Source organism: [Clostridium] hylemonae DSM 15053, assembly GCF_008281175.1.
GTDB classification, from domain to species: domain Bacteria; phylum Bacillota; class Clostridia; order Lachnospirales; family Lachnospiraceae; genus Extibacter; species Extibacter hylemonae.
In genome coordinates, this window is the sequence record NZ_CP036524.1 from 2985944 (window position 1) to 3100599 (window position 114656).

The 114656-nt window shown below is 48.8% G+C and carries 110 protein-coding genes, 3 tRNA genes, 21 pseudogenes and 1 other annotated feature (1 of these 135 cut by a window edge); of the genes and pseudogenes, 21 read left to right on the top strand and 113 right to left on the bottom strand.

From position 1 onward, the window contains the following. From LAJLEIBI_RS13910 to LAJLEIBI_RS13965, 13 genes are all read right to left on the bottom strand, one after another. Positions 1-626, bottom strand: partial view of a LytR/AlgR family response regulator transcription factor gene (locus LAJLEIBI_RS13910; protein ID WP_040435476.1) — the 5' portion only. It extends 88 nt beyond the left edge of the window; the window shows 626 of its 714 coding nt (coding positions 1-626); it begins with the start codon at positions 624-626; its stop codon lies beyond the left edge, outside the window. Between the two features lie 8 nt (positions 627-634). Next, positions 635-2320: a LytS/YhcK type 5TM receptor domain-containing protein gene (locus LAJLEIBI_RS13915; protein WP_040435478.1), complete on the bottom strand. Its 1686-nt coding sequence runs from the start codon at positions 2318-2320 to the stop codon at positions 635-637. Between the two features lie 173 nt (positions 2321-2493). Then, on the bottom strand, positions 2494-3741 hold the full coding sequence (locus tag LAJLEIBI_RS13920) for a dicarboxylate/amino acid:cation symporter (RefSeq protein WP_040435479.1): 1248 nt from the start codon (positions 3739-3741) through the stop codon (positions 2494-2496). A 244-nt stretch (positions 3742-3985) separates the two neighbouring features. Beyond that, entirely contained in the window at positions 3986-4615 is a 630-nt protein-coding gene (locus tag LAJLEIBI_RS13925) for a dihydroxyacetone kinase family protein (protein ID WP_006442758.1), read from the bottom strand. A 12-nt stretch (positions 4616-4627) separates the two neighbouring features. Next, a complete protein-coding gene (locus tag LAJLEIBI_RS13930) occupies positions 4628-5638 on the bottom strand; it encodes a dihydroxyacetone kinase subunit DhaK (protein ID WP_006442759.1) in 1011 nt (336 codons plus the stop codon). 12 nt (positions 5639-5650) lie between these two features. Next, positions 5651-6610 carry a phosphoglycerate dehydrogenase gene (locus LAJLEIBI_RS13935; RefSeq protein WP_006442760.1) on the bottom strand — a complete coding sequence of 320 codons (960 nt, stop codon included), beginning with the start codon at positions 6608-6610 and terminating at the stop codon, positions 5651-5653. Positions 6611-6628: 18 nt separating this feature from the next. Next, the gene (locus LAJLEIBI_RS13940) at positions 6629-7546 is read right to left on the bottom strand and encodes a dihydrodipicolinate synthase family protein (protein WP_006442761.1); all 918 of its coding nucleotides are present in this window, start codon (positions 7544-7546) and stop codon (positions 6629-6631) included. 18 nt (positions 7547-7564) lie between these two features. Then, a complete protein-coding gene (locus LAJLEIBI_RS13945) occupies positions 7565-8506 on the bottom strand; it encodes an ABC transporter permease (protein WP_006442762.1) in 942 nt (313 codons plus the stop codon). Next, positions 8506-9474, bottom strand: a complete 969-nt coding sequence (locus tag LAJLEIBI_RS13950; protein WP_006442763.1) for an ABC transporter permease — start codon at positions 9472-9474, stop codon at positions 8506-8508. Before LAJLEIBI_RS13950 ends, LAJLEIBI_RS13945 begins: the two co-directional genes overlap by 1 nt. Positions 9475-9492: 18 nt before the next feature. Further along, complete coding sequence (locus LAJLEIBI_RS13955; RefSeq protein ID WP_170254067.1) at positions 9493-10986, bottom strand: sugar ABC transporter ATP-binding protein; 1494 nt, start codon at positions 10984-10986, stop codon at positions 9493-9495. Then, on the bottom strand, positions 10973-11101 hold the full coding sequence (locus LAJLEIBI_RS18715; RefSeq protein WP_264466337.1) for a hypothetical protein: 129 nt from the start codon (positions 11099-11101) through the stop codon (positions 10973-10975). Before LAJLEIBI_RS18715 ends, LAJLEIBI_RS13955 begins: the two co-directional genes overlap by 14 nt. 10 nt (positions 11102-11111) lie before the next feature. Beyond that, positions 11112-12251, bottom strand: coding sequence for a sugar ABC transporter substrate-binding protein (locus LAJLEIBI_RS13960; protein ID WP_040434906.1), 1140 nt, complete (start codon positions 12249-12251; stop codon positions 11112-11114). An 88-nt stretch (positions 12252-12339) separates the two neighbouring features. Next, on the bottom strand, positions 12340-13500 hold the full coding sequence (locus tag LAJLEIBI_RS13965) for a M24 family metallopeptidase (protein WP_006442767.1): 1161 nt from the start codon (positions 13498-13500) through the stop codon (positions 12340-12342). Positions 13501-13803: 303 nt separating this feature from the next. Between LAJLEIBI_RS13965 and LAJLEIBI_RS13970 the strand changes: the two genes are divergently transcribed. Then, positions 13804-15726 carry a PfkB family carbohydrate kinase gene (locus tag LAJLEIBI_RS13970; protein WP_050765494.1) on the top strand — a complete coding sequence of 641 codons (1923 nt, stop codon included), beginning with the start codon at positions 13804-13806 and terminating at the stop codon, positions 15724-15726. A gap of 71 nt (positions 15727-15797) precedes the next feature. On the opposite strand, the gene LAJLEIBI_RS13975 is transcribed toward LAJLEIBI_RS13970, so the two are convergent. The 7 genes from LAJLEIBI_RS13975 to LAJLEIBI_RS14005 all read right to left on the bottom strand — a co-directional run bounded on the left by LAJLEIBI_RS13975 (position 15798) and on the right by LAJLEIBI_RS14005 (position 21409). Beyond that, positions 15798-16559 (bottom strand): nitroreductase family protein, encoded by a 762-nt coding sequence (locus LAJLEIBI_RS13975; RefSeq protein WP_006442772.1) that lies wholly within the window; start codon positions 16557-16559, stop codon positions 15798-15800. A 119-nt stretch (positions 16560-16678) separates the two neighbouring features. Beyond that, positions 16679-17059 (bottom strand): GNAT family N-acetyltransferase, encoded by a 381-nt coding sequence (locus LAJLEIBI_RS13980; protein ID WP_040435484.1) that lies wholly within the window; start codon positions 17057-17059, stop codon positions 16679-16681. A gap of 55 nt (positions 17060-17114) precedes the next feature. Continuing rightward, a complete protein-coding gene (locus LAJLEIBI_RS13985) occupies positions 17115-17504 on the bottom strand; it encodes a glycine zipper domain-containing protein (protein ID WP_227054660.1) in 390 nt (129 codons plus the stop codon). Positions 17505-18485: 981 nt separating this feature from the next. Next, positions 18486-18559 (bottom strand) — tRNA-Pro (locus tag LAJLEIBI_RS13990). 54 nt (positions 18560-18613) lie between these two features. Then, positions 18614-18684, bottom strand: a tRNA-Gln gene (locus tag LAJLEIBI_RS13995). Between the two features lie 170 nt (positions 18685-18854). Further along, positions 18855-20063: a GNAT family N-acetyltransferase gene (locus tag LAJLEIBI_RS14000; protein ID WP_006442775.1), complete on the bottom strand. Its 1209-nt coding sequence runs from the start codon at positions 20061-20063 to the stop codon at positions 18855-18857. Beyond that, positions 20060-21409, bottom strand: coding sequence for an MATE family efflux transporter (locus LAJLEIBI_RS14005; protein WP_006442776.1), 1350 nt, complete (start codon positions 21407-21409; stop codon positions 20060-20062). The genes LAJLEIBI_RS14000 and LAJLEIBI_RS14005 overlap by 4 nt, the downstream gene beginning before the upstream one ends. Positions 21410-21513: 104 nt before the next feature. Between LAJLEIBI_RS14005 and LAJLEIBI_RS14010 the strand changes: the two genes are divergently transcribed. Continuing rightward, on the top strand, positions 21514-22311 hold the full coding sequence (locus LAJLEIBI_RS14010; RefSeq protein WP_006442777.1) for a MerR family transcriptional regulator: 798 nt from the start codon (positions 21514-21516) through the stop codon (positions 22309-22311). 60 nt (positions 22312-22371) lie between these two features. Here LAJLEIBI_RS14010 and LAJLEIBI_RS14015 read toward each other — a convergent pair whose 3' ends face one another. The 5 genes from LAJLEIBI_RS14015 to LAJLEIBI_RS14035 all read right to left on the bottom strand — a co-directional run bounded on the left by LAJLEIBI_RS14015 (position 22372) and on the right by LAJLEIBI_RS14035 (position 26804). Further along, complete coding sequence (locus tag LAJLEIBI_RS14015; RefSeq protein WP_040434909.1) at positions 22372-23586, bottom strand: LL-diaminopimelate aminotransferase; 1215 nt, start codon at positions 23584-23586, stop codon at positions 22372-22374. Positions 23587-23615: 29 nt separating this feature from the next. Next, positions 23616-24449 (bottom strand): diaminopimelate epimerase, encoded by an 834-nt coding sequence (gene dapF, locus LAJLEIBI_RS14020; protein WP_006442779.1) that lies wholly within the window; start codon positions 24447-24449, stop codon positions 23616-23618. Positions 24450-24473: 24 nt separating this feature from the next. Next, a complete protein-coding gene (locus LAJLEIBI_RS14025) occupies positions 24474-25022 on the bottom strand; it encodes an ANTAR domain-containing response regulator (RefSeq protein ID WP_006442780.1) in 549 nt (182 codons plus the stop codon). Positions 25023-25070: 48 nt separating this feature from the next. Continuing rightward, positions 25071-26402 (bottom strand): type I glutamate--ammonia ligase, encoded by a 1332-nt coding sequence (gene glnA, locus LAJLEIBI_RS14030; RefSeq protein WP_006442781.1) that lies wholly within the window; start codon positions 26400-26402, stop codon positions 25071-25073. Between the two features lie 192 nt (positions 26403-26594). Then, the gene (locus LAJLEIBI_RS14035) at positions 26595-26804 is read right to left on the bottom strand and encodes a hypothetical protein (RefSeq protein ID WP_006442782.1); all 210 of its coding nucleotides are present in this window, start codon (positions 26802-26804) and stop codon (positions 26595-26597) included. A gap of 194 nt (positions 26805-26998) precedes the next feature. Between LAJLEIBI_RS14035 and pduL the strand changes: the two genes are divergently transcribed. Further along, positions 26999-27643, top strand: coding sequence for a phosphate propanoyltransferase (gene pduL, locus LAJLEIBI_RS14040; RefSeq protein ID WP_006442783.1), 645 nt, complete (start codon positions 26999-27001; stop codon positions 27641-27643). Between the two features lie 45 nt (positions 27644-27688). Here the strand turns inward: pduL and LAJLEIBI_RS14045 are convergent, their stop codons facing one another. From LAJLEIBI_RS14045 to LAJLEIBI_RS14065, 5 genes are all read right to left on the bottom strand, one after another. Then, positions 27689-27934, bottom strand: a complete 246-nt coding sequence (locus LAJLEIBI_RS14045) for a TM1266 family iron-only hydrogenase system putative regulator (RefSeq protein WP_006442784.1) — start codon at positions 27932-27934, stop codon at positions 27689-27691. A 20-nt stretch (positions 27935-27954) separates the two neighbouring features. Beyond that, the gene (locus tag LAJLEIBI_RS14050; RefSeq protein ID WP_006442785.1) at positions 27955-29157 is read right to left on the bottom strand and encodes an FprA family A-type flavoprotein; all 1203 of its coding nucleotides are present in this window, start codon (positions 29155-29157) and stop codon (positions 27955-27957) included. Positions 29158-29344: 187 nt separating this feature from the next. Next, positions 29345-29986, bottom strand: coding sequence for a lysoplasmalogenase family protein (locus LAJLEIBI_RS14055; protein ID WP_006442787.1), 642 nt, complete (start codon positions 29984-29986; stop codon positions 29345-29347). 92 nt (positions 29987-30078) lie between these two features. Continuing rightward, positions 30079-30849 carry a polysaccharide deacetylase family protein gene (locus LAJLEIBI_RS14060; RefSeq protein ID WP_006442788.1) on the bottom strand — a complete coding sequence of 257 codons (771 nt, stop codon included), beginning with the start codon at positions 30847-30849 and terminating at the stop codon, positions 30079-30081. Between the two features lie 98 nt (positions 30850-30947). Continuing rightward, positions 30948-31580, bottom strand: coding sequence for a TetR/AcrR family transcriptional regulator (locus LAJLEIBI_RS14065; RefSeq protein ID WP_147570469.1), 633 nt, complete (start codon positions 31578-31580; stop codon positions 30948-30950). A gap of 319 nt (positions 31581-31899) precedes the next feature. Between LAJLEIBI_RS14065 and LAJLEIBI_RS14070 the strand changes: the two genes are divergently transcribed. Then, positions 31900-33075, top strand: a complete 1176-nt coding sequence (locus tag LAJLEIBI_RS14070; RefSeq protein ID WP_006442790.1) for a CD0519/CD1768 family membrane protein — start codon at positions 31900-31902, stop codon at positions 33073-33075. 113 nt (positions 33076-33188) lie between these two features. Here the strand turns inward: LAJLEIBI_RS14070 and LAJLEIBI_RS14075 are convergent, their stop codons facing one another. Next, complete coding sequence (locus LAJLEIBI_RS14075; RefSeq protein WP_006442791.1) at positions 33189-33608, bottom strand: Hsp20/alpha crystallin family protein; 420 nt, start codon at positions 33606-33608, stop codon at positions 33189-33191. Positions 33609-33810: 202 nt separating this feature from the next. On the opposite strand from LAJLEIBI_RS14075, the gene LAJLEIBI_RS14080 reads away from it, so the two are divergent. Together LAJLEIBI_RS14080 and LAJLEIBI_RS14085 are read left to right on the top strand one after the other, a co-directional pair. Continuing rightward, a complete protein-coding gene (locus tag LAJLEIBI_RS14080) occupies positions 33811-34428 on the top strand; it encodes a TetR/AcrR family transcriptional regulator (protein ID WP_040434912.1) in 618 nt (205 codons plus the stop codon). Continuing rightward, positions 34428-35168 carry a CPBP family intramembrane glutamic endopeptidase gene (locus LAJLEIBI_RS14085; protein WP_006442793.1) on the top strand — a complete coding sequence of 247 codons (741 nt, stop codon included), beginning with the start codon at positions 34428-34430 and terminating at the stop codon, positions 35166-35168. The genes LAJLEIBI_RS14080 and LAJLEIBI_RS14085 overlap by 1 nt, the downstream gene beginning before the upstream one ends. A gap of 105 nt (positions 35169-35273) precedes the next feature. On the opposite strand, the gene LAJLEIBI_RS14090 is transcribed toward LAJLEIBI_RS14085, so the two are convergent. The 15 genes from LAJLEIBI_RS14090 to LAJLEIBI_RS14160 all read right to left on the bottom strand — a co-directional run bounded on the left by LAJLEIBI_RS14090 (position 35274) and on the right by LAJLEIBI_RS14160 (position 51340). Next, complete coding sequence (locus LAJLEIBI_RS14090) at positions 35274-36203, bottom strand: DMT family transporter (RefSeq protein WP_006442794.1); 930 nt, start codon at positions 36201-36203, stop codon at positions 35274-35276. A gap of 23 nt (positions 36204-36226) precedes the next feature. Beyond that, positions 36227-37111, bottom strand: a complete 885-nt coding sequence (gene pepI, locus LAJLEIBI_RS14095) for a proline iminopeptidase (RefSeq protein ID WP_040434914.1) — start codon at positions 37109-37111, stop codon at positions 36227-36229. Positions 37112-37222: 111 nt separating this feature from the next. Next, positions 37223-39037, bottom strand: coding sequence for a sensor domain-containing diguanylate cyclase (locus tag LAJLEIBI_RS14100; RefSeq protein WP_006442796.1), 1815 nt, complete (start codon positions 39035-39037; stop codon positions 37223-37225). A gap of 45 nt (positions 39038-39082) precedes the next feature. Continuing rightward, the gene (locus LAJLEIBI_RS14105) at positions 39083-40003 is read right to left on the bottom strand and encodes a DMT family transporter (RefSeq protein WP_149301926.1); all 921 of its coding nucleotides are present in this window, start codon (positions 40001-40003) and stop codon (positions 39083-39085) included. 100 nt (positions 40004-40103) lie between these two features. Then, complete coding sequence (locus LAJLEIBI_RS14110) at positions 40104-42590, bottom strand: ABC transporter permease (RefSeq protein WP_006442798.1); 2487 nt, start codon at positions 42588-42590, stop codon at positions 40104-40106. After that, positions 42591-43259, bottom strand: a complete 669-nt coding sequence (locus LAJLEIBI_RS14115; protein ID WP_006442799.1) for an ABC transporter ATP-binding protein — start codon at positions 43257-43259, stop codon at positions 42591-42593. A 115-nt stretch (positions 43260-43374) separates the two neighbouring features. After that, positions 43375-44460 (bottom strand): sensor histidine kinase, encoded by a 1086-nt coding sequence (locus tag LAJLEIBI_RS14120; protein ID WP_147570471.1) that lies wholly within the window; start codon positions 44458-44460, stop codon positions 43375-43377. Beyond that, positions 44433-45125 (bottom strand): response regulator transcription factor, encoded by a 693-nt coding sequence (locus LAJLEIBI_RS14125; protein WP_006442801.1) that lies wholly within the window; start codon positions 45123-45125, stop codon positions 44433-44435. Before LAJLEIBI_RS14125 ends, LAJLEIBI_RS14120 begins: the two co-directional genes overlap by 28 nt. Positions 45126-45165: 40 nt before the next feature. Beyond that, complete coding sequence (locus tag LAJLEIBI_RS14130; protein WP_006442802.1) at positions 45166-46476, bottom strand: sensor histidine kinase; 1311 nt, start codon at positions 46474-46476, stop codon at positions 45166-45168. A gap of 11 nt (positions 46477-46487) precedes the next feature. Beyond that, positions 46488-47162, bottom strand: coding sequence for a winged helix-turn-helix domain-containing protein (locus tag LAJLEIBI_RS14135; RefSeq protein WP_006442803.1), 675 nt, complete (start codon positions 47160-47162; stop codon positions 46488-46490). A gap of 21 nt (positions 47163-47183) precedes the next feature. After that, positions 47184-47837 carry a phosphate signaling complex protein PhoU gene (gene phoU / locus LAJLEIBI_RS14140; protein ID WP_006442804.1) on the bottom strand — a complete coding sequence of 218 codons (654 nt, stop codon included), beginning with the start codon at positions 47835-47837 and terminating at the stop codon, positions 47184-47186. A 1-nt stretch (position 47838) separates the two neighbouring features. Next, positions 47839-48588, bottom strand: coding sequence for a phosphate ABC transporter ATP-binding protein PstB (gene pstB, locus LAJLEIBI_RS14145; RefSeq protein WP_006442805.1), 750 nt, complete (start codon positions 48586-48588; stop codon positions 47839-47841). A 75-nt stretch (positions 48589-48663) separates the two neighbouring features. Continuing rightward, the gene (gene pstA, locus LAJLEIBI_RS14150; protein WP_006442806.1) at positions 48664-49527 is read right to left on the bottom strand and encodes a phosphate ABC transporter permease PstA; all 864 of its coding nucleotides are present in this window, start codon (positions 49525-49527) and stop codon (positions 48664-48666) included. Then, positions 49520-50413, bottom strand: a complete 894-nt coding sequence (gene pstC / locus LAJLEIBI_RS14155; protein WP_006442807.1) for a phosphate ABC transporter permease subunit PstC — start codon at positions 50411-50413, stop codon at positions 49520-49522. Before pstC ends, pstA begins: the two co-directional genes overlap by 8 nt. Further along, positions 50414-51340, bottom strand: a complete 927-nt coding sequence (locus LAJLEIBI_RS14160) for a substrate-binding domain-containing protein (RefSeq protein WP_006442808.1) — start codon at positions 51338-51340, stop codon at positions 50414-50416. It abuts the gene before it with no gap. A gap of 225 nt (positions 51341-51565) precedes the next feature. On the opposite strand from LAJLEIBI_RS14160, the gene LAJLEIBI_RS14165 reads away from it, so the two are divergent. Together LAJLEIBI_RS14165 and LAJLEIBI_RS14170 are read left to right on the top strand one after the other, a co-directional pair. After that, entirely contained in the window at positions 51566-52168 is a 603-nt protein-coding gene (locus LAJLEIBI_RS14165) for a TetR/AcrR family transcriptional regulator (RefSeq protein WP_006442809.1), read from the top strand. After that, on the top strand, positions 52168-52932 hold the full coding sequence (locus LAJLEIBI_RS14170; RefSeq protein WP_006442810.1) for a nucleoside phosphorylase: 765 nt from the start codon (positions 52168-52170) through the stop codon (positions 52930-52932). Before LAJLEIBI_RS14165 ends, LAJLEIBI_RS14170 begins: the two co-directional genes overlap by 1 nt. Positions 52933-52984: 52 nt before the next feature. Here the strand turns inward: LAJLEIBI_RS14170 and LAJLEIBI_RS14175 are convergent, their stop codons facing one another. The 6 genes from LAJLEIBI_RS14175 to LAJLEIBI_RS14200 form a co-directional block, all read right to left on the bottom strand. After that, a complete protein-coding gene (locus LAJLEIBI_RS14175) occupies positions 52985-53494 on the bottom strand; it encodes a GNAT family N-acetyltransferase (RefSeq protein WP_006442811.1) in 510 nt (169 codons plus the stop codon). Positions 53495-53496: 2 nt separating this feature from the next. Continuing rightward, on the bottom strand, positions 53497-53955 hold the full coding sequence (locus tag LAJLEIBI_RS14180) for a hypothetical protein (RefSeq protein WP_006442812.1): 459 nt from the start codon (positions 53953-53955) through the stop codon (positions 53497-53499). A gap of 103 nt (positions 53956-54058) precedes the next feature. Then, positions 54059-54943, bottom strand: coding sequence for a YitT family protein (locus LAJLEIBI_RS14185; RefSeq protein ID WP_006442813.1), 885 nt, complete (start codon positions 54941-54943; stop codon positions 54059-54061). Between the two features lie 118 nt (positions 54944-55061). Continuing rightward, on the bottom strand, positions 55062-55769 hold the full coding sequence (locus LAJLEIBI_RS14190; protein WP_006442814.1) for a GTP pyrophosphokinase: 708 nt from the start codon (positions 55767-55769) through the stop codon (positions 55062-55064). Between the two features lie 120 nt (positions 55770-55889). After that, complete coding sequence (locus LAJLEIBI_RS14195) at positions 55890-56414, bottom strand: cob(I)yrinic acid a,c-diamide adenosyltransferase (RefSeq protein ID WP_006442815.1); 525 nt, start codon at positions 56412-56414, stop codon at positions 55890-55892. A gap of 198 nt (positions 56415-56612) precedes the next feature. Beyond that, positions 56613-57677 (bottom strand): PTS sugar transporter subunit IIC, encoded by a 1065-nt coding sequence (locus LAJLEIBI_RS14200; RefSeq protein ID WP_040434918.1) that lies wholly within the window; start codon positions 57675-57677, stop codon positions 56613-56615. 276 nt (positions 57678-57953) lie between these two features. On the opposite strand from LAJLEIBI_RS14200, the gene LAJLEIBI_RS14205 reads away from it, so the two are divergent. After that, positions 57954-59048, top strand: a complete 1095-nt coding sequence (locus LAJLEIBI_RS14205) for a KamA family radical SAM protein (RefSeq protein WP_040434920.1) — start codon at positions 57954-57956, stop codon at positions 59046-59048. 41 nt (positions 59049-59089) lie between these two features. Here LAJLEIBI_RS14205 and LAJLEIBI_RS14210 read toward each other — a convergent pair whose 3' ends face one another. The 6 genes from LAJLEIBI_RS14210 to LAJLEIBI_RS14230 all read right to left on the bottom strand — a co-directional run bounded on the left by LAJLEIBI_RS14210 (position 59090) and on the right by LAJLEIBI_RS14230 (position 67552). Beyond that, a complete protein-coding gene (locus LAJLEIBI_RS14210) occupies positions 59090-59626 on the bottom strand; it encodes a transcription repressor NadR (RefSeq protein WP_006442819.1) in 537 nt (178 codons plus the stop codon). 416 nt (positions 59627-60042) lie between these two features. After that, positions 60043-61878: a leucine-rich repeat protein gene (locus LAJLEIBI_RS14215; protein WP_205689557.1), complete on the bottom strand. Its 1836-nt coding sequence runs from the start codon at positions 61876-61878 to the stop codon at positions 60043-60045. 91 nt (positions 61879-61969) lie between these two features. Continuing rightward, the gene (locus tag LAJLEIBI_RS18125; protein ID WP_170254069.1) at positions 61970-62317 is read right to left on the bottom strand and encodes a hypothetical protein; all 348 of its coding nucleotides are present in this window, start codon (positions 62315-62317) and stop codon (positions 61970-61972) included. Positions 62318-62613: 296 nt separating this feature from the next. Then, positions 62614-64224 carry a chitobiase/beta-hexosaminidase C-terminal domain-containing protein gene (locus tag LAJLEIBI_RS14220; RefSeq protein ID WP_167534345.1) on the bottom strand — a complete coding sequence of 537 codons (1611 nt, stop codon included), beginning with the start codon at positions 64222-64224 and terminating at the stop codon, positions 62614-62616. Then, the gene (locus tag LAJLEIBI_RS14225) at positions 64109-66748 is read right to left on the bottom strand and encodes a leucine-rich repeat protein (protein ID WP_006442824.1); all 2640 of its coding nucleotides are present in this window, start codon (positions 66746-66748) and stop codon (positions 64109-64111) included. The genes LAJLEIBI_RS14220 and LAJLEIBI_RS14225 overlap by 116 nt, the downstream gene beginning before the upstream one ends. A gap of 114 nt (positions 66749-66862) precedes the next feature. Next, positions 66863-67552, bottom strand: a complete 690-nt coding sequence (locus LAJLEIBI_RS14230) for a response regulator transcription factor (RefSeq protein WP_040434923.1) — start codon at positions 67550-67552, stop codon at positions 66863-66865. Positions 67553-67862: 310 nt separating this feature from the next. On the opposite strand from LAJLEIBI_RS14230, the gene LAJLEIBI_RS14235 reads away from it, so the two are divergent. Continuing rightward, positions 67863-68126 (top strand): hypothetical protein, encoded by a 264-nt coding sequence (locus LAJLEIBI_RS14235; protein ID WP_006442827.1) that lies wholly within the window; start codon positions 67863-67865, stop codon positions 68124-68126. 66 nt (positions 68127-68192) lie between these two features. Here the strand turns inward: LAJLEIBI_RS14235 and LAJLEIBI_RS14240 are convergent, their stop codons facing one another. Genes LAJLEIBI_RS14240 through LAJLEIBI_RS14250 form a run of 3 tightly spaced genes read right to left on the bottom strand, consistent with a single transcriptional unit; the run spans position 68193 to position 71804 of the window. Beyond that, the gene (locus LAJLEIBI_RS14240) at positions 68193-69611 is read right to left on the bottom strand and encodes an ABC transporter permease (protein ID WP_040434926.1); all 1419 of its coding nucleotides are present in this window, start codon (positions 69609-69611) and stop codon (positions 68193-68195) included. Then, a complete protein-coding gene (locus LAJLEIBI_RS14245) occupies positions 69574-71085 on the bottom strand; it encodes a COG1361 S-layer family protein (RefSeq protein WP_006442829.1) in 1512 nt (503 codons plus the stop codon). Before LAJLEIBI_RS14245 ends, LAJLEIBI_RS14240 begins: the two co-directional genes overlap by 38 nt. Continuing rightward, entirely contained in the window at positions 71082-71804 is a 723-nt protein-coding gene (locus LAJLEIBI_RS14250) for an ABC transporter ATP-binding protein (RefSeq protein ID WP_006442830.1), read from the bottom strand. The genes LAJLEIBI_RS14245 and LAJLEIBI_RS14250 overlap by 4 nt, the downstream gene beginning before the upstream one ends. Before the next feature lie 178 nt (positions 71805-71982). On the opposite strand from LAJLEIBI_RS14250, the gene LAJLEIBI_RS14255 reads away from it, so the two are divergent. From LAJLEIBI_RS14255 to LAJLEIBI_RS14265, 3 genes are read left to right on the top strand one after another with little or no spacing between them, the layout of a single operon-like run. Next, positions 71983-72303: a PadR family transcriptional regulator gene (locus LAJLEIBI_RS14255; RefSeq protein ID WP_006442831.1), complete on the top strand. Its 321-nt coding sequence runs from the start codon at positions 71983-71985 to the stop codon at positions 72301-72303. Beyond that, the gene (locus LAJLEIBI_RS14260; RefSeq protein WP_040434928.1) at positions 72296-72886 is read left to right on the top strand and encodes a DUF1700 domain-containing protein; all 591 of its coding nucleotides are present in this window, start codon (positions 72296-72298) and stop codon (positions 72884-72886) included. The genes LAJLEIBI_RS14255 and LAJLEIBI_RS14260 overlap by 8 nt, the downstream gene beginning before the upstream one ends. Next, the gene (locus LAJLEIBI_RS14265; protein ID WP_006442833.1) at positions 72876-73814 is read left to right on the top strand and encodes a DUF4097 family beta strand repeat-containing protein; all 939 of its coding nucleotides are present in this window, start codon (positions 72876-72878) and stop codon (positions 73812-73814) included. The genes LAJLEIBI_RS14260 and LAJLEIBI_RS14265 overlap by 11 nt, the downstream gene beginning before the upstream one ends. A gap of 63 nt (positions 73815-73877) precedes the next feature. On the opposite strand, the gene LAJLEIBI_RS14270 is transcribed toward LAJLEIBI_RS14265, so the two are convergent. The 20 genes and pseudogenes from LAJLEIBI_RS14270 to LAJLEIBI_RS19545 all read right to left on the bottom strand — a co-directional run bounded on the left by LAJLEIBI_RS14270 (position 73878) and on the right by LAJLEIBI_RS19545 (position 91078). Next, on the bottom strand, positions 73878-75518 hold the full coding sequence (locus tag LAJLEIBI_RS14270; RefSeq protein WP_006442834.1) for a Na/Pi cotransporter family protein: 1641 nt from the start codon (positions 75516-75518) through the stop codon (positions 73878-73880). Positions 75519-75601: 83 nt separating this feature from the next. After that, positions 75602-75958: a stage V sporulation protein AE gene (spoVAE, locus tag LAJLEIBI_RS14275; protein ID WP_006442835.1), complete on the bottom strand. Its 357-nt coding sequence runs from the start codon at positions 75956-75958 to the stop codon at positions 75602-75604. A gap of 124 nt (positions 75959-76082) precedes the next feature. Continuing rightward, positions 76083-77087, bottom strand: a complete 1005-nt coding sequence (locus tag LAJLEIBI_RS14280; RefSeq protein WP_006442836.1) for a stage V sporulation protein AD — start codon at positions 77085-77087, stop codon at positions 76083-76085. 55 nt (positions 77088-77142) lie between these two features. Further along, entirely contained in the window at positions 77143-79866 is a 2724-nt protein-coding gene (locus LAJLEIBI_RS14285) for a cation-translocating P-type ATPase (protein ID WP_050765500.1), read from the bottom strand. Positions 79867-79986: 120 nt separating this feature from the next. Next, positions 79987-80383 (bottom strand): annotated as a pseudogene (locus tag LAJLEIBI_RS19515) (SpoVA/SpoVAEb family sporulation membrane protein). A 169-nt stretch (positions 80384-80552) separates the two neighbouring features. Further along, positions 80553-80965 (bottom strand): annotated as a pseudogene (locus LAJLEIBI_RS19520) (stage V sporulation protein AB). Next, complete coding sequence (locus LAJLEIBI_RS14300; protein ID WP_006442840.1) at positions 80925-81599, bottom strand: stage V sporulation protein AA; 675 nt, start codon at positions 81597-81599, stop codon at positions 80925-80927. Before LAJLEIBI_RS14300 ends, LAJLEIBI_RS19520 begins: the two are co-directional and overlap by 41 nt. Before the next feature lie 2 nt (positions 81600-81601). Further along, positions 81602-81724, bottom strand: a complete 123-nt coding sequence (locus tag LAJLEIBI_RS18720; RefSeq protein WP_279232010.1) for a hypothetical protein — start codon at positions 81722-81724, stop codon at positions 81602-81604. Positions 81725-81829: 105 nt separating this feature from the next. Further along, positions 81830-82537, bottom strand: a pseudogene (locus LAJLEIBI_RS19525) (SigB/SigF/SigG family RNA polymerase sigma factor). Positions 82538-82549: 12 nt separating this feature from the next. After that, complete coding sequence (spoIIAB, locus tag LAJLEIBI_RS14310) at positions 82550-82966, bottom strand: anti-sigma F factor (protein WP_149301928.1); 417 nt, start codon at positions 82964-82966, stop codon at positions 82550-82552. Beyond that, positions 82967-83274 (bottom strand): annotated as a pseudogene (locus tag LAJLEIBI_RS19530) (STAS domain-containing protein). Positions 83275-83452: 178 nt separating this feature from the next. Further along, positions 83453-84409, bottom strand: coding sequence for a hypothetical protein (locus LAJLEIBI_RS19915; RefSeq protein WP_330580736.1), 957 nt, complete (start codon positions 84407-84409; stop codon positions 83453-83455). 419 nt (positions 84410-84828) lie between these two features. Continuing rightward, on the bottom strand, positions 84829-84963 hold the full coding sequence (locus LAJLEIBI_RS18725; protein ID WP_006442847.1) for a hypothetical protein: 135 nt from the start codon (positions 84961-84963) through the stop codon (positions 84829-84831). After that, positions 84956-85297 (bottom strand): hypothetical protein, encoded by a 342-nt coding sequence (locus tag LAJLEIBI_RS19805; RefSeq protein WP_330580737.1) that lies wholly within the window; start codon positions 85295-85297, stop codon positions 84956-84958. Before LAJLEIBI_RS19805 ends, LAJLEIBI_RS18725 begins: the two co-directional genes overlap by 8 nt. Positions 85298-85316: 19 nt before the next feature. Beyond that, a complete protein-coding gene (locus tag LAJLEIBI_RS19810) occupies positions 85317-85475 on the bottom strand; it encodes a hypothetical protein (RefSeq protein ID WP_330580738.1) in 159 nt (52 codons plus the stop codon). Further along, complete coding sequence (locus tag LAJLEIBI_RS19815; protein WP_330580739.1) at positions 85472-86176, bottom strand: bifunctional folylpolyglutamate synthase/dihydrofolate synthase; 705 nt, start codon at positions 86174-86176, stop codon at positions 85472-85474. Before LAJLEIBI_RS19815 ends, LAJLEIBI_RS19810 begins: the two co-directional genes overlap by 4 nt. A 65-nt stretch (positions 86177-86241) precedes the next feature. Next, positions 86242-86886 carry a hypothetical protein gene (locus LAJLEIBI_RS14330; protein ID WP_149301929.1) on the bottom strand — a complete coding sequence of 215 codons (645 nt, stop codon included), beginning with the start codon at positions 86884-86886 and terminating at the stop codon, positions 86242-86244. Further along, positions 86877-87551, bottom strand: a complete 675-nt coding sequence (locus LAJLEIBI_RS14335) for a sulfatase-like hydrolase/transferase (protein ID WP_170254070.1) — start codon at positions 87549-87551, stop codon at positions 86877-86879. The genes LAJLEIBI_RS14330 and LAJLEIBI_RS14335 overlap by 10 nt, the downstream gene beginning before the upstream one ends. A 29-nt stretch (positions 87552-87580) precedes the next feature. Next, a complete protein-coding gene (locus tag LAJLEIBI_RS14340; protein ID WP_149301931.1) occupies positions 87581-88462 on the bottom strand; it encodes a hypothetical protein in 882 nt (293 codons plus the stop codon). Between the two features lie 8 nt (positions 88463-88470). Next, positions 88471-91078, bottom strand: a pseudogene (locus LAJLEIBI_RS19545) (valine--tRNA ligase). Between the two features lie 118 nt (positions 91079-91196). Continuing rightward, positions 91197-91426, bottom strand: a binding site (T-box leader). A 131-nt stretch (positions 91427-91557) separates the two neighbouring features. On the opposite strand from LAJLEIBI_RS19545, the gene LAJLEIBI_RS14350 reads away from it, so the two are divergent. Continuing rightward, a tRNA-Ala gene (locus LAJLEIBI_RS14350) sits at positions 91558-91630 on the top strand. 84 nt (positions 91631-91714) lie between these two features. Here the strand turns inward: LAJLEIBI_RS14350 and LAJLEIBI_RS19820 are convergent. The 6 genes and pseudogenes from LAJLEIBI_RS19820 to LAJLEIBI_RS19830 form a co-directional block, all read right to left on the bottom strand. Then, positions 91715-91801: a peptidoglycan-binding domain-containing protein gene (locus LAJLEIBI_RS19820; RefSeq protein ID WP_083790635.1), complete on the bottom strand. Its 87-nt coding sequence runs from the start codon at positions 91799-91801 to the stop codon at positions 91715-91717. Between the two features lie 561 nt (positions 91802-92362). Next, positions 92363-92719, bottom strand: coding sequence for a hypothetical protein (locus LAJLEIBI_RS19825; protein WP_330580743.1), 357 nt, complete (start codon positions 92717-92719; stop codon positions 92363-92365). A gap of 485 nt (positions 92720-93204) precedes the next feature. Next, complete coding sequence (locus LAJLEIBI_RS19920) at positions 93205-93543, bottom strand: AEC family transporter (RefSeq protein WP_465244964.1); 339 nt, start codon at positions 93541-93543, stop codon at positions 93205-93207. A 263-nt stretch (positions 93544-93806) separates the two neighbouring features. Beyond that, complete coding sequence (locus tag LAJLEIBI_RS19925) at positions 93807-93947, bottom strand: hypothetical protein (protein ID WP_330580745.1); 141 nt, start codon at positions 93945-93947, stop codon at positions 93807-93809. 268 nt (positions 93948-94215) lie between these two features. Continuing rightward, positions 94216-95016, bottom strand: a pseudogene (locus tag LAJLEIBI_RS19560) (protein-ADP-ribose hydrolase). Positions 95017-95041: 25 nt separating this feature from the next. After that, a pseudogene (locus LAJLEIBI_RS19830) lies at positions 95042-95531 on the bottom strand (DNA-deoxyinosine glycosylase). Positions 95532-95805: 274 nt separating this feature from the next. On the opposite strand from LAJLEIBI_RS19830, the pseudogene hydE reads away from it, so the two are divergent. The 7 genes and pseudogenes from hydE (at position 95806) to LAJLEIBI_RS19580 (ending at position 100388) form a co-directional block, all read left to right on the top strand. Next, positions 95806-96841: pseudogene (gene hydE, locus LAJLEIBI_RS19565) on the top strand ([FeFe] hydrogenase H-cluster radical SAM maturase HydE). 36 nt (positions 96842-96877) lie between these two features. Beyond that, positions 96878-98297: pseudogene (gene hydG, locus LAJLEIBI_RS19570) on the top strand ([FeFe] hydrogenase H-cluster radical SAM maturase HydG). A gap of 100 nt (positions 98298-98397) precedes the next feature. Continuing rightward, positions 98398-98787, top strand: a pseudogene (locus tag LAJLEIBI_RS18390) (GTPase); the annotation flags it as partial. 68 nt (positions 98788-98855) lie between these two features. Further along, entirely contained in the window at positions 98856-99353 is a 498-nt protein-coding gene (locus tag LAJLEIBI_RS18395; protein ID WP_243133309.1) for a hypothetical protein, read from the top strand. Continuing rightward, positions 99275-99609 (top strand): annotated as a pseudogene (locus tag LAJLEIBI_RS18400) (hypothetical protein). The gene LAJLEIBI_RS18395 and the pseudogene LAJLEIBI_RS18400 overlap by 79 nt, the downstream one beginning before the upstream one ends. A 294-nt stretch (positions 99610-99903) precedes the next feature. Next, positions 99904-100188 carry a putative ABC transporter permease gene (locus LAJLEIBI_RS19575; RefSeq protein WP_279232011.1) on the top strand — a complete coding sequence of 95 codons (285 nt, stop codon included), beginning with the start codon at positions 99904-99906 and terminating at the stop codon, positions 100186-100188. After that, positions 100173-100388 carry a putative ABC transporter permease gene (locus LAJLEIBI_RS19580; RefSeq protein ID WP_279232012.1) on the top strand — a complete coding sequence of 72 codons (216 nt, stop codon included), beginning with the start codon at positions 100173-100175 and terminating at the stop codon, positions 100386-100388. Before LAJLEIBI_RS19575 ends, LAJLEIBI_RS19580 begins: the two co-directional genes overlap by 16 nt. On the opposite strand, the gene LAJLEIBI_RS18405 is transcribed toward LAJLEIBI_RS19580, so the two are convergent. From LAJLEIBI_RS18405 to LAJLEIBI_RS19940, 26 genes and pseudogenes are all read right to left on the bottom strand, one after another. Beyond that, positions 100322-100615, bottom strand: coding sequence for a hypothetical protein (locus LAJLEIBI_RS18405; protein ID WP_243133310.1), 294 nt, complete (start codon positions 100613-100615; stop codon positions 100322-100324). The two genes, LAJLEIBI_RS19580 and LAJLEIBI_RS18405, sit on opposite strands and share 67 nt — an antisense overlap. Further along, positions 100591-100719: a hypothetical protein gene (locus LAJLEIBI_RS18740; RefSeq protein ID WP_279232013.1), complete on the bottom strand. Its 129-nt coding sequence runs from the start codon at positions 100717-100719 to the stop codon at positions 100591-100593. Before LAJLEIBI_RS18740 ends, LAJLEIBI_RS18405 begins: the two co-directional genes overlap by 25 nt. Before the next feature lie 131 nt (positions 100720-100850). Further along, entirely contained in the window at positions 100851-101534 is a 684-nt protein-coding gene (locus LAJLEIBI_RS14400; protein ID WP_149301932.1) for a recombinase family protein, read from the bottom strand. Positions 101535-102052: 518 nt separating this feature from the next. Next, positions 102053-102421, bottom strand: a pseudogene (locus LAJLEIBI_RS19835) (Sir2 family NAD-dependent protein deacetylase). Then, positions 102364-102513 (bottom strand): hypothetical protein, encoded by a 150-nt coding sequence (locus LAJLEIBI_RS19840; protein ID WP_330580843.1) that lies wholly within the window; start codon positions 102511-102513, stop codon positions 102364-102366. The pseudogene LAJLEIBI_RS19835 and the gene LAJLEIBI_RS19840 overlap by 58 nt, the downstream one beginning before the upstream one ends. A gap of 150 nt (positions 102514-102663) precedes the next feature. Beyond that, positions 102664-103050, bottom strand: coding sequence for an HAD family hydrolase (locus tag LAJLEIBI_RS18410; protein ID WP_243133311.1), 387 nt, complete (start codon positions 103048-103050; stop codon positions 102664-102666). 4 nt (positions 103051-103054) lie between these two features. Continuing rightward, positions 103055-103306: an HAD family hydrolase gene (locus tag LAJLEIBI_RS18415; RefSeq protein WP_243133312.1), complete on the bottom strand. Its 252-nt coding sequence runs from the start codon at positions 103304-103306 to the stop codon at positions 103055-103057. 181 nt (positions 103307-103487) lie between these two features. Further along, the gene (locus LAJLEIBI_RS14415; RefSeq protein WP_149301933.1) at positions 103488-103961 is read right to left on the bottom strand and encodes a MarR family winged helix-turn-helix transcriptional regulator; all 474 of its coding nucleotides are present in this window, start codon (positions 103959-103961) and stop codon (positions 103488-103490) included. A gap of 44 nt (positions 103962-104005) precedes the next feature. Further along, positions 104006-105065 (bottom strand): annotated as a pseudogene (locus LAJLEIBI_RS19590) (NAD(P)H-dependent flavin oxidoreductase). Positions 105066-105075: 10 nt separating this feature from the next. After that, entirely contained in the window at positions 105076-105969 is an 894-nt protein-coding gene (locus tag LAJLEIBI_RS18420; protein ID WP_243133313.1) for a carboxyl transferase domain-containing protein, read from the bottom strand. An 11-nt stretch (positions 105970-105980) separates the two neighbouring features. Then, positions 105981-106535 carry an acetyl-CoA carboxylase carboxyltransferase subunit beta gene (locus tag LAJLEIBI_RS18425; RefSeq protein ID WP_243133314.1) on the bottom strand — a complete coding sequence of 185 codons (555 nt, stop codon included), beginning with the start codon at positions 106533-106535 and terminating at the stop codon, positions 105981-105983. Positions 106536-106790: 255 nt separating this feature from the next. Beyond that, positions 106791-107240: an ATP-binding protein gene (locus LAJLEIBI_RS18430; protein ID WP_416390465.1), complete on the bottom strand. Its 450-nt coding sequence runs from the start codon at positions 107238-107240 to the stop codon at positions 106791-106793. After that, a pseudogene (locus LAJLEIBI_RS19845) lies at positions 107217-107752 on the bottom strand (ATP-binding protein); the annotation flags it as partial. The gene LAJLEIBI_RS18430 and the pseudogene LAJLEIBI_RS19845, both read right to left, overlap by 24 nt. A 53-nt stretch (positions 107753-107805) precedes the next feature. Then, complete coding sequence (locus LAJLEIBI_RS18440) at positions 107806-108114, bottom strand: biotin carboxylase N-terminal domain-containing protein (protein ID WP_243133317.1); 309 nt, start codon at positions 108112-108114, stop codon at positions 107806-107808. A gap of 9 nt (positions 108115-108123) precedes the next feature. After that, a pseudogene (gene fabZ / locus LAJLEIBI_RS19595) lies at positions 108124-108551 on the bottom strand (3-hydroxyacyl-ACP dehydratase FabZ). Positions 108552-108572: 21 nt separating this feature from the next. Further along, positions 108573-108805: pseudogene (gene accB / locus LAJLEIBI_RS19600) on the bottom strand (acetyl-CoA carboxylase biotin carboxyl carrier protein); the annotation flags it as partial. A gap of 246 nt (positions 108806-109051) precedes the next feature. Continuing rightward, positions 109052-109558, bottom strand: coding sequence for a beta-ketoacyl-[acyl-carrier-protein] synthase family protein (locus LAJLEIBI_RS18745; RefSeq protein WP_279232014.1), 507 nt, complete (start codon positions 109556-109558; stop codon positions 109052-109054). A 55-nt stretch (positions 109559-109613) separates the two neighbouring features. Further along, positions 109614-109811: pseudogene (locus LAJLEIBI_RS19605) on the bottom strand (beta-ketoacyl synthase N-terminal-like domain-containing protein); the annotation flags it as partial. Positions 109812-110008: 197 nt separating this feature from the next. Further along, positions 110009-110284, bottom strand: a complete 276-nt coding sequence (locus LAJLEIBI_RS18755; RefSeq protein WP_279232015.1) for a beta-ketoacyl synthase N-terminal-like domain-containing protein — start codon at positions 110282-110284, stop codon at positions 110009-110011. Positions 110285-110315: 31 nt separating this feature from the next. Beyond that, positions 110316-111047, bottom strand: a pseudogene (gene fabG / locus LAJLEIBI_RS19610) (3-oxoacyl-[acyl-carrier-protein] reductase). Beyond that, positions 111032-112005: pseudogene (gene fabD / locus LAJLEIBI_RS19615) on the bottom strand (ACP S-malonyltransferase). Before fabD ends, fabG begins: the two co-directional pseudogenes overlap by 16 nt. Next, positions 111998-112928, bottom strand: a pseudogene (fabK, locus tag LAJLEIBI_RS19620) (enoyl-[acyl-carrier-protein] reductase FabK). The pseudogenes fabD and fabK overlap by 8 nt, the downstream one beginning before the upstream one ends. A gap of 27 nt (positions 112929-112955) precedes the next feature. Further along, a complete protein-coding gene (locus tag LAJLEIBI_RS19625; protein WP_040434948.1) occupies positions 112956-113180 on the bottom strand; it encodes an acyl carrier protein in 225 nt (74 codons plus the stop codon). Between the two features lie 183 nt (positions 113181-113363). After that, a pseudogene (locus LAJLEIBI_RS19930) lies at positions 113364-113606 on the bottom strand (3-oxoacyl-[acyl-carrier-protein] synthase III C-terminal domain-containing protein); the annotation flags it as partial. After that, positions 113603-114091 carry a hypothetical protein gene (locus LAJLEIBI_RS19935; RefSeq protein WP_330580767.1) on the bottom strand — a complete coding sequence of 163 codons (489 nt, stop codon included), beginning with the start codon at positions 114089-114091 and terminating at the stop codon, positions 113603-113605. The pseudogene LAJLEIBI_RS19930 and the gene LAJLEIBI_RS19935, both read right to left, overlap by 4 nt. Then, the gene (locus LAJLEIBI_RS19940; protein ID WP_330580768.1) at positions 114015-114221 is read right to left on the bottom strand and encodes a hypothetical protein; all 207 of its coding nucleotides are present in this window, start codon (positions 114219-114221) and stop codon (positions 114015-114017) included. Before LAJLEIBI_RS19940 ends, LAJLEIBI_RS19935 begins: the two co-directional genes overlap by 77 nt. Positions 114222-114656: the final 435 nt, after the last annotated feature.

Genomic DNA, 114656 nt, shown 5'->3' on the forward strand with positions numbered 1-114656 from the left:
AGACTGTTGTTCCCCCACGGAAATACTTCTCTTACTTTGTCCAGGTTGATGAGATAGCTCTTATGACACCGGAAAAAGCGCTCCCCCTCGAGCCGCTTCTCAAACTCTCCGATGCTTTTTCCGTCAAAGTAATCACTTTCTCCGGCATGGATGATACAGCCTCTGTTGTGCGTCTCAATGTATACGATATTGCCGATGTCCTCAAATATCGTCTTGCCGTCATTACTTATGGCAATCTTCCTAAGATTCACTTTTTCCGTTTCCCGGGGCGCAGACGGCCGGACTCTTTCCAGCACTTTTTTAAGCCGCCCTCTGTCAAAGGGCTTCAAAATATAGTCGTCCACACCAAGCTCAAATGCCTTTACCGCATATTCCGAATACGCAGTGACAAAGATGATCTTTGCGTCCTGCTGCATATTTTTCAGCGCGTTCACGAGGACCGTACCATTTATATCTCCCAGATTGATATCGAGAAAGAACAGATCAAACCGGCCCGAACCGGCAAGCTCCAGCGCCGCCGCGCCGCAGTCGCCTTCCTCTATCACCGCTTCCGGCACGAGTTCCCCGAGCTGGTGCCGAAGTTCACTTCTCGCCGGCCTTTCGTCATCAATAACCGCAATCCTTATCGCCATTCTTATCTTCCTTTCTTGAAACAAAGCTCAACACAGCTTCCGTCTCCTGAACTCGATATTTTGATCCTGCCGTCCTCACCGTATGTACTTTTCATTCTCTTATACACATTACTAAGGCCGATGCTCCTGCCGACAGTGTCTCCCTTTTCGAGCATATCCGCCACCTCTGCCGGGAACCCCTTTCCCTTGTCGCTGATACGCACTATAAATTCCTCTTCCATCTCTTTTACACTTATATTTACGATCCGCTTCCCTTCCCGGTTGATACCGTACTTCACGGCATTTTCCACTACCGGCTGCAGAATGAGGGTAGGGATCAATATGTCCATCTTCCTGGGCACATCATACGTCACGATCAGCTTGTCCTCAAATCTTCCTTTTTCCAGCTCGAGGTAATCCTTCACATGGCTGATCTCCTCTCCCATCGGCACCATGCCGGCGCTGCCGTCCAGATTATACCGGAAGTAATTGGCGAGGATCACGAGCAGCTCCCTGGCCCGCTGTGCGTCCTCCCTGCACACGCACGATATCGTATTGAGCGCATTGAAAAGAAAATGAGGATTTACCTGAAACTGCAGCGCCTTGAGCTCTGCCTGCTGCCGCATGATCTCCTGGTGTTCCAGCTCAGCCATGGCGATCTGGAAAGACCCGAGTGTTACTAGGTGCTGCAAAAGTTCAAGCTCACTTTTGCGGAACACCCACCGCTTTTTCATCCATACGATAAGACAGCCGACGGATTTGCCCTTAATGACAAACGGTGCCGCGATCATGGAATATTCTTTCATCCACTCATACCAGGAGCTGCTTCTCGGCACGTTGTACATTGTGGACAGGCTGCCAGTCTGCATTGCGTTTTTACCGACCCTTGGAATACTCGTCAGATCCCCGGGCTGAAACTCCTCCCCTTCCTGCTGCCACTCCAGAATGGCGGTCCTGTCTGTGATCATGACCCCCATCCAGTCTGTCTCACTCAATATCACGGAGGCCAGCTCATGCATGTTTTCTCCTTTGCTTATCCCGTGGCGCAAAAGGGGCAGGCACTTCTGCGTAAGCTCCGAAGCCTGCTGCAGCTGCCGGCTGCTCTCAATATCCTGCTGGATAAAGACGTTGTTAAAGCTGGATATAAATATCAGTATTCCAATGGAGTTCAGCACGATCATGGGAACCGCTATCTCCAGCACCGTATTGAGCGCATCGGCAAAAGGACTCGCAAGCCTTAGAAGGGCTATCATGTCACAGAATTCCGCAAAACAGGCGAGCAGAAACAGATCCCTGTATTTCCATTTCCCCCTCTGAAAATACGGATAAAATCCGCCTCCGAGGAGACCGAACAATACAGTGGAAAATGCCGACGCCATGGCAAACATCTGAGGTTCCGAGAAAAAATAAACATACACAGCCCCGATAAAAGATGCATACAGGCCTACGATGGGACCTCCGAGTATGCCTGAAGTCATGGCGCCGATCACCCGGGTATTCAGACTGTATGAACCGATATCAATGCCTGTATATGTCGAGAGTACGATAATGCCTCCGAACACAAGGGCCAGAAGCACCTGACTCTTAAAACTGCGGCGCTCCTGCTGAATAATATTCTGGATGATCTTCAGCTTGGACAGCAGATTCGCGACAAGTACCAGAAGCCCTATATTCAGTATGAGCTGAAAGATCAGATTGTCTGTCTGCATATGCAACGCTCTCTTTCCGGCCTGCCCGGCCCGCTTTCCGCGCCTTTTTTGGCGCTTCTTCATGTATTTCTATGATAACACAGGCCCCCGGCCTATCGCAAGGATATGCCGGGGGCCTGCAAAAGCTTTGTATGATTTTTTCTGCGTCCGTCAAATTTATTTAAAACAAATATTTAATATGTAACTTCCTTTACTCCGTTGTACACGTCTCTGTCAAGTTCGCCCAGTTTGCTCGCAACGAGCATGCCGACCATGACGTCCACATCAACGTTCATCAGTGTCCTGAACATGCCTGAGAACCAGTCGATGCCGATCAGTATGGCAATGCTCTCAAGCGGCAGTCCAAGCGAAGACGCGAGGAACGTGAATACGATCACCGAACCGCCCGGCACAACTATCGTCCCCATGCACATAAGGCAGGAGAGCAATATCGCCATACCCATCTGATAGACCGTCAGATCCACGCCTGTAGACTGTGCCATAAAGAATATGGCGACGACATAACACATGGCGGCTCCGCAGCTGTTCATGGACATTGTGATCGGGCCTGTGAAATCGGCCACCTTGCGGCTTACTCCAAACTTTGTGACCGCGTCCTCCATCTTTGTCGGAAGACAGATGGCTCCGGATGTGGTCGTGACAGCCATCATAGACATTTTCGCGAATTTCTTCGGCATTCTGGCCGGATTCACTTTACAGAGGGTGGCGGTGAGCGGACCGTAGATGAGGAACTGTACGATATCTCCGATCAAGAGCACACCGAGGAACTTGAGCATCGGGATGATGACTTTAAATCCGGTGGATCCGGCAACGTCTGCGAGCAGGCAGAAGATGCCGACAGGCGCGATGTGCATAACAGTCTTGATAATATTTGTTATGATCGCGTTCAGTCCTGTCACCCAGTCTGCCATGTTGCGGTTCCCGCTCTGGCGTGTGTAGGCCCCCATGGCCACACCGAAAAATAACGCAAAGACAATACACGGTACCATCGCGCTGTCTGCCATAGAACCGATGATATTCGTAGAGACAAAACCTAAGACCGTATCCTGGAGGGATGTGGATTCTACGGCCGCATTTGCGATATCTTCCGCATTTGCGATCTGTATGCCGACGCCCGGCTGGATCAGCATGGACAACGCGATGCCAAGGCTGGCCGAAATTATTGTAAACAGGATGATCCATTTGAATGTATGAAAGCCCATCTTCCCGACATCCTGTCCGTCTCCGCTTCCTACGGCCGCCGCCACGGCGGACATGACAAGAAGGATGACGGACATCTGGATCAGACGTATGAATATATCGCCGATAAATTTAATATTTGACGCCCACGGACCGACAACTGCACCAAATATGATACCGCCGATCGTTGCGATCAATATCTGTGTCGTGAGGGATATTGATATTTTCTTTTTCTTTTCCACTTTCATTCCTCTTTTCTCATTTTCTCATACTCTCGTCTCCCGGCCGGGCAGCTGTTTCTTATACATATATAATATAAGAATTCCGCGATCTATCAATAGCTTTCGTTTGAAATGTCGGTTTTTCTGTCTTAAATGATATTTTCTATGTTTTAAAGGAAAGCATACTCGCTTCCATTTTTTTGCACGGCAAAAACCGGCTGGAATATACCAGCCGGCCCATATGCCCGATTTGAACGCACCGTTACTATGAAGCGGTCATGCTGTCCGCAAAAGCTCTTACCATGAGCATTGCAACTGCCGCCCCTGCGTCTTCCGTCTGTCCGGATCTTTCTCTGTGCGCGGCCGCCCTTCCGTGAACTGCCGTGAGCGCGGCTGTAGCATGGAAGCCTTTCTCAGCTGCCGCGGACGCCTTCCGGGCGGCTTCCTCAAGCGGCGCGCCCTGATCCAGCTGCGATTCCAAAACCTCGCAGGCAGGATGGAACGCATCCAGAAATGTCTTATCTCCGACCTTTGCATGTCCTCTTTTGCAGACGCCTGTCTCGTATGCTTTGAAAAATATGATCCACGCCGCGTCTTTCATTTCTTCTGTGTCCCGCAGCTCTTTACCTGCTTCTATGAGACCTGACGCCATCAGAGTCCCCATCGTAGACGGCACTTTCTCAGCCATGACTTTTCCCGCAGTATAACACATTCTGCCGGCATCAGTCTCTTCCAAATCTTTTACAGCCTCATAGGCCGCCCTGAAACCATCGCTCATCGTCAGTCCCAGATCGCCGTCCCCGACAATGCTGTCCAGCCCGATCAGATATTCCCTGTTGTCTTCCATTGTATTCTTAAGCTGCCTTAAAAAATTTACCAATTCATTTTTATTCATAATCCAGATCCTCTATTTCTGTATAAAAAACGGAGTGTCAGCCGGCGCGTCAATGTATTTCTTCAATTCTTCGTCCACTTTCAGCAGGCTGACAGAAACTCCCGCCATCTCCAGAGATGTCGCATATTCCCCCACATAATAACGGTGTACCTTAAGCCCTTTCTCTTTCAGCAGCGCGTCTGCTCTGCGGACAACGATATACTGTTCGTCCAGAGGTGTCGCGCCGAGACCGTTGACCAGTACCGCGACCTCATCTCCCTCTACATAGGGGAGGTCCTCTATTATTTTCCCGAGCATCTCTTCCGTGATCTTATCCGCTGTCTCCAGCCTGCCTCTTCTTATTCCGGTCTCCCCGTGAATCCCCATTCCGATCTCCATCTCATCATCTGCTATGTGAAAACCAGGTCTTCCGACTCTCGGCACTGTGCACGGTGTGAGCGCGACTCCCATCGTCCTTACATTGTCTGCCGCCTTCTGTGCTATCCGCTTTACTTCATCGAGCGGAAGCATAGCCTCAGCCGCCGCCCCGGCACATTTATACACAAAGAAAATGCCGGCAACACCGCGTCTCGTGCTTTTTTCTCCCGGCTTTGAAGGCGCGGCTGACGCCACATCCTCTCCCGCGATCACGCTCTCCACTCTTATATCATGCTCGAAGTCAGCCATCTCAGCCGCCATATCAAAGTTGAATATATCCCCATTATAGTTGCCGTAGATATAAAGCACACCCGCGCCTGTATCGACAGCTCTTGTGACGGCGAGCATCTGGTTCGCGCCCGGCGACTGGAACACATCGCCTACCGAACATCCGTCTGCCATCCCTTCCCCCACATACCCGAGAAAAAGCGGCAGGTGGCCGGAACCTCCTCCGGTAGCGATCCCCACCTTGCCTTGTTTTCTCTTCCGTTTCACAAGGCAGTGCATATCATCTTCCACGTAGGCAAGCTTGTCAGAATGGGCGGTATAGATTCCTTCCAGCATTTCTTTTATGTAATCTTCCGGCTGATTGATTATTTTTTTCATCTCTGCTTCTCCTTATCGGTTTGTACAAAACTGCGGTTCTCTGCCTTCCAGTACATCGATCACTCCCTGTGCGGTGCACATGCTCACATTTGTGTAGGCTTCGTACGTCTCCGCCCCGGTGTGAGGCGTGCATATGACATTTCCGCACTTCAGTATCTCTGCGTCCTTCATGAGCGGCTCCGCCTCGAAGGCGTCCAGAGCCGCCCCTGCGATCCTGCCGTCTTTTAAGGCGCGGCAGAGCGCACCGGTATCTATAATGGAACCTCTGGCACAGTTGATGAGATACGCCCCTTTTTTCATCATACGAAACGCAGCGTCATCGAACAGATGGTGTGTCTCCCCGGTGGCCGGAATATGAATGCTTACCAGATCTGACTTTGTCATTACTTCTTTCTGAGACACCATTGTTACATTGCACCTGGAGGCCAGCTCGGCATCCGGATACAGATCACTGGCGATCACTTCCGCACCGAAGTTCATCAGCTTTTCCGCCACCAGACGGGCGATCGCTCCAAACCCGAGCAGCCCTATTGTTTTCCCCTTTATCTCGTATCCGACACGGCGCACCCACTCACCGTTTTCCATTTTCTTATGCAGCGGTATGAGCCCGCGCAGGACTCCGATCATCAGTCCTACCGTCAGTTCTGCTACCGCGTTGGAATTCTGGCCCGGCGCATTGATCACTTTGATTCCGTATTCCCTGGCCTTTATTTTGTCTATATTATCTGTCCCGACGCCAAACTTCGCTATCACCTTTAACTTGGGGGCGATCTTATATATTTCCTCGGTCCAGTCGTCCAGTCCGATGATCGCCCCGTCCACATCGCCTATCACTTGTGCGATCTGTTCATATGTATAATAGGGCATATCACTTTTGTTGATGATCAGTTCGTGCCCGCTTTCTTCCAGCAGCTGCTTTGCCCCTTTGCACAATTCTTCATAATGTGACGCCGTAATCAATATTTTACCCATCCCTGCTCTTCCTTTCTCCTAAGCCGTTGTGTCGATCTCGACCCCTGCCTCACGGCTGATCTTCTTAAGCTCTTTTCTCAGCCTTTCGATCTCTGCTTCTTCAATATCGAGCTGAGGCTTTCTCATGACTCCCGCGCTGATTCCCCGCATCTTCAGGCCTTCTTTAAAATAAGACATATTGCTCCCGCATTTGAGGGCATCACAATATTTTACACATATTTTCTGGAGCTTTTTCGCCGTCTCAAGATCTCCTTCACAGAACGCTTTATACACCCGGACAAACGGTTCCGGAAAGACGCCTGCGATGCCGGATACCGTTCCGTCGCATCCCAATGCCAGCATACTTGTAAACGCCCTGTCACATCCGTGGAGCACTGAGAAACTGCCGTCTTTCAGATTCAGGTAATCGACGGTACGGTTGATATCCGCAAAGCTATACTTGATGCCTATTATATTTTCACAGCGTGCTGTGATTTTCTCTGCCGTCTCTCTCGATATATCATTTGCGGAACACTGTGGTATATTGTACAGGTAGATCGGAAAGGAATCGCTGACACTTTGCGCCGCTGTCACATAGTATTCCTCAAGCTCTCTGTCTGTCGCCCCGAAAAACGCCGGTGTCACGATCCCTGCACCGTCGGCTCCCGCCTTCTCGGCATGTCCGAGAAGCCGTATCGTATCCTGCTCGTTCATGGCGCCGCAGTGTATAAAAACAGTGACTCTCCCCGCGGCTGTCTGTATGATCGTCTCAGCGATCTTTTCTCTTTCTTCAAGGCTTAACCGGAACATTTCGCCTGTAGTCCCACATGGATAAAGACAGTTGACCCCTTTGTCAATAAGCATGCCGGTAAGCTGCCTCACTCCGTCGTAATCCACCTCCCCGCTTTCTTTAAACGGGGTCACCATTGCTGCTGTTACACCATATAATTTCTTCATTTCTTTATCCTGCCTTCCTTACTTTCTTAATCCTTTTCTCACAGACATGAGAACCGATGCCAATACGACGATGCCATATGCCATTTTCTGTACGCCAAAGGGCAGATTCAAAGCTGCCAGAATCCCCAGAATGATCGTGATGGTAAACGCGCCGGCCACTGTCCCGAGATAATTCCCGTTTCCTCCCATCAAAGATGTACCTCCGATGGCAACCGCCGCAATGGACTGAAACTGAAAATTGTCTCCGATCCCAAGATACGACTGCCCTACTTTTCCTGCCAGCAGCATGCCGGCAATTCCCGCGGTCAGGCCGCTGACCGCATATGCCGTCAATGTCACCCTCCGCACGTTGATTCCTGAATAAGCCGCCACAGTGGCATTATTTCCTACCGCAAACAATTCCCTGCCGTATTTCATTTTAAAAAGCAGCACTGTCACAACTGCAGCGAGTACCGCCCATATTATGATCAAGTACGGTATCCCCAGAAAGCTGCTCTGCCCCATCTTTTTGATAAATGCCGGTGCGGCTCCGCCCGGAGCGCCCTGTGTCACCGCCACCAGACCTCCCTGCAGGACCGTGTTCATTCCAAGAGTCATGACGATCGGAGGCATATTCAGATAAGCGATACAGATTCCATTTACAAGGCCGAAGCATGTAGTCAGAACCAAAATAAACGGAACCGCCCATGCCAGACTTTCATCCAGCCCTTTTGTCACATTTGTTATCATGATAGCAGCGATGCCGACCATCCATGCGACGGAAAGATCAATTCCCCCGGTTATGATGACAAAGGTCTGTCCTATAGCCACAACGCCGATTATCGCGGCTTCGGAACAGAGCACCCGGATATGATCGATACTTGCAAATCCCGGCTTGTAGACTGAAATTGCAGCGAATAAAACAAGTGCGGTCAGATAGCTTATGATCAATGTCTGATGTCTTTGTACCTTTAATTTCATTATGCAAGCATCTCCTTTCTGTCCTTCACGATTTCTGACACTGTAGATATGAGCACCGCAATGATCAGAAGAAGTCCCTGGAATAATGTGGACCAGTAAGAAGATACCCCTGCAAATACAAGGATGTCCGCGATCATCTTCAATACAAGCGCGCCAAATATGGTTCCGATCACCCCGCCTTTTCCTCCCGTCAGCAGCGTACCGCCAATAACTGAAGCCGCGATCGCCTGGTTAAAAAACGACTCACCCGCGGTAGGTGACCCCGACGTGACTACCGCGGTCCTGTATACGCCCGCAAGAGCCGCAAATACACCGGAAGCCGCATAGGCAAATAATTTCACCCGGAATACATTGATCCCGTTCAGTGATGCCGCTTTATCATTGCTTCCCACCGCATAGACATAAATGCCAAGCCTTGTCTTTTTAAAGTAAAACCACGCCGCTGCGAGGAGAAGTATAAAGAGAACTGCGACCGAGACCTTCCCCCCTATTTTGGTCACCATGGCGTCGGCAAAGCTTGCCGGCGGCTTACCTCCGTCCTTGGGCAGTACGAGATAGGCGATGCCCCCGCAGATAAACCACGTAGAGAACGTTACGATGAAAGGCTGTACTTGAAACTTCTGGATCACGAACCCGTTGAAGAGGCCGACGGACAGTCCTATGAGTATACACAGGATACTGACCGTTATGATCGATACGCCGGAGTCCAGCATATAAATAGCCGAAAAGCTGTTTGTCAGGCTTATCACCCCCGCTATCGACAGATCGATCCCGCCGATCAGCAGCACCATCGTCTCCCCGACAGCCGCGAGGATCAATGTCATGGATGCCTCTGCCTTCAGGCTGATCCAGTCTACGCTCATTGCCTCTGTCTGTAATATACAGGTCAGCGCCGCCAGAAAGAAAAACAGAAGTACGGATACCAATGCAGGGTTTTTCTTATATTTCTTATGTTTGATTACGCTCATTTCCTCTACCTCCGCCCTCTAGTTTGCTTTCTCGCCGACGGATACCCGCAGAATATTCTCTCTGGAGATCAATTCCCGGTCTATCCTTCCTGCAATTTTGCCCTGGTTCATTACTACTATGCTGTTGCATACATTTACGAGTTCTTCCATATCTGTAGAATAAAAAAGTATCCCTTTCCCTTCTCTTGCGTACTGCTTGATCACGTTGAACATCTCTTTTTTCGTTCCCACGTCCACACCTCTCGTGATATCGAACATGAGCAGTATATCCGGCTTTGTTGCCAGCTGCTTGCCGAGCACGACTTTCTGCTGGTTTCCTCCGCTTAAGGTACCTGCAAGCGTCTCCGGGCTTTCTGCTTTTATGGCAAATGTTTTCATCATCTCATCCACGATTTCTTTTTCTTTCCGTTCCGAGATAAAGATTCCTTTTACAACGCGGTCAAGCGCCGCCATTACGATATTCTCGCGTATGCTCTGAGCCAGAACAAGGCCCTGCAGGCCGCGGTCCTCGGGTATGAGCGCGATCCCTTCCCGGATACATGCCTTCGGATTTTTTAAGTGCACCTCTCTCCCTTTTATGCTGATCGCGCCTGTTGTTTTTATGAGACCGAACAGGGCCATAAATAATTCTGCCTGTCCCTGTCCCGCAAGTCCGCCGACTCCCAGGATCTCCCCTGCCCTGACATCCAGGTCGATCTCTTTGAGCTTATGCCCGCTCGATACATTTTTCATGGACACAAGAATCTCATCTTTTGTAAAGCATTCCTTCTTCGGATAGTAACCGCCGATCTCCCGCCCGAGCATCAATGTGACCAGCTGGTCTGAATCTGCTTTCTCCATGGGCAGATCGGCCACGTCTGTACCTGAACGGTACACGATCACTTTTGTGCACAATGATTTTATTTCATCCAGACGGTGGGATATAAATATAATTATTTTACCTTCCTCCGCCAGCTTCCGGATGATGTTCATAAGCCAGGCTGCCTGTCCGTCCGACAACGCGGAAGTAGCCTCGTCAAAAATAATGATCTTCCCGTCCTTTGATAATGCTTTCAATATTTCAAGCATCTGCCGCTTGGGAAGCGGCAGTGTGCTGACCTTCGCCCACGGATCTATCACATCCGCCTCATATCTATGAAATAACTCGATTGTTTTCTTCTCCAGTTCCTGATATGACACTCTTTTTGACGCTGAAGTTTCATATACTCCTAAAAAGAGATTCTCTGCCACCGTCAGGTCGGGAATGAGGCTGAGTTCCTGGTATACAGCGCATATTCCCTGTTTTATGGCACTTTTCGTGCCGTGTATCTCCAGTCGTTTTCCCTCAAAATATATCTCTCCGCTGTCTGCTTTATGTTCCCCGCACAGCACCTTTATCAATGTACTTTTTCCTGCCCCGTTTTCTCCGAGAAGTGCTACGATCTCACCTTTATCCGCCTCAAATCCAGCGTTGTCCAGCGCTTTCACACCCGGAAAAGACTTGGTGATATTTCTCATCTCAAAATCTGCCATATTGTTCTCCTCTTTCCCCGGTACCGGCCGTAATGGCATGCACGGCTATGACCGGCGCTGCCTTATATTCTGACACAAACGGTGCAAAGGTACTCTGCCTCTGCACCATCTGCATGATCTATCTGTTATTTACCCAACACGACATCCATCGGTATCTCTACTCCGAAGTTCCCCGGAACTACCGGCCACTGCAGATTATCCGGCTGGTCGCTGAAGCAGTTGACGCCGTCCTCTGCCACTTCTATCGCCACGTCTGAGAATTCACCCATATCAAATTCATTAGATGTAGCAACATAGGCCGGGTCGATGGAGATGTTCTTGTCGATCTCCTCTCCGTCCAGGATCCTGATCGCATAATTCAGAGCGATCGCGCTGATCCCCGGTATGTATACGTGGATGATCCCCTGGCTGTCATTTTCAAGGCATGTGAGCAGATTACCATTGTATCCGCCTCCGCAGGACGCCGGTATCTTATCAATACCCGCCTTTTTAAATGCGTTTGTCACAGAAGTCATATATCCCTGCGTGACAACGACATCAATGTCTGAGTTGGCAGCTATGACGCTTGACAATGCCGCCTCTCCGTCCGCCTCCGCGTAATTGCTGATAAAGTCAGATACGATCTTCATGTCCGGGTAACTGTCAAATATCTCTTTTGCCGCATTATATTCCTGCTCAGACACGGCCGCCCCCGGCAGGCCCTGATCTAACACAACATTGCCCTTTCCTCCGACAGCTTCGGCAAGCCATTTTGCCATAACCTTATATGCCTTTACCGCATCGATGGTAATGTGGTAGGCCGACTCCTCTGAGGCCGGCTGGTCAAACAGGATCACTTCGATCCCGGCGTCTGTGGCACGTTTTAATGCCTGATTGAGCGCTGTCTCAGAAGCAGGATCAACGAGAATGGCATCATACCCTTCTTTCACGAGCGCGTCGATGGACGCTGCCTGATCTTCCGGTGAGTTCTCACAGTTAACGATCTTAAGTTCACATCTGCTCTTGTACGGCTCCTGCTCTGCCGTATACTCAACGATCCGTTCCATCTGCTGGCGCCAGTCGTTGCCCATGTAGGAGTTGCTCAGCGCGATCTTATATTTCTTTCCTTCTTTTTTTACGAGGCTCGTCATATCCTCACTTGTGTCCACCTTGGCCGCCTCTTCTTTTCCACTGTCCGACGAGGTCTCCTGATTGCTCTGGCATCCCATCAGCATAGTACCGACCAACGCTGCGCAAAGCAAAATGCTTACTAATTTTTTCTTCATTCTTTTTCTCCCTTTCTTTTTTCTTATTCCTGCCATATATCATGACAGTTTGTGTATCATTGAAAGCTTGCGCTTATCAATTGCTGTTTTACATGCCCCATCTGAAATGGTTTAGTTCTCTCGCCCCGTCCTTTGTGACATGAAGCATCCGTTCCAGCCTGACCCCTGTCTTCCCGGAAGGGCCTGTGTAAAGCTGGGGCTCTATGCACACAACCATATTTTCTTCCAGGACCGCGTTATCGTGATACGTAAACCTTGGTTTTTCATTCACGCTGGCTCCTATCTGATGCCCCTGATAGCTGCACATGCGAAATCCGTTCTTCTTATAGGCTTCTTCCATTTTCAAATTGACTTCTCTGAAGGTTACGCCCGGGTAAACCGCCTCTCTGCCAATGTCATATACGTCTTTCACCGCTGAAAAGTAACGCCTCTGTTCTTCATCCGGTTCCTCCCAGAAGACGACCGCGTTGGAACAGTCGGCCCAGTATCCTTCTACTCTCGGACTGATATCCATGATGGCAATATCCCCCCGCTCTACTTTTCTGTCTGAGGGGCCGAGCGGATAATCACTGAGACCCGCCCGCGGTCCGCTCACGAGTTCCCCCACAAAAGGAGTAAGGCTTTTGTTTTCCCCGGACACCGCTTTCTGAACCTCAAACCAGATATCCAGCTCCGTATAATCTCCCTCCTTTCTTGAGATCTCATACAGCCGTTCCTGAGCCGCGTCTGCGACCCGGGCCGCTCTCTCAAGCAGCGCTATCTCCTCGGGAGTCTTTATGTACCTTGCGCGTTCCATGGAACCGCTGATGTTGACAAATGCTGCATCCGGATAAGCTTCCCTCAGTATCTCAAGGACAACTTGCGGACAATGTTCCTCCTCTACCCCGACCGTAATGCGCCCGGCAGTTCCGATACACCGGCGCACTGCATCAAGAAGAGCTTTTTTGAAATTTTGCGCCGGATCATGACGCTCTATATGCGAAAACGAAGGATAACAGATAACTTGTTTCTTTCCAGCCCTTTCCAGTCTGCTTTTGTAAAAATCAGATATTACATTCCAGAGAACGCCGGACTCTGCGCCAATACAGGCTGCCGCCATCGGAAGACCTCTGCACATATCTCCCATAAAGGCCGGCCAGTATGGCACTTCATAATCTCCCGCATAGGTGACGTTTGACGGGGAAATCAATACGGCCAGATCTGCCCCAGCCTTTTTTAGTTCATCAGTTACTTTTTTCATTCTGTCCATCTTTTCGTTTCCTCCGTTACGAAATATGTTTACTAAACAACTTGTAAGCACATTATATACCTACATTACAATTTGTGCAATATAGTTGTTTTACCAAATATGTCATATGTTTTTTGTGCATATCTACTATATATTTTCATTTTATCTTCTTTACAAATCCGTGTCAGCAGGAATAATCTGCCATTTTCCGTATATAAATAAAGCGTTCCGAAACTATTTACGAAACGCGTTTATCTTTGTTGACTTTTTTATTTTGCAATGAGATACTTAGTAAAAGACATTAAGTTATGGAGGTGTGATGAAATGAATATAAGGGATATTGCAGCCGCCGCAAACGTATCTGTCTCAACTGTTTCCAAGGTACTGAACCAGAAAGACCGTGATATAAGCGAAGCGACCCGCGAGAGGGTGCTCGCCGTTATCAAAGAATATAATTATACCCCTTATTCCAATATAAGAGAGACACAGGCCGGGAAGAGCTTTACTGTAGCGCTTGTCATTCACCCTTCGCTCATAAAAAGAAAGCTCATCACGACGCTGGAACAGCATCTGGCCGTCAGCGGATACAGTTTACTGCTCTGCACGCTGGATACCTCGGACTTTTCCATGGCCCGGCAGCTGAATGTGCTTCGCTCAAAGCGCGTTGAGGGCATCATTTTCCACGCCATTGACGAGCGTTATATCGAAGCCTTTAACAAGGGGAACAGTTCCGGCATCCCTACTGTCTTTTTAAACCAGGAACCGGTCACCAACAAGATAAGCATACGCTGCGACTATTCCTCCATAGCGTATGCCGCGGTTAAGCTTCTTATAAACCACGGACATTCCCGCATCGGCTGCGTGCTTGACTCCGCTTCTGACAACAGCGGCGCGGCAAAAGACGGCTATCTGCGCGCCTTATTTGAAAATTCGCTGCCGCGCGACGACACTTTGGTCATTTCCTGCAAATCCGACGCACACAATACACATGCCACATATGAGCAGTTATTTGAACAGGATATCACTGCGCTGTTCTGCCAGAACGCCGTGCTCGCCGCCAGCGCCTATACCTTTTTACACGAGATGAATATTTCCATACCTGACGAGGTCTCCATCGTGTGCGGCGAGACGAATGAACTGGCCCAAATACTGTATCCGCCCGTCACCTCTGTGGAACTGCCTTATGACACACTCGGACGTCTGGCAACGAGAACTATTTTGGACCTGATCGAAACTCACGCGGAGCTGCCCAGATCACTTACCGTGGAGCCTGTCATCCACAAGGGGGACAGCCTCGCCCTCCCGGGTGCAAGCCGTACGAAAATAGCGGTCATAGGAAATATGAATATGGATACTATCATAAGTACGGACAAGATCCCGTCCCCCGGCGAGCTTATTATCTCAAATAATATATTCAGCACCCCCGGAGGAAAAGGGATCAATCAGGCGATCGGCGCCGGGAAACTGGGGGGGTTTGTGTATGCCATAGGAAGGCTCGGTGATGATTCAGAAGGACACATCATCTCTGATACGCTGTCTTCTTACAACATCAAGACCGAAGGTATCTATATTGACAATTCCACCTCCACCGGAAAAGCTTTTATCACCGTGCCGGACGGCAGCAACAGCTGTGTCATTTCTTATCCTGGCGCCAACGCTTTTTTTGATGTAGAGCAGCTCAACAAATGTACGCACCTTCTCACCAACACAGACTATTGCCTCATTTCCACCGAATTGTCCCCAGAGGTCGTCGCCTATGCCATCAAGCGCTGTAAGAAGCTTAATGTGAAAATATTCCTCAAACCGGCTACCACGAGCAAGATAGAACGGACGCTGCTGAGTAAAATAGATTATCTTGTGCCGAACGAAACCGAACTGGAGCAGCTCGTCCCCGGTCCTGAGACAATTCCGGAAAAGGCAGAAGAACTATTTAAGCTCTGTAAAAATACGATCATCGTAACTATGGGAGCTAAAGGCTGTTATTTAAAAAGCTCCGAATACAGTCATTTCTTCCCTGCCGCGCCTTTCTCACCCGTAGATACGACCGGAGCCGCCAACTGCTTCATCAGCGCTCTGGCCGTTTCTCTCGGAGAGGGGAACGATCTTCCATACAGCATCTGCTTTGCGGCTTACGCCGCCGGTCTGAGCGTCACACAGCAGGGAACACAGCTGTCATTCCCAAGCAGGGCACAGCTCGATATTTATCAGGATGACATACACGCCATGTATGTGGAGAGCGGACTTTAACGCGGCGCAGCCGGGCCGCACCCGCCCGGCTGTTTTATGCCGCAGCTGAAAAATACCTCAAAGCATCCTGTCTATGCTTTGAGGTATTTATATTTTGCCGTCAGTGTCTCTCTCTCTTCCCCGCCTTCATCATAAAACAATTCTCTTTCAAATTGTATCTTCTCATGGCGGAGACATAATTCCAGGAACAAAAGAAAGATCCCCATATCGATCCGGTTGTAGTATGTCACCTTATGAGCGGGCATGATCCCCCGCCTGCCGGGCTTCCTGTATCTGAACACTAAGAGACACCCTTCGCGGTTTTCCACCAGCCACGGCTGCGTATTGCAGGCGCTGGGCGCAAACCTTGCGATGCCGGCAGCATTCCCTATATACGGCCCGTCCCAGATCTCCTCCACCGGTTTTCTCTTACTTTTAAACATGTCTTTTCTGAACTTGTTCTCCCGCACTTTTTGGACCGCGATCATGATAACAAATTCCATGTTATCTTTTTCCGGTTCATCTGCTTTTCCTATGCCGAACCAGAGCGCCCCGATATTCAGGGAGGCAAGGTACAGATCAAGCTGTTCCCCCACATATCCGATATTCTGCAGATAATTGTCCTTTTTCTCACTATACAGCAGTAAACAATATTCCTGTCCTCGCTTACATGTCGTATGCCCGGCGGAACATATCTGCATGTCGATCTTGATATCCTTATCGAGCGGTATGAATTGTTTGAATTTTTTCTGAATGTGCTGTAACTCCTCTAATGTTATCGCTTCGCCTTCAGCGCCTCTGAATACGTGAAATGATCTGCGTTTGAAGATCATTTCATATAATAGATCGTCCATTGCTTTCCCCTCCGTATAAACAGAGGATATTATGATTTAAAATATAATTCAACCTTATTTTTAAAATATTTTAACATTCCCACAATTACTGCCATATCTGTATAGCAGAATTATAACAACTATCTTTTCTTCGCTATTATGTAGGACTGTAAGCCCTTTTGGCACCCATTTTTTTCATAAAACTCCTCTGCTCCGGGCTGTGCGCCAAAATACAGCATAGTTGGGGTATTTTTTCTGGCAAGCTGGAGAAGACTGCTGCCGATTCCCTGTTTCTGATACTCAGGAAGAACGAGCAGTTCCGTAATTGTTCCAAAATAATAGCCATCTGTAAGAACACGTAGACAGCCCACAAGCATTTTATCATCATAAGCAGATATATTCAGCGTTTTTGATAATGCCGCCTGCGTTTTATCCACATCATAATCCCCGGGCCACACTCTGTTTACGAAAGAGATAAAAACTGAGGCATTAAGCTTCTGGTCATTTACTTCATATTCTATCATTTCCCGCACCTCCATAGATTTAAAGCAAATCTCATGAAACTTTGATATGGCTTTATTTGTTTTCTAAGGACACCGGAAAACCATCTGTTTCTTCGGCAATCCGGTCGTCAACTGAGAACTTTTCCTCTTTCATTTTCGTCTCGGTAACTCTATACTCTTTTTCTGCCCCATTCTTGTCTATGGCATATATCACTATATCTGATGAATCTTTTATTGTTTCGATCCTGCTTACTTTCATCATATTTTCAGAAAGTCTTTTATCCTTCGCAGAACCGACCGCCATACCGATGCACATACCTAACGGGATTCCAAAACACAGTCCCATAGACATATTATCAGTATAGATGATCTGTCCGAATACTAAGCCAATGGATACGCCAAAGCACATCCCAAGGCTCATATACATCGTTGTATACTTTTTGACTGAATCTTTTTTATCCAAACTATTGATCCTCCTCAAACTCCAATCTACCGATTTTATAATTTATAGTGATACTAATTTTCAAGCCTGTTCTATCTCGAATCACTGAATATAACAGGCTTTGTAAGTGGGGAGGGGTTGAATCCCGACCAAATCCCGACCAACAACAAATATAAGCAAGCGACCTAAACTGTCAGAAAGGAAATCTTGTATATCCGTATATTGTTTTTAGAGATTAATTTGACATTTTCCAATACACTTGTTAATATATAACTATAAAAGGTGTTACCGATAGACGGTTTCCCAATTTAATCAGTTATATAAAAAGTAACCTTTCCTTGGTCGGGGCGGTTACTTTTTTGTATGGTTTATGTATGCAACTAGAATCGTTACAATGATTGCAAGAATCATTAGTACGATGGAGAGCATTTCAAAATCACTCATACATTCGCCCTCCTTTCCTAGATTTCACAATTGGATAAAACCAATTTAGATTTCTATGTAATCAGAGGGTTCAGTCCCTCTGTCAGAGGGCAAACCGCCTATTCCGTTATGGTAACACCTAATTATATTTTAACAAAGCAACTGCCAAATAGCAATTTAAACTCTCTCCCCGTAATTGACTCTGGAAAGATAACGGCAACAGTGACAAAAGCTGCCGTCACAAATATTACAATACCATTTACAAAAGAATTTTCAGAGGCCCCAATCCTCACTTTTTCATGGATTACATCACAAATGACAGCCAAGGTTTCTCAATAAAAAGCGCAGGGGTAAAAAGTGCAGTTGTAAGCGTATATAGTTCCACCGATGCGCATGGCGTTACAGTTTATTAGCCGGCCATATTAAGTTAATTATAGATTATTACATCAAAGAGGAAATAAAAAAAAGATCAGTATGTAGAGAGAACAAGGTAAACGGCGGCGGTATTACCAAACTACCAAAGCCAACCTATTTTTTAACTCTTAAAAAAACGAAAACCCCCATAAAATGGGGGTAAAATCGGAGTGACGTGATTCGAACACGCGACCTCTACGTCCCGAACGTAGCGCTCTACCAAGCTGAGCCACACTCCGTTGTTTAGTTTACCGGATGCTATACAGACTGCATCCGGCGCCCCTGCCAAGGAACTACGGATAGAGGATTTGAACCTCTACTAACAGAGTCAGAGTCTGCTGTGCTGCCATTACACCAATCCGCAATACAGCTCGTCATTTCTTTGACGGAACAAATATAATTATACCAAATAATTTTCAAAAATCAAGTCCTTTTTTATATTTTTTTTAAAATACCGCAAATGAGTATAACTTTCGTTTCATCTGCGGTATTTGAATGCTCCTGACAAAGCGTATGAAAAAATATCCCTGCAGATTAAAAGTAATCAGATATATAAGGGGTCTGTTGTTCAATGGCATCCTCCAGCATATCAATGACGGCTTCACTCGTCTGCAATCTTCCGATTTTCGCGAGATAATCCGGGCGTTTATAGCCCATGAGCATTGTCGTCATTGTCTGAATATTGATTTTATCCGGGCACTGCGCAGAGATTCGAGTGGCCTCTCCGTGCCCGTTTTCAGATATCCTCAATAAAAACGAACCTTGATTGCACTCCAGGATCGGGTCGGTCATTGTAAATCTCCATTCGCGCTCCGTGATGTCCGGCTTGAACGGATATTGCGCTATAAATGCCGGAAAGTCCACGATCCTTGCCATATAATAGGGCGAAATAACTTCTTGAATACTGGCGTCCTCCAACAAAAAGGCTAAGGGTTCGTCCGTATAAGTGTTTCCCTCAACTTTGTCGATCATTGAAAAATGTGCTGATACAAAGTTCCACAGGCCTGTTCTGGCTTCTTCGGTATTGAAGATCATGTCCTTGATATGAAAAACCTCATTTTCGATCCAGTAGATGATATACCCGTCCGGCTCCTCGTTCTCGTTATAGTACACAGCCGACATAATATCGTCTTTATCCCAAAGCCAATACTCGTTCCACGCAAGATCATCCCTGATAATAGCGCCGTGGGTGTGCGCTGCATACCGGTCATACGCGGCCTTTAATTCCTCACTGTCCGTTTTGACGCGCCGGATCTCCCCTGTAACCTGCTGGTTTTTCGGAAGCTGATAATCTTTGATCTCATAGACGATTTTATCTGAGATCAGTTCCCAGCCCTTCCGTCGGTAGTAAGGGATCGAATATGGATACAGATAACAGATATACTGTCCCTTTTTCTGCATGTTTATCAACGCCTGCTGAAGCAGCTTATGCATCAGCCCCATATTTGAATATTCCGGATAAGTCCCAACACCGGTCAGCCCGCCCATAGAATATATCCTGCCAAAAACATTGATCTGCATAGGATAGACTGCTACCTGAGAAACTAATGTATCTCCGTCAAACCATCCAATCACATCTGCTTTTTCCATCGTTGGGAATTTGGCCCGTATGATTTCCTTTTCCTGCCATCCAACTGAATTTAGTTCCTGGTCCGTCACTTGGAACACATATCGCAGTAATGCATTATATTGTTCCAGATATCTGCTGTCAACTGACCGCATTTTTAATTTTCTTTTGATCATAGTCTAACCTCACTTAGATGATTTTCTTTTTTCCATCCTTTTTTATAGCGAAGAAACAGGCCTGCCGTGAGTATGAGCGTAAGGCCTTCTGCCAGCGTCGGGCTCCACCATATGCCGCGTCCTCCGAACAGAGCGGTGAGGACGCCAAGGCTCAGCACGAGCATGACGATACTTCTCGCCACCGATATGACCATGGCCGATACCGGCCTCTCCACTGCCGTAAAATAGCCGCCGATCACGATATTGTATCCGGCCACGAGGAACGACAGCACGAAAATGCACATTACATGCACAGAGTAAGCGCTCAGTTCCGTGAGTTCTTTCGCTACGAACATTCCTACGATCCCTTTCGCCCCGAGAATACTTCCGGCTGTAAATGCCACAGACACGACCACCGCGGCCACAATACCGTAACGCATCAGCTTCCGGCAGCGGTCCATCCGCTTCTGGCCGTAGTAGTAGCTGATGAGCGGCTGGTATCCCTGGGCGATTCCGACCATGGACATGATGGCAATAGAATTTACATATGAAATGATCGTATAACTTACGAGAGCGTCTTCGTTCAGGTAGCGCAGTATCGCCTGGTTGAACAGGAAGATGATCAGCCCTGTCGACAATTCTGTAATACCCGAGGGAAGCCCATTTTTGAACTCTCTCCACACAAGAGGCAGATCCAGCCTGAACTTCCTGAATTTGATGGTTCCCTTTCCCCCCAGAAAATGCATCAGATAAAGTCCGATAAGCGCTGCGTTGGACAGTCCCGTGGCAAGCGCCGCGCCGCTGATCCCCATATTCCATTCCATAACCATGAAATAGTCCAGCACTACATTCATGAGAGAACCTGTCGTCACGATGATCGTAGCGCGCTTCGGATAACCGTCTGTCTTGATCAGCATCTCAAAGGAATATGCCAGAATGAAAAGTCCGGAGAACGGTACAAGCGTTCCGAGATAGTCCAGCACATACTCCCTGTTCTGGGCCGTTGCCCCGAGGAAGTCGGCAAAACGCTCCAGATTCAGCATCACAGCCAGCGTGATGATGACCGACAGTACGATGAGGAGAACAATATTCTGCGTAAATACTTCATTTGCCCGCCCGATATTCTTCTCACCGTGCAGGATCGCCACAACGGTAGACGTCCCGATCGCAAATAAGATCGATATCGCAAACAGCCCCATGACATACGGCATAGATATGTTAACCGCCGTCAGCGCCACCTCGGACACCCCTCTCGCAACAAATATACCATCTACCATCGTATATAGCGCAAATACCCACTGAGCAACGATAGACGGTATGATAAATCTTATAAAATCACCTTTCAGTGATTTTCCTTCCAATCTCATAATGATCTCTCCTTCATTCTTATACCTTGTAATTATACAATAAACCTTGGTATAATACTAAGGTCAAGAGTTTTATTTTGAAGCCACAGCGCGGAGGTGTTCTTATGAAGCATTACTACCGGATCGGTGAGATCTCTCAATTGTATAATATAGGACCGGATTCTCTGCGCTACTATGAAAAGCTCGGTATCTTAAAGCCCCACAGAGGTGAAAACGATTACCGCCTGTACCACGTCCACGACCTGTGGCGCCTGAATGTCATCCGCGATTTGAGAGAACTTGGCTTTTCCATGGAGCGCATCCGGGAATACCTGAACGACAGAAGTCTGTCAAGCACAGAGAACATGCTGCAGGAGGAACTGGACATTATCAATGAGCGCATGAAGTCTCTGGAGACGCTTAAATCCAACATCGAGGACCGCCTCGATACTATCCGGGACGCAATGAAGCAGCCGATCGGAGTTATCGAGGAAAAAGAGCTTCCGGTGCGGCGCTGCCATACGATCCACGCAGGCTACAGCCAGGATGAGGAGATGGATATGCTCATCAAACAGCTGCTCAACAAAAATAAAGATAAGCTCTATATCATCGGGAACAACCGTATCGGCTCCGTCATATCTGCCGGCAGCGCCGCCTCAGGCGATTACCGGAATTACAGCGCTGTATTTATTATTGACAAAACCGGAGAAGATATGATAGAGGCAGGCCGGTATCTCTCTGTAAGCTACAGGGGGGACTGCGCCCAAAACGAGGACTATATCCCCCGGCTGCTCGCGTACGCCGAGGAACACGGCTACGCGCTTCAAGGGCCGTTTCTGGAACTGCTCTGGACGGACATCCACCAGGCCGCCGAGGAAAAAGAGCATATCACGGAACTTCAGATCAAAGTCGGCAGAGCATAAGACGTCAGGAAACGCCGGCAGCATTTTTCGCTGTCCGGCGTTTCTGCACTGGCACACTCTTTATATTTCTTTGATCCGGCTGATAGCGGCCACCGTATTTTCATATGAACCAAATGCGGTCAGACGGAAGTATCCCTCACCGCTTGGACCAAACCCCGAGCCGGGCGTTCCGACGACTCCGGCGTGCTCCAGAAGGTGGTCAAAGAATTGCCACGACGTCATGCCCTTCGGCGTCTCCAGCCATATATACGGCGCATTCACACCGCCTGATACATTGTACCCGGCGCTTTTTAATCCGTCATAGATGATCCCGGCATTTTTCATATAGTATGCTACCTGTTCTCCAAGCTGTGTCCTGCCCGCCTCGGAGTAAACGGCCTCTCCGGCTTTCTGGACGATATACGGCGCCCCGTTATATTTAGTCCCGTGCCGCCTTGCCCAGAGAGCGTGCAGCATGACGTCCCCGCATTTCAGATCCTTTGGGACCACAGCGGCGCCAAGCCTTACGCCTGTAAACCCGGCATTTTTTGAGAAGCTTCTGAGTTCTATGGCGCATGTCCTGGCTCCGTCGCATTCGTAGATCGTATGGGGCACATCCTCCTCAGAGATATACGCCTCGTATGCCGCGTCATATATGATCACGGCTCCGTTTTTATTCGCATAGTCCACCCATTCCTGAAGCTGAGGCTTTGTGATCGTGGAACCGGTCGGATTGTTCGGAAAGCAAAGATAAATAATGTCCGGCGTCTCCTTCGGAAGCTCGGGCGCAAAATTCGTCTCCTTTGTGCACGGCATATATATGACATCGCTCCACGTCTCTGTATCCGCATTGTATGTGCCGGTCCGTCCCGCCATCACATTCGTGTCTACATATACCGGGTACACCGGGTCGCAGACGGCTATCCGGTTATCCTTTGCAAAGATCTCCTGGATATTGCCGGAATCACATTTCGCTCCGTCTGATATAAATATCTCGTCGGCTTTGATATCACAGCCCCTGTCCTTATAATCTTTTTCGGCCATGGCAGTTCTCAAAAATTCATATCCCAGATCGGGCGCGTACCCGTGAAAAGTCTCCGCGTGCGCCATCTCCTCCACCGCGCCGTGCAGCGCATCGATGATGGCCGGAGCCAGCGGCTGTGTCACGTCACCAATTCCGAGACGTATGACAGACTGCTCCGGGTGCTCCTCCTCGTATGCCGCCACTTTTTTCCCGATGGCCGAAAACAGATAGCTGCCCGGCAGCTTCAGGTAATCCTCATTTATTTTAAACATATGCATTCCTCCTTGTCCTAATGGTATCGTTATATCTGTATCTCCCCGTCAAACACGACCGTCGCAGGCCCGGTCATGTATACTTTGTCCGCTTCCTTGTCCCACTCGATCAGCAGGTCTCCGCCCAAAAGCCTTACCGTAACTTTATCTTCCGTAAGACCGTTCAGTATGCATGCCACAGCCACCGCACAGGCGCCGGTGCCGCACGCCAGCGTTTCTCCCGAGCCGCGCTCCCACACCCGCATCTCTACAGTCTCTCTGTCGATCACGCGGGCAAATTCGGTGTTGACACGCTTCGGAAAGCGTTCGTGGTTCTCAAACTTTGGTCCGACCGCTTCAAGCTCCAGTCCTTTCACATCATCCACAAATATCACGGCATGCGGATTTCCCATGGAAACTCCGGTCATCCGGTATATGGCCCCGTCCACAACGATAGGTTCACTGATCACCGCATCACCGCCGGACACGATAGGAATACGTTCCGGCTTAAGCTCCGGCCTTCCCATATCTACTTTGATAAGTACGGCTTTTCCGTCTTTCACCGTCAGGTCCAGATATTTGACTCCGCCGAGCGTCTCTACAGATATGTTCGTTTTATCCGTCAGCCCGTAGTCATATACGTATTTTGCCACACAGCGGATCCCGTTGCCGCACATCTCTCCCCTGGAGCCGTCGGCATTGTACATCTCCATCTCAAAGTCGGCCTTTTCGGAAGGACAGATCATAATAAGTCCGTCCGAGCCGACCCCAAAATGCCGGTCGCTCAAAATTCTGGCAGCCTCCGGCGGATTTCCGATCTTTTCTTTAAAACAGTTTACATAGACATAATCATTCCCCAGTCCGTGCATTTTTGTAAATTTCATATTATCCCTCTCTTTCTACAACCGCTACTTGGCCATAATGCTCAGAACCATCTCTGCCGTCTCCGCCATATTGGTCCCGCTGTCCATGCTGTTTTTCTGCAGATATCTGTGGGCTTCGCCTTCCGACATATTGTTCCGGTCCATCAGAAGTTCTTTCGCTCTGCGAATGACCTCCTGCTGTTTCGGGTTCCGTTCTTTTGGCTCCTGCTTCCTTTTTCTTCTCCTTCGGTTCATGCTCTCAAGCATCATTTCAACCGTGTTCAGAAGATCATATACCTTGAGCGGCATGTTAAGCCCCATAACGCCGTCCGCAAGTCCGCTGCTCCACTTGTCAGGAGAAGCTATTAACAGCATCTCAAAATTGGACGGAAGATATTCACGCAGTTCTGAATACAGCATATCTTTCAGTTTATAACCGCACACGACAATGCCCTCATCCACCGTGTCGGCATAATTCATGGCCTGTGCACCTGTCGTACATACCCCGGTGACAGTCATGCCCCCGCGGGCTAACAGGTTACGAATATTGGCTGCATTGTCCTTATTTGGAAATACAACAATAATACCAACCAAACTGACACCTCCTGTACTGTTTTTTTTACTGATCACGACAGGCAGGCGTCAGATTCTGTGCAGATATTGTTCAATCTCCCAATCTGTGACCTGTCCCCTGTAAGCCTTGTATTCTTCTGTCTTCGCCCTGACGAACTTTTCAGCGAGGTCTTCCCCGAGCACGCCCTTTATAAAATCGTCTTTTTCAAATTCACGTGCCGCTTCAAGCAGGCTTCCCGGCAGCGAATCGATCCGGGCTTCCTTCCTCTGCTCTTCTGTCATCTCATATATATTACAGTCAATACTCTCCGGCGGCAATATCTCATTTTTGATCCCGTCCAGGCCGGCCGCCAGGCAGACTGCCAGCGCCAGATACGGATTAGACGACGGATCCGGGCTTCTGAGCTCCACCCTCACATCTCTGTCCTTTGACGCCGGTATGCGTATGAGCGGCGTGCGGTTCTTGGAAGACCAGGCGATATATACCGGCGCTTCGTAGCCGGGCACGAGCCTTTTGTAGGAGTTTACGATGGGATTCGTGATAAAGCTGATTGCCTTCATATGCTTCATGATTCCGCCGATAAAATAATACGCTTCCCTGCTCAGCCCCTTTTCATCCTTCGGGTCTGAAAATACGTTGATGCCGTCTCTGCAAAGCGACATGTTCAGGTGCATGCCCGAACCATGCGTGCCGCATTTTGGCTTCGGCATAAACGTGGCGTGTAGACCGTGCCGTTTTGCGATCGTTTTTACGACAAGCTTAAAAGTCATGATGTTGTCTGCCGTTGCCAGCGCTTCGTCGTATTTAAAATCTATCTCGTGCTGCGCCGGAGCCATCTCATGATGAGACGCTTCTATCTCAAAGCCCATATCCTCAAGCGTGAGCACCATGTCTCTGCGGGCATTTTCTCCAAGATCAAGAGGACCCAGATCAAAATAGCCCGCACACTCATGTGTGAGCGTCGTCGGCAGTCCGTCGTCATCTGTGTGAAACAGAAAGAATTCACATTCAGGTCCCACGTTGAATTCATACCCCTCCGTCTCTGCCTCCGCCAGGACTTTCTTTAATATATATCTCGGGTCACTTTTAAACACCGTGCCGTCCGCCTTGTACACATCGCAGATCAGCCTTGCCACTTTTCCCTGCTGCGGCCTCCACGGAAATATTTCAAAGGTGTTCAGATCAGGATAAAGATACATGTCTGAATCCTCAACTCTGGCAAAACCTTCGATCGCCGATCCGTCAAACATGCAGTTATTGTCCAGCGCCTTTTCAAGCTGGCTTACCGTGACCGCGACATTTTTCAGGGTGCCGAAAATATCAGTGAACTGAAGGCGGATAAATCCCACATCTTCGTCGGCGACCTTTTTTAATATGTCTTCTCTTGTGTAATTATTCATTGTCTGCTACCTCCCTTAAACGTATTTTATTATATCAAATACTTTATGACTGTATATTTATGCAATTTGCTGTATAAATGAAGGCGTTCTCATCCTGATGAAAACGCCTTTGTTTTATACAATAATAAATTATAAATAGAAAACGGCACTTTGTCAACGTGCCAAAGTGCCGAATATGATCCCGGATCTGACTTAATCTTCGTCATCAAGCCAGTAATCATCGTCGAGCTCATTATATACATTCCCGTTATTATTGCCGCAGCTGATGCCCTTTTTGACCGGTGACAGCAGAAATCCTTTCACGATACCGATAAGCAGGCAGCATAATATGAGCAGTACCTTTTCCGCCGGTGACCAGTCTCTCTTAAAAAACCCCTTTATTGATTTCCAGATATCTTTCATGATTCTTCCTCCTTAAATTATCCATACTCCATGTGGTAATGTCCCTGTCCTTATTATATGCCTTTCACCGCAATTTCTCAAGCAGGTAATCTGAAATATGTGAAGATTGAAAAAAGTAAGCCGCTTTGCTACAATAAGGATATATTACATCGCCGGATGTACCGTGAAACTATAATAGAAAGGTGTGGTGAATTATGGGAACTGCTGTACCGATCGAGACGAGTGCGCGCCACATGCACATCAGTGAATCAGATTTCAAGATATTATTTGGAGAGGATGCCTCCCTGTCATACAAAGCTCCGCTGAGCCAGCCCGGCCAATACGTGTCCGGCGAGCGGCTCACGGTCAGGGGTCCGAAAGGAAGCTTTGAGAACATAGCAGTCCTGGGGCCTTACCGCCGTGAAACACAAGTCGAACTATCCATGACCGATACGCGAAAGCTCGGAGTACCGGCCATGATCCGCCAGTCCGGCGACACGAAGGGCACCCCCGGATGTACGCTTATAGGCCCAAAAGGGACACTGGAGATCGACCACGGTGTGATCGTAGCCAAACGGCATATCCATATGACTCCTGTTCAGGCCGCCCAGTTTAACGTCAAGGACAATGACGAAGTATTTGTTATCATGGAAAGCTTTGAGCGCTCCCTCATCTTTGCGGACGTTGTCGTCCGCGTCAGTCCGGATTTTGCGCTCGCCATGCATGTCGATACCGATGAAGCAAACGCCTTTGCCAACGAAAACGATCCGACCGGAGTCATCCTGAAGCTCTTCGGAGGCAGAACCTACAATCTGCAGAAATGGGCAGAGGAACTCCAGAGCGGCATCCACCGGCTTTAACGGCCGTCATGATAAAATGGAAAACAGGGCGTTAGGCCGCTTCATTTACAGCTTTGCCGTCAATGTCTTGGCGGTGACGCCGGACTGCATGCCAAGCTTTCCTGAGAGGGCGCTTGTCACATCGCCGGGCGCGTCCAGTACAACGCTTATAATGGACACGCCCCTGTCGCGGTACGGTATTCCCATGCGCCCAACAATATATTGGCGGAATTCATGCAGCAGTTCATTGATCGCTGTCACTGATTCCTCTTCTTTAATGATTATGCTGATCACAGATACTCTGTTATCCATATGTCTCTTCCTCTCTCTGCCTACGGAAGTACATCTTCCACTATCTTCTGGGCAAATGCTTCCAGCTCGTCTGCCCTGTCTTCTTTTAACACGGACTTGATCGACAGCTGCTCGAGAACTGTGATGTCTTTCAGCTCTTCCAGCTTTTTCGCGATCATCCGGCCTGCTGCCGGCGCCCATGTGCCATTATCCATAAGCGCGACCGTACGTTTCTGAACAGAAAGTGCCTTCATATCACTCAGCAGATTCTCAATCGGAGGATAGATGCCGCCGTTGTAAGTCGCGCACGCAAGCACGATATGACTGCTTCGGAACATCTCCGAGATCAGTTCCGACACGTGGACGGCAGATGCATCATAAATCTTGATCCCCTTTATCCCTGCGTCGGCCATACGGCACGCAAGGGAATTTACCGCCGCCTCAGTGTGCCCGTATATGGATCCGTAAATAATGACGACCGAATTCTCCTCCGGCTCATATTTGCTCCATTTGTCATACTTCTCTACAAAAAATTCAATATTGCTTCTCCAAACCGGACCGTGCAGAGGGCATATCATCTTCACATCAAGCTCCGCCGCTTTTTTCAGCAGATTCTGCACCTGGGCTCCATACTTTCCTACGATATTTGAATAATACCTTCTCGCATCCGCGAGCCAGTCTCTCTCAAAATCGATCTCATCATTAAAAATATTTCCGTCAAGCGCACCGAAGGTTCCAAATGCGTCGGCTGAAAACAGAATCTTGTCCTTCTCGTCATAGCTCACCATTACCTCAGGCCAGTGCACCATCGGAGCCATTATAAAGCGCAGTGTATGTGTCCCTGTGGAAAGAGTATCGCCTTCTTTGACGAGCACGACCCTGCCGTCAGACGCAACGTCAAAAAACTGATGTATCATCTGTACGGTCTTTGTGTTCGCCACCACCTGCATATCCGGGTATCTTTTCATCAGTTCCTCTATATTGGCACAGTGGTCGGGCTCCATATGCTGTACGACCAGATAATCAATAGTGCGGCCGTCAAGCACATACTCCAGATTTTCCATAAACTGACTTGTGGCGGACTCATCCACCGTATCCATCAGCGTCACCTTTTCGTCCATGATCAGATAGGAATTGTAGGAGACTCCCCGCGGTATGGGAAATAAATTTTCAAATAAAGCAAGCCGCCTGTCATTGCAGCCGACCCATACGATGTCATCTGTTACTTTTCTTGTACCCTGCATTTTTCAGCATCCTCCTGTCGTTTTTAATTTATATGTTTTCAAATTCAGCTTTAAAGAGAGATATTCTTTTACTTGAATATCAGCACTATTATAACACACACATAAAATTTGTAATGTAAAATTTTGTACTGTCTTTGCATTTTTCTTTATACAATATGATATTCTTTATCAAAAACAGGCAAAACGGCTATAATCCGGTGAAAAGAGCCGCTCCGAACAGGTAGACCGCGCTGTAATAAAGCAGCAGAATAGCCGCCCCGTAACAAAACTGCGTCTTTCCTCTTGTAGTCCGGTAAGCAATGATACCGTCTGATATGACAAAGCATACGGCGCCTGCGGCCGCCATCCCGGACGCCACCGTTGTAAATGCCGCAAAAAGCGTGACCGCCGAGGCTGCCATATAACAGAGCACCGCCATATATATGACCGCCGCGGTTTTCAGACTTCCAAGCGTCTTCATATCATTTTTAAATATAAGAAACAGGAGCAGATAGACAGCAGCCGCTCCTGCAACTGTATACCACTCAGGACGTGCCAGCCTGTTGAACGCCGTTATAAAGCATATGTGCGCCAGACCGAACAGCAGGATCCCTTTTACAAAGTCCAGTTCCAGCGCGACATCCGCGGCCATGCACAATACAAGTCCAAACGACACGAGCGTACCGGTCATCCCTCCAAACCTGATAGCTCCGTACATTCCGAGAAACACTGCCATAAACGTTGCAAGCGCTTTAAATACAAGCGACCGGCATCCGATCCTTTCCCTTAATGCTCCATATATAATTCCAAATGCCAGCATGAGAACTGCTGCGATGATCAATACCCTCATGTATCCCTCTTCTGCTCTCCTTATTCCTCTCCCGAACTTACAAGTATATATTCCGAGTATAGCACAGCAGTTAAGAGTTTAACAGGGGCTTTTCAGTCTTTTATCTGCCGGCCTGTCACATCCATATGATAACCGTCCTTATAGATGAGCTGAGATACCGGCACGATCTCATACCCCTTCTTCTCAAGACCGGTGATGAGGCCGTCCAGCGCGTCTGCCGTATACTTCGCGCCATTGTGGCATAGAATGACGGAGCCGCTGCCAAGCTGCTCATTGTCGAGCACAGTTGTAAGGATACTTTCCACACCATAGTCTTTCCAGTCCAGGCTGTCTACATTCCACTGGATCGTATAATAACCACATTCTCTGGCGGTCAGGATCACAGCGTCGTCATAGTCCCCGTACGGCGCCCGGAACAGATTCATATCCACTCCTGTCAGTTCCTTCACTTTCTTATGCACTGACAGAAGTTCCTGCTTTTTCTCTTCATCACTCAGCTGAGACATATTTTTATGATTCTCACTGTGGCTTCCCAGATCATGTCCTGCCTCGTAAACCGCCTTCACATCATCCGGATACTTTTCTACCCAGCCGCCTGTCATAAAAAAGGTCACATGGACATCGTGCTTTTTTAATATGCCGAGTATCTTCTGCGTATCCTCGTTCCCCCACGCCGCGTCAAATGTAAGAGCCACTTTTTTCTCTTTTGTCTCCACGGAATATATCGGAAGCTCCCGCCCATTTACATTACTTGATACCTTCACATACTTCGACACATACTTGAAGGAACCGGCAAGCGCAACTGCCGCCGCAAGCGCCAGTACCACATAACTTTTTACCCTTTTGACTGTCTCCTGCTTCATAAGGCAAAACTCCAGAATAAATACACTTATTCTATTGTATGCCCGCCATATTCGTCCTACATCATAAAACGGAAATAATTAACTTTATATTTACCGGGTCAGCCGATATGGTAAGAATGCAGCGTGTGCTCCATGTAAGTGACCGTCCTTTTGACAGCGTCCTTAACAGTAAGCGTCCGCACCGTATCTTTCATCTTCGCCAGCATGCCCCTGAAGATGAGAATGTTCATCTCGATGACGGCCATGGCATCCTCCGGCGGTATATCGTACCCTTTTTCCTGTATAATGCGTTCCAACGCTATGTAATCGCGTTTATAAAAGTCTCCTTCCATGAGCATCTCTTCGTACTCTGCCGCGCTGTCAGACCTCTCCATCGGAAAAATCTCGTGATACATCTTAAATACAGCGGGCAGATTCGCCGCGCCGGCGGGACTAAAGAAAAGCACCTGGTAAATATCGGGATGGCAGAACGAATGATTGCAAAAGCATTCCCAGTTGAGCAGATACTGCTCTCTCATATCTTTGGCCTGCTTCAGATAGGAAGGCAGTTCCGTTGCATATTCATTCAGACACTTGGCGCACGCAAACAGCGTCAGTTCTTCAAGACTTGAAAAATAATGATACAGTGTAGCGCTGTTATAGCCTGCCTTCTCAGCCACCTTCCTGATGGAAAGCTCACCGATTCCATCCTGTTCGATAATTTCGATCGCCGCGCTGATAAAATATGACATAATCCGTTTTCGTTTCAATTCTCTGTTTCGCACATTTATCGTCATACGGAATCCCTGCCTTTCTATATATGTTTACTTTTACTTATCAAGCTGCTGATGTACAATCATGTATAATCATAATATCATTCTGAAATTCTGAAAGCAAGGTAATTATCAAACATATCTCCAAAAACTATACGCAAGTTATATTTTAACTGCATATTAAAATATAATCAGTGATTGACAAACTTTTGTTTATATAGTAGTATTGTAATACAAAAAAATAGTTCTGCTCAAAAAATTATGCAAAAAAACAAGGCAGAAGAAAGAGAGGTTATTTTTGGGGACAGAAAACAAACATTATAAGAAAGCCATAAGCGTAGAGGCTTTCATTTTTTTGGGGATTTTTTTACTGATTTTCGGATTCATGGCATCCAGGATGGGCGGGGTGAACATGATGAACACGCTGATGAACACCGCCTACAAACTGCTGCTGGACACTGTATTTTACATAATGGCTATCGCCGTACTGGCCGGAGCGATCTCGGGACTCTTCTCCGAGTTCGGAGTCATCTCCATGATCAACAAGGCATTATCTCCGCTCATGAAGCCTTTGTACAATCTTCCCGGAGCCGCCGCACTTGGCGTCATCACAACTTATTTATCTGATAACCCGGCAATATTGGGGCTTGCCGAGGACAGAAACTTCAGAAAATACTTCCGTAAGTTCCAGCTGCCCGCCCTTACGAATCTGGGAACATCTTTCGGAATGGGTATGATCGTATCTACGTTTATGATCGGGCTGAACGTAAAAGGCGGACACGCCGGTCTGGCAGTGATCGTCGGCAACGTGGGCGCAGTGATCGGAAGCATCATAAGTGTCAGGATCATGATGCAGTTTACGAAAAAGACATACGGCACGGCGGAATATTGTATTCCTCTGGAAAAAGGTGAAAACGCGGAACAGCTGTTTAAATTCCGGGAGGTACGGGAAGGCAGCGCCGGCGGCAGGGCGATCGAAGCACTGCTTACCGGAGGCAAGGGCGGCGTGGACGTCGGTCTCGCTATCATTCCCGGCGTACTCGCTATCTGTACTCTCGTTATGATGCTCACTAACGGTCCTTCCGAATCCGGTGTCTATACAGGGGCTGCCTATGAGGGCGTCGCTCTTCTGCCGTGGATCGGCGAGAAGATCCAGTTCATCCTGACACCGCTGTTCGGCTTTACAGACCCTTCGGCCATCTCTGTTCCCATCACTGCGCTCGGAGCTGCCGGGGCCGCTATCGGCCTTGTGCCCAACATGGTGGAGACCGGGGCTGCTGCGGCCAACGATATCGCCGTCTTCACCGCAATGTGCATGTGCTGGAGCGGTTATCTGAGCACCCACGTGGCCATGATGTCTTCACTCGGCGCAAACAAACTTACCGGCAAAGCGATCCTCAGCCACACGATCGGAGGAATCTGCGCAGGCGTTGCGGCCAACTGGCTCTTTAAGCTTGCTGTGTTGATCCTATAAGCCTGATATAATGAAGAACCGCCAGAACCGGCATCTGCCGGAACTGGCGGTTCTTCATTATGGACTTTTTACAGCCCCTTTTTACATAATTGTCGGATGAGACCGAAAAACCGTTATCCTTCTATCGCAATATATTTGTCTTCTTCAACCTTCGGCTGACTCTCCTCCTTCGGTACAAGAAGTGTCAGCGTCCCGTCCTCAAATTTTGCTTTGATGTCTTCTTCGCGGACTGCCTCCCCGACATAAAAGCTTCTGCTGCATGATCCGCTCATGCGTTCCCTGCGGATATATCTGCCTTTCTCGTCCTTCTCATCATTGCTTCTGTCTGTGGCAGCGCTTATGGTAAGATAACCATTCTTCAGCGAGGCCTTTACATCTTCCTTTTTGAATCCGGGAAGATCCATCGTCAGCTCATATTTTCCGTCAGCCTCTTTTACATCTGTCCGCATCATGCTGTCAGAAGCGATCCTCTTCATCGGAAAATCCCAGAAATCATCAAAAACTCTTTCTCCAAAAATTCTCGGCATCAACATAGGTCATCTCTCCTTTTTATGATAATTGTTTTATTTGTTCTATATGTAATATAACACTTGATTTTTAATATGTCAACGTTTTTCTGCAATTTATGAAGAAATTTTTATACACGAGCTAACTTTATTGACACGATGTAAGATAAGATATATAATCTATATGACTAAATTATATTATTTGGTCATATAACAAGGAGAGATGATAATGCCAAAGTTCAGCGAAACTGAAAAAGAAATAATAAAGAAAAAAATGCTGCAGGAGGGTGAAAGATTATTTACATCATTCGGTATAAAGAAAGTGTCTATCGATGAAATCGTAAATGCTAGTGGAATAGCTAAAGGTTCTTTCTACTCATTCTATCCGAACAAAGAATCCCTTTACATGGATATCGCTGGAAATCTTCAAAAAAAGATGTGGTCGGAACTGGAAGGGTTTTTAAATAAAAATAGGTCTCTGCCTCCCAGAATACTCTGCAAGAAGTGTTTTCTTTGTATGTTTAACGGATTACAAAAATATCCCATGCTGAAACGAGCTGACAGTGAAACAGCAGAATATCTATTTCGCAAGTTACCACGCGAAGTAATGGAAGCTCATTCAAAAGATGATCGTCTTGAAATAATTAAATTGCAGGAATATGGTATCCACTTTAACTGCAGTATTGAGATTGCGGCAAAAATATTACAGACATTGGCAATTAGTTTTCTAAATCTGCAAAATGATGATACTGATGATCAACAGGTTATTATGGAGGTTATCCTGGATGGTGTATTAAAAGAAATTGTCTGTGAAGAACACGATGCCAGTCAAACGGAGGTACTTTAATGAAAAATAACGAACCTGAGACTATATCATTACCAAAGTCATTTTGTATATTTATGATCGCAGGAATACAATTTTATGTTGTTATTAAAATTATTGTCCCCTGGTTATCCCGTTGTTTAAATACAACAGAATATATAGTATGGATGTTTGCAGGAACATTTTTACTTTTTATCCCGATATTTTCTACCGCATTTCTATTATTGAAAAAGGATGGATATGCGATGGATCATAAGACAATTAAAAGAGCACTTAATTTACATAAATTAAGCAAAAAAGACTGTCTATGGATTATAACAGGTTTAATAATTGCAGGATTATTATGTTGTATCATTATTCTTTTATTTATGGGTTTCTCGAACTCTTTTACAGTAGAAAGTCTATATAGTATTTCTCCCATTGCTGTGTCACCTTTGCATGGAAATGAATTATGGTATGCAGTTTTTCTTCCTGTGTTCTTTTTCTTCAATTATGCAGGGGAAGAAATACTATGGCGGGGATACATTTTACCACGACAGTTAAATTCTAATTATGGAAAGTATGCCATACTCATAAATGCTTTGTTTCATTGCGTTTACCATTTTGTTTTTGGAATAAAGCCATTGATTATAATGTTTCCCATGCTCATACTTATGCCCCTTATCGTTTCAAAGACTAAGAATACTTGGACATCAATTATTATACATACTTTAATAGGAGCACCGACCCAGGTCATGATTATTTTAGGGGTGCTTGGAAATTAAATATCAGCATTTTATCATAAAAAGACAGGTACCGCATCCGGATATTGACGCTCTCCGGTCATCGGCACCTGCCTTATCGGCGGCAGAGTCTTTCTCTGCCTCCTATTATTTGGAATTGATATTTAAAATAAACAACGTGGACAGCACAAGCACAAAACCTGCTACATCTATCATGCGGAAGGTCGTTCCGAGGAAGACCGCGGCCAGCACCGTCGCCGCCACAGGCTCCACGCTGGAGAGCAGCCCTGCGTATACAGAACCGACACTTTTCAGCGAAGACAGGTAAAAGCAGAACGGGAATATCGTTCCCAATATGACAATAGACAAAAATGCTGCCACTACCGCCCCGTCAATATGTACGTAAAGCCTCCATGGCCTCGTCACTGCCGTCAGCACAAGTCCGCCGATGATCATGGCCCAGGCACATACCATTTCTGCCGGGTATTTCTTCAGCAGCGGTCCGGGAAGCACACCGTAGAAACAAGTAGTCAGCGCCACCAGCAGCCCGAGCAGAATACCTTTCGGCGACACGGACAGGGCATGGATATTCCCGTGGGTCACCACAAGAAAAATACCTGCCAGAGAGCACAGTACAGCCGTGATCTCTTTTGCTTTCGGCATCACCTTATAGATCACCGCAAAATATATGATGAGCATAGCCGGATTCAAATACTGGAATATAGTGGCCGTCCCCGCATTTGTCTCCTGCACCGCCGCAAAAAATGTATACTGCATCCCCATCATACCAAGTATGGAAAAGACGATCTGGCGGACGCCGTCGCTTCTCTCCTTCCATACCACGGGACTCTGCTTCTTAAAAAGTACGGCATACAGAAACAGAAGGACCCCTGCCATGACAAGGCGGTACGGCACGAGCCATTCCGACGTCACTCCCTTGTCTTCAAACAGAAACTGCGCTATAGGGCTTGAAGCGCCCCAAAGAAGTCCTGCCATAAAGGCTGCAAAAAATCCTTTTTTCCTCTGTACATCCTGCTCTTTTTTATCGTCTGCTGTTGTTATAACTTCCCCACTCATCTTCTTTCATTCCCAATTATTTATTAGTCGTTGGCATTGAGCCATTCCTTCATCAATTCTACATATCTGTCATTGTCCTCAACAAAGCACATATGGCGGCAGAACTGGAACAGCTCCCATCTGGAATTCGGGATCCTGTCATACATATACTTCGCAATGTACGGCGTACACAGATCATTTCCTCCATTGATGACAAGCGCCGGCTCTTTGATATCTTTCAGCTGCTCTGTCACATCGTAATCCTTAAGCGTCCCCATCGGTGTAAATTCATTTGGTCCCCAGCCAATCACATAGGCTTCTCCGCCTTTCTGTACGGGACGTCTCAGACATTCCGGAGAATCGTCCGTCACGGCGCCTGCTGCATGGCGCAGCATGTATTCATTTTCAGCCGCGGCATAGACCGGGTCGCTGTAGTCTCCGGATGAAGTCGCTTTCTCGATCGCATCCTGCATCTCCTGCGGAAGCTCCTTGATCATGCGGTGCTGCTCTACTCCCCACATCCAGGATGCCGGAAGTGTACTTGACAGTATGAGACTTTTAAGTCCGGACGGTTTGTGGTTGCACACGTAATCAAGCAGAAGCATGCCTCCCCATGACTGGCCGAGCAAATGTATCTCATCAAGTCCCAGGTGTTCTCTGAGCGCGGCAAGTTCTTCGATCCACGTCTCGGCCGTCCACAGATCCGGGCGGTTTTCGACGTAGGACTCGCCGCATCCAATCTGGTCATACATCACAAGCTCTCGTCCGTCTTCCTCTGCCAGCCGGTCCAGCACCTCAAAATAGTTATGCGTAGAACCCGGTCCTCCATGAAGCAGAACCAATGGTTTCTTACTGCCAGTCTTCTTTCCTGTGATCCGGTAATACGTCTTGTACTCCTTAAATGGCATATAGCCTTCTCTGATTTCCATCTCTAGAAAAACCTCCTTGCCGCTTACTGCGGATAATATTGTCATCCCGCACACCCCTATGCGGATAACTGCATAATAATTATATCGAACTCCCGGGCCAATGTACAGAGGTTATTGTACAAACCAGGAATTCTTTCCCCGGTCCTTGGCCTTATACATGGCTTCGTCCGCACGTTTCAGACAGTCTTTAAACGTACTTCCCTCCCCGCATCTTACGATTCCCACGCTGCACGTAAAATGCAGGTCCGGCGCCTCATCAAGCGTGATCGCGGCCACCTTATGAACGACATCGGCCGCCCGTCCGTCGATGACATCCCGGGTCATTCTTCCGGGCACAAACGCGAAAAACTCGTCTCCCCCGTACCGTCCAATTATATCCTTTGCTCTGAAACATGTCTTCAGAACTTCCCCGACCTTACGTATACTTTCATCCCCGGCCAGATGTCCGTATTTGTCATTGATATCTTTAAAGTTATCCAGGTCGATCAAAAACAGGCAGCCGCCCTGACTCTGCTGTATATACTCCTGCACCTGTTCCTTGAACGCCCCTCTGTTGAGCAGTCCGGACAGGTTATCCCGCTCTGCCTTGCGCACAAGCGCCATCTCTTTTTTCTTTTCACCAGAGATATCCGTGACTTTGATGACAAGACGCCTCTCTCTTTTTGCTCCGATCGTTATAATATCCAGTCTGCACCATATATACGTCCCGTCTTTTGTCTTAAGCCTTACTTCATACTGGGCGGTTTCCCCTTCCTTTGGATGCCCCGCCAGTATCTTATCCAGCACCTGATGATCACCGGAATAAACAAGACCTGAATCAAAGATATATTTTTTAAATTCCGTGATCACCGTCTGTTCTACCGCCAGCAGCCTCGAAATATTGGACGTACATTTGAGCGTGTCCCGCCTGCGGTCATACTCGCACAGTATCGTGTCGCTGAAATTGGCCAGAAGCGCCGTCCGCTTGCGCTCAAACCGGTGCTCCTTATTACTGTGGTAGACAATGCCGGCAACGAGAAGAAGGATCACCGCCGCCAGCCCGATAAGCAGCGCCGTCATCTTTTTTCCGTTGTCTTCAAGCGTCACTACATACTCGTTCATATCTGCCGAGTAAAACACATTCAGGATGATCCAGCCATTGTATGGAAGAAAGCTGTAAGATACATATACCGGCTCTTTCCCTTTCATGAATATCATGACTTTCTGCTTCTTCTCTTTAATATTTTCTTTCAGTTCTCTGACCTGATCCGGACTGCCGCCTATGTTCTCCAGGCTGTCATACATATTGACATATGGCCCCCGCTCTTCTGACAGATTTTCCGTAAACGCATTTGTGCCGTCCTCGTACATGAGAAAGCTTTCCGTATCTGTCCGCATGAATCCGGTCTGGCTGGAATACAGCAGCGTATCGCTGCTGATCAGCCCTCTGATAAAGCCTTCCGCCTTCCCGTCCACAAATATCGGCTCCGCAATTCCGTAGTAAAGTGCAGTTCCATTCTCGTTTTCAGAAGGAAAGATATCTGAGACAACAGATTCCCCTTTTTTCAGCTGCTCTATCATTTTCAGGTCATTCTCAGACATGACCGATGTGTCTATGCTGTCGAACCGGTAATACCGCACTCCCTCTGCCTGAATATCCTCATTTTTGCTCACCGCGTTAAAATAATCTTTCAGGTCCTGCGTCCCCCCACCTGACTCTTCCCGCTGCTGTACCATCTCAGCTATTGTTTTTAATGTAGTCCTCACATTCTCTACCCGTGCAGTGACTTCCACATTCTGGCTGTCAGAGTACGCTTTTATGTTCTGCGCCGCCAGTTTGTCAAACGCCTGGTTCGTCCATGACTGATATCTCTGGAAGATGACCGTTACGCCCGCGCAGCAAAGCACGGCACAGATTATACTGACTACGATGTTCCTTTTTTTCATGAAAACACTTCCCCGGGTTCCCGTACAGGCGAACCATTTTTTTCATTATACACTTCTTCGTCCCTGTCTTGCAAATACACTTTCCGCCAGAATGCACACGAGTATCACCGCCGCTCCTATATATCCTCTCACCGTCAGCAGTTCCCCCAGGATGAGAAACGAAAAGACTGCCGTGGCAACCGGCTGTGACGTCTGCAGCATTGACACTGTCTGGGAGGATATCTTTGCCACCGCCGTGTTCTGGAGCAGATAGGCAATACAGGTACACCCGATGGCAAGATAGGCTACAACGCCCCACGCGGCCGGCGTCACACTGTCCACATGCAGTTCTTCCAGACCGGCCGCAAGAGCGAGGCTGATAACTGCCGTAAGACCGGCCTGGGCCGCTGATACCGTACAGGCGCTCATACCCGCCAGCGATTTCTCGCCATACACGAGCGCCCCCGCCACTGCAGCCGCGGTGATCAGAGCGAACGCCTCTCCTTTCCCGAAGACAAATCCCTCCTCCCCGCAGCAGAGCAGGTACAGCCCGGCCACCACGGCCGCCTGTACCGGGATATGCTTCCACTCATACTTTGTCTTCAGAACAACTCTTGCAAGTACAGGCGCAAGGACCACCGGGAGAGACATCAAAAACCCCACGTTAGTAGCTGTTGTCCACTTGAGCGCCAGATTGACGGATATGTATGCCGCCGCCATACAGAGACTGGCCGGCAGGCAATCCATGATCCTTGCGCTTTTTAACTCCCGTATGATCTTCTTTCCAAAGAACAGCATGAGCACAAAAAAGGCCAGCGAAAAACGCAGAGCAAGGCACCAGTACACGGAGATGCTCTCAAACGCGATCTTCGTTACCGGGTTTCCGATGCCATATAATACACTCTGCAAAAAAATAAACATGATATAAACCGATTTGTTCTCTTTCATCATTCCCCCCGCTTGCCGACAACAGTTTATTATCCACATTATAATACAGCAGACGTATGAATACAAATGGGAAGAACAAATCGTTGCTGCAGAAGGAGCCGGGATCAGACAAGATTGTCTGATCCCGGCTCCTTCCCGATCACTCCGCAAACCTTACGCGGTCAATAAGACTCTGTTTCTTAAAACTATTGTTCACCATATACGTTATAAGGATCTGTACCACGAGTATGATGGCGGCCAGAACAACTACCGGAACAACCGGGTACTCATAAGTTCTGATGGACATTATGCTTTCTGCCCTGGCCCAGAGAAAGCAGCCGTATCCGGCGATGCTTCCGGCTCCGACAGACAGAAGGAGTGTTCCCGCTGTGTAAAACAGTCCTTCCAGCTGCAGCATACGCACCGTCTGCTTTCCCGACAGGCCGACCGCCTGGAGGACTCCGAGCTCGCGTCGTCTTATATAGACGCTGTTGATCATCGTATTGACAAGATTCAGTATACCGATCAGACCGAACACGAACATGAGGCCATAACAGCCGTAAAGCATGAAGCCGATACTTTTCTCTGACTGCGCGTATGCGTCCTTCCACGTATCCATCTGAAGGAACTCCTGGCCGTCTGTGAGTTGTTTCACTGCTTCTGCCACGCTGCCGGCTTTCCCCTTTTCCGTGAAAATGTAAAAGTCGTCTGTCACATCATTTTCACATATGTCCTCCAGCACGGAAGACGGAAGGATAAATCCGTTTCCCGTAAGGCCGTAAGGGGCATCTGTGACAGCTGCGATTTTAAATTCCCTTTTGACCACTTCGTCTCCGTCCTCTATGAGCAGATGCACTTTATCCCCTGTTTTCCAGTCAGCTCCGGGATATGATTTCACATATCCGCCGCTCAGTATTATGCCGGTGCCGTCCTTCAGACTGTCATCCGCAAGGGAGCCTTCTGTCACATATCTGTCCAGCTCCTTCATCGCCTCCTCGCTCAGACCGCCGAGACCTGTTTCAAGAGGTCTTCCATCATCTTCCCTGAGTTCCTCCAGGGCAGCGCTGACGCCCGTATATGTCTCTATCCGATCTACTCCGTCTATAGATGCTATCTGCTCTTTCAATTCCTCTGTCAGCGGATTATTTTTCTGGATATTGCTGAGCTCTCTCTCCGGGTGCATCTTATTGCCGCTTTCACTGTTGAGTGTTATATGAATGTCTCCCCGCGTCGTATCCATGGCCATTGTTTTCGGGTTCATACAACTCAGTATCGTGGCCACGACTACGAAAAGGATTCCGGTGATCCCAAGCGTGACGATCGTCACGACGGTACGTCTTTTGTTTCTCCCCAGGTTTGACGCGGTGAGTCTGCGGATATTCATCTCTTCATATCCTCTTCGCTGCTTTTTCTTTTTCTCCTTGTCTGTACCCTGGAAGCGGATGGCCTCGATGGCAGATATTTTAGCGGCCTTCTGCATGGGACGCAGCAGGGAGATATATACGGACACGCAAGAGACAGCCGCCGCCAGGAGAAGGATCCATGGCTTGACGAGCGAGACGCCGCCGTCTGCTATGATCTTCTTCATCTCTTCTGCCATTAGATTATCTGAGGCAAGGTCTGAACTTACCATTCCGTTCACAAGCAGTATTCCCACACCAAGGCCGAGCATCAGTCCGATAGGGACCGCCGCTGCCGCCACTGTGAATCCTTCCCGGAATACAAGCTGTCTTATCTGTCGTTTTGTGGAGCCTATTGCTTTTAGTTTGCCGTACTCCTGCACTTTGTTCATCATGGACACATAGTATATGCTGTAAATGGTAAGGATCCCCGCAAGGACGATGATCACCATCAGTATGACCATGCCTGCGTACATGGCCGGGTCAACGTAATTGGCAAACAGATATTCCCCGTTTTCTACAATGTCCGTTTCACCGATATTGTAGCTCTTTCCTATCTCTTTTATATTGTCTTTTATGGCATCGGTCGTCTTTCCCTTTGCGCCGGCAACGGAGAAGTATACTCTGTACCGGTGTTCTCCTGCCGGGATGATCTCTTCTGCAAATTTATCTGAGATAAGAGAGGAATATATGTTTTTTTCCACTGCTTCCTCTGAGTCTTCTGTCATCCCCGTTATCGTAAATTCCTTTTCGGCTGCCTGGCCGAGTCCGTCTGCCATGACCGGCTGGTACGGAACTGTGATCTTGTCTCCGATCCCTCCTTTTAGACCCATCACTTTCAAAAGTCCTTCGGACACGACGATCTCATCTGCCCTCCTGGGCAGCTCTCCTTCTTTGAGCTTCAGTCGGTTCAGTTTCACCGTATTCCTGTCACAGTAGACCATGGAAATGCTTGCGTCGGTGTCATCGCATACCATGTATGCGGCGTCTTCTCTCAGACCTGTATCGGTCATCCGGGCGTCACCGGTCATCTTCTGCGCCGCCTTTTCATCCACATCTCGGAACATCCCGTGAAAAGTGGGATACAGGTTATCTACTGCCGTGAACCGAAGGTCAACTGAGCCGAACACAACGGTCGGGACAATGGTGAGCAGCATGGCGGTCAGCGCGATCGCCGCGCCGATCAATATATTTCTGCTCCGGTTTTTCTTAAAGTTGGCAAATGCTGTCTTCGTTATAATGTTCATCTACTTCACCACCCTGCCGTCAGCGATGATGATCACCCGGTCGGCCATCTGGGCGATCGTCTCATCATGCGTTATCATAACGAGTGTCTGTCCGTATTTATTTACACAGTTTTTCATCATCGATATAACTTCCATCTCCGTCCTGGAATCCAGGTTGCCGGTCGGCTCATCCGCCAGGATAATGGCCGGTTTTGACGCCAGTGCGCGCGCAATGGCAACCCGCTGTTTCTGCCCTCCGGACAGTGTGTTTGGAAGTGAATGGAGCTTCTGCTCCATCCCGATGCTTTTGACAATGTCCATCACGAATTCCTGATTTACCTTCTTGCCGTCAAGACCGATAGGAAGCACGATATTCTCCCACACATTCAGAGCCGGCATCAGATTGTAGTCCTGGAATATAAATCCGATCTTCCGCCTTCTGAACACGGCAAGCTGTTCGTCCTTCAGCGCAAAGATATCCCTTCCTTCAATATATACTTTGCCGGAATCCGGACGGTCCAGGCCTCCAAGCATATGAAGGAGTGTACTTTTCCCGGATCCTGACCGTCCTACTATGGCGGTGAACTCTCCGCCCTGTACGCTCAGATCGGTATGGTCGATCGCCCTGACCACATTCTCTCCCTCTCCGTAATATTTTACCAGATCTTCTGTCTCTAATATCGCTCTCATAATAGAACTTCCTCCTGTCTTTTTGTCAGCCCCGGCGTATGCCGGTACTTACTGCTCTGTAAATATCATAATACAGGAGTCTTACGGGAACCTTTCAGGAAACATAACAGTTTTGTTATTCTTGAACGTATGACTTCTTCGGCAGTGTCATCTGGAACACTGTCCCGCCGGCTTTCCCCGCGACAGCTCTTATGCTTCCTCCCTGCTCTTCCAAGATCTGTCTGACAAGATATAAGCCGACGCCGGCTCCTTCACAGGCTTCGATCTCCGGCCTGCTGCCACGGTAGAATCTTCTGAAGATATTCTGATACTCTTCCTTTGCGATTCCGATCCCTTCATCTTCTATCTCTACAAACACGTATGATATCTGAGGAGACACCCTGATATGTACCGTGGTGCCTTCCGGTGAATATTTGACCGCATTGTCCAGCACATTCGCAAAGGCCTCTGCCGTCCATTTTTTATCGTGGGGAAGCATCATATCTTTAAAGTCTTCCATCTCTATCTCTATATTTTTCATGTTCGCCTTGAGATATACACCGTTCACCGCACGCACAAGTGTTTCTTTGAGGCTTGCCTCCCCGGGATGTATCTGTATCATTCCCGCTTCCATTCTCGAAAGATTTGTCAGCGTCTCGGTCAGATACTTTAGCTTCTTTATCTCCCCTGCCCCCCTGGCCGCGAACTCTGCGCGCTCCGCGTCTGTTATCCGGGCGTCTTCCATCAGCTCAAAACACATGGAAAGCGCTGCCACCGGCGTCTTCAGCTGATGAGAGATATCCGTAACGAGCGTCTTTGTATTTTCTTTCTCTTCAATGAGACCGGACCTTAATGTGCCAAACGCATTGCCCATCCGCTCCAGCTGCTCTGTGATCTGGGAGCGGATCCCTGTCCGCATATATTCTGTCTCCGTCCGGTATTCATAATTTCCCTCTTCAAACTGCTCCAGATAATCGGCGATATGGACGTAGTTGCGGTATTCTTTTCTGTATCTTACGTACTGCCATATTCCGTCTGCCGAAAGCGCGGCGAGAAGAAACTGCCAAAAGAACCGGAAGCCGGGATCACAAATATACAACACGGCAAAAAACGTCAGTATCATCCCGGCGCTTATGAGCAGGCTGAGACGAAGTTCTTTCTCAAGCCAGATATATCCCCGCTCCCTGCGCTCCATTACTTTCTCAATACGTCTGTCGTCCATAAATATCCGATTCCCCTTATATTTTTTATATATTCCGTTTCACTGTCCCCGCCGAGCTTTTTCTTAAGCCTGCTTATATTCACAGGTACCGTATTATCATCCACAAACTGGCCGTCCACGTCCCAGACAGCCTCCAGGATCTGTTCCTTTGAGATGATCTGTCTGGGATGTTCCATAAAATATGCCAGCAGCTGCATCTCTTTCTTACTGAGCGGTGTTTCCTCTCCCTTTATAAATACCTTCATTTCCTTGCAGTCCAGAGTAAGGTCTGGCGCCGTCAGCACGGTTCCTTCTCCGCCGGTATGTTCTCTTCTTCGCATAAATGCGTTTACCTTTGATATAAGGACCATAAGGCTGAACGGCTTCGTGATATAGTCGTCCGCGCCTGTATCATAGCCGTTTACAATGTCTACCTCCTGGTCGAGCGCAGTAAGAAAGAGAATGAAAACATCACTGACTCTGCGTATTTCCCTGCAGAAATCAAGTCCGTTTCCATCCTCCAGTGTAATGTCGCTGATGATAAGGTCTGTCTTGTTCTCATCAAACAGCCTGCGCGCCTCCCTGGAACCGGAGGCGCACAGCACATCATATCCTTCTTTCTCAAGCTTCAGGCTGATGCCCCTGCGCAGGCTTTCATCATCCTCCAGCAATAATATTGTACCCATACAAAACACTCCTTCATTTATGCAGAAGCTTTCCCCGCGGCTAAAACGTCAGCTCCATCTTCGTTCCTTTCCCCGGCTCGCTTTCCACGCGGATGTCCGCTCCATGTATCATCGCGCCGTGCTTTACGATAGACAGGCCGAGACCGGTGCCGCCGCTCTCCTTTGAGTGGCTTTTGTCGACCCGGTAAAACCGTTCAAAAATACGCTCCTGCTCCTCCTTCGGAATGCCGATCCCGGTATCCGTCACGATAACCTTCCGGCCTTTCAGTGTGCTTCCCACCCAGACGGATACAGAGCCGCCCCTCCGGTTGTATTTTACAGCATTTTCACAGATGTTGTAGATCATCTCATCCAGTATCTGCCGGATCCCCCGGTACACGACCGGTTCCCCTGTAACTTCTATATGAACATTTCGCGAGGATGCCTGCGGGGAGAGCCTGCTGCAGATCTCCCTCGTGAGCTCATACAGATCGACTTCTTCCTTTTCCATCTCCACCTTGCCTTCATCGAGCCTGGAGAGCTTGATGATATCCTCCACAAGTGTGATGAGGCGGCTTGCCTCATTATATATCCGTTCGGAAAAAACCACAATATCTTCCGGCTTCACCAGACCATTTTTCATGATCTCCGCATATCCGGATATGGACGTCAGCGGTGTCTTCAGCTCATGGGATACATTGGCGGAAAACTCTTTTCTCATATTCGCAACGGCATCTTTTTCTTTGTTCTGTCTGTCAATACTTTCCAGCAACGGTCTCAGCTCCTCATACACTTCATTTTCAAGCGGATGCTCCAGATTCAGCTCATTTACGGGGCGGATCAGCCTGGATACCTGCCATTTGGAGAGCATCCACGCGACGAACAGCATGACGGCCGCAAGTCCTCCCATGATGGGCAGCACCTGTACAGCCATGTAAAATGCATTGTCTATTGTCTTAGATACTCTGAGGACTGTCCCGTCCGGCAGACGCAGCGCATAATAAAACATTTCTTTGCCGAGTGTATCCGACCGGCGGATATCCTGGCCGCTTCCATTGCTCAGCGCCTCTTTTACTTCCGGTCTGTTCTTATGATTCTTAAGCGTGTAGTCATCTTCCCTGGAATCGTACAGGACGTCCCCGCTGTCGTCTATGAGTGTCACGCGGGTGTTCTCTCTGACTGCGTCCATCTCTTCCAGATATGCGGTGCCGGCTGTTTTGACCGCCGCCCGGATATAGTCTGCCTCCTGTCTTGTCTCATCCTCGAGCAGATCTACTGTCTGGCGGTACACGACCGCGGTCATCGCCGCGTAGGATATGAGCAGTGTGGTAAATATGACAAGAATCATGCTCTTCTGTATTCGTGTTCTCATACAACGGTCTCCTATTCACACATTTTGTAGCCTACGCCCCGCACAGTCTCTATTTTTTCTCCGCACGCGCCCAGTTTCTGACGCAGTGTCCTCACATGCACATCCACGGTCCGGGTCTCTCCGTCAAAATCATAGCCCCATATATCCTCCAGGAGCTGGTCTCTTGTCAGCACAATATTCGGGTTGCGCATGAGCCGCTTCAGAAGTTCATATTCTTTCAGGGTAAGGTTTACTGTGCTGCCGGAGGCCCGCACTTCATGCTTCCTGATATCTATCTCGATATTGCCGAGCGCGATCTTATCTTCCCGCTTATAGTCGTCTTTCGCCGTCCTTCTGAGTACCGCCTTGACTCTTGACACAAGTTCCATCATTCCAAACGGCTTTGTGACATAATCGTCCGCGCCGGAGTCAAGTCCCATCACTTTGTCGTATTCCGCTCCTTTGGCAGTCACCATGATCACCGGTATCTCTCTCGTCTTGACGGAAGATTTCAGCCTCTTCAAAAGCTCCATCCCATCTTCGCCCGGCAGCATGATATCAAGCAGAATAAGCTCCGGCGTCTCAAGCGCCAGAGCCTCCAGAAACTCTCTTCCGTCTTCAAATCCGCGCGCTTTCATGCCTGTACTTTCCAACGTATATACTACCAGCTCACGGATGTTGCTGTCATCTTCTACACAAAATATCATCTTGACACTCCTTCTGGTCTCTTATATCTTGCTTTCTTTGTGGATTCCTGTAATGGAAAATTCCACCCATTCCGCGATATTTGTGGCATGGTCCGCGATCCGCTCCAGATACTTTGCCACCATAATAAGGTCAATTGCTTTCTTTCCCTTGTCTCCTTTATTTTCGGCGATAAAGTCGATCAGCTCCTGCTTGTTTTCCACAAACATCATATCTACCGCATCGTCAGCTTCCACTACCTTGCGCGACAGTTCCAGATCTTTTCTGACATATGCCGATACACTGTCCCTCACCATTCTGGCCGCAGCTTCAGACATCTGGCCGATCTTTGGTATCTCCGTGGCCTCCGACATTTTCTCGGATATGATGATCTCCGCTATGTCAGATGCCTGGTCACCGATCCGTTCCATATCCGTGATCATCTTAAGCGCCGCGGAGATCTGTCTTAGATCCTTCGCAACGGGCTGCTGCTGGAGCAGCAGTTTCAGACAGAGCCGTTCAATGTCCTTTTCCATCTGGTCGATCTCCTCATCCGCACGGATGACGTCCCGCGCTTTTGAGACGCTTCCTTCCTGAAGCGCTGCCGTTGCCCTGTTGATCGCTATCTCACACAATTCTCCCATATGGGTCAGCTGTTCTTTTAACAAGTCAAGCTGCATGTCAAATTTGTTACGCATTCTATCCAAACCTCCCTGTAATATAGTCTTCTGTGCGTTTATCGGACGGTATGGAGAACAATTTCTCCGTGTCGTTGTACTCGATCACCTCGCCGAGCAGGAAAAACGCGGTATTGTCAGATACACGGACAGCCTGCTGCATATTGTGCGTTACCATGACAATAGTATAATCTTTTTTCAGTTCCGTCGCAAGGTCTTCGATCTTGGATGTGGAGATCGGGTCAAGCGCCGATGTCGGCTCATCCATGAGAAGCACTTCCGGCTGCACCGCCAGCGCCCGGGCGATGCACAGACGCTGCTGCTGCCCGCCCGACATGCCGAGCGCGCTTTTTTTCAGTCTGTCCTTACATTCATCCCAGATAGCCGCGTCCCGCAGTGACTTTTCCACAATATCGTCCAGTTTTGACTTCGAGCGGATCCCATGGGTCCTCGGCCCGAAGGCGATGTTGTCGTATATGCTCATCGGAAACGGATTCGGCTTTTGAAATACCATTCCCACACGCTTTCTGAGAAGGTTCACATCCATATCCTTAAAGACATTCTGCCCGTCCAGAAGGATATCTCCTTCGATCCTGCAGCCCTCCACCAGATCATTCATCCTGTTGATAGATTTAAGAAGTGTGGATTTGCCGCAGCCGGACGGGCCGATAAATGCAGTGATCTTATTCTTTTCGATCTCCAGGTTCACATTCTTGAGCGCATGGAAATCATCGTAGAATAACTCCAGATTCTTAATACTTAATTTTCCCATTTTTATATACAATTCCTTTCTATTTCAAAGGGGGTCAGACCCCTCTGCACGCAGGGGTCTGACCCCTTTCAAAATTTACGCTTTTGTCAGTCTTTTTGCCACTATGCCTGACAATGTGTTGATGCCTACCACGAGCACGAGCAGTATCACTGCCGTCGCGTATGCCTGGTTCATGTACAGTCCTTCATTCGCCAGATTATACATGTGGACTGCCAGTGTCCTTCCTGATCCCATCACACTTGACGGAACATCTGCCACGGATCCTGCTGTATATATGAGCGCCGCAGTCTCTCCGACAATGCGGCCCACTGCAAGGATAACGCCTGCCAGTATCCCGGGAACCGCGGAAGGCAGTACGATGCGGAACACGGTCCGCAGTTTTCCTGCCCCGAGGCCGAAGCTTCCTTCCCGGTAAGAATCGGGGACGGATCTAAGCGCCTCTTCCGTCGTGCGCATGATGAGCGGCAGTATCATGATCGCCAGTGTAAATGCCCCGGCAAGCAGGGAGAATCCCCATTCGCACGTAGTCACAAAAAAGAGCATTCCGAACAGTCCGTAGACGATGGACGGTATTCCGGACAATGTCTCTGTTGTCAGTCTGATCATCTCTACAAACCGGTTTCCCCTGCCTGCATATTCCACGAGAAATATGGCGGAGAAGATCCCAAACGGGACTGCAATGAGCAGAGACAGCAGTGTCATTACGACTGTATTGATAAGCGCCGGCATCAGCGATGCGTTTTCCGACGTATATGTAAATGAAAACAGCGACGGTGTGATATACGGCACGCCCCGGATCAATATATAGGCGATCAGAAATATGAGCACTGTAAATGTCAGTATGGCAGAAAGCATGACGAGCAGCATAACGAGGAAAGAACCCGGTCTCCTTCTGTACGCCCCCAGCTTCTGCTTAAGTGTTGTCTGGTTACTACTCATGACTTCCCCTCCTGTTCAGTAAAGCGACGCAGAAATTGATAAGCAGGATAAACACGAACAATACCACGCCTGTCGCGATGAGCGATTCCCGGTGAAGGTCCGCGGCGTATCCCATCTCAAGCACGATGTTGGCCGTCAGCGTCCGGATCCCGCGGAAGATTCCGGACGGCATTCTCGCCTGGTTGCCGGCTACCATGATGACTGCCATTGTCTCCCCGATCGCGCGTCCGACGCCGAGGACGACGCCTGCCACCACGCCGGATCTGGCTGCCGGCAGGATAACCCGGAAAATGGCCCGCTCATGTGTGGCGCCAAGGGCCACCGCTCCCTCATAATAATGGTCGGGGACGGCCCGTATCGCCGACTCTGTCACTCCGATGATCGTAGGGAGTATCATCATGCCAAGCAGAAGTGATGCGGTCAGAATACTGTTTCCATTTCCGCTTGAAGAGATCAGTCCCATACTCTTCAGCGTTCTTCCAAATTCCCGTATCCACGGTACAAGGACTACCAGGCCGAAGAACCCGTACACAACAGACGGGATCCCAGCCAGAAGTTCCGTTGCGGACTTGAGAGGCTTGTAGATCTTTTTCGGGCAGTATTTTGCCATGAATACAGAGGTCAGTATTCCGATCGGAACACCAAATAAAATTGCTCCGGCAGTGACATACAGACTTCCGATTATCATCGGAAATATGCCGTATATATTATTTTTGGGGCGCCACATCTCGCCTGACAGAAATTTAAAGAATCCGATCTCCTTCATTGCAGGGACTCCATTTGCAAACAGGAAAATACAAATGAGAGCTACCGCCAGCACTGATGCGCAGGCGGCAATGAAGAACACTCCCCGCATGAAATTTTCTTTCCATGCCTTTGATTTCATTTATTCGATTACCTCATCCCATGTAAGAGCTTCGCCTGTGTAGATTGATTTCACCTGATCGCTGCTCAGCTCATCTACTGTACTGTTGTTGTTTACGATCACTGCGATACCGTCCGTTGCGATAACCTGGGCATTGAGGCCTTTCGAGATCTCCGTATCTTTCAGTTCCCTGGATGCCATACCGATGTCATAGCTTCCGTCGACCGCTGATGTCATGCCTGTGGTGGAGTCTGTCGTCTGAAGTTCAATCTCTGCGTTTGCGTTGACTGCGTTATATGCTTCGATCAACTTCTCCATGACCGGTGATACAGAGGAGGAGCCGCCTGCTACTGCCTTTCCGCTCGGAGATGTGCCTTCAAACGGCTTAACGTCGTCCAATGCAATATATCCGTTCTCTTCCACAACTTTCTGTCCTTCTTCGCTTAAAATAAAGTTGATGAAATCGGATGCCACTTCATTGTCCAGCCCCTCTTTTGTAGCGATGTTAAATGGTCTGGAAACTTTATAGTCGCCGCTCTTTACATTTTCTGCCGTCGCCTCTGCGCCGTCGATCTTGAGTGCTTTGACGCTGTCGTCAAGAGAGCCGAGTGATACATAGCCGATCGCGTAATCGTCTCCGGACACTGTTGTAAGCATAACGGATGTACTGTTTGTTATCTGGGCTTCTTCTGTCGTCATATCCACTTTTTCACCGTCTTTTTCTTCTTCGATCCCGAAAAGCTCAATGAAAGCTCCCCTCGTTCCCGAACCGTCTTCTCTTGACACGATCGTGATATCGCTGGCGGAATCCCAGTCTGAGGAAGCCTCTGTCTCATTTCCCGAATCTTTATTTGAGTCTGCTTTTTCATCACTGCTGCCGCATCCTGCCGCAAGCCCTGCGATCATTCCGACAACTGCCAATACTGCAATAAACTTTTTCATTTTCATAATCTCAATCTCCTTTAATTACTTCTAAAATGATTTGCTGCTATGTTTTCTTCACAAGTGCAATCATAAAGGAGCAATGTAAAATCTGAAATCAGTTCAATGTTAAATCTATGTAAAATCACCGAGATCCCACTTTTTCATGGCTTAAGAAGAGAATCCGCTTGACAAAGCGACATGAATGTCGCATAATATGATCAAAAGCGTCACAAGTGTCGCAAAGGAGGTATGCAGACCTTGAGTATAAAGGGAGATAAGACAAAAATGTATATTTGTTCCGAGGCATATAAGCTGTTTGCCGAAAAAGGGTTTAAAGAAGTAACGATGCAGGACATCTGCCGTAAAACAGATCTCAGCCGCGGAGGACTTTACCGGCATTATGAAAATACCGCCCAGATTTTTTCCGCTGTCATTTCCGGCATGATGGCAGAACAGGAGGATGAATTTTCCGAAAAGATCCACAGCAGTATGCCGGCCGCCCAGATCCTTGATGATGTGCTGAACCGTTATGAAGAGGAGATGCTAGACAGCGGTAATTCCCTCAGTGTTGCAATATATGAATATTTCAGCAGCCCCGGTATCTCTCAGTATGATGATTCTATTCTGCAGCAGTATCTGTACTCTAAAAAAATGTGGACGGAACTGATCACATATGGTATGCGCACCGGAGAATTCAAAATTGTGGATCCGGCGGCAGTCTTTGACCTGATCGTATTTTCCTATCAGGGGGTGCGGATGTACAGCAGATTAATGCCTGTTCACAGAGACATTCCCCGCGGGATCACAGGCCAGATCAGAAATCTATTATTATCAGAAAGTGAGATACGTTAATGAAAACAGTATTTTATGAAAGCAGAACATCCGCTCCCGCTTTGTTTGATCCTTCGGATACCACGAAACAAGCCGAGAATTTCCCCGAGGTATGTATCTCCACTTTTTCCAGGCAGATCATAGACAGATTCGCGGCTTTAGATCATGTAAAAGTCATTGCGGACCTGTACAGTGCCAACGGGATCAACCCTGTATACAAGCTGTCGTACGGCGGCAGGGAGATCGCATTTTACCTTTCCTTAGTCGGGGCGCCGGCGGCCGTATGCGGGCTGGAGGAAGTGATCGCTCTCGGCGGACGGAAATTCGTATTCTTCGGCTCCTGTGGTATTCTCGATGATGAAAAGGTAAATGGCAGGCTTATCGTTCCGTCTGCAGCTGTGAGGGAGGAAGGAACGAGCTACCACTATCTTGCCCCGGCCGCGGAAATTGAGCCGGCCGCGGAGGAAACGAAGCTTTTGAAAAACTGTCTGGAAAACTGCGGTTATCCGTATGTATCCGGTAAAATATGGACATCTGATGCCATTTACCGGGAGACAACAGATGCCATACAATATTACCGTGAGCTTGGCTGTCTCGGCGTTGATATGGAATATTCGGCGCTGCTCGCCGCAGCCGCATACAGGAACGTGCCATTCATCCAGTTCTTTTACGGCGCGGACAGCCTCGCCGGCGGGAAATGGCAGCCCCGGGATCTGACCGATTACGGCCTGAGTAATTCGGAAAAGTATATGGCGCTTGCTCTGGAATGCGGACTGGCGATGTGACAGGAAAAGCGGCAGATTCCTTTTTTTGAATCTGCCGCTTTTCCTGCCGCCCCTATATCATCATACCCATCACATATAGATCATAATACTTTCCGTCCAGCAAGGTGGCATTGCGCCTGCACCCTTCCACGATAAACCCGAACTTCATATACAGCTCAACTGCCTTTACATTATCGGCGCGGGTATCCAGGCTGATTCTTCTCGTAATGCCGTTTCCCTTCGCCCATTCTGTAAGCTGCCGGATCAATTCTGTACCTACGCCCTGCCCCTGATACTTTTTTGCTACTACGATCCCAAGTTCCCCGTCATGGCGGGCTTTGATCTTGTGCGAGGAACTGATCGTCGCGATTCCCACGATCTCCTCGCCATCCATGGCCAGAAGCATAATATTTGTCATATTGTCCTCAAGGCCGCGTATAGACTCTGCCTGCGCTTTCACGTCCATCGGATACTCGTCTTTTTCAAAACTCAAATAACTCGTCTCGCCTCCAACATAGTTGTAAAACGCAACAATCTTTTCCGCATCACTTTCCATTGCTCTTCGATAAGTAATCTTCACCATAATTATCTCCTTTCACATCTGTTTCTTGACATTGCCTGTTTTGCGGCAAATAACCCGTCAGCGCTTTTATCCGTCTCCTCCGCAGTTTCTTTCTCTTTATCCTCACCTGATCTGATGAGGACGATAAGCAGCACGAGCAGGCCTGTATACAGGATAGAATATAACTTGAATCCGTATAAAATCATGACGGCGGCCTCAAAAACGGCGGCGGTAACTGCCGCATACACTGTAAAAGAACTCCTCCACACCTCTCTGACACTTTTTATACCATAAACGCCGGTCACCAGGCCTACGGCCCCTTTCAGAAAATAAAGCAGATATCGGAGAACCTCCCGGAACATACCGCCCTCTTCGCTGACCGCCGAAATGACAGATAATATCCTTGCGCCGCCCCAGAGCATACAGCACACACTGTAAAAGAGTATCAGAACACTGACAAACCTTATAGCCCTCTTCCTCATACACATTATCCCCCTTTGCCTGTGGATAAGTTGTGGATATTCGTTGGGGACGGAGGTTTTTTAAAAAACCTCCGTCCCCAACGAACCTTCAACGTGTCCCCTTTTAAAGACGCTTCTCAAAATTTCCTTTTACGGCGCATCCTTCTGTAAATATCATGAACGCATCGGGATCTATGCTGTGTACGATCCTTTTTATCTGTCCTACTTCGTATTTTGATATCATTACGAAAAGTATATATGAAGTCTTGTTCGTGTACGCGCCTTCGCCGTCCCAGTTCGTCACGCCCCGGCCGGTCTGTTCGATAATCGCCTTGGATATGCCGAGCTTCTTGGTAAATATCATCACGCTGGTATTGATGTTCTGTATATGTACTCTGTCCAGCGCCATTGCAAGCACTGTCGTATAGATCAATGAGTAGATCACTATCTCGATATTGAACATAAACAGGCAGATCACGTACACGAGTACATTCATCATAATATTGATCCTGCCCACACTGAAGTTGGGATACTTCTTGGCACAGCAGAGGCCGATGATATCCTGTCCTCCGCCGGAGCTTCTTCCGCGCAGTACAAGTCCTGTGCCTGTACCCGCTATGAGGCCGCCGATAATACACGACGTAAGGAAATCGTCGATGATCGGAGCTGCCGGGATCGGCACAACGACTAGAAATATACTCTGTATCGTAACCGTGATCAACGTCTTTACGGCAAATTCTTTGCCGAGCACACGAAGCCCCATATAGAACAGCGGAATATTGATGATGAAGTAAATGACACCGGACATATCTATCCCTGAGGGCACCGGGAGCCTGCAGACTTCCACGAAGAAGGTCCGCAGCAGCTGAGCGATACCCATAAAGCCCCCGTTGTACAGTCCGAGGGGGACGATGATCAGATTCACACCCAATGCAAACAGCAGGCTTCCCATGACAGCATAGACCGCCTGTATCAGTAAATCTTTCTTGTTTTCCTTAAACCTGCCCATGGCAAAACCTCCTGTAATTTACTGCATATTCTCAAATAATCAAGACTCATTCTAGCACTTGCTTTAGTGATTTACAATAATAATCTAAAATATAACAAAAAAAGGCCTAAGCTCCCGCTCAGGCCTGTATCATACTGTCATTGTTCTTCCTGTTTTCAGTATCATTTTTTGTACGTTTATTAAACTCTTCCTGCTCTTCCAGGCACGCTTGTATTGCCTCATTCAGCGACAGCATCTTCTCGTCCAGAGTGGACACCATCTCCGCACATTCCCGCAGTTCCCTGCTGATGTAATCCGGCGCGTTCCCTTCAAATTTGTAATATATCTTATGCTCCAGACTTGCCCAGAAATCCATGGCAATTGTCCGGATCTGTATCTCTACTTTTGTATCTACTACACTGTCTGATAAAAAGATAGGAACAGACACGAGCATATGATAGCTTTTATACCCGCTTTCTTTTGGATTCTTAATATAATCCTTTATGGACAATACCTTAAGGTCACTCTGGTTTCCTATCATCTCCGCCAGCCGGTAGATGTCAGATGTAAAGGAACAGATCAATCTGACCCCCGCGATGTCGTTCACATATTTTACCATATTTTCAATGGATGTCTCATATCCATATCTTCTTAACTTTTTAACTATACTTTCGGGTGTTTTAACTCTTGTTTTAATATGTTCAATTGGGTTATACTGATGCACATGCTGAAACTCATCATTCAGAATCTCCAGCTTTGTTCCTACCTCTTTTAACGCCGAAGTGTACAAAAACATAATTGTCTTCCAACTGTCAACATCCTCGTAGTTTTTAATCGTTGCCGCCATGTTACTCCTCTCCTCTCACATGCGAAGAGTTATTTTCGTACATGGTTATTATATCATAATCTTTTTATATTGTCATAAACTTCACAGTTATTTAAGAAAGTGATTAAAATTACACACCGTCTAATATTCAATTCCTCCCCGCGCCATCTTCCCCTCGTCATAAGGATGTTTGACCTTGCGCATTTCAGTTGCATAATCCGCAAGTTCAAGCATACGCTCCGACACTTCATGGCCTGTCATAACGATCTCAAGCCCTCTCGGCTTATGCTCCAGAAAACGTATGAGCTTCTCCTCGCTCAGCACCCCAAGCTGCACAGCGCATAATATCTCGTCGAGGATAAGAACGTCAAACGGGCTGCAGAACTTCACTATCTCATCCAGCGCCTTTGTATTGTAATGCCTCAGCTCAGCCTTTTCGTCTCCGTTCATCTGGCTGACAAACTTTACATGCTCCCGCCCAGGCAGACATGTTATGTTTTCCGTCTTCTCCAGCACATTCCTTTCACTGGAAGAATTGTTCTTCAGAAATTGAAAGACAAGCACCTTAAGGCCAAATCCTGCCGCACGCACAGCCTGCCCCACCGCCGCTGTCGTCTTCCCTTTTCCGTTACCATAGTAAATGTGTATCCTTCCCGTTCCAGTCATAAGTCCTCCCTGTGCTTCCGTCACGTATCAATTCAGCTGCCAATATTATTATAATATCCACACACGCAAATGTATAGACGGTTTCACACTTTTATGCTTTTTCCCTTCGTCAGAACACACGAAGCCGCCTGTGAGATCTGTCCAAAATAAAAGAACAGCCGCGAATCACATGCGTGTGATCCACGGCCGGGTCCTTTTCTACAATTCAAGCTTCATATCTCCAAATCTTATCCACTGGCGCTTCCGCATGAACTCAGAAATCACAAGTGTCACAACTGCCGGCAGAATGATCTGGATGAGCAGTATTTTGATCATGACAATGGATGCGGCTTCGGTCTGGATCATCGTCTGCCACGTCATGATCTGCCCCACAAGCCCTGCCGTCCCCATTCCGGAACCTGTCGCGTTGCTCGTCATATGCAGCGCCATCGTGCCAACCGGACCGAGTATGGCGCTGGACAGGATGGCAGGCAGCCAGATAACCGGCCTGCGCACTATGTTAGGCACCTGGAGCATGGACGTCCCGATCCCCTGGGCCAGCAGACCTCCGATCTTGTTCTCCCGGTAACTGGCGACAGCAAAGCCTACCATGTTGCAGCAGCACCCGACGGTGGCTGCCCCGGCCGCAAGCCCCGACAGGTTCAGTATGATCCCGAGGGCCGCTGAACTGATCGGAAGAGTGAGTATCATACCCATCAGCACCGATACGACAATTCCCATCAGGAACGGCTGCTGTTCAGTTCCCCAGTTGATAAGAGAACCAAGCCATGCCATAAACCCGGATATGGGCGGTCCGAGCAGAAGGCCTACCGCCGAGCCTGTCCCTATTGAAACGATCGGCGTCACCAGAATATCCACCTTTGTCTTTCCTGACACAAGATGCCCAAATACGATTCCTATGTATGCGGCCACGAATGCTCCAAGCGGCTCACCAGGTCCCGCATAGACCATTGCGCCGTCCACGAGCACCGCACCCGCCAGAAGCTTGCCTGCAAATGCCCCGACCATACCGGCAGTCGCCGCAGACACGACCACAAGCGGACTCTCTTTGAATCTGTAGGCAACGGCAGCGCCGATTCCCGCGCCGGTCAGTGAGGCCGCCACCTTTCCGAGCGCATATATCATATCCCCCGCAGGGCCGCCTATGAGCGTACCGATCTGCTGGATGATCGTTCCGATGATCAGGGTGGCAAAAAGCCCCTGGGCCATTGCGCTCAGCCCGTCAATAAAAATCCGGTCAAGTACCTTCTTTAATTTTTCCATATCATTTTCTCCCATTCCCGCTCACAATGTAATTACATCTGTCTTGTCACTTGCAAAGTCTATCACAATACCGTGCTGAAATCAAGTATTGATTTCGGCACGGTATGATCGTCTGCGCTCTATAAATTTAATAATAGTTAATAATAATTTACTTTTTTTCTGTATTTCTCTCATGTTATACTAAATTATATGTTGCTATTTCAGACCGGCAGGCCACGTTCTCCTTCCGCCTTGCCGGCTCAGAATATCGACAGGGAATGGAGGTGCACTGACTATATGAACTGGCAGGATGAATTAAGACATAACATCACAACACTGGATGAATTGGCCGCATACATTCCCGGCATTGATACGGGCGACTGCAATGCGCGCAATATTCTGGAGAAATATCCGATGTCAGTACCCAGATATTATCTGTCATTGATCAATACAGACGATGAGGGTGACTGCATCCGCAAAATGAGTATTCCCTCTTTCTCAGAGATGGATATAACGGGTACTTTTGACACAAGCGGGGAATCATCCAACACAAAGCTTCGGGGACTGCAGCACAAGTATCCGCAGACTGTACTGCTCCTGTCTACAAACCGCTGTGCCATGTACTGCAGATACTGCTTCCGGAAACGTATGGTCGGAAGTCATACGGAAGAGATCGTGGAAGACATAGACAAGGCAGTTTCCTACATCGCGGAACATACGGAAATCAGCAATGTGCTCATCTCCGGCGGCGATTCATTTCTGCTTGACAATGCGGCCATAGAACATTATCTGTCCGCCTTATGCTCCATCGGCCATATCGACTACATACGCTTCGGCACTAAAGTTCCGGTCGTCTTTCCGCAGCGCATTACTGACGACAGAGAACTTCAGGACATCTTAAAAAAATATTGTACCAAAAAGCAGCTCTATGTCATGACACAGTTCAACCACCCTTCCGAGCTTACGGAACATGCAGTTAACGCCGTAAACTGTCTTAAGAGTCTTGGCCTTATTGTCAAGAACCAGACCGTCCTTCTGAAGGGGATCAATGATGATCCAGCGGTTCTTGCCGGGCTGATGAAGCAGTTTACAAAGATTGGCATACTTCCTTATTATGTGTTCCAGTGCCGGCCTGTAACAGGAGTAAAAAACCAGTTCCAGGTTCCGCTTCGGACAGGATACGATATTGTGGAACAGGCTAAAAGACTCCAGAACGGCAACGGAAAATGTTTCAGATACGCGCTCTCAAATCCGGACGGGAAAGTGGAGATCATCGGCAAAATGGATGACAGCCATATGATATTCAAATACCACCAGGCCAAAAATCCGGACAACATCGGCAGGATCTTTATAAAAGAAATAAGCGAGGACGCCTGCTGGGCGGAAGAATGATCAGCTGTTAAAAAAGCAGAAGCCGGAGTACCGGCGGACCATCAGTCCGCCAGCACTCCGGCTTCTTTCAGCCTTTTTTCCGCCTCATCCAGTATCTCGCTGTCCGATGCTTCTATTGTATGGTAATGGACATTACCTGTCAGTTCTTTCAGAGGCCTGGCATTGTCTGAAAGTATCTTGGCCATAAATTCATCCACGTCTTTTCTGCTGTTAATAACTAAATCTACCGCAATCTGTCCATACACTTCATGCTCCACTATCACATCCAGGACTCTGGCCCCCGCATCTACGATACAATACAGCTCACCGGCCATTTTATCGTTGTCATGTTTCACCATGACCACCCTCTTACACGTTGCCGCTGCGCTGTCCTTGCCATACAGGATATATCCTTTATTTGTGGAAAGGATATTCTTGTTCGTCGCGCGCAGAAGCGCGATATCCTGGACTATGATCTGCCGGCTCACCCCCAGCCTCCTGGCAAGAGCTGTTCCGGAAAGAGGCTCTTTCTCTGTCTCCAGCAGCTTCATGATCTCTTCTCTTCTTTTCTCTCCGTCCATATGTCTTCCTTTCATCATCGTCAGAATGCTCTCCCCTCCACTGTCAGGGGTATGTATATTTCATACACCATACTGCCATAAAATGCAAGTCCGGACGTATATTTTTTTCTATTAACAGACAGTTTATATATTTTATAAGTTTATAATCTTATCTTCATCTTTTCTTTAGAGCGCCGTCACATGTTAGACACAATTGTTTTATATACTATAACTATCAAATGAAGCTGACGTTAGTACAGCGCAGATATAACTTGTATTTCCGCCGGCTTCGCCTAAAGACAATAAGTTTCGTTTATTATAGATTGATTTTCCTTCCCTTTTCTCAAGATGCAGCTTCACCGGCTGCATCTTTTTTTCATGATCTGAAGCCCCGTATGCCAAGCCCAAGAATAAATATTCAGCCGTTCGGACACGTCCCCGCCGTTTTCTCCAGTTTACTTATGACGTTTTGTGCAGCGGTGTTTCCGATAGAGCAGCAGGGAGACACAGCCCACAAGGGCCGCCAGCATTGTAAGCACCCAGGGCAGCGGAGTCTCTGTATCGCCCGTCTTCGGGATGCTGTTGGCTCCATCGCCGGCGGTACGGTCGTGCCAGCGGCTGTTTGTGTCATACACATGGATGTTCTGACCAGAGCCAGTATTTGGACCAGGGCCAGGACCGGGGTTAGAAGTGTCCTTCTTATAGGCAGCCGATACAGTTACATGGTCGGCGGGCATGACAAAGGTGGTGGAAGGGTCTGTTTCTTTAGTAAAACTCCCGCTCTTGTCTGTCGTCCACTTGTCGAACACGTAACCGGCAGGAGCAGGATCTGCCTGAATGGACACGCTGTCGCCTTCAAGATACAGGCCGCTATTTGTGTTATCTGTGCCGTTCTTCACCTCCAAGCGGTAGGCAGGCTGCAGCGTCCAGTTATTGTCAAGTTTTAGAGTATTTTTCTTCCAGTCTTCAGTGTAGTTCCCTTCCTGACCGGTGGGAAAATAGATTGTACCGGTGGGTGCAATACTTGCAAAGACCTGGAAATTCAAAGAGCCTATCTGAGGCGGGCTGTCTTTTTTAAAGGTCAAGTTTGTAAGGCTGGTACAGTCTCTAAATGCATAGTCTTGGATGGATTGCAGACTTTGTGGGAAAGTTACGCTTTCAAGGCTGGTGCAGCCTCTAAATGCATAGTTTTGGATGGATTGCAGACTTTGTGGGAAAGTTATGCTTTCAAGGCTGGTACAGCCCTGAAACGCGTGCATTCCAATGAATTGCAGGCTGTCTGGGAAGGACACGCTTTTAAGGTTCTTACAGTTATCAAACCCAGATGCGCCAATAGTTTGTACGCCTTTTGGCACAATAAAGCTGGTTTCCTCTTTTCCCAGTGGGTAAATAAGGAGAGTTTCCATTCTCTTGTCATACAGCACGCCATTTTCGCTAGTAAAGTTCGGGTTATTGTCCGGTACTGTAAAAGCGGTAATGCTATTGCAGCCAGTGAACGCATAACTTCCAATGGTTTCCAAACTTTCCGGAAAGTTTAGGCTTGTAAGGCCGGAGCAACCACTAAATGCAAAGTCTTGGATGGATTGCAGATTATTTTGGAAGGTTACGCTTTTAAGGCCCTTACAGTCCCTAAAGGCATTAGATCCAATGGTGTGCAATGCAAGGGGGAAAGACAGGCTTGTAAGGGCTTTGCAGTTCTTAAACGCATTGATTCCAATGGATTGCAGACTTTGCGGGAAAGAAGGGCTGGCAAGCCTTTTGCAGCCTTCAAACGCAGAGTCCCCAATGGATTGCAGACTCTCTGGAAAGGACACGCTTTTAAGGCTCCCGCAGTCCTTAAACACAGAGTACTCAATGGATTGCAGACTGTCTGGAAAGGACACGCTTTCAAGACTGGTGCAGCCTCTAAATGCAAACCACGCAATGGTGAGAGTTTTAGTGGAAAGGCAGTGCAGTTCTGTAATGTTTGAGCACTGTTGGAATGCCTGTTCACCAATGGAAGTGACGCTGCTGGGAATGGTCAGCGTGCCCGTCAGGTTTTGATTACTCTCAAAAGCACCGTTTACGATTTGCACAACATCGTAATTCCCGTTATTGTCTGGGTCGTTGTCCACGGTTATGGTTGAAGGGATGGACAGATTGTTTCCGTTATAGGATTGATTGACGCCCACTTCCACTGTGCCGTTTTCCCCGCCGTCTGGCATCGTTAAAATGTTGTATTTCAGACCGTCCACTGTCACTGTACTGCCCGGGGCTTTGGCTGCTCTTGACGGCGTAACGGTATCATCCATTTGCGCTTTTTCGGATTCGTGAACGGACTGCTCGGTCTTATCCGTTGTATTTTGAGATAGATTCTCCACCGTTACAGTAACTGTAAGGTCGTCACCAAATACCCCCCCCCCCGGTATATTCTTCAGACAGCTTTGCCTTGAACACATAATTGCCGGGCTTGTCTGGGTCATAAGCTTCGCAGCGCCAGGCTGGGCTGTCCAGGGTAACTTTGCCACCGTCTGCCGTTAGCTCAGGGAAGGGAATAGCTTCTTTTGCTGTACCTAAGGGCACGGCAATAACGTCCGCTCCCTGAGGAAGTGGGTCCACTGTTATGGGGGCGGGTGCATCCTGGGCCAGCGCCGGCAGACTGAATAACTGACAGACCAGCACCGCTGTCATAACGGCACATAAAAACCGTTTCGTGATTCTAAGGCTGCAGGGCTTTTTTTTCTTTTTCATTATTCTTCATCCTCCAACATTTCTTTTCTTTACGTATTACATATCTTTGCCATCGAGATAGCTCTTGTCCGCCAGCGTGTCCAATATAAGCCCACCCCGCAGCACCGCGTTTTTGGGTGGGATTTTCTCGTACAACGCTTTCAGCTTCGGGCCGCGTCACGGCAAACTTTGCTATATAACTTCGGGCCAACTTGGCCCGAAGTGCGCTCCGCTCCGTTGCCGTTCCTTTCCCCGTACGCTCGGCTGCGCAGGGCGTGCGGGGGCTCATTATCCGCTCGAAGTGGCGGCTGTCCGTTTTACTGATTCCTGTATTTCCGCTTTCTGTAAACCGCAAAGCCCGCGACGCATACCAGCACGATCCACAAGGCCATATTACTTTCGTCGCCCGTTTTTGCGCTGCCGCCGCCCGTTTTTGCGCTGCCGCCGCCCGTAGCCGTGGGCTTCGGTTCCTGTTGTTTTGGAACTGCAAATTGCAGGTCGCCCGTGCTCACGGAGCCGCCCGCATCATTAAACTCCACCGTCAGCGTGTATCTGCCCTCCGGGAGTGTTTTCAAAAACTCCTTGTACAGCGTCACAATCACGCTGCCTTTTTCCAGTTTACCAGCATTGCCGGGGTAGCCCGCCCATGTGAGGTCTGCCGACGTCGGAGTTTTGTTCACCTGTCCCATTTCCTTGCCGTCCAGCAGGACGCGTCCAATCAGCGCAAAATCGCCGTTCAAGGTAAATGTGGCGTCCTTCGTTAAGTCAACGGGCGTGAGGTCGTCCGTGGCCCGCGTGAAGCTCGCGCTTGCGACAATGCTGTCCGCCATGCCCGCCTTGACGGCGATTGCTTTTACCGTCGCGGTCTTTGTCAGCGTAAACGTGCCGGTATAGCGCGTGCTGCCCGCATTTGGCGTGTTGCCGTCCAGCGTGTAGTAAATATCTGCGCCCGCCGTCGTGCAGGAGAGTGTTACGCTCTGCGCCCCGGTGAACGTCCCGCCGCTTGGAGAGATTGTGGGCGTGTGTACATCCAACAGCGGCAGCGTCACATTTGCGCCGGTGACAGCACCGGCGTTGTAGCCCGGTTTTGCCGCCAGCCGCGCGTAGCCCGTGACCGTTTCGCCCGGCTTGCAGCCGGTCTTGCTCCGCTCCGCGCCGAAGGTCGTTCCGTCAAAGCTGTACTCCGCGCCCGCAATTTCCGGTATCGTCACCGTATAATCCGTTTCACCGTTGGCGGTATACGCAAGCTCGAACGGGGCCGGGGCCGGTTGATCCTGGTCTTTGGCGTTGACTGTAAGCGTGGCGGTGAGGGCGATCGTCCCCGCGGAGGGCTGCGCCGCCGGGGTATAGACGGCGGTCGCCGCCGTGTCGTCGTCAAAGCTGCCCTCATTTGGGCTGGCCGTCCACTTCACGGTATCTCCCGCGGCCGTTTTGGTGAAAGATACCGTCACCGGGCCGTATATCACAACGCCGCCGCCCGCGGCTGTGCCGTCGATGGTGGGGCTTGTGCCGCCCGCCGAGCCGGTAACCGCCACGGTGAGCTTTACTCCCACCTGCAGGCGCGGTGAAGCCACGGGCCTTCCCCCAAAATTGGTTATCTCGCCCCGCGGGGTCGTCTCCACCCAGATATATTTGCCGAAATCCTCCCCGGTGGGGGTATAATCTTTGGTGCGCGCGATCGGCGTTCCCAAGCCGGTTTCCCTGTCGGACCGGTACCATGTGTAGCGATGCTCGCCCTCCGCGCCCGCTTCGTTTGCCGTATAGGTTCCGGGTGTGACGGTGACCGCGCCGCCCACCACCGGCACGGCCGTATCATAGCTTGCGGCGGTGATGGAGGGAGGCTCCAGCTGGCGGTTCACAGTGAACAGTTTCAGGTTGCCCAACGCGCCGCCGGTGAATTGATAGCCCTGCGGCAGAGCGACGGTCACGCTGCCCCCCCACATAGCCCTTATTTGCGGGCGTTACTACATTGCCGATCTCCAGCACCCAATCTGTTTTCAATTGCCCCTCGTCCACAAGGCGGATCACATCGGCCGCGCCGCCATCGTTGAATTTAAGCGCGACGCAGTTCTTTGTGAGCGGCACGGGCACGTCGAACCGCAGGTCGATCTGCGTGCTGGTATCCAGGTTTTGGGTTCCGTTCGCCTTTGCGGAAACAAAGCCGACCTGGGTGACGCCGGTTTCAAGCGCGACGTCGGCGTCCGTTCTGTCCCGGTCGGTCAGCTCAAATTCCCGGGTCGTTTGATAGTATTGAATGTCGCTGATGGTAGCGCCCATCACCGTCACCTGATACGTCCCGGCCGTAAGGCCGGAAAAAGTATATTTGCCGTCGGCGTTCGTGGCGGCACTCCCCACCCTTTTCCCGGCGGCGTTGTACAGCGTGACCTGCAGGCCGCCCGGCGTCGGGCGGCCGTTCGCACTCACCGTCCCGGATAGGCCGTACATGAGGGAAAAAACCGGCGTGACGACGACGTCCCGATCGGGCATGGAGAAAAAGGCTCCAGCATCGTATTGGTTTGTGCCGTCTAGCCATGTCACGGCGGGTTCCGTATCCCAGCGTACGAAAGCGTAGCCGCTTTGCGGCTGTGCACCCAGGCTGACAATACCGCCCGCGCCGCCGGTGGAGCCAGAAGCTACCCAGCCCGTGCCGCCAACAGCACCGTTGACCGTCACGGTATGGATGTCGAGGTAATCCAGGCTCCACCCGCCGGAGAAAAGCCCGAGCACCTTTTCGTAGCCTGTCGCGCCCTTCGGGCAGTGAATGTAACCGCCGCTTAAGCCGGCATCCTCAAACGTATCGTCGGGCAGCTTTGGCGCCTCGGCCTGCCCGAAAATGACGGTTGAAAGTCGTCGGCAATCCGAAAATACAGACTCGCCCAGCGTGCCCCGAAAGGCGGATAAATCAAGCACTTCGAGAGACTCACAGTTTTCAAAGGCGAGTGAACCGATCGAGGTGACGCCGCCGGGGATCGTAACCGTTCCCTTTATCCTGAGGTTGCTAAACGCAAATATCCCAATGGTCGTCAGTCTGGCGGCACCCTGCAAATTCAGCGCGAAAAAGTACCCACCCGCAAAAGCGCAGTTTCCGATACGGACCACATTGGCCGGGATGGTCAGGGGATTGGTTGCCCTGCAATCTGCAAAGGCGTATGCCCCGATTTCGGTCAGGTTATCCGCGCCGGAGAGATCCAGGTTTTTGATGGCACCGTCATTCTCAAAGGCGTTCGGGACGACCTCGGTCACCCGGTAGCTGCTGCCGCCGTTGCTCACGGCGGCGGGCACCTTGAGCGACACCTGCGGTGCGCCCGCCCAGCCCGCCAGGGCAACGGCGCCTTCGGGCGCTTCGGTGAGTATCCAGTATTGCAGCCCGCCTGCGGCAAATTCATTATAAAGCACGACGGTGATCGTCGTCGTTTCCCCGGCGGCCGTATATCCCGCCGGAAGCGCCAGTTGAAACGTGTAGGTTCCCAGCGTGTCCGCGTTGAATGCCGCGCATTCCCATGTCACCCCGGCGATCTCGATCGTTTGATTCTTTTCATTCGTGCCCACGAGTGAATCGGGCAGCCCGAGGTCCGCCGCGGAATGGATTTCGTCCACGTCATAATATACGGGATTGTCCCACTTATCATCTCCAAGGTATACAGAGATTACGGTCACCGTTTCCTCCGCGCCGAACGCGGATACCGCAAGGGGCGGCTCCGTTACTGTCACGGTGATTTGCGGTGCTTCTGCTTCCGGCGCGGCTGCATACCCCTCCGGCAGCTTAGCCGTGAACACGTATTCGCCCGGCGTGTTTGCGTCAAAATTGTCGGCCTCCCATATCACGCCCTCGATGGCGATGGTTTCGCCGTCTGCGTCCGCTGCCTTAAGCATTTCAGGCAGCGCGGGCAGTCCTCCGCCTACGGCGATCTCGTAGGCTGCCGGTTCAATTTCGTCAAACGCCGACACCACTACGGGGGCCGTTTCCGGCGCGGATGGAGCAATGCCGTTCGGTGGCTGGCTGGGTTGCCCGGTTACCGTTTCCTCCGGCACGGGCGAGGGCGTTTCGTCGTTCGCCTGTATTGTTTCCCCGGCTGTCCCTTGCGGCTCGGCTACCGTCACGGTCACGGAGATGTCCGCCTGTCCGTCCGGGGGCATATATCCCTCCGGCAGCGCGGCGGTAAATACATAACCGCCCGGTTGCTGCGCGTCGTATGTTTCAGCCTCCCACGTAACGCTGTCAAGCGATACGCCGCCCGCTGTCAGCAGGGGGAAGGGGATCGCATCCTGCATCGTTCCAAACGGCACCGGAATCACGTCCATCCCTTCCGAGATCGCGTCAACCGTTACGGCTGCACTCTCCATTGTAGGCGCGTCCTGCGCCAGCACTGCGGCGGGCACCAGTGTCACAACCAGCGCCAGCACGACCAGCAGGCTCACAAACCGTTTTGTTATTCTGTATTTTTTCTTCATGATTTTTCCCCCTCATGTACCGTAACTTTTGGATGAAGTTGTCTTGACTATAACACAAAAACAATTAAAAAAGCCGAAGGTCGCAATTTTGTGACCTTCGGCTTTTTTCTGTGCCTATAGTACCTCTTCAAAACGGTAACCCTCGCCCCTGCGGGTCGTGATGGTGTAGCCGGAGCCTTCCAGCTTCTTGCGCAGACGATAGACTGTGTTTTTCACTGCGCTGTCATCATCTGCCATTGGCTGACGCCACACTGTTTCATAGAGCAGCTGTGGGCTGGTGTCTTTACTCCTGTTTTGCATGAGATACATAAGCAGCGCAAATTCCTTTTGCGTCAGCAGCATATCCTGGCTGGACATATAGGCACGCTGGGCAATCACATCCAGCTCCAGGGCGCCGCAAGTCAGCAGGTGTTCCCGCCCGGCACTTTGCCGGACCCTCCGGGCAAGGTCATACTGCGCGCTGACCCGCGCTGCAAATTCATCCACACTGTAGGGCTTTGTGATATAGTCGTTTCCGCCGGACTTCAGCCCTTTGATAACCTCATGCTGTTCATCCAGCGCCGTCAAGAACAGCACCGGGGCGGCAGTATGCCTGCGAATCTCTCCACAGAAATCCAGACCGCTGCCATCCGGCAGCATGATATCCAGCACCAGCACATCTGGCTGGCTCTTGAGCTGTGTGCGCGCCTGTGCCAGAGTCTGGGCGCACAGCACCCTAAAGCCGTCTCGTTCCAGTATGCGCCGGTTCGTGCGCATGATCGCTTTGTCATCCTCCACAAGAAGGACTGTGCCTTTGTCATCCATTCTGTTGCCCTCCTTCCTGCGGCAGGGTAAAATCATATCGCAGTTCCTTTATCCGCTCCGCTTGTTTTCATCTGACTTACTCTTCATTGTATCGGATTATCCGCATCATATCAAGCACAGGCAGCGCGGCCTTATACGAGTTGTTAACTTCTCAGATACTGCCGGCTGGAGGCTGTCCGGATTTCTTGGCAGGCAGCTTTTTCTGTCTGTCATTATTATACCGTATCGGCATTTACATTTTTATCTTCCGGTGCTATACTCAAGTTTACCGGCATTGAACAGATTTACAAGACAAAGGAGGGGCCTTTCCATGTTCCGATTATGGGGAAAAGAATTTAAAGATAATAAGATGCTGCGGGATACTGTCATCTGTGATGACAGCGATGATACCCGCACACATAAGATATTCAGCGCTCTCGACGCCATCTGCTACGAATTTGACTTGAGCAAGCCGATCTGGTTTGACGCTACGGTTGAAGAATTCAGAAGACATGACAAAGCGAGATTTTATCAGGACAATTTTGTAGATTCCATAGATTTTGACTACCTGGAGATCCATGTCATTGAAGAATAGCAACAGACAAAAACAGGGTCAGATGCTGATAACAGCGTCTGACCCTTATCATATGTCCGACTGTTTTTATTCGCTTCGTATCGCTGCCAGCGGACTTAGCCTCATGGCCCGCAGCGACGGGAAATATCCTGCGGCTACACCTACGAATACTGCAAAGCCCATGGAGAGCAGAACGAGCCACCACGGAATGTATGATATATTTCCGTCGATCCCCATAGCCGAACCGTTTCCGGTGAGAAAGTTGATGATTCCGGACATGATAAAACTCAGTATATTTCCCACCAATCCGCCGATCAGGCCAATGAATGCCGCTTCCAACAGAAACATCTGCTTTATATTCTTCAGACTGCACCCGAGCACTTTTATAACGCCTATCTCTTTCGTGCGCTCATAGATTGACATCATCATCGTGTTGGCGATTCCGATCGCCGCGACAAGAAGTGATACCGCGCCGATTCCTCCAAGTACAGCCTGCACGATGGCAAACTGGCTTTTCATGCTGTCCAGATACTCTGCATTTGTCTGTGTATTGTATCCCATCTCGCGTATGATGGACGATACTTCTTCTACCTTGTCTATATCATCCACTTTCACCTGTGCCGATGTATAGCAGAATTCTTTGTACGGTTTGCCTGATTTAGTCGTAGGCTGCCCGGGCACAGTTCTTCCGGAAAAATCTTTTTTCAGCACCTTTTTCAATGTCTCCAGATCACAAAAGGCGCTGTAAGCGTTGGCATTATAATCATCCGGACCGCCGGCAACAATACCGCTCGCCGTAACAGCATGTTTCTTGACCGGCTGGGACGGCTGGCTTTCACCGGGTCCCCCGGATTCATTTCCACCGCTGTCCGAATTTCCAAAAGACTGTTCCTGGCTCCTGAAGTAGCCGTCCTGATCCAGAATAAGGAACACGGAGTCTTTCATAAGATCAATTTCCGGCAGTTCTCCCGTATCCCAATAACTGCTCTGGGAATTTCTTTCCGAAAAGTTAGTTATCACTGTATTGCCGTACAGTATATCAAGCTGGCTTCCTCCCTGCTTCGGAAGGCTTCCTTCGCCGAGTTCAATGTTCTTGGCCTTGAGCCCCTCCGGGGTCATACCGACAAGCTGTATGTACGCCTCGTATTTTCCCTTAAGCATGATCACCGACATTTCATATACAGGGGCGGCCGTCGTTACATGCCCCAGCTCTGAAAGCTGCTTTATCGTCCGGTCTGTCACATACTGGGTAGATTCGTCAGAATTTTCCTGTCCGGAATAGGCCATCATAGACTGCCCCGCGTCTTTTCCCGTTACGGTTATGGTCGTGAGGCCCCCTGACTGCTCTACTTCTTTATATAACGACTGCTGCATTCCAAGTCCAAGAGAAATCATTACTACAATGGATGCTGTACCGATGACGACTCCGAGAACAGTCAGAAACGTCCTGAGCTTTCTTCTTTTGAGGTTACTCCCGCTCATCCTCAGAAGGTCCATCCAATTCATTCAGCAATTCCTCCTCTTTATCCGCCATCTGTTTTTTCTTCTTTTTCTTTATGATAATGACTGCCGCCGCTGCCGCTGCCACAATGATGACCGCGATGGCGATCGGAATAACAGGCAAGCCCCCCTGCTCTGTCTCTTCCATCTCTGCCGCCGGCATATCATTCATCCCTTCAGGACCGACCTCGATCTGAAGGTCCTTTGTCATGGTAGAGACCTTTCCCGCCTCATCTTCATAACTCAGCGTCATCGTCACTTTTTCACTGCCTGCGCTCTCTTTTGTCCCTTCCAGCGTGGCGTCTATGGAGGCGGTTGCTCCGGATTCCACATTCCCTATAAATGTCTCCGCCTTTTTGACGCATTTGCCCTCAAAGGAAGCTTTTACGTTATACAGCTTTATTCTGCCCAGATTGTACAGACTGCACATAACATTTGCCTCTTCTCCGACCGTGATCGTCTCCGGGCTGATCTCAAATTCACTGAATTCAAACCTGGCATCCTGCTTCACCGGTATGGAGATGCTGGACGCGCCTTCTATCTGCGCTGCATTTCCGTCTTCGTATTTCATGCTCAGGTCTATGCTGTACGGCTTCTGGAGCAGATCAGCCTTGGCATTGAGCTGGATCGTTATATCCGCAGCGCCGCCGGCCTTTATGCCGTCCAGATAGATAGAACTGGAGCCGGAGGACGGAAGAAAGGCCGGTGACGTTGTCTGCTCATCCGCGCCTTCTGTAGGAGCCTTCAAATCAAAAAGCATATTGCTCACACGTGTCGCCTTGGATGTATTTTTCAAATGCACCGTCAGCTTAAAGTTGCTGCCTGCCCGCACCTCCGCAGGGTCTGTGTCAAAACCCGTCACTATCACTCTCGGAACAGACCCGGTGCTGCCGGAACCTTCTTCTCCGCCGCCGCTGTAGGATGCGCCCCCGTTGCTGAATCCGCCCGCATCGGCAGATGCCGGAACCCCTTCCCCGCTGCCGGAGCTGGTCTGCACCTGAGCCGGCCGACGCTGTTCGTCCTGTCCGGAATTATTTTTCTTATCCTCAGGCTTAGCCGTTGTCAGTACATAAAAAGACTGGCTTCCTGAAATGCCGCCGTCTGCCGTAAAGTTAAACAGCAGCGTGTAACGTGTGCTTGGCACATCGTCCCGCTCGGTAAAGTTGAATTCAACCGGTTTCGTCTCCTTTGCAGCCAACGCATCTATTTTGGCCGTATATTTCTGTGCTTCTGTCTTAAACGGCCACTGGCTGACATCATCTTTCATATCAGGAGACACAACAATATTCTTGATCTCCGAATCAGTATTATTTTTCACATTCACTACAAACTTCTGCGGCTTCTGATACTGGTAAGTCAGAACCCCCGACGTCTCCAATGTTATCTGATCACCCGCAGCTTTCGCCGGAAACGGCAGAAATGTGGAAGCCGTTACGGCGGATACGATCAGCGCGGCCAGCAGTTTCTTTATTGTCTTCATAATGATAATCCTCCCTCAACAGTTTCTTTTCTTCTGTTTTCTTCTATGTTTATAATATTTCCGTCTCTTATATGAAAGATCCGGTCAGCGTATGTCGCCAGATGGGAATCGTGCGTCACCATCACAAGCGTCTTTTTCTGCTCCCGCACGACCTGCTGCATAAGGCTCATGACCTCCTCGGATGTGTGGGAATCCAGATTCCCGGTCGGCTCGTCGGCAAATATGATCTTCGGGTCCACCACGAGCGCCCTCGCCACCCCGACCCGCTGCTGCTGCCCGCCCGACATCTGGTTAGGTCTGTGATTCTTGTGTTTTTTCAGCTTGACCAGGTCGAGCATCTCATCTGCCTTTTTCAGTCTCTTTTCCTTGGACATTCCCCGGAAACTTAACGGAAGCGCCACATTTTCCAGAGCATTCAATGTACCGAGAAGATGAAATGACTGGAAGATAAACCCTACATTTTCGCGGCGGAACTTTACGAGCTGTTCTTCATTCAGCGTCTCGATATGCTGTCCGCCGATCACGACGCTGCCTTTTGTGGGCTTTTCAAGTCCCGCCAGCATGTTAAGCAATGTCGACTTTCCGGAACCTGACGTGCCGACGATGGCGCAGAACTCTCCTTCATAGATACTGAAATCAAGGCCGTCAAGAGCACGTACAATCTCATCTCCTACCCGGTATAATTTGTACAAATCCCTTACCTCAATTACCTTTGCCATATGTCCCTCCTATTCTACTCTATAGTCTACAATATAAAAGGAAAGACTTACCATAGGAAATTCTGAAGTTTTTCTTAAGTATGATGATTTTATATGCTTTTTCAAAATATATATATTGACATTATATATTATACGTCATATAATATGCTTATAAAAAACATATAGAAAGGGTGAGGAAATGATATTCCCAATGAATACACCAATGTTTGACTTGCTTGTCCTCGCGGTAGTAGAAAAGGAAGACTCCTACGGATACCAGATAAGCCAGGTGATAAAGCAGGTTTCAAACACAAAGGACTCCACACTGTACCCGGTCCTGCGCAGGCTTCAGGAACAGCGGTATCTGACAGCTTACGACCAGCCCTACCAGGGCAGAAACCGGAAATACTACAGGATTACAGACGAAGGAAGACAGACTTTTGAAATGCTCAGCGAGGAATGGTCACTGTATAAAAATGCAGTCGACGATATAGTTAAGGGAGGTATGAACATTGAATAGGGCAGATTACATGAAGAGCCTGGAGCATGGCCTTAAGCGGCTTCCAAAAGAGGACTATGACCGGGCCATCAGCTATTTTGAAGAATATTTTGAGGAGGCAGGGCCGGATAATGAGAAACAGGCAATCGAAGATCTTGGGTCGCCCGCGATGGCCGCAGACCAGATCATCCGGGATTTCGCCGTGGAGAACGCTGAAAAACCGACGAAGAATGTTAAGAGAAGTTTCTCCGCCGTATGGGTGGGTATTCTGGCCGTCTTTGCGGCGCCTGTAGGGCTTCCGCTTGCATTTGCGGCCGCGGCGTTGGGCCTGGCTTTTATCCTCGTGATCGTATCACTTATATTTGCAGTGTTCTGTACTGCTCTGGCATTTGCAGCTTCGTCTGTTCCTGCTGTTATGGCCGGCATATGGTTCCTCTTTACCTCACCCGCCAGCGGGATCGCTACGATAGGCGCAGGGCTCATCGGCGCAGGCATCGGTATCTGGGTCATCATCGGCTGCATCACACTTTGCAGATGGTTCCTAAATACAATGACAAAACTATTCGGAAGGATCGCTAAGGGAGGAAACAGACATGAAAAATAAGAGAAGAATATGGTTGATATCTTTTCTCTGCGTCGGAGCGGGGATCGTGATACTGATACTTGGATTGATGCTGGGGGGCCGCCCCGGCTTCTATATCGACGGCAGCGGAATCCATTCTGCGGCAGAAAACGGCGGAAAACGCAACTACGTCAAAAACGAGAAAGAACTGCAGGAATTTACCGATATTGACATAGACCTGGATTATGCTGACTTCCAGATCATTCCATCTGATACTTTCAAAATCGAATACTGTCTGGACGGGACAAAGGATCCGGTATGTACTGTCAAAGACGGACGGCTGACAGTAAGAGAAGCCGATTACAAACGCATTTTCAACTTTACATTTATTTCTCCGATGTCAGACGATTTTACCGACAGCTATGTAAAGCTTTATATCCCGGAGAATGCGGTATTTGACACGATAAAGATACTGACAGAAGACGGCGACATTCTGCTGCCGGCCTTAAAGTCAGATACGCTGGACCTTGAATCAGACTACGGGGACATAACTGTGAAAGATTTTGAAGGCAGAAGACTCTTTGCGGAGCTTGAGGATGGTTCTTTTTCCAGTAAAGGGATAAAAGTGGATGAATTAAAGCTTTCCAATGAATACGGTGATATCGCGCTTCAAGATGCAAAGTGCGCTTATCTTGAAGCCGGCTTAACCGACGGTGACTTTACGGCAGACAGTCTCTCTTCCGACAGGCTGGAGATCGACAGTGAATACGGGGATGTTTTTCTCGGTCTATCCAGTACGGTCAAAGAATATGATCTGGACCTTTCAACAGAATACGGCAGTATTCAAGTGCCGCAATATGATGTGATATACGGGGACGACGGAAGTCAGTGCCGTGTGGCTAACTCATCTGGAAAAACCGTGAAGGTAAGCTCCGAAGACGGGGATATCCAGGTGTTTGACGCCAGATGATCTGTACCGTCCGCACCGTAAATTCAAGCCCGCCGGCTTTGTCAATCCGGCGGGCTTTATATATTATGCGATCTGCTCTAATACTTCTTCTGCAATATTTCTGGCGTGGTCCGAGATACGTTCCAGACAGACGAGCGTGTCCAGGAAAACGATTCCTGCCTCTGTATTACACTGGTTGTTCGTCAGCCGTTTGATATGTCTGCTTCGGAGTGTGATCTCCAGATCATCTGCCTTTGTCTCTTTTTCGATCACCTTCAGGGCCATTTCCCTGCTTCCTTCCACAAATGCCCGCAGTGCGTATTTGTAACTGTCAATACACACATCCAGCATCTCTTCCAGCTGTTCTTTTCCGATATCGGAAAAGGTCACTTTTTTCTCGTAAAGTGTCTCAGCGAACTCGGATATATTTTCACAATAATCGCTGATTCTTTCTATATCTGATACCATCTGTAGCAGATGGGCCACATCCTGATGCTCCCTCTCGCTGATCTGAAGGGAACTTAGTTTAATGGAATATGCGGTGATCCCTGCGCTCAGCCTGTCCACCGTGGATTCTTCGTCTTTCAAAAACTGGATATCGTCATGGCTTTTCGTAAACAGAACATTTCTTGCCACATCCAGTGAGTCTTCCACTATCCTGCCCATACGCGCGACTTCCTTTACGGTTGACTGAAGTGCTATGACAGGTGTTTCCAGAATACGGTCGTCCAGAAGAACTTTGCTCTTGTCCTGCTCAGCCTCTTCCACCCTTCCGATCTTCTTGGCCAGCCTGATGATCCAGTTGGACATTGGGAACAGAAGCACTGTGGTTCCGATATTGAATGCCGTATGCACCATACTTATCTCTGTCTGAGTGATCACTCCCGTACCTGCAGATGGATTCAGCACCTCAAAGTATATGATGGCGATCACGCTGAATATCACTGTGCCGATTATATTAAACAGCAGATGCATAAGAGCTGCTGTCTTCGCATTCTTCTTTGCCCCCATACTGGAAAGCATGGCAGTCACGCATGTTCCGATGTTCTGCCCCATTATGATGTATATTGCCGCGCTGAACGGCACGAGCCCTGCCGCCGCAAGACTCTGCAGGATACCGACAGAGGCGGATGAACTCTGGATGACCGCCGTGACGAGCGCGCCGGCCAATATGCCAAGGATCGGGCTGCTGCCAAGTGTCACAAATATATTTCGGAAACTCTCGGAATCCTGAAGCGGTGCGACCGCAGAAGACATGGTCGTTATACCGATGAACAGCAGACCAAAGCCTACGATAATACTAGCTATTTCCTTTGAGGAGCGTCTTTTTCCAATGAGCATGATGACCACACCGAGCATGACCGCGATCGGCGCGAGCTTTGACGGGCTTAAAAATTCCGCCCACTCTACAGAGGACACGAGCCAACCGGTCACTGTCGTACCTACGTTGGCCCCCATGATAACGCCCATTGCCTGACTCAGGTTCATGATACCTGCGTTTACAAAACCTACGACCATGACTGTCGTGGCCGAAGAGCTCTGTATCACCGCCGTGATCGCCGCGCCGAGCAGAACTCCCATCAGCTTGTTTTTTGTCAATACCTCCAGCAGAGACTTCATCTTGTTTCCCGCTGCATTTTCCAGGCCCTGTGCCATTATCTGCATTCCGTAGATGAACATGCCGAGACCGCCGACAAAGGGAATGATAATATTTACGTAGTCCATTGATTTCCTCCTAATGTACCCATATCCTTTTAAACCATCATTTTTACAATACCATTATCATAAGGAGAAAACAACAAGATTTTTTACTTTTTCATTTTTGGCTCGAATATCAAAGATGCCAGATATCCAAAGATGAGAGCCGCGGAGATTCCCACTGCACTGGCCTTGAATCCTCCCATGAAGATGCCGATGAACCCGTGGCTGTCTACCGCCTCCTTGACACCCTTCCAGAGCACATTTCCAAAACCGAGCAGCGGTACACTTGCGCCCGCGCCGGCAAACTTAAGAAAAGGCTCATATATCTGAAGCGCTCCGAGCACCGCGCCCGAGCATACGAGCAGCACCATGATGCGGCCCGGCATCAGTTTCGTCCTGTCCAGCAGGATCTGCACAAGAGCACAGATCAGACCCCCAATCCAGAATGCATTAACATAATCCATATCCTACCTCCTTGTGTGAATTGGGGACGGGGCGAATCGATAAATCGGGGACGGGGGTATTTTAAAAATACCCCGTCCCAAACTAAATTCTCCCTGTCCCTTTTTTATTTTGCCGTGTCCCTGATCAGCAGTGTTCCAGCACGATACCGTGTGCGATCCCCGGCACGCTTTCGCCTTCGTTGAAGCTTACCGTGGACATGAGCGCTCCTGTCGGTACAAAGAGAATGCGCTTCCATTCCCCCCGCGCAAGTTTTGGCAGTATATAAGATGAAAGTGTGACCGCCGCACACCCGCAGCCGCTCCCCCCGGCGTGGGTGTCCTGTGTTTTCTGATCATAGATTGTCATTCCGCAGTCCATATGATTCTTCTTTATATCAACATTTTTTCCCCTCATAAGGTCGAACAGGATGCTTTGGCCTACATAACCCAAATCTCCCGTGACGATGCGGTTGTAGTCGTCCGGCGTACGTCCGAAATCTTCCAGGTTTCTCAGTATCGTGTCACAGGCCGCCGGAGCCATGCATGCTCCCATGTTCTGTGAATCTTTCAGTCCGTAATCCACTATCTTTCCTACAGTTATGCCAGTCACCCTTACGTGGCTGCGTTTTGTTCCCACTACGAATGCTCCGCTGCCCGTTACTGTCCAGTGCGCGGAAAGTGGTCTCTGATTAGCGTATCCGAGGGGAAAACGGAATTCTTTTTCCGCACTTCCAAAATGACTGGACGTTACTGCCAGCATATTGTCGCCATATCCCGCAGCGACGCTCATGGATGCAAGTGCAATGGCTTCTCCTGATGTGGAGCAGGCTCCGTAGAGACCGAACATCGGTATGTTGAGTTCCTCAACCCCCATGGAAGTCGCCACTCCCTGCCTCAGGAGGTCTCCTCCAAACAGATACCTTATTTCTCCCGCTTCCATATGCGCCTTGCCAAGAGCAAGAACACAGGCCTGTTTCTGCATCGTGCTCTCCGCGGCCTCCCATGTATCTTCACCGAAGAGGTCATTTTCTTCCACCATATCGAACATACTGCCAAGCGGGCCTTCTCCCTCTTTTTTTCCGACAACGGATGCACTTTCGACAATATAAGGCGAATTTTCAAATGCAATACTTTGTAATCCCTGAATCATCCTAGTTTACCTTCCTATCTTACTATTCCTTAATTACATAAAAGAACCGATAGGATTACCTATCGATTCTTATGCTTTCCATTTTCACCTGATTACATACATCTTTTTCCGGCTTTTGCAAAAACACCATAAACTCATGGGCCAGTATCGGAAATGCAGCCAGTATTGTAAGTCTGAGCCACTCGTGGAACTCCAGATGGACTGTCCCGAATGCTTTGATAAGAACCGGTACTTCTGTAACGGAGATTTGAAGTACAAACCCCAAGACGAAAGCGGCGATCATCCATTTATTTTCAAAATGGTTCATCCGGAATACGGACTTGTGAATATCTCTCATTCCGACCGCGTGGAACAGCTGTGACATTCCGAGCACTGTAAATGCGTATGTCTGTGCACGCATGAGTATGTCACTGTTCTGAAGCGCAAGCGCAATGTTGCTGATGGAAAAGGAAGCGCCTTTACTCATGATCAGTTCATAAGGGACTGTAAAAAATGCAGTCAGGCTGATTCCGGCGATGAGAAGTCCGTAGAAACAGGTACACGCCAGTCCTCCTCTGGCAAAAAGGCTTTCCTTCGGCTTTCTCGGCGGCTCTTCCATCAGGCTGTCGCCGTCATTTTCATCAACACCGAGAGCCAGCGCAGGCAGAGAGTCTGTGATCAGGTTGATCCAGAGTATATGACTTGACTTAAGCGGTGATGCTATATCACAGAGTACGGCCAGGAACATTGTCATGATTTCCCCAAGATTGGAGGAGAGAAGAAATATGACTGTTTTGCGGATATTCTCGTACACACCTCTGCCTTCTTCTATTGCCTTTTCGATCGTGGCAAAATTATCGTCCGTCAAAATGATGTCTGACGCCTGCCTTGCCACATCCGTCCCGGTCATCCCCATTGCGATGCCTACGTCTGCTGATTTAAGCGACGGCGCATCATTCACTCCGTCACCGGTCATGGCAACAATATTTCCTTTTGTCTTAAATCCTTTTACGATACGGACTTTATGCTCAGGCGACACACGGGCAAATACACGGACATCGTCTAATTTCCTCAAAAATTTCTCATCCGGCAGACTCTGGATCTCTTCCCCTGTCATGCACTGCTCCTGACGCTCTACTATGCCGAGCTGTCTGGCAATTGCAAATGCGGTATCTACATGATCCCCGGTGATCATAACAGTTGTGACACCGGCCTGCCTGAATCTGGCAACGGCCCCCTTTGCCTCTGGCCTGGCCGGGTCTCTCATGCCGACCATCCCGACAAAAGTAAGTTCCCGCTCCACCGGCGCATTGCCGCCGGTCCGCATGGCCACTGCAAGCGTTCTCAGCGCCTGTGAGGACATTTTTTCGATCGCCTCCTGGATCTGCCTCCTGTGTGTATCTGTCATCGCCGTTACCTTGCCCCGTATGAGTATACGGCTGCATCTTTTCAGAACTACATCCGGGGCGCCCTTTGTGTAGGTGATATTTGTTGAACCATTTTTATGCATGGTGGACATCATTTTTCGTTCGGAATCAAAGGGCAGTTCTTTTTTTCTCGGCATCTCCCGCTCTAATGTCTCTCTGCGGATACCATATTGCCCGGCCAGATTCAAAAGTGCAAGCTCTGTAGGGTCTCCAATGCTGCTGCCGTCTTTTTGGACCGCGTCATTACACAGAGTCATTCCTTGCAGCAGTTCACTGTGTTCCCTCAATTTCAGTTCACTGCTGTCTACGATCTTCTCGTCAATATAACACCCTTCTACCGTCATCCTGTTCTGTGTCAGTGTCCCTGTCTTGTCTGAGCAGACTACACTGACGGCACCGAGCGTCTCCACGGAAGGCAGCCTTCTCACGATCGTATGTACTTTGACCATCCGCGTCACGCTGAGCGCAAGACAGATAGTAACTACGGCGGGAAGCCCTTCCGGCACGGCCGCCACCGCAAGTGAAATAGCTGTGATGAGCATTTCTGCCATATTGCGGTGCTGCAGTACCGCTATAAAAAATAATGCGGCGCACAGACCAAGTGAAAGTATGCTCAGCATCTTACCAAGCTCTCCGAGCCGTTTCTGCAGAGGCGTTATCTCTTCCTGACTGTCATTGATGAGCGCGGCAATTTTACCGATCTCCGTGTTCATCCCTGTTGCCGTAACTATGCCAAGCCCCCGCCCGTTTGTCACTATCGTAGACATATACGCCATATTTTTCCGGTCGCCGAGGGGAACGGAGGAGGCTTTGTATCCACGCCCCATTCCTTTTCCCGCTATAAAATCCACATTTTTTTCAATTGGTAGCGACTCACCTGTCAGTGCAGATTCCTCTACTTTCAGATTATTCGCCTTGACAAGTCTTAAGTCCGCAGGTATCTGACAGCCAGCGTCCAGACATACAATATCTCCTGGTACGAGGGAGGATGCCTGTACTTCCTGCTCTTTTCCTTCCCGGATCACGACCGCTCTCGGACTTGTAAGTTTCTTCAGAGAGTCAAGCGCTTTTTGAGCCTTTCCCTCTTGTATGATGCCGACAAAGGCATTCATCAGCACTACTACAATGATAATGATAGCGTCGCTGACTTCCTGAAGCAAAATAGAAACTGCCGCCGCGGCCAGCAGAACATAGATGAGCGGGTCATTAAGCTGCTCGAAGAAAGATTCTACCTTTGTTTTCTTCTTTGCAGACTTAAGCTCATTTGCACCGTTGTCCTGCAGACGCTGGGCCGCTTCCGTATAAGACAGCCCGTACTCGGAATCCGTCTGCAGTTCCTCGCAGGTCTCCCTCACTGTTTTGTTTTCAAACATAATATTCCCTCTCCTTATCCACATTAACCCCTTAAAACGGAATTTAACAGGCCTGTACTTCCTGTCCTAGTACAACCTTATGCGGTAAGAAGCGGGAATATGTTGTCTATCACGAAAAATCTATTTGACGATATCTGCCAGCTTTAAAACCCAGTATCCAAGCCCGATGAGCCAACTCGTGAATATACCGTACAGGATGACCGGCCCTGCGATCGTAAATATCTTACAGCCGATCCTCATGACCTGTCCTTCTTCTTATACTCTATCGCAGGCGCCGCCACGGAATTGGCAAATCCGGTGATAGGCACAAGCGCCCCGCGCCTCCCCATTTTGCAATGCTCGGATACAGATTAAACCCGGTCAGCAATACGCTGAGCAGAATGAGAATGAGAGACGTCCAGCCGGCTCGTATCCTTATCAAGCCCCGCCTTCTCACAATAGTTCAGAATCGCCTGATCACACAGATAATACCTCCCACGACAAAAGCCTTTGCCATATTGGCCGGTAAGTTGTGCATCGGAGTTTTCTGTTTTACGTAGTTTTCATACGCCTGCTGCTGTTTTGCTTATCCAAATAATTCCTCCTTTTGGGGATATCTTCGGCTGCAGTGGTTGGGGACGGGGTTTTAAAAACCCCGTCCCCAACCACTCACTGCCCTATCCCCGATTCATTTTGTCCTGTCCCCTTTACCATCGGTTTATAAAGAAAATGAGTGCGCCGATTCCTTTGCCCAGCGCCATCCCGGCTATCAGATACGGGATATATCTCAATAATTTTACCCGGCGGATAAAGATAGGGAATACGTTTAATATTTCTGCCAGCCATAGACCAGCAGCCTACAAATATACCTGCGACCAAGCCAAATACAGGCAGCAAAAACCACCATGCGGTATGGCTATTTTATAAATAAAAATATATTTCCGAGCATCCCGCCAAGTGCCACACAATCCTCATACAGCAGGACATGCTCGCCCGTATGCGTCCGGTCTGCAAAATCGGACACGACTCCAAGTCCGATGATAAAGGAAAACAGACCGCCCGCAACGACTACACCGGCGCTAAGTCCGATGAGTGCCAGAAGTATTTGTGCTGCCCACATCCTGCTCTTTGCCCTTTCTGGAATATGTTTCTATCAATGTCGTCTGAATATCATTTTCATACAGACGCATCTCTACTTCCATTGGAGTCGGATCTACGGTGAATTTCTTCTTTCCAAAGTGATTAAAGAATATGAGTATACCTATAATAATTCCAATACAGTACGTAAGTTCAAGTACCGTAAAGCCATCTGACTTCTGACCTGTCACAAGCTCATATATCTGGGAAAATAGTTTGACCGTATCAACGTCATTGTTAAAGGCCATAATAGAAAATGCGGCACCTATGAACGTAATGACGATCACACAAGCCGCCTTCAGAAGATGTACTAGTCCTCCGGCCGTCTGCTGCTGTTCATACGTTACGATAAAATCCTGTTCACCGAGATTCTGTATATCCATGTTCGGGAACTGTTCATGGATAATTTCTATGACCTTTAAGATAGATATTGCTACTCTGTTCTGATTTTTCTTATCTGTGTGATGAAACTTCAGAAGCTTCAGCGTATTAAGCTTCGGGACGACCGAAGGGTTGGAACACTCCATGGTCAGAACATCGCCAAGCGTAACGTCTGGTTTGGTAACTTCCACGTTTCTGTCTGCTTTTATATATACTGTCTCGCTGTTTGCCGCCATGCCTACACCCTGCTTTCCATTTCAGTCATGATCAAAGTACCCTCGCTGACATCGCTTTTGCTTCTTACATCATTAAAATAATAGATACAGCCGATGATCACGGCTGCTGCAACAACACAAATCAAGCATACCCGGAGTTTTTCCTGGCCTCATCCATACTGACACCCTCCTTATACTTCTTTTGTGGGTTAGTATGGATATATTTCAGGAAAATATACGCGGGTATGCTTTTATATTCTTTCTCGCAGACGTTTTAAAATTTTCTTTTCCAGACGCGATACCTGTACCTGGGATATACCAAGTTCCTGACCTACCTGCGACTGCGTCTGGTTGGCAAAATACCGCAGATAGATAAGCTGTCGTTCATCTTTGTTCAGATATTCCAGCAGCTGCTGAAGCAACATATGATTCAGAATCTTCTCCTCTCCGCCTTCCTTTTCCGGCAGCTTGTCCATAAGACGGATCTCCTGTCCCTCTTTCTGGTAGATCGGTTTGTGAAGCGACTCAATGTCTCCGCTTGCGTCCAGCGCCATCGTGAGTTCTTCCCTGTCAACCTCGAGATATTCCGCTATCTCCGTGATGGTCGGTTCTCTCCCCAGTGCTTCCTGAAGCTTTTCCTGGCAGAGATATGCCTTGTAGGAAAGCTCCTTTAATGAACGGCTCACCTTTATCATGCCGTCGTCTCTGAGGAAACGTTTTATTTCCCTGATATCATCGGAACCGCATAGGTCGAGAACTTGACTTCATAAGACATATCAAATTTATCGATCGCTTTCAGGAGCCCTATATTTCCGACTTGAAACAAATCCTCCGCTTCAGCCCTGATTGTAAAACGTTTTACAATGCACCATACAAGTCCTGCATTTTCCTCTACTAACTGTGCTCTCGCTTTTCATCCCCTGGTGAGATTTCTTGATCAAAGCGATTGTGTGGTCCATACCTTACGTCCTTTACCAATAGTTTTTCCATTTTACGGTCGTTCCTTTTCCTGGTTCAGATACAACATCGAGATGGTCCATGAAGGCTTCCATAAATGAAAAGCCCATACCCGAGCGGTCCAGTTCCGGCTTTGTGGTAAAAGCGGTTCCATGGCCTTTTCTACATCCGGGATCCTTTTCCTTGTCCTCGATCTCCAGATACAGCGTCTTTCCTTCTGTTCTGCATCGGATATAAATATTATGTACTTCATTTTCATACCCATGGATAATAGCGTTTGTTACTGCCTCCGACACGGCAGTCTTCACATCCGATACCTCTTCCACTGTCGGATTCAGCGAGGTCATAAACGCCGCTACCGTGACCCTGGCAAATGATTCATTAGATGAACGGCTGTCAAAGATTAACTGCATTTCATTCGTATTTTCCATCTACTTATCCTCCTCATATATCTTCATAATTTTGTTGCTCCGGACATCGTCAATATTTTTTCATTCTTTCATTGGTGTGGACTGCACACACCTCTCCTCTAACATATAGATTCGCTTGTAGCGTCCCATAATCACGCCAATCCCCGAACTGTCGCAGAAAACTGTATCCGCAAAATCAAAATCACATAACGGATATGGTTCTTTTCGATCAAATGGTCAGCCTCGCGCCTGATGCTCTCTGCATTGTGATGGTCCAGTTCTGTCGGCAGGAATATGGTAAGACAATTCTCCTGCACTTCATACTTCATGTTACTCCTCCTCTTTTCTACGTTTTATATAGGGACAGGGCAAATACAATTGGGGACAGGAATTTTTTAATTGGGGACGGAGGAAATTTAAAAACCTCCGTCCCCAACCCCTCCACGGTCACAAAAAGGACATGCAATCTAATTGCATATCCTTTATCTTCTGTAACCCTGTTTTTCCTTATTCAGTTTGACTGTCGTCTTTCTTATCCCCGCCGGCTTTCTGTGCATCCAGCTTCCTGTGCGCTGGCTGCCGCCTCGGTATTCGGATAATCTTCGATAATCTTCTGGTACTCGATATTCGCCTTATCCTGATCGCCTTTCTTTTCATAGGACTGGGCGAGCAGCAGTTTACGCCGCCGTCAGAATATCCCTCATCCATCTGCATTACTCTTTCGAGATTACTGATCGCAGTGTCATAGTTGGCAACTTCAAAGTTATTCTTTGATGTGGAATACAGGTTCTCACACATCTTCGGATATAGTTCTCCCGTTATCTCGTCAAAGCGTTCCCGCCCTACTGTTCCGAGAGACTCTGCGTTCACTTTCAGAAGCTCATCCAGCATGGCATCGTCACTCATATCTTTTGCACTGTAATGCTTTGATATGTTCATAACGATCTCATAACTCTCCTGAGTGGAAGTCGCTGTCGCTTTGGCGTTCTCTGTCTCTTCGCTCGTGGAGCGGTAATCCTCAAGCTCTTTCTTCAACGCGCTTATCTGTGCCTTCTGCGTTGCTATCTGATCGCTGAAAGCCACGGTCTGCTTATTGAGCTTATCCTGCCTGGAGGCATTGATCGCAGGCATGATCATAAACCACATGACTGCAACACCTACCAACACACCGATCGCTATGTTCACAACCGTATGCAGTCCTGTATGCTCTTTAAAACTCGATGACACAGGCTGGATGATCGTTTCATTTCCAATATTGTAAGTGACAGTCTGCTGCTGTTCCTCTGCATCCTTTTCTTTGATCCGCGCGTTTTTTGATTTGCGCACCTGATTCAGCTCATGCATATACCTGAGCGTGATGTCATCCGTCGTATCCAGCTTGTGGGCGATCCTCAGGCACTGCCTCGCCTTGGAATACTGCTCCGTCTGGAGATACAGCAGCGCGAGAAGCTGATATGCCTTCACAAATGTCGGGTGGGCGGCAACCACTTTCTTAAGCTGTATGATCGCAAGATCCTCCCGTTCTGCCGGGCATATCCAAGGGCCTGATTAAACTTCTTTATTGCCTGGTTCAGCCCATCAAGTTCCCCGGCGTCTCCTGAAGCTTCTGGATATAGTAATTAGAAATATTTTCATGAGACTGAAAATTCTTGCTCAGTATCCACTCCACCAGAGCCTCACCGATATCTCCCCTGCCGTAATATACAAGACCGAGAAGATTCCGGGCCGCAATGTTGGCTCTATTATATTGTAAGCTGCGCCTTAAGGATGTTATCGCGCCGGATAAATCCCGGATATTGGCTTTTTAAGTCCGTCGTTATACCAATAATTGGACTGGTATAAGAGTTTCATTGAATAATCCATATATCTTTGTAACCCTTCTTCTACTTCGTCTGTTCTATCATTTCCTTCAGTATATCTGTCATATCAGTCAAATCTTCCTGATAAACGGCATCCTCTATATCTTCCACTTCCACACTGGGCTGAAATTTCTTCAATTCTTCTTCAAAATCAAGCATGTTCCTCGCCTCCGCCAACAACTTTTTTTACCATGCCCGCCAGATACAGAGAGCCAAGACAGTATATCTCACCTTCCCCTCTCATATCCCGGGCCGCGTCAAGGGCATCCCTCAACTCTTTTTTTATGATCACTTTTTTATCCGTATATTTTTCAAATACCTGTCCCAATTCCAGAGCCGGCACTCTGCGTTTATCTTCAATCTCTGTGACAATATAGGCTGATGCGTCCAGACTGCCGCACAGACAGGATATCATCTGTTCATAGTTCTTATCTTCCACCGCTGAAAATACGATGACTGGCCTGGCAGTTTTCCCTTCTTCCAGCACCCGCACCGTCTCTGCAAATGCCTCCTCAGCCGGGATTGTGAGCCCCGTCGATCGTCACATGGGGCGCGGCTTCTTCCATCCGCCCCTGCCACTTTACAGAGGCAAGCGCTTTCTGCCATTTCTCCTGCTGACGTGTTGATCGGAAAAGATATTCTGCCGCTTCCAGCGCAAGCACTGCATTCATAACCTGATAGATACCACACACCGGCATCTTCCATGTAACATCTTTATCATACGCATTCGACCTGCAAAAGCAATAGATTTACGTCCAACTTCCAGGATTTCGTACGCATTTTTCGAGATTTCTCTACAGGGTGCGTTCTTCTCTTCTGCCGTCTTTCGCAGAATATTTGAAGCAGCACGGCTGTTTCCGTCGAAGATCAGCGGCACACCCTCCTTGATGATCCCCGCCTTTTCCGCCGCGATCTTCTCAATTGTATCCCCGAGGATGTCCGTATGATCCAGACTGATGGAGGTGATAACAGTAAGGCACGGATGACCGGCAGAATTCGTCGCATCCAGTCTTCCGCCAAGTCCAGTCTCAAGTACGATGTACTCCACATCCGCCGCCGCAAATGCTTTCATTGCCATTCCGTACAGGAACTCAAAATAGGACGGATGGGCAATCCCATCTTTCTTCATTCCTTCCACCGCCTCCATGACCTGACAGAACACGCCGAGAAAGGCTTCATCGTCCACAGGCACATTGTCCACCCGTATCCGCTCGTTTATGGATACAAGATGAGGGATGTAAAGAACCCTGTCTTTTCCCTCCGCCATCAGTATCGCCTGTATATATGCACACACCGACCCTTTCCCGTTCGTCCCGGCCACATGGATGATCTTCCGGTCCTTCCCGGATTCCCGAGCCTTTAAGGAATTCACGGGTATGGTCAAGTGTATGCTTTTTTGTAAATTTCGGTAATTCTTCTATATAAGCTGCCGCCTGTTCATAATTCACTGTGCTCACCCTTATTCTTCTGAACTGTCTGTCTGCTCTGTCCAGGATTTCTCCGGGTCTGTTCCAGTCCCTTCCTCACCGTCAGTGTACCGTCCTGGTAAACGTATTCATTGGAGGTGCGGAACGGCGTATTGCTGGACCCCATCTGCACAACTGTGATAACGTCTCCGTCCTCCGGCACTGTCTCAGGCAGATCGATACGGGTATTGTTCAGAAATGTACTCTTCTGCTTCTCCCCGTTTATGAATATCTTGCTGTGCCTCGTAAAGTTCTCACCGTACAGACTGCAGCCCTCGTTCAGATGCTTCACTACATTTGTCAGCGTGACATCTTTAACGCCCATCTGCATATGTCCCTCTGTGATCGGCTCCTTCCCGTTATAAACGTATTGCTTGCCATACAGGATATCATACTGCAGAAGTTCCAGGTCAGACAGGTAGTTCTTTGTCTTTCTCCGTTCCTGGTGATAGTTGAACACCGTACCGGAATGGATATCAAGACGGTCAAATACATCCGCCATGATCTGATAGGACGGTATGTTGCGGTCTTCTTTCTGAAGTCCGATATTGTCCCAGATCACATAGTTCGTATTGTACAGATACCGGCTTTTCAGATCCTCGGCTTTCAGCCCCATAGTCGGCAGGTGGTCGCCGTAAATACAACTACCGTCGGCTCTCCTCTTTCCTCAAGCGTTTTCACAAGGTCGCCGGCAAATTTGTCCATCTCATAGACCTGGTTCACATAGTATTCCCATTTATTCTTCAGGCCCTCGTCCTCAATGCCCTCCACTTTAATCTTCGGGTTTTCTATGATCTGCTCCTCCGGATAATCCCCGTGTCCCTGCACGCTGACACCAAATACAAAATCCCTCTGCTCCGTCGTATTCATGGCGTCGATAATATGCTGGATGAGGATATCATCCTTTGCCCAGCCATTCTCTGTTGTCTGGAGTATATTCATGAATTCCTTACTCGTAAAGCTGTCAAATCCAATGTTGTTAAATACATTTGCCCGGCTGTAGAAATTTCCCCGTTGTTGTGCAGGGCATGCGCCCCATAACCGAGGGCGGCCAGAGCTGTGGCGGCTCTCAGCTGTCTGGTTCTTCAGCACGGTCTTGTACGGATACTCTCCCGGCCCAAAATACCTGAGATTCATACCTGTCAGCACTTCAAACTCTGTGTTTGCAGTTCCGGCACCAACGGAAGGTACCTTGAAGTAACCGGATGAATATTTCTTATACATCTCATGAAGGTTTGGACTGGCATCCTCGGAAGTGGTGAAAAATTCTGCCTCCGCCACATCAAAATAAGATTCCAGCTGGATAAAAATTATGTTCGGAAGTTCATCCTCGGAACGCCCGGTCTCATTTTCGTGATCTCGCCGTTGTTGCTGATTTTCTCTATTGTTTTCTTATTATAGTCATTAGGTTCCGTGATGCCTGTATTGAACACGCTGGCCATAAAGCAGTATGGAAGGCCGTAATCTTCGTATGCAAACGCTATATTTCCAAAGTAGGTGGACACGACTCTTTTCTCTACCGCAAGATTGGAAAAGAGCCCATATGCCGCGAAGCATACAATTATACCGAGCAATGCCCACACATGGTGTACCTTTCCTTCAAACTGCCCGCCGCGCTTCCACATGGACACGACCCATATGACGACCGACACGATACCGATGGCAAGAACAATAAGTTCAAATCCGTTAAAGTAATTGTTGATAAGACTCAGACCGTCCTTTGCCACCTTCAAATCCTGCGCGTTGAACGGCGTGACTCTCTTGAGCAGCATATATCCGTTCGCTACACCGAGGATCAGCCAGAATACGCTGATCAAGATCCTGACAAATACTCTTCTCCTGAACAGATATACAATGGAAAATGTAATGAATATCATAAATGCATTGTACAAAAATACCATCGGCGTGCCTGTCATATAATCCAATGCTTCAAACAGCGAATGCCTTGATATGGCCTCGATCACAATGTTGAGCACACAGGCAAGAAGCGCGTGGAACAGGAGAGAAAACCGGTTCATAAACTTATACACCGGCTTCATCTTCCTCGCAAAAGCACTGTTGCGCCGCTGTTCTATGATCATGGCGCGCCGTTCCTTTCTCGCCTTCCAGTATGCCTTCACATCTTCCTTGTTCATATTTTTTAATTTATGAAATGTACCTTTAATGTCAGGTCTCTTAATCTGAATCTTCATAATATCCCTTATGACTGTCTGGACTTAAGCCCTTCCAGTCTTTCTTTTACCTGTTCCAGCATCTGCTGATATTTTACAAGTTTGTCTTTTCCTCCTGAACCTTTGCCTCCGGCCTTGCTCATAAACTTCTCATTATTCAGCATTCCTGTGGCACGCGCAATTTCTTTCGTAAGACGTGCCTCTTCCTTTGTAAGACGCTCTATTTCCTGTTCAAAATCTACCAGCTCGCTGAGCGGCACATAGGCGGTCGCGTCCGGCACTACGACAGAGACTGCGTCTTCCGCGATACCGTCTTTGTTATGCTGAATGATAAAGTCGCTTGCGCAGGACATTCTTATAATAGAATCCTTGAGCATGTCAAGGCCGTGGCACAGCTTCTCATCCTCGCTCACAACGTAGATCTTTGTTTTCCTTGCCGCAGGCACATTCATCTCCGCACGGATGTTCCGCACGCCGGAAATGACCGCTTTCAGATGTTCTGCTACATCCTCTGCCTCCGGATAGTTCCTGTCCTCCCGGTACTTCGGCCATGCAGACATCATAAGTGACTCTTCCTCCGGCACAAGCTTGCCATAGATCTCTTCTGATACGAAAGGCATAAACGGATGAAGAAGCTTAAGCGCGTCTTTCAGCACCGTTTTCAATACCCACAGCGCAGCATTGGCTGATTCCGGCTCTTCCTCTGCGCGGTAGATTCTCTGCTTCGCGATCTCAATATACCAGTCGCAGAATTCATCCCAGATGAAATCATATACCTTCTGAAGCGCAATACCGAGTTCAAATTTATCCATATTTTCCGTCATTTCACGGATCAGACGGTTACATTTGGATAAGATCCATCTGTCGCCTGGCAGAAGTTCAGACGCCTCAGGCTCTGTTATCTCTTTCCCTTCAATATTCATCAAAATAAAGCGGGACGCGTTCCATACCTTGTTTGCAAAATTACGGCTTGCTTCCACTCTCTCGTTATAAAACGCATATCATTGCCCGGCGCGTTCCCGGTCACAAGCGTCATACGCAGAGCGTCCGCTCCATACTGTTCAATGATCTCCAGCGGGTCAATGCCATTTCCAAGTGATTTACTCATCTTACGTCCGAGAGAATCTCTCACGAGACCGTGGATAAATACAGTGTGGAACGGTGATTTTCCGGTATGCGCGTATCCGGAAAATACCATACGTATCACCCAGAAGAAGATAATATCATATCCTGTGACGAGCACATCGGTAGGATAGAAGTAATCCAGATCTTCATTCTGCTTTGGCCAGCCGAGTGTAGAAAACGGCCACAGCGCAGAGCTGAACCATGTATCAAGCGTATCTTCATCCTGTGTAAAATGTGTGCATCCGCAGTGCGGGCATGTCTCCGGCATCTGTCTGGCCACTACAAATTCGCCGCATTCATCACAGTAATAAGCAGGAATCCTGTGTCCCCACCAAATCTGACGGGAAATACACCAGTCTCGTATGTTTTCCAGCCAGTGCAGATATATTTTGTCAAAACGCTCCGGCACGAACTTCAATTCACCTGTCTTTACCGCTTCTATGGCCGGCTTCGCAAGCTCTTCCATCTTAACGAACCACTGCTGCTTGATGAGCGGCTCCACTGTTGTATGGCACCGGTCATGTGTTCCTACATTATGTGAGTGAGGAACGACCTTCACCAGATACCCCTGCTCTTCAAGATCTCTGACGATGCGCTTTCTCGCCTCATACCGCTCCAGACCCGCATATGCTCCGCCATTTTCATTGATGGTCGCGTCGTCATTCATCACATTGATCTCCGGCAGATCGTGGCTTTCCGACCTCAAAGTCATTCGGGTCGTGAGCCGGCGTGATCTTCAGAGCGCCGGTACCAAATTCTTTGTCCACATAATAGTCGGCGACGATCGGTATCTCTCTGTTCACAAGCGGAAGAAGCGCCGTCTTCCCTACAATGTCTTTGTACCGCTCGTCGTCCGGATGTACCGCGATCGCAGTATCGCCGAGCATCGTCTCCGGCCGGGTAGTCGCTATCTCAAGAAAGTCCTCTGTTCCCACGATCGGATACTTCAATGCCAGAAGGAACCGTCCTGTTCCTCATGTTCAACCTCCGCATCCGAAAGAGACGTCTTGCAGACCGGACACCAGTTGATGATTCTGGAACCTTTGTAAATATATCCTTCCTCATACAGCTTGATGAACACTTCTTCTACCGCCTCGGGCAGCCGTCATCCATTGTAAACCGTTCTCTGTCCCAGTCGCATGACACGCCAAGCTTCTTAAGCTGTCCTTCTATTGTCCCCGCATATTCTTCTTTCCACTGCCATGTTCTCTCCAGGAACTTTTCGCGTCCAAGTTCTTTTTATCTATCCCTTCTTCTTTCAGCTGGTTTGTAACTTTAACTTCCGTCGAAATGGCCGCATGGTCTGTCCGGGGATCCACAGTGCATTGTATCCCTGCATCCTCTTATACCGGATCAATATATCCTGCAGTGTATTATCAAGTGCATGTCCCATATGAAGCCTGCCTGTGATATTCGGCGGCGGCATCACGGTCGTAAACGGCTTTCTGCTTCTGTCTACTTCAGCATGAAAATACTTGCTCTCACACCATTTTCATATAATTTCGGCTCAATCTCTTTCGGATTGTAAGTTGTTTCAGATTCTGACTCATAGTTTCCTCCTCATACTCCTTCGTAAATATTTCACACTTATTTCACAAATCGGGGTATAAAAATCACCCCTTACCAGCATGTAAAGGGCGAAATAAAATCCGCGGTACCACCTTCATTATATAGAAGAAACAACTTCCATATATCTCATCATATTCTTTAACGGGAACGACTCCGGGGTGGCCTACTCATCTTTCAGCCATCCGGCTCCAAAGCTACCTTCCGCCACTCCTTCTTGAAACCACCTTCCAGCCTGTGAATGGTTCTCTCTTGCAAGGGCAGTGCCGTACTCTTCTTCTTCAACGCCTTTATCTTCATAAACTAATGAATATCATAGCCATCCGGGCCCGGTTTGTCAAGGTGTTTAAGGAATTTTCAGAATATCTTAAGGAGTTAAAATTAATGGTTTTCATCGCTCTGATCTTGTGTTATAATCTTGCCATGGGGTATTAGCGCAGTTGGGAGCGCGCCACACTGGCAGTGTGGAGGCCACGGGTTCAAGTCCCGTATACTCCATGTCGCGAAAGATAGTTAAAATCCGCAATCCCTTTAATATCAAGGGATTGCGGATTTACGCTCCAGGCTTCGTTGCATATATTCTTACGATAATCTGAACAGTCTGCTCCATGTCTTCTCTCCGACACTACCATCTGCCGCGAGTCCGTGCGCTTTCTGGAATGCTCTGATTGCCGCCTATATCTTTGGTCCGCTAATCCCGTCAACAGCTCCATAATATTACCTATGGGAATTAAGCAGCTCTTGTACAAATACTGTTATATTGTCCCTGCTCATCTGACCAGGCTGCGGGCGTCCGACCAGCGAGTTCTTGCCGGCGATTCCATCTCCAATCTGATAACTGATGCCCGAACGTGAAGTCGCAAATACGCCACAGTGAGTCTGTTTCCAAGCCCTCCACATTTTTTAGAATTTTGCCAGATAACATCCTGAAAAGATAGCGTCAAACCCGACCCTGTCACAAAATCTTGAGATGCCATATTGGCCCAAGTTCTTCCACCAAAAGTATCCGCAAACTTTATTGAACTATTTTCGATGTAGGGGATATATGGTCTCTGTTTTATATTTGTTAGAGTAGATACTCCAAGTCCAAGCACTGCTGTATTTTGGCTTTCATAGGGAGGCCTTGCAAGGACATAATACTACTTGATTGTGAACTGTGCAGCAACTTACAAGTGCAATATACATACACTAATCTGCCCACCTTTATATAGTGCGATGATGTAACCTCCGTCACCCCAAGTTATGCAGTTTACTTATAGGTGTCCATGTCCCCACTTCAAAATCTAATTTATCTTTTAAAATCTTTCCCTGCCGCGCATCCAGCGCATAGCCCTCTTCCGTCGTCTCAAGGTTGTTCGCGATATTTACCGGACCGGACGGTCCCTGATCTCCTTTATCTCCCTTTGGTCCCTGGATTCCCTGCGGACCCTGTGGGCCAGCTGCGCCGGTATCTCCCTTGTCACCTTTTGGTCCTTGTACGCCGGATGCTCCCGGGTCGCCTTTTGGTCCTGTCGCGCCGGTTGGTCCCTGCGGTCCGGCAGCACCGGTATCACCTTTGGTCCAGTTGCCCCTGCGGACCTGTCGCACCTGTCGGCCCTTGAGGCCCTGTCAGTCCCTGTGGGCCGGTCAGTCCCTGAGGACCTGTGGCCGGTCGCGCCCTGAGGGCCCATCGGACCAGCCTCTCCTCTGTCACCCTTATCGCCTTTCGGACCCGTTGCCGATACACCTGAGTCGGTGTCACCAATGTACCAATTGCCGCTGGCACCGATATGCGGTGTGATACCGTCGTCACCTCTTGCTTTGACCCCTGTATCATAATTGTTAATAAACCAGTTGCCATTTTCACCAATATAAATTTCCGGTATAAAGCTTGTGTTTTCTTCCATTCTTTTGTTCCTCCCTTTGATTTGATAACTGTATCTTATCAATATCTTGTGGGACAAATAGGGACATGCCGATAGTTTTTCAGTTCGTTCATCACGGACACAAGACCGGAAGAATATTTACCGCCTGCAGAGCTGCTTCTGCATTGATACATTCCTTATCCGCTGCCTCCTTTTTCCATACAGACTTTAGAGCATTCCCAGTGACTTTAAGATATATAACCAGCCGGTCAGCGTAAACGCACTCAAAAATGTTGTCAGCATAATAACGCTGGATGACAATACGCCCTCATGCCCCATATTCTTTGCCATAACAAAACAGCTGACCGTCGTGGCAGAACCGAGCATGACCAGTATTGCAACCAGTTTCTCTTCCCGGAAGCCCATCTGTATGGCGACAGGCAGAAACAGACTGCAAAATCCTATCAGCTTCAATGCAGCTGCGGTAAGCGAAGGCTTCACTTTGGCGAAAGCCTTCTTTATATCAAAGGAAGCTCCCATAGCAATAAGTCCCATCGGCGTTGCCATTCCCGCAACATTTGAAACCGTTTTTCCATAACATGAGGCATTGGGATCTTGAGCACAGACCACATAAGACCTGCGGCTATACCGATGATGATCGGATTTGTTATGATCCCCGCAGTGTCTGCCTCCACACCGTGCCATTTAACTTTCCCCGCTCGGGACTGAACGTAGAAAGCATTGCGACTGCCATGACGTTGTATAATGGTACACTGCCGATGATCATAAGAGGGCCATCCCTGCCGTCCCATATATATTTTGAATAAAAGCTATTCAAGAAGTGCCGCGCTGCTCCGGTAAGAAGACTGTATAAATTCTCCTGTATAGATCTGTCTCTCCACAAAAGAAACCGCAGTAGAGATGGCGATACTGACAACCGTTGCCAGAAGACAGAATAATACAAACCGCACATCCCATACCTGCCGGAAATCCACTGTGGCAAGGTCATTAAAACAAGTACCGGCAGGGGAACAAGAAACACAAACCGGTTCATCTTCGCCGCGAAATCATCATCGATCCATCCTATATATTTGAGAAACAGTCCCAGAAGCATTAGCAAAAATACCGGAACGGTAGCATTTAGACTAAAACCAAGTTATCCATAATATCTCCCTGCTGGGGTTGGTTGGGGACGGGGATTTTAAAATCCCCGTCCCCAACCCGTTTTACCCTGTCCTTTTACTGAAATAATTTTTTGTAAATATAATAATCTTCATTTTTATACACATTTATAACGATACGTTCCACTTCGGATGTGGATAAGTATTTATCGATCACTTGTACTGCAATTTCTGCTGCCAGTTTATTCGGGAAGTGAAATTCTCCTGTTGAAATACAGCAGAATGCGATTGACCTTAAGCCTTGTTTTCTGCCAGCTTCAGACAGCTTTTATAGCATGACTTTAACTGCTCCTTTTGTTCTTCAGTCACCTGCACGCCGACTATCGGTCCGACTGTATGTATCACATGTTCTGCCGGGAGGTTATATCCGCCCGTGATCTTTGCTTTTCCTGTCGGCTCTTCATGTCCCTGCTCTTCCATGATCTGTGCACATTCATTGCGAAGCTGAAGACCTGCCGCCGAGTGAATCGCATTATCTATGCATCCGTGGCATGGGACAAAGCACCCCATCATCTGCGAATTGGCGGCATTGACGATCGCGTCTGCTTTCAGCCTCGTAATATCCCCTGCCAGAGAACGATACGGCGGGAATTTTTAATCTCTGTGCACGGATATTCGTCCTGGATCACAGGAAGTTCCATAACATCTACAATCCCTTTTTCTTCCAGCTCTTCCTGAAGCAGTTCGTCCTGCACTTTCAATATTTCCGGAGATACCGGCCCCGGAAAGCGGACATTCATCAGACTTCTCAAAAGCCTTCTTTTCCCGGGTAAATCAACCGGCATGGAAAGCGCTTCGTACCCTGCATTTTCTGCTCTGAGCTGATCTATCAGATACTCTGTTTTTCTTCTTTATTCATATGGCACCTCTCATTATCTTATCCGTTATAAATACTGTTTGATAACTGAATATGCTTCAAACAGCTCCTCATATGTCATTCTGCAGTTTGCCGGGCTTTGGACGGCAAAGTAACCACACTGATCCCATTCTTTGGAAGACAATATTTTTATACAGCTGTCCTGCCTTTGTTCCTGTAGTGAACACTGCCTGTATCTTTGCATGTTTCAATATCACATCCAGATCATTTGCCACGGGATTCCGGATACTGCTGTCATCCGCGCCCTTGATCTCACAGCCGGCCAGCACGTCCCACACTGCAATTTTATATTCCAGTGCAAATGCTGTCTTCTCTTCCGGCGTCTGCGGAAGCGGCGCCGGCACACATCTGACACTACTTTCCAGAAACGGTTCCGCGGATGTCCGTAGTAAAACCGACCTCCCTCGATTTAGGGACGGCATGGTCCCGAGCATTAATATGCGGGAATGTTCATTATATATAGGCTGAAAGTTATGAACAATATATTCCGTCTGCATCTTTATTTCTCCTGTCTGCATAATCATTCATACTATACAGCATCAGACGGGAAGCGTCAAATGCAGGCGTTTATTTTCGTGAAAACTTAAACTTTTATTGAGTAAATTTATTCATTATGCTATACTTTCTTTAAACGTACTAATCACAAAGGAACATCCTGAGTGAAAAGGCGCACGGAAAGTTCAACAAATAAAGGGGATACTATACCCTTATGGAAATCTGCGCCGCCTGGCGCAGATTTTAATTCATACATAATTCTTCCGGAGGTGATATATGAAAGAGCTCATTGATAAACTGAAGGAAAACCGGACATTATCAAAACGGGAATGGGTGGCGCTGATCGAAGGGCGTTCTCCTGCCCTGGCTGATTATCTGTATGATGCGGCACGCAGTGTGCGGCACAGGTATTACGGGCATGACGTGTATGTCCGGGGACTGATCGAATTTACAAATTATTGCAGAAACGACTGTCTTTACTGCGGCATACGAAAAGTAACTCTAATGTGTCCCGTTACCGTCTGACAGAGGAACAGATACTATCATGCTGCGATACAGGCTACCAATTAGGATTCCGTACATTTGTGCTCCAGGGCGGAGAAGACGGCTGTTACGACGACTCCCGGCTGGGCAGTATCATATCTGACATAAAACACGCTGGCCGGACTGCGCACTCACGCTGTCCATCGGCGAACGAAGCTATGACAGCTATCAGTATCTCTACGATGCAGGCGCGGACCGTTATCTCCTTCGGCACGAGACGTTTAATGCCGGGCATTATGCAAGACTCCATCCGCCACTGCTGAAAGCAGAAGTTCGCCAGGAATGCCTCTGGAACCTGAAAAAGATTGGCTATCAGGTGGGAACCGGCTTTATGGTAGGCTCCCTTACCAGACCGCAGAACACCTCGCAGAAGATATGCTTTTATAAAGAAACTGGATCCGCAGATGATCGGTATCGGCCCTTTTATCTCACACCATGACACTCCATTTGCCGGACACCCTTCCGGCACACTGGAACTTACGTTATTTATGCTTGGCCTTCTGAGGCTTATGATACCAAAGGTGCTGCTTCCGGCCACCCCGCCCTCGGAACGATCCACCCAAAGGGGCGGGAACTCGGTATTCTGGCCGGTGCAAATGTCGTGATGCCGAATCTTTCGCCAACCACGGTCCGAAAAGATTATGCGCTCTATGACAATAAAATCTGTACCGGGGATGAGGCCGCAGAATGCAGGAACTGTCTGGAACGCCGGATGGAATCTATCGGATATCACGTAGTTACCGCACGTGGTGACTCACTGAATATATAAACCAAAAATATCATAAAATTATGGAGGAAATGTACTATGTATGATGTCAATTCTAAACACGCGGACGACTTTATCAATCATGACGAGATTCAGGCAACTCTCGATTATGCAGACGAGAACAAAAACAATCTGGAATTAATCGAATCACTCATTGAAAAGGCAAAACTGCAGAAAGGGCTTACTCACCGGGAAGCTTCTGTTCTGCTCGCCTGTGAAGACGCGGATATGAATGAAAAGATATTCCGTCTGGCTGAACAGATCAAAAAGATTTTTACGGAAACCGTATCGTTCTCTTTGCCCCGCTTTATCTCTCCAACTACTGTATTAACGGATGTACATACTGCCCTTACCACATGAAGAACAAACATATTGCCCGCAAGAAACTGTCCCAGGATGAGATCCGCAAAGAAGTCATCGCCCTCCAGGACATGGGACATAAGCGCCTTGCCCTTGAAGCAGGAGAAGACCCGGTACATAACACGATGGAGTATTATCTGGACTGTATTAACACGATTTACAGCATCAAACATAAAATGGGGCGATCCGGAGAGTAAACATCAATATTGCCGCGACTACGGTGGACAATTACCGGCTGTTAAAAGAGGCCGGAATTGGCACGTATATTCTCTTCCAGGAGACTTATCACAAAGAGAGTTACCTGCAGCTGCATCCTACGGGACCAAAGCACGATTATAACTATCACACAGAGGCAATGGACCGGGCGATGGAAGGCGGCATTGATGACGTAGGTGTCGGTGTACTGTTCGGACTTGACAAGTTCCGCTATGAATTTGCAGGCCTGCTCATGCATGCTGAGCATCTGGAAGCTGCATTTGGTGTGGGACCTCATACCATCAGCGTACCCCGCCTGAGAAACGCAGACGATATTGACGCCGATTCATTTACAAACGGAATTGATGACGATACCTTTGCCAAAATCGTTGCATGTATCCGTATCGCAGTACCATACACCGGCATGATCATATCTACACGTGAAAGCCAGAAAACGCGGGAGCGGGTACTGCATCTCGGGATATCTCAGATCAGCGGCGGCTCACGGACAAGTGTGGGCGGTTACTGCGAGCCGGAGCCGGAAGATGAAAAATCAGAACAATTTGACGTCATAGACAACCGTACGTTGGATGAAGTCGTACGCTGGCTTATGGAAATGGATTACCTTCCAAGCTTCTGTACTGCCTGTTACCGGGAAGGCCGCACCGGCGACCGGTTCATGTCACTGTGCAAGAGCGGGCAGATACAAAACTGCTGCCATCCGAACGCCCTGATGACACTGGAAGAATATCTCATGGATTATGCATCCCCTGAGACAAAGGCAATTGGAGATAAATTGATAGATAAAGAAGTATTAAATGTACCAAACGAGAAAGCACGGCAAGTTGTGCTCGAAAATCTTCGCCTCATCCGCGAAAACAACCGGCGGGATTTCCGGTTCTAACTCTAATTGGGGACGGGGTTTTCTAGAAAACCTCCGTCCCCAATTAAAATATCCCTGTCCCTTTTCAATTTACCATGTCCCTGACGGAAAGGAATCATATATGAGCTTAAACAGCACCCCTTCTTCCGAACGCATCCATATTGGTATCTTCGGAAAACGCAACGCAGGTAAATCAAGTGTTATCAATGCCCTTACGGGTCAGGATCTGGCCATTGTATCTGACATAAAAGGTACTACCACAGACCCTGTATTAAAGGCAATGGAACTTCTTCCCCTCGGCCCGGTCGTCATGATAGATACTCCAGGGCTCGACGATGAAGGCGAACTGGGAACCCTCCGAGTTCAAAAGGCTTATCAGATACTAAACAAAACAGATATTGCCGTGCTTGTAGTAGACGGAACTGTCGGTATGACAGAGGCAGATCATGCTATTTTAAAACGGATCAAAGAAAAAAGCTGCCTTCTGTCGTCGTACTCAACAAGGCAGATATTGCCGTTCCCGACAGGTACAAGGACGCTGCATCGCTTGGACTTGCGCCGGACGATTATTTTATGTGGGTGAGCGCATCAGATAACAGCAATATATACGAATTGAAAGAGTTGATCGCAAGACTCGTGCCTGCTGATGATCCCAAATCCAAGATCGTCGGCGGCCTTATCAGGCCTTCTGACTTTATAATTCTCGTTGTGCCTATAGACAAGGCCGCTCCAAAGGGACGTCTCATACTGCCCCAGCAGCAGACAATACGCGATATATTGGAAGCCGATGCAGCTGCGATCGTTATTAAAGAAAACGAATTGTCCAATACACTCATGACTCTCGGCAAAAAACCGGCAATGGTCATTACTGACAGTCAGGTATTTGACAAAGTATCCAAAGAGACACCAGCCGATATACCACTTACCTCATTCTCAATCCTGTTTGCAAGATATAAGGGTAATTTAAGTACAGTAGTTGACGGTGCAAGGACTTTGGAATGTCTGAAAGACGGAGATACGGTTCTCATCGCAGAGGGTGCACACATCACAGACAGTGCGACGATATCGGTACCGTAAAGCTTCCCCGGCTGATTCAAAATATACAGGTAAACAAATAAACTTTGAATTTACGAGCGGCACAGAATTTCCACTTGACTTATCCACATACAACCTGATCATCCACTGCGGAGGCTGCACTTTGAATGAACGTGAAATGAAATATCGTCTGAAATGTGCTGAAGACGCCGGGATACCGATCACGAATTACGGCATAGCGATTGCGCAGATGAACGGAATTCTGGAACGAAGCATAGAACTATTTCCTGAATTTTGAAAAAGGGACACCTTTATTTTAATTGGGGACGGAGGAAAACGAAAAACCTCCGTCCCCAATATCTTCATTAAATCTAAAATTTACACTATAATTCTTTATAAATTCTTCAGAATTGCTACAATACATCTTTATTTCTTTCCGTTAGAATTATCATATCAAAATAAAATGTTATCTAATCCGAGGGGATTCCGATATGAATACTACGGCAAAGAAAATTGAAAATACAGTGTTATCACTCCATCCATTTCAGAATTAAATTATGAACGCTCATATTCCATCGATTCTTTAATCTTGATGTTTTTTGCATTCTCAGGCATAGGATGGATCTGGGAAGTGATTTTACATATAATTGAAGACGGTATGATCATAAACCGGGGCGTTATGACAGGCCCATGGCTTCCTATTTATGGAATGGGGAGTCTTAATTCTAGTTGTCCTGAAAAAATTCAGAGCCCGGCCTATGCAGCTGTTCGGAACTATCATGTGCTTATGTGGAGTGATCGAATATGTGACAAGTATCGTGCTGGAATCTTTATTTGGCCAGATGGTGGGATTACAGCGATATGCTTCTCAGCATAGACGGCCGTGTATGCCTGGAAGGTCTTATGATATTTGGAATCGGCGGACTTTTCTTTATATATATTATTGCGCCGAAAATGGACGACCTGCTGACGCGTTTTTCTTCAAAGTCTAAAATAATCGTATGTGTGTTTTACTTGCTGTATTTCTCGGAGATCTTGTACACATGTTTATTGCTCCTAACATGGGCTTCGGAATAACTTCTTAAAAGGGACAGGGTAAATGCAGGTTGGGGACGGAGGTTTTTAAAACCTCCGTCCCCAACCCATTCTATAACCCCTTTCCACAATTTGTGGATCAAGTATTCTTTAGCATCTTTACAGTCATTTATTTGTATCGTGTTATTTCCGATTATATAACCCACCGTCTCCTGCCATTCTTTTAAGTCGTATTCGTTTTCGTCTATGGACTCGATGGCTGCCAGCACTTTTCACTGTAGATAGGCAAAATTACATCTGACAGGTAATTGCATCCGGCTTTGGATGCTATCACTGCCAGCAGCTCTTCCTTCGTATTCTTTTCATCTTTCAATCCCTTCCTATGCCTCGCCGCAACTGCATCCCCTCATAATTATGTGGATATAAAATCAGACTTTATTTTCCACAAAATATTAACGCAATCGCATGTATTTTATAACGAATCCTACTTAATAAAAGCATTTACTAAAATAATAGTATCATTGATGGATAAAAAAGTCTACATTTCCATCCAATTTTATATCGTTTTGTCCCCAGAAAGATATCGTTTTCTTTCATGTAGAGCTTTATCCATTTTGAAACTGTCGTATGGTTTGTACCCATGATCTTAGCGGCTCTGCGCATGCTTATCTTGCCCTGCCTCCAAAGCTCAAACACATGGGGAAACTCTTCAGGTATTTCCTTTGCCGGTCTTCCGAACGAAACTCCTTTGACTTTGCCCCGCATTCCTTCAGCCTGTCTCTGCCTTATGTTTTCCCGTTCTATCTGGGCAACGTACGATAATATCTGCAGGACGATATCTGCAATAAACTTACCGGTAAGTCCGTTCACCTGATTCCTCGTGTCCAGCAGCGGAAAATCTATCACAACGATATCTACATCTTTTGCCTTAGTCAGCACCCTCCACTGTTCTATAATTTCATCGTAATTTCTTCCGAGCCGGTCGATCGACTTCACAAACACCACGTCTCCCGCACACAGTTTGTCGATCATTTTCTGGTAATTAGGACGGTCGAAGTCTTTGCCTGACTGCTTGTCTATGAAAATGTTTTCCGGCGGCACCGGTATCTTTTCCAGTGCCGCGATCTGCCGCCCAATATTCTGTTCTTTGCTTGACACTCTGACATATCCATAGCATTTTTTATTCATTATTTTCTCTCCTTCTCCGTATATAATATCGTAAAAGAGTATTATTAATTTCCAAATATTACCATATGTAATGATTTTAAATAGTCATATTAATATAATAATACTATAATAAAAATACCCTTGCCTATTATATGTTTCTGCACAACAGCACAACTTACACAAGGATAACTCAATTTCACGATCAAAATTCTGGTAAGCACTAAGTAAGTTAAAAGCGCCTGCCGGCTCCGCAAATTGGTTCCGTGTTAAATTATTCCTTATTCGTGCACTTCTATCTGCCCGAGCACCTCTCCGATAGGCGCAGCGATAGTCAAGTCAGCCCCTACCTCCTTCGCCGTAGCACTCTTGTTGATCACAACAAGATGTCTGCCGTGAAGTAATCTATAAAACCGGCTGCCGGGTACACAATAAGAGAAGTGCCGCCGATGATCAGCGTATCAGCCTCACTGATCGCCTGTACACTTCTTGATATAACTGTTGAATCAGACTTTCTTCATAAAGCACAACATCCGGCTTGATCAGCCCGCCGCACTCGCATTTGGGAACACCGCCGGCATGTTTGACATACGAGCATCAAAAAACTTTCCGCATTTCCTGCAGTAGTTTCTGTGGATGCTTCCGTGCAGCTCCAGCACGTTCCGGCTTCCGGCCGCCTGATGCAGCCCGTCAATGTTCTGCGTCACAACAGCAGTCAGCTTTCCGGCCGCTTCAAGTTCCGCCAGCTTCAAATGTGCCGGGTTCGGCTCTGCGTCCAGAAACATCATCTTCTCCCGGTAAAATTCATAGAAGTCCTCTGTGTTCTTCACAAAAGCTGTGGCTTACGATCTGTTCAGGGAATATTTATATTTCTGCCTGTACAGTCCGTCCGCGCTTCTGAAATCCGGTATATTACTCTCCGTTGACACACCTGCTCCTCCGAAAACACGATCCGGCTGCTTTCATCAATAATATCCTGGAGCTTCTTTACTGCCTCGTCCATTCTGTTAACCTCCCATCCATTTGCCATGCAAATCATACGATCTCCCGGATGTATGATCTGGACATATATGTTTGTTCCTGCTGCAATTCTATTATAACGAAAAAACCGTACTGCAATTGATTAATTACAGCACGGTCTCTTTTCCGCTGTTTATCTCTCCCTTTTCCTGTTCACTGCCTTTATCCAGCCAATCACATCAAGAAGGCTGTCCATACGCCCGGTTATCCCATCCAGGACTTCTGCGGGCACATCGGTCTCGTCCGGGATATAGATGATATAACCGCCCGCAGCCTTACCGGCCAGAACGCCGGCGGTACTGTCTTCCAGAACAAGGCACTCCTTAGGGCTGCACCCGAGTTCTTCGGCTGCCTTCCAGAATATGTCCGGCTCCGGTTTGCTCTTTTCCACCGCGTCACCGCAGACACAGGCGGACAGATATTCATAAGCTCCCGCGCGCCGGATGATGTTTTCGGCACGTGCGCGGGCAGTCGACGTGGCGACCGCCATCGGGATCTTTTCCTCTCTCAGATAGTCCATCAGCTCAAACAAACCCTTTTGATTGGTATTCCGTCTTTTCAGTAAGCATTTCAAAAAACGCATGCTTTACTTCCTTCACATGATCATAATCCACATCCGGCCCAAGCGCCTCATGAAATAACTTTCTTATCTGGGCCGGGTTCCCGCCCCGAAAGCTTTCAATAAACTTGTCATTGATATCCAGCTTCAGTTTCTCCCCGGTCATCTGCCATGTTACGGTAGATAAATGCTCTGTGTCGAACATCGTACCGTCCATATCAAAATTACGCCTTTACCATTTTGCTCTCTCCTGCCCATCTCCCGATGATTCTGCTGCTTTAACGCCCTTCTGCCTTAACGCTCCTTCTGCCTTAACGTCCTTCTGCCTTAGCGTCTCTTCTGCCCTAACGCTCCTTCTGCCCTAACGCCGCCTCTGTCTGGCCGCCGTCTCCGCCGCCTTAACCTTCCCGGCCTTCCGCCTGACTGTCCCGGCTGGCTGTAACCACAGAAAATTCGTCCAGCGCATCCAGCGTCTTCACAAGAACAGGTATCTCGTCTTCACCAAGCTTGTCGAGTATGGCCTGTGTCATTTGACGGTGGTAATCTTCGTGATGCCGGTATGCGCCGACGCCCTTATTCGTCAGCTTTACATACACGACCCGTCTGTCTTCCTCACTTCTTCTGCGCTCCACGTATTTTTTATTCACAAGACTGTTCATGGCTGTCGTGAGAGAACCTACTGTGATGCCAAGCTTTCGGGCTATGGCGGACATATTATTGCCTTCCCCGAGGCCGACCGCCTCTATCACATGCATGTCATTGTTCGTCAGGTCCTTAAACTCTTCCGTAATGATCGCCTTTTCTTCCAGCTCCCATATTTCATTGATCAAGTTTACAAGAATATGGTTAATTGTCTTATAAGCGTTTTCCATCTTACGCTCCTCTTTGAATACCATCAACATTTACCTGCTTAATATTATACCTTCTCAGGCAGAAGAGAATCAATCACTTCTTTTACGGTTTCTATCCGATCTGCTTTATATGCGTTGGCCGCAGAATAAAGGGCATCCTCCACCTCTCCTTTGGCCGCATGGACGAGCGCATCTGTAATGCAGTACGGGATCTCATCCGGTCTGCATTTGTGAAGGCAGCCGTGGCACGGACTGTGCGGGATCTGCTCCCTGACATCACCCGTTCCATAAATGCATTCTTTATCGCTCTTCCCGGCATTCCTACAGGACTTTTCACTATGACAACATCTTCCCGCTCTGCCTTCAGGTATGCCTCTTTATAGCGGATATCTGCGTCACACTCTTCTGTGGTGACAAATCTGCTTGCCACCTGTACCGCGTCTGCGCCGAGGGAAAATGCATGCGCAGCCTGTGCTGCAGTCTCTATCCCTCCTGCGACAGCAACCGGTATCTTCCTGCCATATTTATGCTCATATTTTTTACCGTATCCAAGATCTTCAAAATCTCGGCATCGTAAGCCTCGCTGTCATACATCTCAAGCTGCTCCTTCGTGAAGCCGAGGTGGCCGCCGGCCTGCGGCCCTTCTATGACAAGCAGGTCCGGGACGCGGGCATATTTCCTGTCCCAATACTTTAAGATGACCTGAGCGGATTTGTCCGTGGAAACGATGGGGCCAGTTTTATCTCTGCGTCACCGGCGATCCTCGGAAGCTCCGTCGGCAGGCCGGCGCCGGATATGATCAAGTCCGCTCCCGCCTCTATCGCCGCGCGCACATAAGCATCATAGTGACGCATCGCCACCATGATATTAAATCCGATCACACCCTCCGGCGCGATCCGGCGCGCTTTACGTACTCCTTCTTCATTGCCCTTAAGTTGGCTTCCAGCGTGTTCCTGTCAAAATCAGCTTCCGGAAGCCGATCTGAGCGGCAGATATGATACCGACGCCGCCTTCCTTTGCCACAGCTGCGGCCAGGCCGCCCAGACTGATCCCGACGCCCATGCCGCCCTGTATGACCGGCAGCTCTGCTTTGATATTCCCCATGATCAACGGTGCTGTTTTCATATGACCTCTCCTACATTCTGCGGAAACGCATGTACCTGTGCTCCGTCAGTTCTTCCTCCGACATCTGCCCGTACGTTCCGAGAAATCTCTCCATATATTTCTTAAGCTTTGACGTAACCTCTTTCATATTCTGGACCGTATAGTGACCCGGCTCTTTCACGATTTGTTCCACAATACGCGCCTGAAGCAGATCGCCTGCCGTAAGCTTCATCACTTCCGCCGCTTCTTTTGCCCGCGTGCTGTCCTTCCAGAGAATACTGGCAAATCCTTCCGGCGACAAGATAGAGTACACTGAGTTTTCCAGCATCCACACCTCATCTGAAGTAGCCATGGCGGCGTCCTCCGCTTCCGCCTTCTCCGATGATGATCGATAATACGGGAACTCTAAGGGCGGACATTTCATATATGCTTCTGGCGATCGCCTCGCCCTGCCCCCGCTCCTCCGCTTCCAGACCGCAGAACGCCCCGGCGTATCTACAAAACAGATGACCGGGCGGCCAAACTTCTCCGCCTGCTTCATAAGCTGCAGCGCTTTCCGGTACCCGTCCGGAGACGGCATGCCGAAATTACGCTCAATATTTTCCTTTGTGTTCGTCCCTTTCGCCTGAGCGATAACGGTTACCGGGCGTCCATTAAATCTTCCAACTCCACCGATGACCGCTTTGTCGTCTGCAAAGCACCTGTCTCCGTGAAATTCGATAAAGTCTGTAAACATGGCCTGAATATAGTCTTCACCGACCGGACGGTCTTTCATCCGTGACAGTTCCACTCTGTCCCAGGCAGACGCCACCTTGTTGTGCTGCGCCGTACTTACTTCCGCCCCGGCAGTATCGTCCGCACAGCTTCCAGCCGTTTCAGTCCCGGACGCATGAAGCTTTAATATACGTGAAAGCGTATCCTTCATCTGCGGACGCTCTACAATGCCGTCGATGAAGCCATGTTCAAGAAGAAACTCCGAACGCTGGAATCCTTTGGCAGCTTCTGCCCGATCGTCTGCTCTATGACCCTGGGTCCTGCAAATCCGATCAGCGCGCCCGGCTCTGCCAGTATAATATCGCCCAGCATGGCAAAGCTTGCCGTCACGCCGCCGGTCGTCGGGTCGGTCAGCACACTGATGTACAGCCCGCCCGCATCGCTGTGTCTTTTCAGCGCAGCCGACGTCTTGGCCATCTGCATCAGGGACGTGATCCTCCTGCATCCTGGCTCCGCCCGAACAGGCAAATAAAATGACCGGAAGTTTTCCTTCGTGGCGCGTTCCACCGCTCTTGCTATCTTCTCTCCGACAACCTCTCCCATACTCGCCATGAGAAAACGGCCGTCGCACACGCCGATCACCGTCTCTGTGCCGTCGATGCACGCTTTGCCGGTGACCACAGCCTCCTCGAGTCCTGTCTTCTCCTTAAGCTGATCCAGTTTCTCTTCATACCCTTTGTAGTCCAGCGGATTCTCGTTGTAAGTCCCCTGTCCCATTCTTCAAATGTACCTTCGTCGGCAGTCATCTCTATCCTGCGGTATGCGTGTACACGGAAATAACCGCCGCATTTCGGACAAATGTAGCTGCCTGCCTTTACATCTTCGGTAATGATCGCCCGCCGCATTTATTACATTTTCTCAAAGTCCCTGCGGCACTTCCGGCCTCGCTTCTTTCAGAGAAATATAACTCTTCCGGCTGGAAGAAAGCCTTGTCTTCTTGAACATATTTTCTAATTTCATAGGAGCTCACCTTTACATTTTCTCGATAAATTCAATGTCAATATTGCCTGCCTGATAATCCGGGTGGCTTAAAATATCATACTGATAGTCTACGTTCGTATCAATTCCTCGATGATCACTTCTCCGAGAGCTCTGCATCTTTCGTATGGCCTCTTTTCTGTTCTTGGCCCACACGATGAGCTTTGCCACCATGGAGTCATAATACGGCGGAATCGTGTATCCGCTGTAGATCGCAGAATCGATCCGGATGCCTTTGCCGCCCGGGAGATACATATCTGTGATCGTTCCCGGTGACGGCCGGAAGCCTTTGGAAGGATTTTCTGCATTGATCCTGCACTCGATCGCGTGGCCTGTAAGCTGTATCTCATCCTGTGTGTAAGAAAGAGGCCTGCCGGACGCAATGCGGATCTGCTCTTTGATCAGGTCAATGCCTGTGACCCACTCGGTCACCGGATGCTCCACCTGGATCCGCGTATTCATTTCCATAAAATAAAAGTTCCCGCTTTTCTCCAGCAGAAATTCGATGGTCCCTGCATTGACATATCCGGCCGCCTTCGCCGCTTTCACTGCCGCGTCGCCCATCTTCTTCCTGAGCCCGTCGTCCAGCGCCACAGAAGGCGATTCCTCGATCATCTTCTGGTGATTCCGCTGGATCGAACAGTCGCGCTCTCCGAGATGGATCACATGACCCTGGCTGTCCGCCAGTATCTGGAACTCTATGTCCTTGGCTGCTGTACAAAGTGTTCAATATACATTGTATTGTCGCCAAACGCCATCTGGGTCTCCTTCTGGGCCGTCTGAAACGCCTGTAAAGTCCGCCGGCGTCTCCGCCACACGCATCCCTTTGCCGCCTCCGCCGACGCCGCCTTTACAATGACCGGATAACCGATCTCATCTGCTGCCGCGGCCCCGGTTTCCGCGTCGAATATGGGCTCTGTGCTGCCCGGTATCACCGGAACGCCCGCCGCCGTCATCGTATTTCTCGCCTCCTGCTTGTTGCCAAGCCGGGCGATCACTGGAATCGGACCTATGAATGTGATACTGCACTGTTCACACAGTTCGGCGAACTTACTGTTTTCAGACAAAAGCCAAATCCCGGATGGATCGCGTCCGCGCCTGTGATGATCGTCGCACTGATGATCCGGTCCATGCTCAGATAGCTGTCGCTTGAAGGCGCGGGACCGATACAGACAGCCTCATCGGCAAGCTGGGTGTGAAGGGCATCCTTATCCGCCTCTGAATATACCGCCACCGTCTCAATTCCCATTTCCCGGCATGCACGGATAATACGCACCGCGATCTCACCGCGGTTGGCAATCAATATTTTCTTAATCATGTAACTCACCTATCCAATCATAAATGTCAGTTCTGCGCTTACCACTGTTTTGCCGTCCACGGAAGCTGTCGCTTCTCCAACGCCGACAGGACCTTTCTGCTTGATGATCTTCGTCTCCAGGCGTACCTTGTCCCCGGGAACGATCTTCCCTTTGAACTTGCATTTGTTGATCCCGCCGAAGTATGCGATCTTCCCTTTGCACTCCTCCTGGCTCAAAATAGCCACAGCGCCTACCTGCGCAAGCGCCTCCACGGTAAGGACTCCGGGCATCACAGGCTCCTGCGGAAAATGTCCGGCAAAAAATCCTCTCTGTAAGTGACGCATTTATAGCCGACCGCGTACTGCCCCGGCTCATAATCCTCGATATAGTCAACCAGAAGAAACGGATGACGGTGAGGAATGATCTCCTTGATCTGACTGATGTCCAAATGATTCATATTTCCTCCTTCAGAACGTGATTAACAGATACGGAATAACGGCTGGCCATATTCTACCGGCTGGCCGTTTTCTGCCAGGATTTCCGTGACGGTACCGTCATAATCGCTCTCTATCTCATTCATTAATTTCATTGCTTCCACTATCGCCAGCGTCTGGCCCTTTTTCACGTATCTCCGACGCTTACAAACGCCGGAGACTCCTCTGACGGCGCGGTATAGAATGTTCCTACAAGAGGAGATTCCACGATACTGCCGTCCGCTCTTGCCGGCATCTTGGCCTCGTTCTGCGCCGCGGCGCCCAAAGTGCTCCGCCTTCACTGTCTGCTGCGGCCGTCCGGTTACAGCGGCAGGTTCTGCCGTAACCACCTGTATTTTATCCTGCTTTTGGTGAGGTGCAGCCGCACCCGTTTTCTTCGTATTTTAATCCGGTCAGTTCTGACTCTGATACGGCTTCTATAAGTGATAAGAGATTTTCAAATTCCATGATCTTCAAGTCCTTTCTAACCTTCGTATTTCCTGACTAATAAGGTTGCATTGTGCCCGCCGAACCCGAGGGAATTCGTGAGGACATATGTGAGATCTTTCTCCACCGGCGCACCGACCGCATAGTTCAGGCCGCAGTTCTCATCCACATTCTCTGTGCCGACTGTCTGATGGATATATCCGTCCTGTATGGATTTGACACAGGTGATAAATTCCACACCTCCGGCCGCTCCGAGAAGATGCCCGATCATAGATTTTGTGGAATTGACCACGACGTCTTTTGCCGCATCTCCAAGCGCCAGCTCAATCGCCCTCGTCTCAAAGAGATCGTTGTGATGTGTGCTCGTTCCGTGTGCATTGATATAGTCTACCTGCGCCGGTTCGATCCCGCCTTCTTCCATTGCAAGGCTCATCGCCTTTGCAGCCGCTTCCGTCCTCTGCCGGAGATGTGATATGATAGGCGTCTCCAGTGGAGCCGTAGCCCACAACTTCAGCGTATATGTCTGCCCCGCGTCTCTTTGCATGCTCCAGTTCTTCCAGCATGACGACGCCGGCCCCTTCTCCGAGAACAAAGCCGTCTCTGTCCCTGTCAAACGGTATGGACGCCCGCTTCGGATCTGTGGACGTAGAGAGCGCAGTCAGACTCGTGAATCCCGCGACACCTGTAGGACAGATGCAGCTCTCGGTCCCGCCTGCGATCATCATATCGGCGTCACCGTACTGGATCGCCCGATAGGCATCTCCGATACAGTTGGTCCCTGAGGCGCACGCAGTCACTACATTCGTGCATTTTCCTTGAAACCAAGCTGTATGGAAATATTTCCAGCCGCCATGTTGGATATCATAAGCGGGACCATAAGCGGATTCACCCGTCCGGGCCCCTTTCCCTGATCTTAGTATGTTCCTGCTCGACCCGCTGCAGGCTGCCTATGCCTGAACCTACGATCACGCCCGCCCGGTAGGGATCTTCTTTTCTATATCAACCCCGAATCTTCATATGCCTCCAGAGCGGCGGCTACCGCATACTGGGAGAATAACTCCATCCGCTTGGCAGCTTTAAAATCCATGTATTCTTTTGCAGAGAAGTCCTTCACCTCCGCAGCAAGCTTCACTTTATATTCTGTTGTATCAAATTTCGTTATCTCACCGATCCCTACCTTTGATTCCTTGACACCGGACCAGAATTCTTCCACCGAATTGCCTATCGGCGTCACTGCTCCCAGTCCTGTAACCACAACTCTTTTCTTCATATCGACTGTCTCCTCTATCATTTCACTTATGTTACATTACCATGCCGCCGTCCACATGAATGACCTGTCCGGTAATATATCCGGCCGCCTCTGACGCGAGAAATGCCGCCAGCGCCGCGACCTCCTCTGCTTTGCCGAATCGTGCGAGCGGTATCTGGGACACGGACGCTTCTTTTACCTTTTCCGGCAGAGCGTCTGTCATATCTGTCTCGATAAAACCAGGCTATGGCATTGACTGTGATTCCCCGGGACGCCAGCTCTTTTGCCGCGGCTTTTGTAAGGCCGATGACTCCGGCTTTGGAAGACGCATAGTTTGCCTGGCCTGCATTGCCCGCGACACCCACGACAGAAGACAGATTGATGATCCTTCCGCTCTTCTGCTTCAGCATCTGCCGGGAGGCAAAGCGGATCGTATTGAACGCGCCTTTTAAATTGACATCGATCACTTGATCAAAATCTTCTTCCGTCATCTTCATAAGCAGTCCGTCTTTCGTAATGCCGGCATTATTCACAGAATGTCCAGACTGCCGAACTGCTTTACGATTCCTGGATCAGCTCTTCGCATTTTGCAAAATCAGACACATTGCACTGGTATATCTCTGCCCTGCCGCCTTTGCTTTCGATCTCCTGCTTTAAGTCCATTGCCTTATCCGGGAGCCGTTATAGTTGATCACTACTGTCGCCCTCCGTCGGCAAGTGCAAGCGCGATCGCCCTTCCTATGCCGCGGGAACCTCCTGTCACAAGTGCTACTTTTCCTTCCATGCCGTCTCTCCTTCTATCTCACTGATCACTTTTTCTATATCAGACCACTCTGCGATGTTGTATACCTCGACATCCCGGTTTATTTTTTCATAAATCCGGCCAGTGTCCTGCCCGGTCCGATCTCAATAAAGGTATCCACTTTGTCCGCCGTCATGGTCTCCACGCACTGCTGCCACCGCACCGGCATGCTCACCTGCCTGGCCAGCAATGCTTTCGTATCTGCTATATCCGCCACCTTTTCTGCCGTTACGTTCGTCACATACGGTATCCTAAGTTTGGAAAGCTCCACCGCTTCAAGTTCCTCTGCAAGCCTGTTTCCTGCGTCTCTGAGCATCGGAGAGTGAAATGGTCCGCTTACATTAAGCGCGACCGCTCTCTTTGCCCCGCCTCTTTTAACGCTGCACATGCAGCTTCCACTGCTTTTGTCTCACCGGTGATCACGATCTGCCCCGGACAATTGTAGTTGGCTATCGTAACGTTGTCCATGCCGTCGAGCACGTGTTCAATAGCTTCCCCTGTCATACCGAGGATGGCCGCCATAGCTCCTTCGCCTGCCGGCACGGTATTCTGCATCAATATGCCGCGCTTTCGCACAAGACGGACCGCATCTATAACGTCCATCCCTCCTGCCGCGGCGATGGCGCAATACTCCCCGAGACTGAGGCCTGCCGTTACAGACGGGGTCAGATTCCCGCTGCCGTACGTGTGGCCTGCGCCTTCTGTCACATCCTTCAATGCCTCCGTGATCGTAAGACACGTCGTCACGAGTGCCGCCTGTGTATATTCTGTCAGATCAAGTTTTCATTTTCCTCAAAGCACAACGCCTTCATGTCTAATCCAAGCGCGTCGGATGCTCTGTCGTATATGTCCCGGGCGACGGGGCTCTTTTCATAGAAATCAGCCCCATTCCGGCCTTCTGCGCACCCTGTCCCGGATAGATAAATGCAATCTTACTCATAAACCTCTGCTCCTTTTATAAGCGCGTCTGTCTCACTTACCAGCTTCTGGATCAGCTCTTTGCAGGACATTCTCTCTTTCACCATACCGGCGATCTGCCCGCCATGACGCTTCCGTTTTCACATCACCGTCCACCACTGCTTTCCTCAGTCCGCCGAGCGTAAGATGCTCCAGTTCTTCAAAACTTGCTCCGCTGTTTTCAAGTTCAATATATTTCTTCGTCATTTCATTGCGAAGCGCACGCACCGGATGTCCGGTCGTTCTTCCTGTAACTCTGGAATCAATATCCTTCGCTTTGATGATTCTTTCTTTATAATTGTCATGTACAATGGACTCATCTGTCACCACAAAATGTGTCCCCATCTGTATTCCTGTGCTCCGAGCATAAATGCCGCGGCCGCGCCTCTTCCGTCCGCGATGCCGCCTGCCGCTATGACAGGGATATTCACCGCGTCCACGATCTGCGGCACGAGCACCATAGTCGTATTCTCACCGATATGCCCGCCGGCCTCACAGCCTTCTGCCACGACCGCGTCTGCGCAGCGCTCCATCCGTTTTGCAAGGGCCACAGAAGCAACCACAGGAATCACCTTCACTCCTGCTTCTTTCCACATTTTCATGTATTTCTCAGGATTGCCCGCTCCGGTCGTGACAACCTTCACGCCTTCTTCTACGATCACTTTTGCCACCTCGTCCGCATACGGACTCATAAGCATGATATTTACCCCAAACGGTTTATCTGTCAGCTTTTTTGCCTCTCTGACCTGGTCTCTCACCCAGTCAGCGGGGCGCTGCCGCACCGATAAGTCCCAGTCCGCCGGCCTCGGATACACCTGCCGCCAGATGGTACTCTGCGACCCATGCCATGCCTCCCTGAATGATCGGATATTCAATTCCCAATAACCTGGTTACTTCTGTCTTCATACTGCCAACCTCGCTTTTTCGTTCTGATTATTTGTGTGCTTCTACGTATTTGATAACATCTCCGACCGTCACGATCTGCTCTAAGTCTTCTGTCGGGATCTCTACGCCGAATTCTTCTTCCAGTGCCATCATTAACTCAAATAAGTCAAGAGAATCTGCGCCCAGGTCATCTTTGAAGGAAGATGCCTCTGTGATCGTGCTCTCCTCTACTCCTAAATTGTCTGCTACCATTGATTTAATCTTTTCTAACATTGTCATTCTCCTTTTACTCATATTATTTTTCTTTTCATCTATAGCTTCACCCGGGATCATGCCATTGGCTTCCCGTGTGTAACTAACTACCATTCCAGCACGGAAGCCCCCCAGGACAACCCGGCCAAACCCTGCAAGAACAATTTTCTGGCCTTTTTTCAAAGCGCCGCTTTGGTTCAGCTCATCCAGCAGTATGGGGATGCTGGCGGAAGAGGTGTTTCCATACTCCTGCAGGTTCATGGGAAATTTCTCGACCGGTTCGCCAAGCCTCTTTGCCACTGCCTCTACGATCCTGCGGTTTGCCTGGTGCAGAATGTAGCAGCTTATATCGCCTGGGGCAACGCTGTTTGCCTCAAGTACCTCCCCGATCACTTCCGGCACACGGCGCACGGCAAACTTAAATACCGCCTGACCGTCCATCTTCATGTATGTATTCTCCTCTGAATCTCTTTCCAGTTCTTTGTGTATCTGCTCTCACATGTAAGCGCGGCCCTTTGCTCCGTCGGAATGGTCACCGGCCTATACATCTGTCCTTCCGAAGCCTTAAGCACCGCAGCGCCTGCTCCGTCGCCGAAAAGGATACAAGTCCCGCGGTCTTTCCAGTTTGTTATATTAGATAATGTCTCGCTGCCTATGACGAGTACCGTCCGGTACACGCCGGAGGCGAGGAAAGCCATGGCTGTGTTGTATGCAAAGACAAACCCGCTGCAGGCGGCGCCTCCCAGGTCAAACCCTGTGGCTTTAACCGCGCCAAGTTCTTTCTGTACTTCACAGGCCGCACAGGGCAGAAGCACGTTGGATGAAATGGTGGACACAAGGATCAGATCCACTTCCTCAGGTGCAGTTCCGGCATTGGCAAGCTCTGCGCCCTGCTTCCACCGCCATGGAGACCGTCGTCTCCTTGCCGGCAATATGCCGCCTCTCAACGCCTGTCCGTTCTCTGATCCATTCATCGCTCGTCTCTACAAGCTTTGCAATATCATTGTTGTCCATTGTGTAAGACGGCGCATACGATCCCGTCCCGCATATTGTTCCTGTCATATGATTGTCCTCTTGAATTTATTCAGACGATTTCGTCCGTGGCAAATGATTTGAATTTAAATTAATTTGACTTTCAAAGTATATAGGTAAAAAAGAAAATGTCAAGTAGTTTGAGTATCAAAATATTTCGACATAAACTGCCAGACATGATCGTCAACAAACTACTTTCTAAATAATAAGTTTCGAATTTCTTTGACTTCACCTCTGAAAATGAATAAGAAAAGTATGTACATCACTGTGAACAATACTACACCCGACCATGCCATCAAACTTCCGCTTAATACAAATGTAACTACCATAACAGTCTCTGTTATCATAGATTTTGCACAATTTTTTTCATAATCTTACTAATTTTTATTTCCCCGGCACAACATCGGTATGCCAATACAATCAGAATAGAAAGCATTGCTCCAATCAGACTGTCCATGATATAAA

Excerpts from the sequence above, each read along its gene's own strand:
- LAJLEIBI_RS13935 (WP_006442760.1), bottom strand. The coding sequence starts at position 6,610 with ATGGGTAAAATATTGATTACGGCGTCACATTATGAAGAATTGTGCAAA.
- LAJLEIBI_RS14215 (WP_205689557.1), bottom strand. The coding sequence starts at position 61,878 with ATGGATGATACCGTTACGCCGTCAAGAGCAGCCAAAGCCCCGGGCAGT.
- LAJLEIBI_RS14265 (WP_006442833.1), top strand. The coding sequence starts at position 72,876 with ATGAAAAATAAGAGAAGAATATGGTTGATATCTTTTCTCTGCGTCGGA.
- LAJLEIBI_RS14105 (WP_149301926.1), bottom strand. The coding sequence starts at position 40,003 with ATGTGGATAATAAACTGTTGTCGGCAAGCGGGGGGAATGATGAAAGAG.
- LAJLEIBI_RS18410 (WP_243133311.1), bottom strand. The coding sequence starts at position 103,050 with ATGGACTATCTGAGAGAGGAAAAGATCCCGATGGCGGTCGCCACGTCG.
- LAJLEIBI_RS19810 (WP_330580738.1), bottom strand. The coding sequence starts at position 85,475 with ATGAATGCAGTGCTTGCGCTGGAAGCGGCAGAATATCTTTTCCGATCA.
- LAJLEIBI_RS18725 (WP_006442847.1), bottom strand. The coding sequence starts at position 84,963 with ATGCTTGATTTTGAAGAAGAATTGAAGAAATTTCAGCCCAGTGTGGAA.
- LAJLEIBI_RS19920 (WP_465244964.1), bottom strand. The coding sequence starts at position 93,543 with ATGGCAACGCCGATGGGACTTATTGCTATGGGAGCTTCCTTTGATATA.
- LAJLEIBI_RS19625 (WP_040434948.1), bottom strand. The coding sequence starts at position 113,180 with ATGTTAGAAAAGATTAAATCAATGGTAGCAGACAATTTAGGAGTAGAG.
- LAJLEIBI_RS13940 (WP_006442761.1), bottom strand. The coding sequence starts at position 7,546 with ATGAAGAAATTATATGGTGTAACAGCAGCAATGGTGACCCCGTTTAAA.
- LAJLEIBI_RS14075 (WP_006442791.1), bottom strand. The coding sequence starts at position 33,608 with ATGTTGATGCCGAGAATTTTTGGAGAAAGAGTTTTTGATGATTTCTGG.
- LAJLEIBI_RS18755 (WP_279232015.1), bottom strand. The coding sequence starts at position 110,284 with ATGAAGAAAAGAGTTGTGGTTACAGGACTGGGAGCAGTGACGCCGATA.
- LAJLEIBI_RS14200 (WP_040434918.1), bottom strand. The coding sequence starts at position 57,677 with ATGGAAAAATTAAAGAAGGTACTTGACCGGATTTTTATTGACGGGCTG.
- phoU (WP_006442804.1), bottom strand. The coding sequence starts at position 47,837 with ATGCGTAACAAATTTGACATGCAGCTTGACTTGTTAAAAGAACAGCTG.
- glnA (WP_006442781.1), bottom strand. The coding sequence starts at position 26,402 with ATGAATAATTACACAAGAGAAGACATATTAAAAAAGGTCGCCGACGAA.
- pstA (WP_006442806.1), bottom strand. The coding sequence starts at position 49,527 with ATGAGTAGTAACCAGACAACACTTAAGCAGAAGCTGGGGGCGTACAGA.
- LAJLEIBI_RS14180 (WP_006442812.1), bottom strand. The coding sequence starts at position 53,955 with ATGAGGAAGAGGGCTATAAGGTTTGTCAGTGTTCTGATACTCTTTTAC.
- LAJLEIBI_RS14165 (WP_006442809.1), top strand. The coding sequence starts at position 51,566 with ATGCAGACCTTGAGTATAAAGGGAGATAAGACAAAAATGTATATTTGT.
- LAJLEIBI_RS13930 (WP_006442759.1), bottom strand. The coding sequence starts at position 5,638 with ATGAAAAAAATAATCAATCAGCCGGAAGATTACATAAAAGAAATGCTG.
- LAJLEIBI_RS19940 (WP_330580768.1), bottom strand. The coding sequence starts at position 114,221 with ATGACAGGAACAATATGCGGGACGGGATCGTATGCGCCGTCTTACACA.
- LAJLEIBI_RS13925 (WP_006442758.1), bottom strand. The coding sequence starts at position 4,615 with ATGAATAAAAATGAATTGGTAAATTTTTTAAGGCAGCTTAAGAATACA.
- LAJLEIBI_RS14400 (WP_149301932.1), bottom strand. The coding sequence starts at position 101,534 with ATGAATAAAAAATGCTATGGATATGTCAGAGTGTCAAGCAAAGAACAG.
- LAJLEIBI_RS14185 (WP_006442813.1), bottom strand. The coding sequence starts at position 54,943 with ATGGGCAGGTTTAAGGAAAACAAGAAAGATTTACTGATACAGGCGGTC.
- LAJLEIBI_RS14035 (WP_006442782.1), bottom strand. The coding sequence starts at position 26,804 with ATGAAAGATATCTGGAAATCAATAAAGGGGTTTTTTAAGAGAGACTGG.
- pepI (WP_040434914.1), bottom strand. The coding sequence starts at position 37,111 with ATGGAAATCAGAGAAGGCTATATGCCATTTAAGGAGTACAAGACGTAT.
- LAJLEIBI_RS14285 (WP_050765500.1), bottom strand. The coding sequence starts at position 79,866 with ATGTTTGAAAACAAAACAGTGAGGGAGACCTGCGAGGAACTGCAGACG.
- LAJLEIBI_RS14225 (WP_006442824.1), bottom strand. The coding sequence starts at position 66,748 with ATGAAGAAAAAATACAGAATAACAAAACGGTTTGTGAGCCTGCTGGTC.
- LAJLEIBI_RS13970 (WP_050765494.1), top strand. The coding sequence starts at position 13,804 with ATGAATATAAGGGATATTGCAGCCGCCGCAAACGTATCTGTCTCAACT.
- LAJLEIBI_RS14415 (WP_149301933.1), bottom strand. The coding sequence starts at position 103,961 with ATGGAAAACGCTTATAAGACAATTAACCATATTCTTGTAAACTTGATC.
- LAJLEIBI_RS14235 (WP_006442827.1), top strand. The coding sequence starts at position 67,863 with ATGTTCCGATTATGGGGAAAAGAATTTAAAGATAATAAGATGCTGCGG.
- dapF (WP_006442779.1), bottom strand. The coding sequence starts at position 24,449 with ATGAAATTTACAAAAATGCACGGACTGGGGAATGATTATGTCTATGTA.
- LAJLEIBI_RS14210 (WP_006442819.1), bottom strand. The coding sequence starts at position 59,626 with ATGATGAAAGGAAGACATATGGACGGAGAGAAAAGAAGAGAAGAGATC.
- LAJLEIBI_RS14255 (WP_006442831.1), top strand. The coding sequence starts at position 71,983 with ATGATATTCCCAATGAATACACCAATGTTTGACTTGCTTGTCCTCGCG.
- LAJLEIBI_RS14005 (WP_006442776.1), bottom strand. The coding sequence starts at position 21,409 with ATGAGATTGGAAGGAAAATCACTGAAAGGTGATTTTATAAGATTTATC.
- LAJLEIBI_RS14190 (WP_006442814.1), bottom strand. The coding sequence starts at position 55,769 with ATGGCGGCAACGATTAAAAACTACGAGGATGTTGACAGTTGGAAGACA.
- LAJLEIBI_RS18715 (WP_264466337.1), bottom strand. The coding sequence starts at position 11,101 with ATGCAGATGGTGCAGAGGCAGAGTACCTTTGCACCGTTTGTGTCAGAA.
- LAJLEIBI_RS14195 (WP_006442815.1), bottom strand. The coding sequence starts at position 56,414 with ATGACTGGAACGGGAAGGATACACATTTACTATGGTAACGGAAAAGGG.
- LAJLEIBI_RS13945 (WP_006442762.1), bottom strand. The coding sequence starts at position 8,506 with ATGAAATTAAAGGTACAAAGACATCAGACATTGATCATAAGCTATCTG.
- LAJLEIBI_RS14250 (WP_006442830.1), bottom strand. The coding sequence starts at position 71,804 with ATGGCAAAGGTAATTGAGGTAAGGGATTTGTACAAATTATACCGGGTA.
- LAJLEIBI_RS18745 (WP_279232014.1), bottom strand. The coding sequence starts at position 109,558 with ATGCAAAGAGACGCGGGGCAGACATATACGCTGAAGTTGTGGGCTACG.
- LAJLEIBI_RS14050 (WP_006442785.1), bottom strand. The coding sequence starts at position 29,157 with ATGCAGGGTACAAGAAAAGTAACAGATGACATCGTATGGGTCGGCTGC.
- LAJLEIBI_RS14125 (WP_006442801.1), bottom strand. The coding sequence starts at position 45,125 with ATGGGTACAATATTATTGCTGGAGGATGATGAAAGCCTGCGCAGGGGC.
- LAJLEIBI_RS13915 (WP_040435478.1), bottom strand. The coding sequence starts at position 2,320 with ATGCAGACAGACAATCTGATCTTTCAGCTCATACTGAATATAGGGCTT.
- LAJLEIBI_RS13965 (WP_006442767.1), bottom strand. The coding sequence starts at position 13,500 with ATGGACAGAATGAAAAAAGTAACTGATGAACTAAAAAAGGCTGGGGCA.
- LAJLEIBI_RS14160 (WP_006442808.1), bottom strand. The coding sequence starts at position 51,340 with ATGAAAATGAAAAAGTTTATTGCAGTATTGGCAGTTGTCGGAATGATC.
- LAJLEIBI_RS14000 (WP_006442775.1), bottom strand. The coding sequence starts at position 20,063 with ATGATCAAAAGAAAATTAAAAATGCGGTCAGTTGACAGCAGATATCTG.
- LAJLEIBI_RS14175 (WP_006442811.1), bottom strand. The coding sequence starts at position 53,494 with ATGGTGAAGATTACTTATCGAAGAGCAATGGAAAGTGATGCGGAAAAG.
- LAJLEIBI_RS13955 (WP_170254067.1), bottom strand. The coding sequence starts at position 10,986 with ATGGCAGATTTTGAGATGAGAAATATCACCAAGTCTTTTCCGGGTGTG.
- LAJLEIBI_RS13975 (WP_006442772.1), bottom strand. The coding sequence starts at position 16,559 with ATGGACGATCTATTATATGAAATGATCTTCAAACGCAGATCATTTCAC.
- LAJLEIBI_RS18420 (WP_243133313.1), bottom strand. The coding sequence starts at position 105,969 with ATGAAGGATACGCTTTCACGTATATTAAAGCTTCATGCGTCCGGGACT.
- LAJLEIBI_RS14010 (WP_006442777.1), top strand. The coding sequence starts at position 21,514 with ATGAAGCATTACTACCGGATCGGTGAGATCTCTCAATTGTATAATATA.
- LAJLEIBI_RS14100 (WP_006442796.1), bottom strand. The coding sequence starts at position 39,037 with ATGAAAAAAAGGAACATCGTAGTCAGTATAATCTGTGCCGTGCTTTGC.
- LAJLEIBI_RS14280 (WP_006442836.1), bottom strand. The coding sequence starts at position 77,087 with ATGATTCAGGGATTACAAAGTATTGCATTTGAAAATTCGCCTTATATT.
- LAJLEIBI_RS14120 (WP_147570471.1), bottom strand. The coding sequence starts at position 44,460 with ATGGACGACAGACGTATTGAGAAAGTAATGGAGCGCAGGGAGCGGGGA.
- LAJLEIBI_RS14110 (WP_006442798.1), bottom strand. The coding sequence starts at position 42,590 with ATGAACATTATAACGAAGACAGCATTTGCCAACTTTAAGAAAAACCGG.
- LAJLEIBI_RS14230 (WP_040434923.1), bottom strand. The coding sequence starts at position 67,552 with ATGGATGACAAAGGCACAGTCCTTCTTGTGGAGGATGACAAAGCGATC.
- LAJLEIBI_RS14090 (WP_006442794.1), bottom strand. The coding sequence starts at position 36,203 with ATGAGTGGGGAAGTTATAACAACAGCAGACGATAAAAAAGAGCAGGAT.
- LAJLEIBI_RS18415 (WP_243133312.1), bottom strand. The coding sequence starts at position 103,306 with ATGGACGGTACGATGTTCGACACAGAGCATTTATCTACCGTAACATGG.
- pduL (WP_006442783.1), top strand. The coding sequence starts at position 26,999 with ATGGGAACTGCTGTACCGATCGAGACGAGTGCGCGCCACATGCACATC.
- LAJLEIBI_RS14330 (WP_149301929.1), bottom strand. The coding sequence starts at position 86,886 with ATGGGGCTGAAAGCCGAGGATCTGAAAAGCCGGTATCTGTACAATACG.
- LAJLEIBI_RS18125 (WP_170254069.1), bottom strand. The coding sequence starts at position 62,317 with ATGAAAAAGAAAAAAAAGCCCTGCAGCCTTAGAATCACGAAACGGTTT.
- LAJLEIBI_RS18440 (WP_243133317.1), bottom strand. The coding sequence starts at position 108,114 with ATGATTAAGAAAATATTGATTGCCAACCGCGGTGAGATCGCGGTGCGT.
- LAJLEIBI_RS14065 (WP_147570469.1), bottom strand. The coding sequence starts at position 31,580 with ATGTCATATTTTATCAGCGCGGCGATCGAAATTATCGAACAGGATGGA.
- spoIIAB (WP_149301928.1), bottom strand. The coding sequence starts at position 82,966 with ATGGAAAATACGAATGAAATGCAGTTAATCTTTGACAGCCGTTCATCT.
- LAJLEIBI_RS14270 (WP_006442834.1), bottom strand. The coding sequence starts at position 75,518 with ATGGACTACGTAAATATTATCATTCCCTTTGTCGGCGGTCTCGGCATG.
- LAJLEIBI_RS14135 (WP_006442803.1), bottom strand. The coding sequence starts at position 47,162 with ATGATATTTTGTGTAGAAGATGACAGCAACATCCGTGAGCTGGTAGTA.
- pstB (WP_006442805.1), bottom strand. The coding sequence starts at position 48,588 with ATGGGAAAATTAAGTATTAAGAATCTGGAGTTATTCTACGATGATTTC.
- LAJLEIBI_RS14300 (WP_006442840.1), bottom strand. The coding sequence starts at position 81,599 with ATGGCGGCAAACAGCGAGACAGTATATATAAAAGCAGACAGAAACGTG.
- LAJLEIBI_RS18425 (WP_243133314.1), bottom strand. The coding sequence starts at position 106,535 with ATGGGACAGGGGACTTACAACGAGAATCCGCTGGACTACAAAGGGTAT.
- LAJLEIBI_RS14205 (WP_040434920.1), top strand. The coding sequence starts at position 57,954 with ATGAACTGGCAGGATGAATTAAGACATAACATCACAACACTGGATGAA.
- LAJLEIBI_RS14055 (WP_006442787.1), bottom strand. The coding sequence starts at position 29,986 with ATGAGGGTATTGATCATCGCAGCAGTTCTCATGCTGGCATTTGGAATT.
- LAJLEIBI_RS13950 (WP_006442763.1), bottom strand. The coding sequence starts at position 9,474 with ATGAGCGTAATCAAACATAAGAAATATAAGAAAAACCCTGCATTGGTA.
- pstC (WP_006442807.1), bottom strand. The coding sequence starts at position 50,413 with ATGAAATCAAAGGCATGGAAAGAAAATTTCATGCGGGGAGTGTTCTTC.
- LAJLEIBI_RS14085 (WP_006442793.1), top strand. The coding sequence starts at position 34,428 with ATGAAAAATAACGAACCTGAGACTATATCATTACCAAAGTCATTTTGT.
- LAJLEIBI_RS14245 (WP_006442829.1), bottom strand. The coding sequence starts at position 71,085 with ATGAAGACAATAAAGAAACTGCTGGCCGCGCTGATCGTATCCGCCGTA.
- LAJLEIBI_RS14080 (WP_040434912.1), top strand. The coding sequence starts at position 33,811 with ATGCCAAAGTTCAGCGAAACTGAAAAAGAAATAATAAAGAAAAAAATG.
- LAJLEIBI_RS19580 (WP_279232012.1), top strand. The coding sequence starts at position 100,173 with ATGCTTCTCAGCATAGACGGCCGTGTATGCCTGGAAGGTCTTATGATA.
- LAJLEIBI_RS13960 (WP_040434906.1), bottom strand. The coding sequence starts at position 12,251 with ATGAAGAAAAAATTAGTAAGCATTTTGCTTTGCGCAGCGTTGGTCGGT.
- LAJLEIBI_RS14240 (WP_040434926.1), bottom strand. The coding sequence starts at position 69,611 with ATGAATTGGATGGACCTTCTGAGGATGAGCGGGAGTAACCTCAAAAGA.
- LAJLEIBI_RS14170 (WP_006442810.1), top strand. The coding sequence starts at position 52,168 with ATGAAAACAGTATTTTATGAAAGCAGAACATCCGCTCCCGCTTTGTTT.
- LAJLEIBI_RS14060 (WP_006442788.1), bottom strand. The coding sequence starts at position 30,849 with ATGAAGCAGGAGACAGTCAAAAGGGTAAAAAGTTATGTGGTACTGGCG.
- LAJLEIBI_RS19840 (WP_330580843.1), bottom strand. The coding sequence starts at position 102,513 with ATGGACGAGGCAGTAAAGAAGCTCCAGGATATTATTGATGAAAGCAGC.
- LAJLEIBI_RS14115 (WP_006442799.1), bottom strand. The coding sequence starts at position 43,259 with ATGAGAGCGATATTAGAGACAGAAGATCTGGTAAAATATTACGGAGAG.
- LAJLEIBI_RS14340 (WP_149301931.1), bottom strand. The coding sequence starts at position 88,462 with ATGAAGATTCAGATTAAGAGACCTGACATTAAAGGTACATTTCATAAA.
- LAJLEIBI_RS19575 (WP_279232011.1), top strand. The coding sequence starts at position 99,904 with ATGTTTTTTGCATTCTCAGGCATAGGATGGATCTGGGAAGTGATTTTA.
- LAJLEIBI_RS14130 (WP_006442802.1), bottom strand. The coding sequence starts at position 46,476 with ATGAGAACACGAATACAGAAGAGCATGATTCTTGTCATATTTACCACA.
- spoVAE (WP_006442835.1), bottom strand. The coding sequence starts at position 75,958 with ATGGATTATGTTAATGCATTCTGGATTGGGGGTCTGATCTGTGCTCTT.
- LAJLEIBI_RS14045 (WP_006442784.1), bottom strand. The coding sequence starts at position 27,934 with ATGGATAACAGAGTATCTGTGATCAGCATAATCATTAAAGAAGAGGAA.
- LAJLEIBI_RS14015 (WP_040434909.1), bottom strand. The coding sequence starts at position 23,586 with ATGTTTAAAATAAATGAGGATTACCTGAAGCTGCCGGGCAGCTATCTG.